At 71.5% G+C, this 112,255-nt stretch carries 107 protein-coding genes, 3 tRNA genes and 1 other RNA gene (2 of these 111 only partly in view); 72 read left to right on the forward strand and 39 right to left on the reverse strand.

The annotated features are described in order from the left end of the window. The 10 genes from ybeY to DEI97_RS07295 all read left to right on the forward strand — a co-directional run. On the forward strand, positions 1 to 324 hold the 3' portion of the coding sequence (gene ybeY, locus DEI97_RS07250) for an rRNA maturation RNase YbeY (protein ID WP_111076098.1). Its footprint begins 138 nt before the window's first position; the window shows 324 of its 462 coding nt (coding positions 139–462); its start codon lies beyond the left edge, outside the window; the stop codon is at positions 322 to 324. Continuing rightward, the gene (locus tag DEI97_RS07255) at positions 321 to 1,652 is read left to right on the forward strand and encodes a hemolysin family protein (RefSeq protein WP_308118770.1); all 1,332 of its coding nucleotides are present in this window, start codon (positions 321 to 323) and stop codon (positions 1,650 to 1,652) included. Before ybeY ends, DEI97_RS07255 begins: the two co-directional genes overlap by 4 nt. Continuing rightward, a complete protein-coding gene (era, locus tag DEI97_RS07260) occupies positions 1,649 to 2,587 on the forward strand; it encodes a GTPase Era (protein WP_111076096.1) in 939 nt (312 codons plus the stop codon). Before DEI97_RS07255 ends, era begins: the two co-directional genes overlap by 4 nt. 56 nt (positions 2,588 to 2,643) lie before the next feature. After that, the gene (locus tag DEI97_RS07265) at positions 2,644 to 3,855 is read left to right on the forward strand and encodes a sensor histidine kinase (RefSeq protein WP_146248234.1); all 1,212 of its coding nucleotides are present in this window, start codon (positions 2,644 to 2,646) and stop codon (positions 3,853 to 3,855) included. 13 nt (positions 3,856 to 3,868) lie between these two features. Further along, complete coding sequence (locus DEI97_RS07270; RefSeq protein WP_258376787.1) at positions 3,869 to 4,573, forward strand: response regulator; 705 nt, start codon at positions 3,869 to 3,871, stop codon at positions 4,571 to 4,573. Positions 4,574 to 4,680: 107 nt separating this feature from the next. Then, complete coding sequence (locus DEI97_RS07275; protein WP_111076094.1) at positions 4,681 to 5,430, forward strand: ABC transporter ATP-binding protein; 750 nt, start codon at positions 4,681 to 4,683, stop codon at positions 5,428 to 5,430. Continuing rightward, positions 5,427 to 6,830, forward strand: coding sequence for an ABC transporter permease (locus DEI97_RS07280; RefSeq protein WP_111076093.1), 1,404 nt, complete (start codon positions 5,427 to 5,429; stop codon positions 6,828 to 6,830). The genes DEI97_RS07275 and DEI97_RS07280 overlap by 4 nt, the downstream gene beginning before the upstream one ends. Positions 6,831 to 7,131: 301 nt before the next feature. Continuing rightward, positions 7,132 to 8,901, forward strand: coding sequence for a 2-isopropylmalate synthase (leuA, locus tag DEI97_RS07285; RefSeq protein ID WP_111076091.1), 1,770 nt, complete (start codon positions 7,132 to 7,134; stop codon positions 8,899 to 8,901). A 223-nt stretch (positions 8,902 to 9,124) separates the two neighbouring features. Beyond that, positions 9,125 to 9,970, forward strand: coding sequence for a DNA repair protein RecO (gene recO / locus DEI97_RS07290; RefSeq protein WP_111076090.1), 846 nt, complete (start codon positions 9,125 to 9,127; stop codon positions 9,968 to 9,970). Beyond that, the gene (locus tag DEI97_RS07295; protein ID WP_111076089.1) at positions 9,967 to 10,767 is read left to right on the forward strand and encodes an isoprenyl transferase; all 801 of its coding nucleotides are present in this window, start codon (positions 9,967 to 9,969) and stop codon (positions 10,765 to 10,767) included. Before recO ends, DEI97_RS07295 begins: the two co-directional genes overlap by 4 nt. 321 nt (positions 10,768 to 11,088) lie before the next feature. On the opposite strand, the gene DEI97_RS07300 is transcribed toward DEI97_RS07295, so the two are convergent. Next, positions 11,089 to 12,075, reverse strand: coding sequence for a LysR family transcriptional regulator (locus tag DEI97_RS07300; RefSeq protein WP_111076088.1), 987 nt, complete (start codon positions 12,073 to 12,075; stop codon positions 11,089 to 11,091). Positions 12,076 to 12,146: 71 nt separating this feature from the next. Between DEI97_RS07300 and DEI97_RS07305 the strand changes: the two genes are divergently transcribed. From DEI97_RS07305 to DEI97_RS07315, 3 genes are all read left to right on the forward strand, one after another. Continuing rightward, positions 12,147 to 13,211 (forward strand): aminotransferase class V-fold PLP-dependent enzyme, encoded by a 1,065-nt coding sequence (locus DEI97_RS07305; protein ID WP_284158339.1) that lies wholly within the window; start codon positions 12,147 to 12,149, stop codon positions 13,209 to 13,211. 98 nt (positions 13,212 to 13,309) lie between these two features. Next, complete coding sequence (locus DEI97_RS07310; protein WP_111076375.1) at positions 13,310 to 14,695, forward strand: glycine--tRNA ligase; 1,386 nt, start codon at positions 13,310 to 13,312, stop codon at positions 14,693 to 14,695. Positions 14,696 to 14,895: 200 nt separating this feature from the next. Continuing rightward, entirely contained in the window at positions 14,896 to 15,615 is a 720-nt protein-coding gene (locus DEI97_RS07315) for a DsbA family oxidoreductase (RefSeq protein ID WP_111076376.1), read from the forward strand. 170 nt (positions 15,616 to 15,785) lie between these two features. On the opposite strand, the gene DEI97_RS07320 is transcribed toward DEI97_RS07315, so the two are convergent. Then, positions 15,786 to 16,274, reverse strand: a complete 489-nt coding sequence (locus DEI97_RS07320) for an aminoacyl-tRNA deacylase (protein ID WP_111076377.1) — start codon at positions 16,272 to 16,274, stop codon at positions 15,786 to 15,788. Between the two features lie 47 nt (positions 16,275 to 16,321). On the opposite strand from DEI97_RS07320, the gene dusB reads away from it, so the two are divergent. From dusB to DEI97_RS07375, 11 genes are all read left to right on the forward strand, one after another. Then, complete coding sequence (gene dusB / locus DEI97_RS07325; RefSeq protein ID WP_111076378.1) at positions 16,322 to 17,476, forward strand: tRNA dihydrouridine synthase DusB; 1,155 nt, start codon at positions 16,322 to 16,324, stop codon at positions 17,474 to 17,476. Then, positions 17,473 to 18,753 carry a deoxyguanosinetriphosphate triphosphohydrolase gene (locus tag DEI97_RS07330; protein WP_111076379.1) on the forward strand — a complete coding sequence of 427 codons (1,281 nt, stop codon included), beginning with the start codon at positions 17,473 to 17,475 and terminating at the stop codon, positions 18,751 to 18,753. Before dusB ends, DEI97_RS07330 begins: the two co-directional genes overlap by 4 nt. Before the next feature lie 79 nt (positions 18,754 to 18,832). Beyond that, on the forward strand, positions 18,833 to 20,791 hold the full coding sequence (gene dnaG, locus DEI97_RS07335) for a DNA primase (RefSeq protein ID WP_111076380.1): 1,959 nt from the start codon (positions 18,833 to 18,835) through the stop codon (positions 20,789 to 20,791). Positions 20,792 to 21,114: 323 nt separating this feature from the next. Further along, positions 21,115 to 22,734, forward strand: a complete 1,620-nt coding sequence (locus DEI97_RS07340; RefSeq protein WP_111076381.1) for an ABC transporter substrate-binding protein — start codon at positions 21,115 to 21,117, stop codon at positions 22,732 to 22,734. A 71-nt stretch (positions 22,735 to 22,805) separates the two neighbouring features. Then, complete coding sequence (locus DEI97_RS07345) at positions 22,806 to 23,903, forward strand: ABC transporter permease (protein ID WP_111076382.1); 1,098 nt, start codon at positions 22,806 to 22,808, stop codon at positions 23,901 to 23,903. Positions 23,904 to 23,905: 2 nt separating this feature from the next. Then, on the forward strand, positions 23,906 to 24,904 hold the full coding sequence (locus tag DEI97_RS07350; protein ID WP_111076383.1) for an ABC transporter permease: 999 nt from the start codon (positions 23,906 to 23,908) through the stop codon (positions 24,902 to 24,904). Further along, entirely contained in the window at positions 24,901 to 26,607 is a 1,707-nt protein-coding gene (locus DEI97_RS07355) for an ABC transporter ATP-binding protein (RefSeq protein WP_111076384.1), read from the forward strand. Before DEI97_RS07350 ends, DEI97_RS07355 begins: the two co-directional genes overlap by 4 nt. A gap of 144 nt (positions 26,608 to 26,751) precedes the next feature. After that, positions 26,752 to 27,627: an ATP-binding cassette domain-containing protein gene (locus DEI97_RS07360; protein WP_111076385.1), complete on the forward strand. Its 876-nt coding sequence runs from the start codon at positions 26,752 to 26,754 to the stop codon at positions 27,625 to 27,627. Positions 27,628 to 27,659: 32 nt separating this feature from the next. Further along, positions 27,660 to 28,667 carry a D-isomer specific 2-hydroxyacid dehydrogenase family protein gene (locus DEI97_RS07365; protein ID WP_111076386.1) on the forward strand — a complete coding sequence of 336 codons (1,008 nt, stop codon included), beginning with the start codon at positions 27,660 to 27,662 and terminating at the stop codon, positions 28,665 to 28,667. A 138-nt stretch (positions 28,668 to 28,805) separates the two neighbouring features. Then, positions 28,806 to 28,878: transfer RNA gene (locus DEI97_RS07370), tRNA-Asn, on the forward strand. Positions 28,879 to 29,054: 176 nt separating this feature from the next. Then, the gene (locus DEI97_RS07375) at positions 29,055 to 29,576 is read left to right on the forward strand and encodes a hypothetical protein (RefSeq protein ID WP_146248254.1); all 522 of its coding nucleotides are present in this window, start codon (positions 29,055 to 29,057) and stop codon (positions 29,574 to 29,576) included. A gap of 80 nt (positions 29,577 to 29,656) precedes the next feature. Here the strand turns inward: DEI97_RS07375 and def are convergent, their stop codons facing one another. Next, positions 29,657 to 30,232, reverse strand: a complete 576-nt coding sequence (gene def, locus DEI97_RS07380) for a peptide deformylase (RefSeq protein WP_111076388.1) — start codon at positions 30,230 to 30,232, stop codon at positions 29,657 to 29,659. Positions 30,233 to 30,271: 39 nt separating this feature from the next. Between def and DEI97_RS07385 the strand changes: the two genes are divergently transcribed. The 5 genes from DEI97_RS07385 (at position 30,272) to DEI97_RS07405 (ending at position 34,509) form a co-directional block, all read left to right on the forward strand. Next, positions 30,272 to 31,186, forward strand: a complete 915-nt coding sequence (locus DEI97_RS07385; RefSeq protein ID WP_253462757.1) for a DMT family transporter — start codon at positions 30,272 to 30,274, stop codon at positions 31,184 to 31,186. A gap of 194 nt (positions 31,187 to 31,380) precedes the next feature. After that, positions 31,381 to 32,613: a glycosyltransferase gene (locus DEI97_RS07390; protein ID WP_111076389.1), complete on the forward strand. Its 1,233-nt coding sequence runs from the start codon at positions 31,381 to 31,383 to the stop codon at positions 32,611 to 32,613. Next, a tRNA-Ile gene (locus DEI97_RS07395) sits at positions 32,604 to 32,678 on the forward strand. Before DEI97_RS07390 ends, DEI97_RS07395 begins: the two co-directional genes overlap by 10 nt. 64 nt (positions 32,679 to 32,742) lie before the next feature. Next, a complete protein-coding gene (locus DEI97_RS07400) occupies positions 32,743 to 33,813 on the forward strand; it encodes an AI-2E family transporter (protein WP_253462759.1) in 1,071 nt (356 codons plus the stop codon). A 162-nt stretch (positions 33,814 to 33,975) separates the two neighbouring features. After that, a complete protein-coding gene (locus DEI97_RS07405; protein WP_111076390.1) occupies positions 33,976 to 34,509 on the forward strand; it encodes a DUF3145 domain-containing protein in 534 nt (177 codons plus the stop codon). 409 nt (positions 34,510 to 34,918) lie between these two features. On the opposite strand, the gene DEI97_RS07410 is transcribed toward DEI97_RS07405, so the two are convergent. From DEI97_RS07410 to aceE, 6 genes are all read right to left on the reverse strand, one after another. Further along, entirely contained in the window at positions 34,919 to 36,163 is a 1,245-nt protein-coding gene (locus tag DEI97_RS07410) for a beta-ketoacyl-[acyl-carrier-protein] synthase family protein (protein ID WP_111076391.1), read from the reverse strand. An 88-nt stretch (positions 36,164 to 36,251) separates the two neighbouring features. Continuing rightward, positions 36,252 to 36,500, reverse strand: coding sequence for an acyl carrier protein (locus tag DEI97_RS07415; RefSeq protein WP_058741348.1), 249 nt, complete (start codon positions 36,498 to 36,500; stop codon positions 36,252 to 36,254). An 83-nt stretch (positions 36,501 to 36,583) separates the two neighbouring features. After that, positions 36,584 to 37,702, reverse strand: a complete 1,119-nt coding sequence (locus DEI97_RS07420; RefSeq protein WP_111076392.1) for a beta-ketoacyl-ACP synthase III — start codon at positions 37,700 to 37,702, stop codon at positions 36,584 to 36,586. Next, the gene (locus tag DEI97_RS07425; protein WP_111076393.1) at positions 37,699 to 38,643 is read right to left on the reverse strand and encodes an ACP S-malonyltransferase; all 945 of its coding nucleotides are present in this window, start codon (positions 38,641 to 38,643) and stop codon (positions 37,699 to 37,701) included. Before DEI97_RS07425 ends, DEI97_RS07420 begins: the two co-directional genes overlap by 4 nt. Positions 38,644 to 38,722: 79 nt before the next feature. Beyond that, positions 38,723 to 39,949 (reverse strand): PucR family transcriptional regulator, encoded by a 1,227-nt coding sequence (locus DEI97_RS07430; RefSeq protein WP_181439373.1) that lies wholly within the window; start codon positions 39,947 to 39,949, stop codon positions 38,723 to 38,725. A gap of 7 nt (positions 39,950 to 39,956) precedes the next feature. Next, the gene (aceE, locus tag DEI97_RS07435) at positions 39,957 to 42,701 is read right to left on the reverse strand and encodes a pyruvate dehydrogenase (acetyl-transferring), homodimeric type (protein WP_111076395.1); all 2,745 of its coding nucleotides are present in this window, start codon (positions 42,699 to 42,701) and stop codon (positions 39,957 to 39,959) included. Between the two features lie 243 nt (positions 42,702 to 42,944). Between aceE and DEI97_RS07440 the strand changes: the two genes are divergently transcribed. Continuing rightward, positions 42,945 to 43,433: a peroxiredoxin gene (locus tag DEI97_RS07440; protein ID WP_111076396.1), complete on the forward strand. Its 489-nt coding sequence runs from the start codon at positions 42,945 to 42,947 to the stop codon at positions 43,431 to 43,433. Positions 43,434 to 43,523: 90 nt separating this feature from the next. Beyond that, complete coding sequence (locus tag DEI97_RS07445) at positions 43,524 to 44,453, forward strand: alpha/beta fold hydrolase (protein WP_111076397.1); 930 nt, start codon at positions 43,524 to 43,526, stop codon at positions 44,451 to 44,453. Here the strand turns inward: DEI97_RS07445 and DEI97_RS07450 are convergent. Continuing rightward, on the reverse strand, positions 44,446 to 45,390 hold the full coding sequence (locus tag DEI97_RS07450) for a L,D-transpeptidase (RefSeq protein WP_284158340.1): 945 nt from the start codon (positions 45,388 to 45,390) through the stop codon (positions 44,446 to 44,448). The genes DEI97_RS07445 and DEI97_RS07450 overlap by 8 nt on opposite strands. Before the next feature lie 196 nt (positions 45,391 to 45,586). On the opposite strand from DEI97_RS07450, the gene DEI97_RS07455 reads away from it, so the two are divergent. Both DEI97_RS07455 and DEI97_RS07460 read left to right on the forward strand, forming a co-directional pair. Then, the gene (locus tag DEI97_RS07455) at positions 45,587 to 46,639 is read left to right on the forward strand and encodes a nitroreductase family protein (protein WP_111073670.1); all 1,053 of its coding nucleotides are present in this window, start codon (positions 45,587 to 45,589) and stop codon (positions 46,637 to 46,639) included. Then, positions 46,636 to 48,210: a phenylacetate--CoA ligase family protein gene (locus DEI97_RS07460; RefSeq protein WP_258376600.1), complete on the forward strand. Its 1,575-nt coding sequence runs from the start codon at positions 46,636 to 46,638 to the stop codon at positions 48,208 to 48,210. The genes DEI97_RS07455 and DEI97_RS07460 overlap by 4 nt, the downstream gene beginning before the upstream one ends. 34 nt (positions 48,211 to 48,244) lie before the next feature. Here DEI97_RS07460 and DEI97_RS07465 read toward each other — a convergent pair whose 3' ends face one another. Beyond that, positions 48,245 to 48,799: a lipoprotein gene (locus DEI97_RS07465; protein WP_111073217.1), complete on the reverse strand. Its 555-nt coding sequence runs from the start codon at positions 48,797 to 48,799 to the stop codon at positions 48,245 to 48,247. A 78-nt stretch (positions 48,800 to 48,877) separates the two neighbouring features. Between DEI97_RS07465 and DEI97_RS07470 the strand changes: the two genes are divergently transcribed. The 4 genes from DEI97_RS07470 to DEI97_RS07485 all read left to right on the forward strand — a co-directional run bounded on the left by DEI97_RS07470 (position 48,878) and on the right by DEI97_RS07485 (position 50,928). Next, positions 48,878 to 48,950 (forward strand) — tRNA-Val (locus DEI97_RS07470). Between the two features lie 417 nt (positions 48,951 to 49,367). Continuing rightward, entirely contained in the window at positions 49,368 to 49,955 is a 588-nt protein-coding gene (locus DEI97_RS07475; RefSeq protein WP_111073218.1) for a helix-turn-helix domain-containing protein, read from the forward strand. Between the two features lie 115 nt (positions 49,956 to 50,070). Beyond that, the gene (locus DEI97_RS07480; RefSeq protein WP_111073219.1) at positions 50,071 to 50,322 is read left to right on the forward strand and encodes a cell surface protein; all 252 of its coding nucleotides are present in this window, start codon (positions 50,071 to 50,073) and stop codon (positions 50,320 to 50,322) included. A 249-nt stretch (positions 50,323 to 50,571) separates the two neighbouring features. Continuing rightward, entirely contained in the window at positions 50,572 to 50,928 is a 357-nt protein-coding gene (locus DEI97_RS07485; protein WP_111073220.1) for a hypothetical protein, read from the forward strand. Positions 50,929 to 50,972: 44 nt separating this feature from the next. Here DEI97_RS07485 and DEI97_RS07490 read toward each other — a convergent pair whose 3' ends face one another. From DEI97_RS07490 to DEI97_RS07515, 6 genes are all read right to left on the reverse strand, one after another. Continuing rightward, positions 50,973 to 51,461, reverse strand: coding sequence for a hypothetical protein (locus tag DEI97_RS07490; protein ID WP_146248029.1), 489 nt, complete (start codon positions 51,459 to 51,461; stop codon positions 50,973 to 50,975). Between the two features lie 217 nt (positions 51,462 to 51,678). After that, positions 51,679 to 51,900 carry a hypothetical protein gene (locus DEI97_RS07495; RefSeq protein WP_111073222.1) on the reverse strand — a complete coding sequence of 74 codons (222 nt, stop codon included), beginning with the start codon at positions 51,898 to 51,900 and terminating at the stop codon, positions 51,679 to 51,681. Between the two features lie 150 nt (positions 51,901 to 52,050). Then, on the reverse strand, positions 52,051 to 52,869 hold the full coding sequence (locus tag DEI97_RS07500) for a metal ABC transporter permease (protein WP_111073223.1): 819 nt from the start codon (positions 52,867 to 52,869) through the stop codon (positions 52,051 to 52,053). Further along, a complete protein-coding gene (locus tag DEI97_RS07505; protein ID WP_111073224.1) occupies positions 52,869 to 53,798 on the reverse strand; it encodes a metal ABC transporter permease in 930 nt (309 codons plus the stop codon). Before DEI97_RS07505 ends, DEI97_RS07500 begins: the two co-directional genes overlap by 1 nt. Then, positions 53,795 to 54,613: a metal ABC transporter ATP-binding protein gene (locus DEI97_RS07510; RefSeq protein WP_220039157.1), complete on the reverse strand. Its 819-nt coding sequence runs from the start codon at positions 54,611 to 54,613 to the stop codon at positions 53,795 to 53,797. Before DEI97_RS07510 ends, DEI97_RS07505 begins: the two co-directional genes overlap by 4 nt. Then, a complete protein-coding gene (locus DEI97_RS07515) occupies positions 54,610 to 55,533 on the reverse strand; it encodes a metal ABC transporter solute-binding protein, Zn/Mn family (protein WP_220039158.1) in 924 nt (307 codons plus the stop codon). The genes DEI97_RS07510 and DEI97_RS07515 overlap by 4 nt, the downstream gene beginning before the upstream one ends. Before the next feature lie 132 nt (positions 55,534 to 55,665). Here DEI97_RS07515 and DEI97_RS07520 point away from each other — a divergent pair, with 132 nt between their 5' ends. Beyond that, on the forward strand, positions 55,666 to 56,040 hold the full coding sequence (locus DEI97_RS07520; RefSeq protein ID WP_111073225.1) for a Fur family transcriptional regulator: 375 nt from the start codon (positions 55,666 to 55,668) through the stop codon (positions 56,038 to 56,040). 25 nt (positions 56,041 to 56,065) lie between these two features. Here the strand turns inward: DEI97_RS07520 and DEI97_RS07525 are convergent, their stop codons facing one another. Continuing rightward, positions 56,066 to 56,536, reverse strand: coding sequence for a GNAT family N-acetyltransferase (locus tag DEI97_RS07525; protein ID WP_111073226.1), 471 nt, complete (start codon positions 56,534 to 56,536; stop codon positions 56,066 to 56,068). A 49-nt stretch (positions 56,537 to 56,585) separates the two neighbouring features. On the opposite strand from DEI97_RS07525, the gene DEI97_RS07530 reads away from it, so the two are divergent. From DEI97_RS07530 to DEI97_RS07545, 4 genes are all read left to right on the forward strand, one after another. Continuing rightward, positions 56,586 to 57,539, forward strand: coding sequence for a TetR family transcriptional regulator C-terminal domain-containing protein (locus DEI97_RS07530; RefSeq protein ID WP_220039159.1), 954 nt, complete (start codon positions 56,586 to 56,588; stop codon positions 57,537 to 57,539). Between the two features lie 25 nt (positions 57,540 to 57,564). Further along, the gene (locus DEI97_RS07535; RefSeq protein WP_111073227.1) at positions 57,565 to 58,536 is read left to right on the forward strand and encodes a GNAT family N-acetyltransferase; all 972 of its coding nucleotides are present in this window, start codon (positions 57,565 to 57,567) and stop codon (positions 58,534 to 58,536) included. Positions 58,537 to 58,814: 278 nt separating this feature from the next. Next, on the forward strand, positions 58,815 to 60,089 hold the full coding sequence (locus DEI97_RS07540) for an SGNH/GDSL hydrolase family protein (RefSeq protein ID WP_146248030.1): 1,275 nt from the start codon (positions 58,815 to 58,817) through the stop codon (positions 60,087 to 60,089). Positions 60,090 to 60,289: 200 nt separating this feature from the next. Then, positions 60,290 to 61,045, forward strand: coding sequence for an NUDIX domain-containing protein (locus DEI97_RS07545; protein WP_111073229.1), 756 nt, complete (start codon positions 60,290 to 60,292; stop codon positions 61,043 to 61,045). On the opposite strand, the gene DEI97_RS07550 is transcribed toward DEI97_RS07545, so the two are convergent. Both DEI97_RS07550 and DEI97_RS07555 read right to left on the reverse strand, forming a co-directional pair. After that, positions 60,987 to 61,859, reverse strand: a complete 873-nt coding sequence (locus DEI97_RS07550) for a hypothetical protein (protein ID WP_111073230.1) — start codon at positions 61,857 to 61,859, stop codon at positions 60,987 to 60,989. The genes DEI97_RS07545 and DEI97_RS07550 overlap by 59 nt on opposite strands. A 113-nt stretch (positions 61,860 to 61,972) precedes the next feature. After that, positions 61,973 to 62,254, reverse strand: a complete 282-nt coding sequence (locus tag DEI97_RS07555; protein ID WP_111073231.1) for a hypothetical protein — start codon at positions 62,252 to 62,254, stop codon at positions 61,973 to 61,975. Positions 62,255 to 62,485: 231 nt separating this feature from the next. Here DEI97_RS07555 and DEI97_RS07560 point away from each other — a divergent pair, with 231 nt between their 5' ends. Then, positions 62,486 to 63,691 carry a glycosyltransferase gene (locus tag DEI97_RS07560; protein ID WP_258376601.1) on the forward strand — a complete coding sequence of 402 codons (1,206 nt, stop codon included), beginning with the start codon at positions 62,486 to 62,488 and terminating at the stop codon, positions 63,689 to 63,691. A 44-nt stretch (positions 63,692 to 63,735) separates the two neighbouring features. Here the strand turns inward: DEI97_RS07560 and DEI97_RS07565 are convergent, their stop codons facing one another. From DEI97_RS07565 to DEI97_RS07580, 4 genes are all read right to left on the reverse strand, one after another. Further along, complete coding sequence (locus tag DEI97_RS07565; protein ID WP_181439100.1) at positions 63,736 to 64,239, reverse strand: GNAT family N-acetyltransferase; 504 nt, start codon at positions 64,237 to 64,239, stop codon at positions 63,736 to 63,738. An 89-nt stretch (positions 64,240 to 64,328) separates the two neighbouring features. After that, positions 64,329 to 65,006, reverse strand: a complete 678-nt coding sequence (locus DEI97_RS07570; protein WP_111073234.1) for a ribonuclease FAU-1 family protein — start codon at positions 65,004 to 65,006, stop codon at positions 64,329 to 64,331. A gap of 51 nt (positions 65,007 to 65,057) precedes the next feature. Continuing rightward, a complete protein-coding gene (locus tag DEI97_RS07575; protein ID WP_111073235.1) occupies positions 65,058 to 66,083 on the reverse strand; it encodes an LLM class flavin-dependent oxidoreductase in 1,026 nt (341 codons plus the stop codon). 49 nt (positions 66,084 to 66,132) lie between these two features. Next, the gene (locus DEI97_RS07580) at positions 66,133 to 66,849 is read right to left on the reverse strand and encodes an alpha/beta hydrolase (protein WP_111073236.1); all 717 of its coding nucleotides are present in this window, start codon (positions 66,847 to 66,849) and stop codon (positions 66,133 to 66,135) included. A gap of 163 nt (positions 66,850 to 67,012) precedes the next feature. On the opposite strand from DEI97_RS07580, the gene DEI97_RS07585 reads away from it, so the two are divergent. The 4 genes from DEI97_RS07585 to DEI97_RS07600 all read left to right on the forward strand — a co-directional run bounded on the left by DEI97_RS07585 (position 67,013) and on the right by DEI97_RS07600 (position 70,726). After that, positions 67,013 to 68,119 (forward strand): fatty acid desaturase family protein, encoded by a 1,107-nt coding sequence (locus DEI97_RS07585; protein ID WP_258376602.1) that lies wholly within the window; start codon positions 67,013 to 67,015, stop codon positions 68,117 to 68,119. Between the two features lie 44 nt (positions 68,120 to 68,163). Beyond that, positions 68,164 to 68,643, forward strand: a complete 480-nt coding sequence (locus tag DEI97_RS07590; RefSeq protein WP_111073237.1) for a GNAT family N-acetyltransferase — start codon at positions 68,164 to 68,166, stop codon at positions 68,641 to 68,643. Positions 68,644 to 68,801: 158 nt separating this feature from the next. Further along, positions 68,802 to 69,563, forward strand: coding sequence for an SDR family NAD(P)-dependent oxidoreductase (locus DEI97_RS07595; protein ID WP_111073676.1), 762 nt, complete (start codon positions 68,802 to 68,804; stop codon positions 69,561 to 69,563). Next, entirely contained in the window at positions 69,560 to 70,726 is a 1,167-nt protein-coding gene (locus DEI97_RS07600; RefSeq protein WP_258376603.1) for a low temperature requirement protein A, read from the forward strand. The genes DEI97_RS07595 and DEI97_RS07600 overlap by 4 nt, the downstream gene beginning before the upstream one ends. Before the next feature lie 60 nt (positions 70,727 to 70,786). Here the strand turns inward: DEI97_RS07600 and DEI97_RS07605 are convergent, their stop codons facing one another. The 3 genes from DEI97_RS07605 to DEI97_RS07615 form a co-directional block, all read right to left on the reverse strand. Then, a complete protein-coding gene (locus DEI97_RS07605) occupies positions 70,787 to 72,004 on the reverse strand; it encodes an APC family permease (RefSeq protein WP_111073678.1) in 1,218 nt (405 codons plus the stop codon). Positions 72,005 to 72,095: 91 nt separating this feature from the next. Then, a complete protein-coding gene (locus DEI97_RS07610; RefSeq protein WP_111073238.1) occupies positions 72,096 to 72,605 on the reverse strand; it encodes a BLUF domain-containing protein in 510 nt (169 codons plus the stop codon). Positions 72,606 to 72,701: 96 nt separating this feature from the next. Then, positions 72,702 to 73,847: an AI-2E family transporter gene (locus tag DEI97_RS07615; RefSeq protein ID WP_111073239.1), complete on the reverse strand. Its 1,146-nt coding sequence runs from the start codon at positions 73,845 to 73,847 to the stop codon at positions 72,702 to 72,704. Between the two features lie 155 nt (positions 73,848 to 74,002). Between DEI97_RS07615 and DEI97_RS07620 the strand changes: the two genes are divergently transcribed. Genes DEI97_RS07620 through DEI97_RS07630 form a run of 3 tightly spaced genes read left to right on the forward strand, consistent with a single transcriptional unit; the run spans position 74,003 to position 78,136 of the window. Next, a complete protein-coding gene (locus DEI97_RS07620; RefSeq protein ID WP_111073240.1) occupies positions 74,003 to 76,060 on the forward strand; it encodes an acyltransferase family protein in 2,058 nt (685 codons plus the stop codon). 58 nt (positions 76,061 to 76,118) lie between these two features. Further along, positions 76,119 to 77,078, forward strand: a complete 960-nt coding sequence (locus DEI97_RS07625) for an SDR family NAD(P)-dependent oxidoreductase (protein ID WP_111073241.1) — start codon at positions 76,119 to 76,121, stop codon at positions 77,076 to 77,078. A 56-nt stretch (positions 77,079 to 77,134) separates the two neighbouring features. Further along, the gene (locus DEI97_RS07630; RefSeq protein ID WP_111073242.1) at positions 77,135 to 78,136 is read left to right on the forward strand and encodes a DUF1963 domain-containing protein; all 1,002 of its coding nucleotides are present in this window, start codon (positions 77,135 to 77,137) and stop codon (positions 78,134 to 78,136) included. Here DEI97_RS07630 and DEI97_RS07635 read toward each other — a convergent pair. Then, the gene (locus DEI97_RS07635; RefSeq protein WP_111073243.1) at positions 78,133 to 78,852 is read right to left on the reverse strand and encodes a hypothetical protein; all 720 of its coding nucleotides are present in this window, start codon (positions 78,850 to 78,852) and stop codon (positions 78,133 to 78,135) included. The two genes, DEI97_RS07630 and DEI97_RS07635, sit on opposite strands and share 4 nt — an antisense overlap. 56 nt (positions 78,853 to 78,908) lie before the next feature. Here DEI97_RS07635 and DEI97_RS07640 point away from each other — a divergent pair, with 56 nt between their 5' ends. Beyond that, a complete protein-coding gene (locus DEI97_RS07640) occupies positions 78,909 to 79,556 on the forward strand; it encodes a copper resistance CopC family protein (protein ID WP_111073244.1) in 648 nt (215 codons plus the stop codon). A 4-nt stretch (positions 79,557 to 79,560) separates the two neighbouring features. Here the strand turns inward: DEI97_RS07640 and DEI97_RS07645 are convergent, their stop codons facing one another. The 4 genes from DEI97_RS07645 to DEI97_RS07660 all read right to left on the reverse strand — a co-directional run bounded on the left by DEI97_RS07645 (position 79,561) and on the right by DEI97_RS07660 (position 81,684). Further along, a complete protein-coding gene (locus tag DEI97_RS07645) occupies positions 79,561 to 80,217 on the reverse strand; it encodes a hypothetical protein (RefSeq protein ID WP_111073245.1) in 657 nt (218 codons plus the stop codon). A gap of 98 nt (positions 80,218 to 80,315) precedes the next feature. Beyond that, entirely contained in the window at positions 80,316 to 80,741 is a 426-nt protein-coding gene (locus DEI97_RS07650) for a RidA family protein (RefSeq protein ID WP_111073246.1), read from the reverse strand. Then, on the reverse strand, positions 80,738 to 81,175 hold the full coding sequence (locus DEI97_RS07655) for an HIT family protein (protein ID WP_111073247.1): 438 nt from the start codon (positions 81,173 to 81,175) through the stop codon (positions 80,738 to 80,740). Before DEI97_RS07655 ends, DEI97_RS07650 begins: the two co-directional genes overlap by 4 nt. Further along, positions 81,172 to 81,684, reverse strand: coding sequence for a heme-degrading domain-containing protein (locus tag DEI97_RS07660; protein ID WP_220039160.1), 513 nt, complete (start codon positions 81,682 to 81,684; stop codon positions 81,172 to 81,174). The genes DEI97_RS07655 and DEI97_RS07660 overlap by 4 nt, the downstream gene beginning before the upstream one ends. 64 nt (positions 81,685 to 81,748) lie before the next feature. Between DEI97_RS07660 and DEI97_RS07665 the strand changes: the two genes are divergently transcribed. Continuing rightward, positions 81,749 to 83,233 (forward strand): reverse transcriptase family protein, encoded by a 1,485-nt coding sequence (locus tag DEI97_RS07665; protein WP_181439101.1) that lies wholly within the window; start codon positions 81,749 to 81,751, stop codon positions 83,231 to 83,233. Positions 83,234 to 83,316: 83 nt separating this feature from the next. Next, on the forward strand, positions 83,317 to 83,568 hold the full coding sequence (locus DEI97_RS07670; protein WP_111073249.1) for a DUF4287 domain-containing protein: 252 nt from the start codon (positions 83,317 to 83,319) through the stop codon (positions 83,566 to 83,568). Positions 83,569 to 83,623: 55 nt separating this feature from the next. Here DEI97_RS07670 and DEI97_RS07675 read toward each other — a convergent pair whose 3' ends face one another. Then, a complete protein-coding gene (locus DEI97_RS07675) occupies positions 83,624 to 84,592 on the reverse strand; it encodes an acetylxylan esterase (RefSeq protein WP_111073250.1) in 969 nt (322 codons plus the stop codon). 174 nt (positions 84,593 to 84,766) lie between these two features. On the opposite strand from DEI97_RS07675, the gene DEI97_RS07680 reads away from it, so the two are divergent. The 4 genes from DEI97_RS07680 (at position 84,767) to DEI97_RS07695 (ending at position 87,372) form a co-directional block, all read left to right on the forward strand. After that, the gene (locus DEI97_RS07680) at positions 84,767 to 84,952 is read left to right on the forward strand and encodes a zinc transporter permease (RefSeq protein ID WP_111073251.1); all 186 of its coding nucleotides are present in this window, start codon (positions 84,767 to 84,769) and stop codon (positions 84,950 to 84,952) included. Between the two features lie 172 nt (positions 84,953 to 85,124). Beyond that, on the forward strand, positions 85,125 to 85,676 hold the full coding sequence (locus DEI97_RS07685) for a hypothetical protein (protein WP_111073252.1): 552 nt from the start codon (positions 85,125 to 85,127) through the stop codon (positions 85,674 to 85,676). Continuing rightward, positions 85,663 to 86,343: an RES family NAD+ phosphorylase gene (locus tag DEI97_RS07690; RefSeq protein WP_111073253.1), complete on the forward strand. Its 681-nt coding sequence runs from the start codon at positions 85,663 to 85,665 to the stop codon at positions 86,341 to 86,343. Before DEI97_RS07685 ends, DEI97_RS07690 begins: the two co-directional genes overlap by 14 nt. A 48-nt stretch (positions 86,344 to 86,391) precedes the next feature. Beyond that, positions 86,392 to 87,372, forward strand: a complete 981-nt coding sequence (locus tag DEI97_RS07695) for a putative endonuclease domain-containing protein (RefSeq protein ID WP_111073254.1) — start codon at positions 86,392 to 86,394, stop codon at positions 87,370 to 87,372. Positions 87,373 to 87,539: 167 nt separating this feature from the next. Here the strand turns inward: DEI97_RS07695 and DEI97_RS07700 are convergent, their stop codons facing one another. Then, positions 87,540 to 88,115, reverse strand: a complete 576-nt coding sequence (locus DEI97_RS07700; RefSeq protein WP_111073680.1) for a GIY-YIG nuclease family protein — start codon at positions 88,113 to 88,115, stop codon at positions 87,540 to 87,542. Between the two features lie 56 nt (positions 88,116 to 88,171). Further along, a complete protein-coding gene (locus DEI97_RS07705) occupies positions 88,172 to 89,017 on the reverse strand; it encodes a siderophore-interacting protein (protein WP_111073255.1) in 846 nt (281 codons plus the stop codon). A 76-nt stretch (positions 89,018 to 89,093) separates the two neighbouring features. Between DEI97_RS07705 and DEI97_RS07710 the strand changes: the two genes are divergently transcribed. The 8 genes from DEI97_RS07710 (at position 89,094) to DEI97_RS07745 (ending at position 97,309) form a co-directional block, all read left to right on the forward strand. Further along, a complete protein-coding gene (locus tag DEI97_RS07710; protein WP_111073256.1) occupies positions 89,094 to 89,762 on the forward strand; it encodes a biliverdin-producing heme oxygenase in 669 nt (222 codons plus the stop codon). A gap of 155 nt (positions 89,763 to 89,917) precedes the next feature. Beyond that, the gene (locus DEI97_RS07715; protein WP_111073257.1) at positions 89,918 to 92,575 is read left to right on the forward strand and encodes a phosphoenolpyruvate carboxylase; all 2,658 of its coding nucleotides are present in this window, start codon (positions 89,918 to 89,920) and stop codon (positions 92,573 to 92,575) included. 108 nt (positions 92,576 to 92,683) lie between these two features. Then, positions 92,684 to 93,022 carry an STAS domain-containing protein gene (locus tag DEI97_RS07720; RefSeq protein ID WP_111073258.1) on the forward strand — a complete coding sequence of 113 codons (339 nt, stop codon included), beginning with the start codon at positions 92,684 to 92,686 and terminating at the stop codon, positions 93,020 to 93,022. Further along, a complete protein-coding gene (locus tag DEI97_RS07725; RefSeq protein WP_111073259.1) occupies positions 93,013 to 93,441 on the forward strand; it encodes an ATP-binding protein in 429 nt (142 codons plus the stop codon). Before DEI97_RS07720 ends, DEI97_RS07725 begins: the two co-directional genes overlap by 10 nt. Positions 93,442 to 93,507: 66 nt before the next feature. Then, positions 93,508 to 94,467 carry a helix-turn-helix domain-containing protein gene (locus DEI97_RS07730; protein WP_181439102.1) on the forward strand — a complete coding sequence of 320 codons (960 nt, stop codon included), beginning with the start codon at positions 93,508 to 93,510 and terminating at the stop codon, positions 94,465 to 94,467. 132 nt (positions 94,468 to 94,599) lie between these two features. Further along, positions 94,600 to 95,700 carry a hypothetical protein gene (locus DEI97_RS07735; protein ID WP_111073261.1) on the forward strand — a complete coding sequence of 367 codons (1,101 nt, stop codon included), beginning with the start codon at positions 94,600 to 94,602 and terminating at the stop codon, positions 95,698 to 95,700. Between the two features lie 38 nt (positions 95,701 to 95,738). After that, positions 95,739 to 96,572, forward strand: coding sequence for a Nif3-like dinuclear metal center hexameric protein (locus DEI97_RS07740; RefSeq protein ID WP_111073262.1), 834 nt, complete (start codon positions 95,739 to 95,741; stop codon positions 96,570 to 96,572). 2 nt (positions 96,573 to 96,574) lie between these two features. Beyond that, positions 96,575 to 97,309 carry a zinc ribbon domain-containing protein gene (locus DEI97_RS07745; RefSeq protein ID WP_111073263.1) on the forward strand — a complete coding sequence of 245 codons (735 nt, stop codon included), beginning with the start codon at positions 96,575 to 96,577 and terminating at the stop codon, positions 97,307 to 97,309. Between the two features lie 544 nt (positions 97,310 to 97,853). Here the strand turns inward: DEI97_RS07745 and rnpB are convergent. The 3 genes from rnpB to map form a co-directional block, all read right to left on the reverse strand. After that, an RNA gene (gene rnpB, locus DEI97_RS07750) (RNase P RNA component class A) lies at positions 97,854 to 98,214 on the reverse strand. Between the two features lie 313 nt (positions 98,215 to 98,527). Next, complete coding sequence (gene ppgK / locus DEI97_RS07755; RefSeq protein WP_111073264.1) at positions 98,528 to 99,280, reverse strand: polyphosphate--glucose phosphotransferase; 753 nt, start codon at positions 99,278 to 99,280, stop codon at positions 98,528 to 98,530. 68 nt (positions 99,281 to 99,348) lie between these two features. Further along, the gene (gene map / locus DEI97_RS07760; protein WP_111073265.1) at positions 99,349 to 100,212 is read right to left on the reverse strand and encodes a type I methionyl aminopeptidase; all 864 of its coding nucleotides are present in this window, start codon (positions 100,210 to 100,212) and stop codon (positions 99,349 to 99,351) included. A 133-nt stretch (positions 100,213 to 100,345) separates the two neighbouring features. Here map and DEI97_RS07765 point away from each other — a divergent pair, with 133 nt between their 5' ends. From DEI97_RS07765 to DEI97_RS07790, 6 genes are all read left to right on the forward strand, one after another. After that, positions 100,346 to 100,531, forward strand: coding sequence for an SPOR domain-containing protein (locus DEI97_RS07765; RefSeq protein ID WP_111073266.1), 186 nt, complete (start codon positions 100,346 to 100,348; stop codon positions 100,529 to 100,531). A gap of 57 nt (positions 100,532 to 100,588) precedes the next feature. Beyond that, the gene (gene glnA / locus DEI97_RS07770) at positions 100,589 to 101,926 is read left to right on the forward strand and encodes a type I glutamate--ammonia ligase (protein ID WP_111073267.1); all 1,338 of its coding nucleotides are present in this window, start codon (positions 100,589 to 100,591) and stop codon (positions 101,924 to 101,926) included. 36 nt (positions 101,927 to 101,962) lie between these two features. Next, a complete protein-coding gene (locus tag DEI97_RS07775; RefSeq protein WP_111073268.1) occupies positions 101,963 to 104,938 on the forward strand; it encodes a bifunctional [glutamine synthetase] adenylyltransferase/[glutamine synthetase]-adenylyl-L-tyrosine phosphorylase in 2,976 nt (991 codons plus the stop codon). Between the two features lie 524 nt (positions 104,939 to 105,462). Continuing rightward, positions 105,463 to 107,046, forward strand: coding sequence for a glycosyltransferase family 2 protein (locus DEI97_RS07780; RefSeq protein WP_111073269.1), 1,584 nt, complete (start codon positions 105,463 to 105,465; stop codon positions 107,044 to 107,046). Then, on the forward strand, positions 107,039 to 108,610 hold the full coding sequence (locus DEI97_RS07785) for a glycoside hydrolase family 26 protein (RefSeq protein ID WP_111073270.1): 1,572 nt from the start codon (positions 107,039 to 107,041) through the stop codon (positions 108,608 to 108,610). The genes DEI97_RS07780 and DEI97_RS07785 overlap by 8 nt, the downstream gene beginning before the upstream one ends. Then, a complete protein-coding gene (locus tag DEI97_RS07790; RefSeq protein WP_111073271.1) occupies positions 108,607 to 110,025 on the forward strand; it encodes a UDP-glucose dehydrogenase family protein in 1,419 nt (472 codons plus the stop codon). Before DEI97_RS07785 ends, DEI97_RS07790 begins: the two co-directional genes overlap by 4 nt. Positions 110,026 to 110,493: 468 nt before the next feature. Here the strand turns inward: DEI97_RS07790 and glnA (DEI97_RS07795) are convergent, their stop codons facing one another. Then, complete coding sequence (gene glnA / locus DEI97_RS07795; protein WP_110902453.1) at positions 110,494 to 111,918, reverse strand: type I glutamate--ammonia ligase; 1,425 nt, start codon at positions 111,916 to 111,918, stop codon at positions 110,494 to 110,496. 142 nt (positions 111,919 to 112,060) lie between these two features. On the opposite strand from glnA (DEI97_RS07795), the gene DEI97_RS07800 reads away from it, so the two are divergent. Continuing rightward, positions 112,061 to 112,255, forward strand: the 5' end (the start) of a protein-coding gene (locus DEI97_RS07800; RefSeq protein WP_111073272.1) for an RDD family protein. 243 nt of this gene lie beyond the right edge of the window; 195 of the gene's 438 nt are visible here — the first part of the coding sequence; it begins with the start codon at positions 112,061 to 112,063; the stop codon falls past the right edge of the window.

A 112,255-nucleotide genomic window follows, 5' to 3' on the forward strand; every position in this document is an offset into this window, starting at 1 on the left:
ATGGAGCAGCTGCACATCCGGTGGATGGACGAGCCCGGCCCCACCGACGTGCTGAGCTTCCCGATGGACGAGCTCCGTCCGGGCACCGAGGACGAGCCGACGCCCGCCGGGTTGCTCGGTGACATCGTGGTCTGCCCGCAGGTCGCCGAGGAACAGGCGAAGACCGCGGGGCACTCGACGCTCGACGAGATCCTGCTGCTCACGTGCCACGGCATCCTGCACCTGCTCGGCTTCGACCACGCGGAGCCGGAGGAGAAGGCCGAGATGTTCGGTCTGCAGGGCGAGATCCTGACGGCCTTCGCCGCCCAGCGCCGGGGGCGGTGACCGCAGTGCTGCTCGTCGCCGGTCTGCTCGCGGTGGCGTTCCTGCTGGTCGTCCTCGGCGGACTGCTCGCGGCCGCCGACTCCGCCCTGTCGGTCCTGTCGCGCGCCGACCTCGAGGAGATCGCCCGCGGCAGCAAGCGCCGTCGTGCGATCGAGGCCCTGGCGGACGACCCCGGCGCCCACGTCAACGCCCTGAACTTCTTCCGCGTCCTGGCCGAGACGGCTGCCGCGGTGCTCGTGACCATCGCCCTCGTGACGGTGTTCGACACGTGGTGGGTCGCCCTGATCGTGTCCGCGGCCGTGATGACCGCGGTGTCGTTCGTGCTCGTCGGGTCGAGCCCGCGCAGCGTCGGACGCGCCCACGCCGAGGGCATCATCGCCGCCACCGGGGGACTGGTCCGCGGTGTCCGCATCGTGCTCGGTCCGCTGGCGGGGCTGCTCGTCGCGATCGGCGACCGGGTCACGCCCGGACGCGTCCGCAGTGCCTCGAGCGTCTCGAGCGAAGAGCAGCTGCTCTCCCTGGTCGACGAGGCGACCGAGAGCAACGTGCTCGAGGCCGACGACCGCGAGCTCATCCACTCGGTCTTCGCGTTCAGTGACACCCTGGTGCGCGAGGTCATGGTGCCCCGCACCGACATGGTCACCGCGGACGCCGGTGACACCATCGCCGCCGTGATGGAGCAGTTCCTGGCGACCGGTGTCTCCCGGATGCCGGTGATCGGCCGTGACAGCGACGACGTCCTCGGTGTCGCGTACCTCCGCGACCTGGCCCGTGGCCTCTACGAGCGTCCCGAGGTCGGCACCCGCCCGGTGCGCACGATGCTCCGCCCGGCGGAGTTCCTGCCGGAGTCGAAGCCCGCCGACGAGACCCTGCGGCACATGCAGCTGGCGAAGAACCACCTGGTGCTCGTGGTCGACGAGTACGGCGGGGTCGCGGGCCTCGTCACGATGGAGGACCTCATCGAGGAACTCGTCGGCGACATCTCGGACGAGTACGACCGCGCCGTGGTCGACCGAGCCGAGATCGAACCCGGTCGCTGGCGCGTCTCGGCCCGGCTGCCCATCGACGAGCTCGGCGACCTGTTCGGCATCGAGCTCGACGACGACGACGTCGACACCGCCGGTGGCCTGCTCACCAAGGAGCTCGGTCACCTGCCCTCCGCCGGGGACACCGTCACGGTCTCCGGGGTCCTGCTCATCGCGGACCGCGTCGAGGGCAAGCGACGCCACCTCATCACCGTGGTCGCCGAGCGGACCGCCGACCTGGCGTCCGCCGAGCAGGCCTTCGGCGACTCCGACCACTCCACGACGGGAACACGAACGCCATGACCGACTCCGGACCCGACACCGCTCCCGAGGCGACGACCCCCTACCGTGCGGGGTTCGTCTCCTTCGTCGGTCGCCCGAACGTCGGCAAGTCGACGCTGACGAACGCCCTGGTCGGCCAGAAGGTCGCGATCACCTCGTCGAAGCCGCAGACCACCCGACGCGCCATCCGCGGCATCGTGCACCGCCCGCACGGCCAGGTCATCGTCGTCGACACCCCCGGCGTGCACCGTCCGCGCACGCTCCTGGGCGAGCGCCTGAACGACCTCGTGCAGTCCACCCTCGGTGACGTCGACGTGATCGGCTTCTGCGTGCCGGCGAACGAGCCGATCGGGCCGGGCGACCGGTTCATCAACGACACGCTCGACCAGTACCCCCGGGCGAAGAAGATCGCGATCGTCACGAAGATCGACCGCTCGGGCAAGGAGAAGATCGCCGAGCAGCTGCTCGCGGTCTCGCGCCTCCGTGAGTGGGACGCGATCATCCCGACCTCGGGCACCGAGGGCCTGCAGCTCGAGGACCTGATCGACGAGGTCGTGTCGCTGCTGCCGGAGTCCCCGCAGCTCTACGACGACCTCGCCGTGACCGAGGAGACCGACGAAGAGCGGATCGGCGAACTGATCCGCGAAGCCGCACTCGAGGGCGTCCGTGACGAACTGCCGCACTCGCTCGCCGTCGTCATCGAGGACATGGTCGAGCCGGACGCCGACGACGACCCGAACGGACCGCTGCGCATCTTCGCGAACCTGTTCGTCGAGCGGGACAGCCAGAAGTCGATCGTCATCGGCCACAAGGGCGGCCGACTCAAGGACGTCGGCACCCGGGCCCGGGTCGAGATCGAGGGCCTGCTCGGTCGGCACGTCTACCTGAACATCCGCGTGAAGGTCGCCAAGGAGTGGCAGCGCGACCCGAAGCAGCTCGGCCGCCTGGGCTTCTGACCCACGTCATCCCACGGTCGGACGCGCCGAGCGGCCGCGCGCCGTACCGTGGGGTGGTGTTCCGTCCCGTCCTCCGCACCCAGCTCGCCGTCGACATCGGCACGGCGCTGCTGCTCGGCGGCGTGGTCGCCGTCCTCTGGGCGCAGGGTGGCCAGGGTCCCTGGAGCCTCGTGACGACCGGGGTCCTCACCCTGGCCCTCGCACTCCGCCGGGTCGCTCCGGGCCTGGCCCTCGGGATCGCCTGGATCGGTGCCGTCCTGCAGATGGTGACGCTGCAGACCACCAACGTGGCCGACCTCTTCATCCCCGGTGTGATCTACACCACGAGCGTCTACGGCACCCGACGCATCCGGATCGCCGGCCTCGTCTCCGCGATCGTCGGGGCAGTCGTCGCCGGTGTGTACTACGGCTTCCAGATCTACGGCGTCCGGGGGATCGGCGGCGAAGAGACGCTGAAGGGCGCCGTCCAGTACGGCCTGATGTGGTTCGTCGTCGTCCTGGCCGTCCTGCTGCTGCCCTGGCTCGCCGGTCTGGCCGTCCGGGCCCGGCGGTCGGCGCGGATGAGCCGGGAGGCCCAACTGCTGGCCGAACGCGACGCCGCCCGAGCCGACCGGAACGTCGCGATCGAGCAGGAACGCGTCCGGATCGCCCGGGACATGCACGACATCGTGGCGCACTCGCTGGCCGTCGTGATCGCCCAGGCCGACGGCGCGCGCTACGCCCTCCGCGCCGACCCCGCGGTCGCAGACGAGGCGCTCGACACCATCGGCGCGACCGCCCGCCGTGCCCTCGGCGACGTCCGCGAGCTGCTCGGGGCACTCCGACACGAGCAGGGCACCGCGCCGACCCCCGACGTCGACGACATCGAGCGGCTCGTCGGGCAGATGCGTGACGTCGGACTCGAGGTGCAGGTGGAGCGCGAGGGTGACCCGTCGACGCTGCCGACCACCACGCAGCTCGCCGTCTACCGGATCGTGCAGGAGAGCCTGACGAACGCCTACAAGCACGGGGCGCCCGGCAGCACCGTCCGAGCACGCCTGACCTACCGGCCCGACACCGTCGAGATCGACGTCGTGAACCGCCGCGCCGAGGACGACCGGCCCGGCCCCGGCACCGGCCACGGCCTGGTCGGCATGCGGGAGCGTGCCACCATGTCCGGCGGGAGCATGACGGCCGGACCCCGGGGCGAGGACTTCGCGGTGGCGGTCCGGATGCCGGCTCAACCGTCGACGGGGCAGATGCCCCGCAACACGATCCCGACCCGATGACGACGAGCAGGCGATGACCGACATGAGCACGAACACGATCACGAACCCTCCCGCAGCCGCGCGCATCCGCGTCGCCCTGGTCGACGACCAGGCCCTGTTCCGCACCGGCATCCGGATGCTCATCGGGTCCCAGCCGGACCTGCAGTTCGTGGGGGAGGCCGGCGACGGAGCCGAGGGCATCGAACTGGTCCGCCGGAACCGCCCGGACGTCGTGCTCATGGACATCCGGATGCCGGTCAAGGACGGCATCAGCGCCACCGCCGACATCGTCTCGAGCGGGTCCGACGCCAAGGTGCTCGTCCTCACCACCTTCGACTTCGACGAGGCCGCCGCCAAGGCCATCCGTGCCGGCGCGAGTGGGTTCGTGCTCAAGGACGCCGACCCGGAGTTCCTGCTCGCCGCGATCCGGACCGTGCACGCCGGCACGACGGTGTTCGCCGCCTCGGCCACCCGCGAGCTCCTCCGCCGCTACGAGGACCCGGCCGACCTGCGCTCGACGGTGCCCGCGGCCTTCGCCGGCCTGACCCCGCGCGAGCGCGAGATCTTCGACCTCGCTGCGCGGGGGCTCAGCAACGCCGAGATCGCCGCCCACGAGTTCGTCAGCGAGGCGACCGTGAAGACCCACATCTCGCGGGTCCTCACGAAGCTCGAACTGCGTGACCGGGTGCGTCTCGTCGTGTTCGCGCACGAGCACGGCCTCGTCACCAAGGGCGACTGACCCTCATCCGCTCGGCGGACCCCGACTGGGGATGCCCACCGCGGGGATGACGGACCGGAGCCGGACGGCGGACGCGGGACGGGCCTCCCGGACGCGATCGTGGAGTCATGACCAACCACGCTCCGATCATCCGTCTCGACCATGTCTCCAAGCACTACGGGGACGCCGCGCGCCGGGTGACGGCGCTGGACGACGTCAGCGTCGACATCGGGATCGGCGAGTTCACCGCGGTGATGGGCCCCTCCGGTTCCGGCAAGTCCACGCTCATGCACGTCGCCGCCGGCCTCGACCAGGTCACCGGCGGTCGGATCACGATCGACGGCACGGACATCACCGGGCTCGGCGACCGGGAGCTCACCGAACTCCGTCGCCGCCGCCTCGGGTTCGTGTTCCAGTCGTTCAACCTCGTCCCGACGCTCGACGTCAGCGAGAACATCCGGCTGCCGTTCCTGCTCGGCGGGCACAAGCCGGACCGCGACGAGACCGCGTGGATCGACCGCCTGGTCGAGATGCTCGGGCTCGGCAACCGCCTGACCCACCGGCCGCACGAGCTCTCCGGCGGCCAGCAGCAGCGCGTCGCCATCGCCCGCGCCCTCGCCTCGCGTCCGGCCGTCGTCGTCGCGGACGAGCCGACCGGTGCCCTCGACTCGCGGACCGGGCGGGACGTGCTCGCGATCCTCCGCGGCGCCGCCGACGACTGGGGCCAGAGCGTCGTCATGGTGACGCACGACCCGGTCGCCGCCGCGAACGCCGACCGGATCCTGTTCCTCGCCGACGGCCGCGTCGTCGATGACCGGCCCCGGATGGGTGCCGCCGAGATCTCCGCCACGATGCTCGGCATGGAGGCGGCAGCGTGACCGGCAGCATGAACGGCGTCCGGCAGTTCGCCCCGACGATCCTGGTCGCCGCCCTCGGCACGACCTTCGGCTCCGCGCTCGTCATCGCCCCGGGCATCGTCACCGAGGCGATGTCCGCCACCGGCCTCGACGACATCAGCTCGGTCAAGGCCGTGCTGTCGGTGATCGGCTGGCTGGCCCTCGGCATCGCCCTGTACGTGGGCGCCATCGTCACCGCGAACACCTGCGCGACGCTCATCGCCGGGCAGACCCGCGTGATCGCGCTCCAGCGGCTCGTCGGCGCGACCGGTGCCTCGCTCCGTGCCCGGATCACCCGCACCGGACTCGTCGTCGGCCTGCTCGGCGGGCTCATCGGCGCCGTCGTCGGCACCGGGCTCGCCGCGGTGTTCGTCGCGGTGCTCCGCAGCAACGGCTTCCTGCCCGACCGCTCGTACACGCTCCTGCCCTGGGAGCTCGTGCTGCCAGTGGTCGCCGTCGTCCTCGCCACCTGGGGTGCCTTCGCCGCCGGGTCCCGACGAGTGCTCACCGTCACCCCGCTGCAGGCGCTGTCCTCGAGCGTCGAGCCGAGCCACGAGGACGTCCGTACCGGCACCGCCCGGAAGGTCTGGGCGATCCTGCTCATGACCGTGGGAGCGCTGCTCGCCCTGGTCGGACTGGCCCTCAGCGCGGCGACGCCCCTGGCGGTCCTGCCCGCGGCACTCGGCGGCTTCGTCTCGTTCGCCGGGGTCGCGGTCGGCGCCACGATCGTGATGCCGCCGATCCTGCAGGCGATCGGGCGGATCGGGTCCCACGACCCCGTGGTCCTGCTCGCCGGCCGGAACGCGATGCGCGCCCCGGCACGTACGGCCCGCGCCACGATCGGGCTCGTCATCGGCGTCACGCTGCTCGTCACCTTCGCCGTCGCACTCGGGATCATGCAGCACGTCACCGAGTCCGCCCTGTCCGGGCAGAGCGGCATCACGCCCGCGATGCTCGCCGAACAGCGTGACTTCTTCCAGCAGCTCGACGCCGTCGTCAGCGTCATCGTCGGCTTCTCGGCCGTGATCGCCGCGGTCGGGGTCGTCAACGCCCTGGCCCTCGGCGTGCTGCAGCGTCGCCGGGAGCTCGGGCTGCTCCGTGTCCTCGGACTGACCGGGGCGCAGGTCCGGCGGATGATCGTCACCGAGGCCGTCCAGATGGTCGTCGCCGCCGTCGTCACCGGGCTCGTGCTCGGCACCGCGTACGGGTGGCTCGGCGGGCAGACACTCCTCGGCACGATCCGTGCCACCACGCCGGTGCTGCCGCTGACGACGATCGCGGTCGTGGTGGTCGGGGCGCTCGTCCTGGCGGTCGTCGCCACCGTGGCGCCGGTCCGGCGTGCGATGCGCGTACCGCCGACGGAGGCGCTGGCGGTCGACTGAGTGGTGACCGCCGGTGAGGTCGCCGTCACCGTGGGGGTGACGGCGACCGGGTCCGGTCGCCGCGGCCGTGGGGGTGGCGGCGGCCGGACGGGAGGCACGGTGCCAGCGGGTGCCGTGCCTCCCGTCCGTGACGTGGTCCGTCCGTCACACGGTGCACCGTTCGGGCGCTCCGGTGCTAGCGTGAACCCGATGTACTCGGCACTCCTCCTCCTTCGTCGCCGCGACGAGGCCTGACAACCGGCCCACCTCGTCGCGGAGTCCGTCGTGGCCGCACCGCAACCACACCGACGAAAGCGAACCGATGCAGAACGCGCAGCGCCCCTCCGGGATGCCGATCCACAAGTACGTCCCCTTCTCCGAGCAGATCACCGTCGACCTGCCCGACCGCACCTGGCCCACGAAGCAGATCGACCGTGCGCCCCGCTGGTGCGCCGTCGACCTGCGTGACGGCAACCAGGCACTCATCGACCCGATGGACGCCGAACGCAAGCGGGCGATGTTCGACCTGCTCGTCCGGATGGGCTACAAGGAGATCGAGGTCGGGTTCCCCAGTGCCTCGCAGACCGACTTCGACTTCGTCCGGTCGCTGATCGACGAGGGCGCGATCCCCGACGACGTCACGATCCAGGTCCTGACCCAGGCGCGCGAGCACCTCATCGACCGCACGTACGAGGCGATCGACGGCGCGAAGCAGGCCATCGTGCACCTCTACAACTCGACGAGCATCGTGCAGCGCGAGGTCGTGTTCCGCACCGACGTGCAGGGCGTCGTCGACATCGCCGTCGCCGGAGCGCACATGTGCAAGGCGGCCGAGGCACGGCTGCAGCACGACACGACCGTCTACTACGAGTACTCGCCGGAGTCCTACACGGGCACCGAGCTCGAGGTCGCGGTGCAGATCTGCAACGCCGTGCTCGAGGTCTTCGAGCCGACGCCCGAGCGCCAGGTCATCATCAACCTGCCCGCGACCGTCGAGATGGCGACCCCGAACGTCTACGCCGACTCGATCGAGTGGATGTCCCGCAACCTCGCCCACCGCCAGGACGTCATCCTGTCGCTGCACCCGCACAACGACCGGGGCACCGCCGTCGCCGCTGCCGAGCTCGGCTACATGGCCGGCGCCGACCGCATCGAGGGCTGCCTGTTCGGCAACGGAGAGCGGACCGGCAACGTCGACCTCGTCGCGCTGGGGATGAACCTGTTCACGCAGGGCATCGACCCGCAGATCGACTTCTCGGACATCGACCAGGTCAAGCGCACCGTCGAGTACTGCAACCAGCTGCCGGTGCCGGAGCGCCAGCCGTGGGCCGGGGACCTGGTCTACACGGCCTTCAGCGGCTCGCACCAGGACGCCATCAAGAAGGGCCTCGAAGCACTCGAGGCCCGTGCGGCCGCCGAGGGCGTCGGCGTCGACGACGTCGTCTGGGCGGTGCCGTACCTGCCGGTCGACCCGAAGGACATCGGGCGTTCGTACGAGGCCGTCATCCGCGTCAACTCGCAGTCCGGCAAGGGCGGCGTCGCCTACCTGCTCAAGACCGACCACGCGCTCGACCTGCCCCGCAAGCTGCAGATCGAGTTCAGCGGCGTCGTGCAGCAGCGCACCGACGCCGAGGGCGGCGAGTTCACCTCGGAGCGCATCTGGGACCTGTTCCACGACGAGTACCTGCCCGCCCACGTCGACGACGACAAGTGGGGCCGGTACGAGATCACGAAGACCGCCACCTCGAGCGACTTCGACGGCACGACCAAGCTGTCGGTCGCGATGCGCGTCGACGAGGGCTCCGTCGCGGCCGAGGCCGTCGGCACCGGCCCGATCGACGCGTTCCTGTCCGTGATGGCGGACCAGGGCGTCTCGGTCACGCTGTACGACTACTCGGAGCACACGATGAGCGCCTCGGGCGACGCGCAGGCGGCGTCCTACGTCGAGCTCGACGTCGACGGCGTGCGGCTGTGGGGCGTCGGGATCGATGCCGACATCGCGACCGCGTCGCTCAAGGCGATCGTCTCCGCCGTGAACCGCGCGGTGCGCGCGGGCGCGGCCTCGGGCGCGCCGGAGCTCGTCTCCGCCTGATCCGCGTCGGTCCGGGACGGGAGGCGCGGTGCGGGCCCGCACCGCGCCTCCCGTCCGTCCCCTCCCGCCGTCCCGCCGCCCGCGCCTGCGTCGAGGTCGCGCATCCTGCCGTCTGGCGGCCGCCGCGCCGGCAGTTCCCGCGATCTCGGCGATCACCACGCGGCGGGTCGTGCGACCTCGGCGAGCGGGCGGAGGTGTCGGCGGGGCGGGGGATACTGGGGACATGCCGCTGTACCGGGACGAGTGCGTCGTGTTGCGCACCCACAAGCTCGGTGAGGCCGACCGCATCGTCACGATGCTCAGCCGGGAGCACGGCAAGATCCGCGCCGTCGCGAAGGGCGTGCGCCGGACCGCGTCGAAGTTCGGCTCGCGGCTCGAGCCCTTCATGGTCGTCGACGCCCAGTTCTACGATGGCCGCTCGCTCGACATCGTCACGCAGGCGGAGTCCCTCGGCGCGTACGGAGCCCGCATCGTCGCCGACTACGGCGCCTACACGGCGGCGAGTGCGATGGTCGAGACCGCCGACCGACTGAGCGAGGCGGACGCGGGGCTGCAGCAGTACCTGTTGCTCGTCGGAGCGCTGCGGTCGCTGTCGCGCGGTGAACACCAGCCGAGTGCGACCCTCGACTCGTACCTCCTCCGCGCGATGAGCATCGCCGGGTGGGCACCCTCGTTCAGCGACTGCGCGGTCACCGGGGAGCCCGGGCCGCACTCGGCGTTCGTCGTGCAGCTCGGCGGGGTCGTGGCGGACTCGGCCGCGCCTCCCGGCACGCCACGGTTGGACCCGGCGACGCTCGCCGTCCTCGGACAGCTGCTGGCCGGGGACTGGGGGAGCGTCGACGTGACCGACGAGCGGACGAGATCGCGGGCCTCCGGCGTGGTCGCGGCGTACGCGCAGTGGCACCTGGAACGATCGCTCCGTTCGTTGCCGCACGTCGACCGCACCGAGCACCCGTCACCGCTCGCCCCGCACCCCGGTGGTGTGCCGGCGGCGGTCGCAGCGGTGCCGGCACCTGCCGTGCCGACACCGGACGACCACGACCCCGCCCTCGGAGGAACCCGCGCATGAGCCCTCGCCGTCCCGCTGCCGAACCGGGCCCCTTCCTGCCGGTCGACTGGACCGGCGAGCAGCCCCCGGCGATCCCGAAGCGCTTCGTGCCCGGCCACGTGGCGATCGTGATGGACGGCAACGGCCGGTGGGCGAACCAGCGCGGCCTCACCCGGATCGAGGGGCACAAGGCGGGTGAGGCCTCGTTGCTCGACGTCGTCGCCGGTGCGATCCAGATCGGTGTCACGCACGTGTCCGCGTATGCGTTCTCGACCGAGAACTGGAAGCGCTCACCCGAAGAGGTCCGGTTCCTCATGGGCTTCAACCGCGACGTCATCCGCCGCCGCCGCGACCAGCTGCACGAGTGGGGCGTGCGGGTCCGCTGGGCCGGGCGCACCCCGAGGCTCTGGCGCAGTGTCATCGACGAGCTGCAGACCGCCGAGGAGATGACGGCCGGCAACGACGTCCTGACGCTGACGATGTGCGTCAACTACGGCGGCCGGAACGAGATCGCCGACGCGGTGCGGTCCATCGCGGACGACGTCGCCGCGGGACGCCTCAAGCCGAGCCAGGTGACCGAGAAGACCCTGGCGAAGCGGCTGTACGTGCCGGAGCTGCCGGACGTCGACCTGTTCCTCCGCAGTTCGGGGGAGCAGCGGACGAGCAACTTCCTGCTGTGGCAGTCGGCGTACGCCGAGATGGTGTTCCTCGACCGGCTCTGGCCCGACTTCCGACGCACCGACCTGTGGGGGGCGATCGAGGAGTACGCCAGCCGCGACCGTCGCTACGGCGGCGCGGTCGACACGCCGACGGCGTAGCGCGGCGGCCGCGGCCCGCGCGCCGCCCGCGTGGCCGAGGCTCGGCCCCGCGGACATGTTGCGCCGTTCGGAGGCCGCAATGTGTCCGCTCAGCCGAGGCTCGGCGCGCGCCCGGGTGACGGCGGGCGCGGCTGGCCGCGCGGCGGCGCGGCCGGCGTGCGCCCGGCTGGGCCGCGCGCCGCGGGCCGCGGGCCTCGCGCCGTGCCCGGCGGGGCCGAGGCTCGGCCCCGCGGACATGTTCCGCCGTTCGGAGGCCGCGATGTGTCCGCTCACGCGAGCCTCGGCGCTGGCCGACGGGCCGGCGCGGGCGTCGCGGCCGCGTCAGGCGAGCAGGTGGGCCGCGGAGCGGACCGCATCGAGCGCCGCACGGACACTCGGCACGCGGTCCGCTCCGCGGGCGACGACGACCTCGACGCGGCGCGCCAGGTCGTCGTCCACGGGGTCGATCGCGACGCCGGCCGGGATGACCGTCGTGGCGAGGGCCAGCCGGGGGAGCAGCGCCACCCCGAGCCCCGCGGCGACGAGCCCCACGACCGCGGCCGCGTTGTCCGTCTCGAGGACGATGTCCGGCGTGAACCCCGCGCTCGCGCACGAGGCGAGCAGGTGCCCCCGGCAGCGCGGACACCCACCGATCCAGCGGGCGTCGCGGTGGGACGCGAGGTCCACGACGGTCGAGCCGCCGGGGCGGAGGGGAGCCGGGCCTCCCGTCACGAGCGGCTGGCCGGCAGCGACGGGCTCGCTCGCGACGGGCGGCTGGGCGGCAGCGACCGGCGTGACGAGCGCGAGCGGGTCGCGGCCGAGCGCCCGGGTGACGAGTCCCGGGTCGGGGACGGCACCGACCTCGTCGCCGACGTAGGTGAAGGTGAGGGCGACGTCGACCTCACCACCGCGGAGCAGGTCGAGCGCCTCGGGAGGCTCGACCTCGACGTACGAGGTCGTCACCCCCGGCGCCGTCGCGGCCAGGCGCGCGAGCACCGCGGGCACGAGGGCAGAGGACGCGCTCGGGAACCCCGCGAGCCGGACACGCCCGCGGGTGAGTCCGCCGACGGCGTCGAGGTCCTCGCGCGCCGCGGTCAGCGCCGCCTGGACGTGCAGGGCGTGGTCGGCGAGCACCTGGCCGGCGTGCGTCAGGGTCGCGCCGCGGCCGCCCCGCAGGACCAGCGCGTGCCCGAGGCGCTGCTCGGCCCGGGTCAGGAGCTGGCTGACGGCCGGTTGGCTCGACCCGAGTGCAGCGGCCGCCCGGGTGATCGACCCGCTGTCGGCGACGGCGCGCAGGACCTTGAGTAGCTGGGGGTCGATGTCGTCCATCACACGATGTTACCGGTGGCACAACGAACCTGCTCTGGCGTGATGGCTCGGGCGGCGGGACCCTGTCGGACATGGACTCGTTCCCCGCCGGCCGCGGCTACCTCGCGGCGTGCACCGCCGGACTCCCGTCGCACGGCACGCTCGCCGCGCAGCGCGCCGACCTGGACGCGTGGTCCCGAGGCGAGTCCTCGCCCGCCCACTACGGTGCCCTCGTCGAGGAGGGACGCGCGCTCTTCGCCGACCTGGTCGGTGTGCCGGCAGCGCAGGTCGCGACCGGGTCCCAGACCTCGGTGATGGCCGCCGTCGTCGCCGACGCCCTGCCGGACGGCGCCGAGGTGGTCGTCCCGGACGGCGACTTCAGCTCCGTCGTCTTCCCCTTCCTGGCGCAGGCACACCGCGGCGTGCGCGTCCGGAGCGTCCCCCTCGCCGAGCTCGCCGCCTCGATCGGCCCCGACACCGCGCTCGTCGCCTGGTCCGTCGTGCAGTCCGCCACCGGCATCGTCACCGACCCGGCGCCCGTCCTCGACGCGGCCCGACGGGTCGGTGCGCTGACGCTCTGCGACCTGACCCAGGCCGCCGGGGTCCTGCCCGTCGCCGCCGCGCCGTTCGACATCACGATCACGCACACCTACAAGTGGCTCTGCGCTCCTCGCGGCGTCGCGTTCATGACGCTCTCCGACACCGCGCTCGGCCGCCTGCGCCCCGTCCAGGCCGGGTGGTACGCGGGCGAGGACGTCTGGTCCTCCTGCTACGGACCCGCCATGCACCTGGCCGACGACGCCCGCCGCTTCGACGTCTCGCCGGCCTGGCAGGCGTGGCCCGGAGCGGTGGCCGCACTCCGGCACGCCGTCTCGCTCGACGCGCACACGACCTGGAGGCACGCCACCGGACTCGCAGACCGGCTCTGCGACGCGCTCGGGGCGGCCCGGCAAGGACGCGGCACGGGTGGGCAGGCGATCGTCACGTTCCCCGACGCCGACGGCACCGGCCTGCGGGCGCTCACGGCCGCGGGCATCACCGCGTCGGGGCGGGCCGGACGGCTGCGGATCGCGTTCCACCTCTGGAACGACGAGGACGACGTGACCGACGTGGCGGCGGCGCTGGCGGGGGTGGAGCCTGGCGCGTCGGGGCGGTGAGGGACGGGGCGGCGGTGGGTCGGGCCTCCCGGGCCGCTAGCATTGCCGGGTCCGACCGCACACCGAGCACCCAGCTCGGCGAACTCAGGAGCACCTCAGTGGCACAGCCCTCCCGTCTCGACAGCGTCATCGCCCTGGCCAAGCGCCGTGGGTTCGTCTTCCAGTCGGGGGAGATCTACGGCGGATCCCGCTCCGCGTGGGACTACGGGCCCCTCGGTGTCGAGCTCAAGGAGAACATCAAGCGCCAGTGGTGGCAGCGGTTCGTCCGCGGCCGTGGCGACATGGTTGGCCTGGACTCCGCCGTCATCCTGCCCCGCAAGGTATGGGAGGCCTCCGGCCACGTCGCGACGTTCACCGACCCGCTCGTCGAGTGCCTGCACTGCCACCACCGCTTCCGCGAGGACCACCTGCTCGAGGCGTTCCAGGCCAAGAAGGGCCGCGCTCCCGAGGGCGGCATGGCCGAGATCGCGTGCCCGAACTGCGGCACCCGCGGCGAGTGGACCGAGCCCCGCGAGTTCAGCGGCATGCTCAAGACCTACCTCGGCCCGGTCGAGTCGGAGGAGGGCCTGAACTTCCTGCGCCCCGAGACCGCCCAGGGCATCTTCGTCGACTTCGCGCAGGTCGTCACGACCAGCCGCATGAAGCCCCCGTTCGGCATCGGCCAGGTCGGCAAGGCGTTCCGCAACGAGATCACGCCCGGCAACTTCATCTTCCGGACCCGCGAGTTCGAGCAGATGGAGATCGAGTACTTCGTGCCGCCGGCCTCGGCCGAGGAGCACTACGAGCAGTGGATCGCCGACGCCGTCGCGTTCTACACCGACCTCGGCATCGACCCGGAGAACCTCCGCCGCTTCGACGTGCCGGACGGGGAGCGCGCGCACTACTCCGACGCGACCGCCGACATCGAGTACCGCTTCGGGTTCGCCGGCACCGAGTGGGGCGAGCTCATGGGCGTCGCGAACCGCACCGACTTCGACCTCAAGAACCACATCGAGGCGTCCGGTCAGGACCTGCGCTACTTCGACCAGGCCGCGAACGAGAAGTACGTGCCGTACGTCATCGAGCCGTCGTTCGGTCTGACCCGTGCGCTGATGGCGTTCCTGCTCGACTCGTACCACGAGGACGAGGCCCCGAACGCGAAGGGCGGCGTCGACAAGCGCACCGTCCTGCGCCTCGACCCGCGTCTGGCGCCCGTGAAGGCCGCGGTCCTGCCGCTGTCCCGCAACGAGCAGCTCTCGCCGGTCGCCCGCGGCCTGGCTGACGACCTGCGCAAGAACTGGAACGTGGACTTCGACGACGCCGGTGCGATCGGCCGTCGATACCGTCGCCACGACGAGATCGGCACGCCGTTCTGCATCACGGTCGACTTCGACACGCTCGAGGACAAGGCCGTGACCGTGCGCGAGCGCGACACCATGGGCCAGGAGCGCGTGTCGCTCGACCGCCTGCAGGGCTTCCTGGCCGAGCGGCTGCTCGGCGCGTAGCGCGGCGCGGGGCTGGTGGCTGGGCTGCCGGCCGATGGCGCGCCGCCGGCTGGCGCCGATCGGACCCGCACAACAGAAACCGCCCCGAACCTCGGGATCCCGTGGCGCGGGGCGGTTTCCGTTGTGCGCAGCCGGACGACACCGGCCGGCCGCGGCGGCGGGCGCGGGAATGCGGCGGCGGCGTCGGCGTTGGGGTCAGCATGAACGACTCCGTGAAGGTCGATGTCTGGTCGGACATCGCCTGCCCCTGGTGCTACATCGGCAAGCGCAAGTTCGAGGCGGGCGTCTCCGCGTTCGGCGGCCCGGTCGAGGTCGAGTACCACTCCTTCGAACTGAGCCCCGACACCCCCGTCGACTTCGAGGGCTCCGAGGCCGAGTTCCTCTCGCAGCACAAGGGCCTGCCGGTCGAGCAGGCGCAGCAGATGATCGACCAGGTCGCCGGCATCGCCGCCCAGGTCGACCTGCACTACGACTACGACGCCCTCCGCCACACCAACACGGTCAAGGCACACCAGGTGATCCACCTCGCCAAGCAGCACGGCAAGCAGCTCGAGATGGTCGAGCGCCTCTTCGCCGCCTACTTCGAGCGCGGCGAGCACGTCGGGCAGGACGACTCGCTGGCCGACCTGGCCGCCGAGGTCGGGATCGACCGGGACGAGGTACTGGCCACCCTCCGCGACGACAGCCAGCTCGCCGCGGTCCGCGCCGACCAGTCCCAGGCGCAGGCCTACGGCATCAACGGCGTCCCGTTCTTCGTCATCGACGGCAAGTACGGCGTCTCTGGCGCTCAGGACCCGGCCGCGTTCGAGCAGGTCCTCCGCCAGGTGGTCGCGCTCCGCGAGTCGACGCCCGCCGAGGTGGCCGAGGCTGCCCAGCGTGCCGACGACGATGCGGCAGCGGACGCCGGGGTGACCCGATGACGGGCGCGACGGCTCCCGTGGGCGGTGGGTCGGGCCTCCCGGCCGGGTTGGAGGCGCGACCCGCCCTCCTGACGCTCGTCACGCCCGGCGGTGCGCCAGTCTGTGAAGGCGACTCGTGCTTCGTGCCGGGCGCAGAGGGTGACTGGTCCGAGGTCCCCGACTGACCGGAGTCACGAGCGGGGCGGTTCCTCGTCGGTGATGTCCGCGACCGTCGCGTCGTAGGCGGCGACGAGCGCGTCGCCGTCCACGAAGGCGCTGGCACCGTGTCGGCCGGCCCCGAGCGCGACCCGTCGCCCGAGCACCCGCTCGTCGGCGAACACCGGCAGGTCACCCGTCGCGCCGATCGGGGTGATCGTGCCGCGCTCGTAGCCGCTGGCCTCGAGCGCGGTGGCCGCGTCGGGCATCGACAGCTTGTTCACACCGACGACCGTGCGGAGCTTCTTCCAGGCGATGCTCCGGCCGCCGGGGACGAGCGCCAACAGGAACCCGCCGTCGTGGCGCTTCACCACCAGGGTCTTCACGATGTCGCCCGGGTCGATGCCGAGCAGGGCCGCGGCACCCTCGAGCGAGTCGGCGGCGGGACGCTCGACGACCTGCACGTCGAGGCCGCGGGCGGCAGCGTCGGAGTCGAAGCGGGTGACGGCATCCGGAACGGTCATGTGGAGAACGCTACCGGCGGCCGACGACGTGGGAGAATGGGCAACGTATGACGATCACACAAGCTGCAGCAGCACCGCTGCGCATCGGCCCCATCCAGGTCGATGCGCCCGTCGTGCTCGCCCCGATGGCCGGCATCACGAACATGGCGTACCGCCGCCTCTGCCGTGAGTACGGCGCCGGGTTGTACGTCTGCGAGATGATCACCTCCCGTGCCCTGGTCGAGCGGACGCCCGAGTCGATGCGACTCATCCGGCACCACGAGTCCGAGACCCCGCGGTCGATCCAGCTGTACGGCGTCGAGCCGAACACCGTCGCCGAGGCCGCCACGATCCTGGTCGGCGAAGACCGTGCCGACCACATCGACCTGAACTTCGGGTGCCCGGTGCCGAAGGTCACGCGGAAGGGCGGGGGCGCGGCGCTGCCGTGGAAGCTCGACCTGTTCCGCGACCTCGTCACGAAGACGGTCCGGGCAGCGGGTGACGTCCCGGTCACCGTGAAGATGCGCAAGGGCATCGACGGCGACCACCTGACCTACCTCGACGCCGCCCGCATCGCGCGGGACGCCGGCGTCGCGAGTGTCGCCCTGCACGCCCGGACCGCCAACGAGCACTACTCGGGCCAGGCGGACTGGTCGGCGATCGCGACCCTCAAGGAGACGATCACCGACATCCCGGTCCTCGGCAACGGCGACATCTGGTCCGCCGCCGACGCACTGCGGATGGTCGACGAGACCGGCTGCGACGGCGTGGTCGTCGGGCGCGGCTGCCTGGGCCGTCCGTGGCTGTTCGGCGACCTGGCCGCGGCGTTCCGTGGTGAGGACCTCCGGGCCGCCCCGGGCCTCGGCGAGGTCGCAGTCGCGTTCCGTCGGCACGCCGAACTGCTGGTCGAGTTCTTCGAGTCGGAAGAGCACGGCTGCCGGGACATCCGGAAGCACGTGGCCTGGTACTTCAAGGGGTACCCGATCGGTGGCGAGGTCCGTTCCGGTCTCGCGATGGCCTCGAGCCTGCAGGAGATCGACGACCTGCTCGGCCAGCTCGACTGGACGGCGCCGTACCCGGGAGCCGACGTCGAGGGCCCGCGTGGTCGTGCCGGACACGCCAAGCGGACGGCGCTGCCGGACCGTTGGCTCGAGAGCCGCGACGTCGACTCGGAGTTCCGAAAGGTCCTGGCCGCCGCCGAGATGCACCACAGCGGCGGATGAGCGCCACCTCGTCGTACGGCCCGGCCGACGCCGACCGCTGGTTCCCCGAGGAGCACGGCAACCGGCGGAGCGACTTCGCCCGTGACCGTGCCCGCCTGCTGCACTCCAGCGCACTCCGTCGCCTTGCTGCCAAGACGCAGGTGCTCAGTCCGACGACCGGGCTGGACTTCGCCCGGAACCGCCTGACGCACTCGCTCGAGGTCGCCCAGGTCGGCCGTGAGCTCGCCGACAGTCTGGGCCTCGACCCGGACGTCGTCGACACCGCCTGCCTGGCGCACGACATCGGGCACCCGCCGTTCGGCCACAACGGCGAGACCGCGGTGAACGCCTGGGCCGCCGACATCGGCGGCTTCGAGGGCAACGCGCAGACCCTGCGACTGCTCACCCGGCTCGAGCCGAAGGTCTACGGCGACGACGGACGCGCCTACGGCCTCAACCTGACCCGCGCCTCGCTCGACGCCAGCTGCAAGTACCCGTGGCCGGCGTCGCAGGGTGTCGGCGAGGCATCGTCCGGCCGCACGAAGTTCGGCTTCTACGACGAGGACCACGAGGCCTTCGCCTGGCTCCGCGCCGGCGCACCCCGTCGGCAGCGCTGCATCGAGGCCCAGGTGATGGACCTGTCCGACGACATCGCGTACTCGGTGCACGACTTCGAGGACGCCGTCGTCGCGGGCTTCATCGACGTCGCCGCTCTGGGCGACCGCGTCGGCGAGAACGACATCGTCACCGCCATGCACGCCTGGGTCGGCGACGACCTGAGCCGCGACGAACTGCTCGAGGCATTCGACCGACTGCGCGGGATGTCCCTCTGGATGACCGAGTACGACGGCTCCCGGCAGGCGCAGGCGCGGCTCAAGAACCTGACCAGCCAGCTCATCGGCCGGTTCGCCCGCACGGCGACGACCGCGACGCGCGAGGCCTATGCCTCGGGCTCGCTCGTCCGGTTCGCGGCGAGCGTCGTCACGCCGCCGGAGATCATCGGCGAGATCGCGGTGCTCAAGGGCATCGTGGCGGCGTTCGTGATGACGCAGGGCGACCGGCAGCCGGTGTACGAGGACCAGCGCCGTGTGCTGACCGAGCTGCTCGACGTCCTCGCCGACCGCGGTGCCGACGCGCTGGAGCCCGGGTTCGCGGCCGATTGGCGCACCGCCGCCGACGACCAGGGACGCCTCCGGGCCGTCGTCGACCAGGTCGCCAGCCTCACCGACCAGGGCGCGCTCGCCTGGCACAAGCGGCTGGTCGTCGGGGAGCGCGAGCCCGCCCACATCGCGGTCTGAGCCGAACCGCCGACCGGACGCCACCGGCGACGTCCACAGGCGGTCCGACGACGTCGGCCCGCCGAACTAGAATCGTCGGGTGGCAGGACTGATCGCGCGGAACGACATCGACGAGGTCCGCGCGCGCGTGAACATCGCCGACGTGGTGGGCGACTACGTCACGCTGAAGTCCGCGGGCGTCGGCTCGCTCAAGGGCCTCTGCCCCTTCCACGACGAGCGCACCCCGTCGTTCCACGTCCGTCCGCAGGTCGGCCGGTACCACTGCTTCGGCTGCGGCGAGGACGGCGACGTCTTCAGCTTCCTGATGTCGCAGGAGCACACGACCTTCCAGGAGGCCGTCGAGCGGATGGCCGCGAAGATCGGCTTCACGCTCCACTACGAGGACGGCGACGGTCCCCGGACCGACTACAACGCGCGTGCCCGCCTGATCGCCGCGAACGAGGCAGCGCAGGCGTTCTTCACGGCGCAGCTGACCACGGCCGCGGCCGAGCCGGCACGGCAGTTCCTCGGGCAGCGCGGCTTCGACCCGGCCGCCGCGCAGCACTTCGGCGTCGGCTTCGCCCCGAAGTCGTTCGACGCGCTCAAGGACCACCTGCGCGGGCTGCGGTTCAGCATCGACGAGATCGTCGCCGCCGGACTCGTCAGCCAGGGGGACCGCTCCCCGTACGACCGGTTCCGCGGGCGCCTGATGTGGCCGATCCGCGACGTCACCGGGGCGACGATCGGGTTCGGCGCCCGGCGGCTGCTCGAGGACGACAAGGGCCCGAAGTACCTGAACACGCCGGAGACGCCGATCTACCACAAGAGCCAGGTGCTCTACGGGCTCGACCTCGCCCGCAAGGAGATCGCGAAGGGCAAGCAGGTCGTCATCGTCGAGGGCTACACCGACGTGATGGCGTGCCACCTCGCCGGCATCACCACCGCGGTCGCCACCTGTGGCACGTCCTTCGGCGTCGACCACATCAAGGTCCTGCGCCCGATGCTCGGCGACTCCGCCGCGCAGCACGTCTCGCAGCTCGGCCAGATCGTCTTCACGTTCGACCCGGACGAGGCCGGGCAGCGCGCCGCCTCCCGTGCCTTCGCCGAGGAACAGCGGTTCGCGTCGCAGACCTACGTCGCGGTCGCCCCGGGCGGTCTCGACCCCTGCGACCTCCGTCTGGCCCGGGGCGACGACGCGATCCGCCGTCTGGTCGAGAACCGTCGTCCGATGTTCGAGTTCATGATCCGTCGCCGGCTCGACGGCCACGACCTGGACACGGTCGAGGGCCGCGTCGGCGGTCTCCGCGAGAGCGCGCCCGTCATCGCCGACATCCGTGACCGCGCCCTTGCGGACGGCTACATCCGGAACACGGCCGGGTGGCTCGGCATGGACATCGAGGACGTGCGTCGGGCGGTCGCCACGGCCCGTCGGCGTCCGTCTGACGGTGGGCAGGGCGCTCGATCAGGAGGCTCGTCCAACGCCGGGCAGAACGGTTCCGGCAACGGGACCAACGGCTCCGGCACCGACGGATCCGGGCGGCACGGCGACGGTCGCGACCTGCCGGACGAACCGCAGGCGAGCATCCGGTCGCTGCCGGACGACCCGATCGCACGGATGGAGCGCGACGCCGTGATGGCGATGGTGCAGCAGCCGCAGTCGGTCGGCGTCCCGTTGCTCGCACTGGCGGCCTCGGCGACCTTCTCGGCGCGGATGCTCTCGGTCGTCCGTGACGCCGTCGTGGCGAACATCGACGCGGTGGGGGACCGGGCCTGGCTCGACAAGCTGCTCAGCGACGTGCCGGCGCCGTTCCGGTCGCTCGTGCAGGAGCTCGCGCTCGCGCCGATCCCGGCTCGCTCCGACGAGGACCTGGCGATCTACTGCCGTGGCATCGTCGTGGCCCTCGTCGAACGGGACCTGCTCGCGCGGAAGGCCTCGCTGCTCGGACAACTGCAGCGCACGGATCCGTCCGACCAGGAGCGTCGGACAGACGTGCAGCGTCAGCTGATGGACCTCGACGCCCAGCGGATGCGGCTCCGCGCGGACACCCCCGGCGCCTGAACAGCGCGTCCTCGGCCGTCCTCCTGCGGAGCACGGCGGGCCGTCCGGTGCGCCGCCGATCGGCTCCGAGCCCCGCGGAACCGGGGAGTTGCTGGACGCAACAGTTGTCGCCACGGCGCAAGGAAGCTGCGCGCCGCGCCGGACACACTGCCTCCGATCCTCCGCTCGAAGGCGTGATCCTGCGTTACAGCGGTGTAAACAATCGGCCCCCGGGGCCTCCCGATGTCTGGCAGGGTGTGACCATTGAACGTCCCTGCGACCGGTCACAGCCCGTTCCACTCGGTCCCAGGACTCTTGCAACCACATCAGAGAGGCAATCGGACATGGCATCCGTTTCCACATGGGGCAAGCGCACCCTCGCACTCGGCGCCGGCGCCGCAGCGACCGCGCTCGTGCTCACCGGCTGCGCAGGCGGCACCAGCGGTGGCTCCGGCGACCTCAACGGCCTGATCATCGGCACGACCGACAAGGTCACCTCGCTCGACCCGGCCGGTTCCTACGACAACGGCTCGTTCGCCGTGCAGAACCAGGTCTTCCCGTTCCTCATGAACACCCCGACGGGCAGCCCGGACGTCGAGCCGGACATCGCCACGAAGGCGGAGTTCACGAACCCGACGACGTACAAGGTCACCCTGAAGAAGGGTCTCGAGTTCGCGAACGGCAACAAGCTCACCTCGAGCGACGTCAAGTTCTCGTTCGAGCGCGACCTGAAGATCAAGAACGACAACGGTCCGTGGTCGCTGCTCGCGAACCTCAAGAGCATCGACACCCCGGACGCCACGACGGTCGTCTTCAACCTCGACCACGCCGACCAGACCTGGCCGCAGGTGCTCTCGAGCCCCGCCGGCCCGATCGTCGACGAGGACGTCTTCTCGGCGACGAAGCTCACCAGCGCCGACGACATCGTCAAGGGCAACGCCTTCGCCGGCCAGTACAAGATCACCTCCTACAAGGAGAACGACCTGATCGCGTACGAGGCGAACGACAAGTACGACGGTGTCCTCGACAAGGCGAAGACCAAGGACGTCACCGCCCAGTACTTCACCAAGGAGACCGACCTCAAGCTCGCGGTCCAGAAGGGCGACGTCGACGTGGCGTACCGCTCCCTGACGCCGACGGACATCTCGTCGCTCCGCAAGGACTCGAAGCTGCAGGTCATCGACGGCCCCGGCGGCGAGATCCGCTACGTCGTCTTCAACTTCAAGACGCAGCCCTTCGGCACCGGCCAGAGCGACGCCGACGAAGCGAAGGCACTGGCCGTGCGCCAGGCCGTCGCCGACGTCGTCGACCGCGACGAGCTCGCCAAGGAGGTCTACAACGACACCTACACGCCCGTCTACTCGATGGTGCCGGACGGCCTGACCGGGGCCGCGACGCCGTTCAAGTCGCTCTACGGTGACGGCAACGGTGCGCCGGACGTCGACAAGGCCAAGAAGACGCTCAAGGACGCCGGCGTCTCGGGCAAGATCGAGCTCGACATCCAGTACTCGCCGGACCACTACGGCTCGGCGTCGGACGACGAGTACGCCACGCTCAAGACCCAGCTCGAGAACACCGGCCTGTTCACCGTGAACATCCAGTCCACGGTCTACACGACCTACGCGGTCGAGCGCACGAAGGACGCCTACCCGCTGTACCAGCTCGGGTGGTTCCCGGACTTCTCGGACGCCGACAACTACCTCTCGCCGTTCTTCACGAAGGACAACTTCGTGCAGAACCACTACGACGACCCGACCATCCAGGGTCTGATCGCCGACGAGCAGGAAGAGTCGGACGCCGACAAGCGCGCCGCCATCATCGAGAAGGCCCAGCAGCGTGAGGCCGAGCAGATCTCGACCCTCCCGCTCCTGCAGGGCAAGTCGGTCGCCGTGGCCGGCAAGGACGTCAAGGGTGTCACCCTCGACGCCTCCTTCAAGTTCCGCTACGGGACCATCACCAAGTAACCAGACGCACGGAAGGGGGCGCTCCCACGAGGAGCGCCCCCTCTCGGCGTCATGCGAAAGGCACAGACCCCGTGACCCTCACGAACCCAGAGGCGATCGAGACCGAGCCCACGAAACCCCAGGCACAGCGACGTGCCAAGGGACAGGGCGGCGGACTCGGCCGGTACATCCTCATCCGCTTCCTCCTGATCTTCCCGACCGTGTTCATCCTGGTGACACTGGTCTTCTTCCTGATGCGTGTCGTCGGGAACCCGATCACCGCCTCGGTCGGCGGACGGCTCACGCCCTCGCAGCTGCAGGAACGCCTGCACGCCGCGGGCTACGACCGCCCGGTGATCGTCCAGTACATCGAGTACCTCGGGCAGATCGTCCGCGGTGACTTCGGCTCGTCGGTCACCGACAACCGCCCGGTGACCGAGATCATCCTGCAGTACGGCGGCGCGACGGCGGAGCTGGTGTTCTACGCCCTCATCGTCGCCCTCGTGCTCGGTATCCCGCTCGGCATGCTCGCCGCGTACCTCCGCGACAAGTGGCCGGACGTGCTGCTCCGCGCCTTGGCGATCCTGACCTACGCGACGCCGGTGTTCTTCGGCGGCCTGCTGCTCAAGCTCGTCTTCTCGGTCTGGCTCGGGTGGCTGCCGCTCGGCGACCGGGCGTCGACCCGGGTCCAGCTGATCCTGGACCGGATCGACAACCCGACCGGGGTGTTCCTCATCGACGCGATCCGGACCGGCAACGGCCAGATCATCAGCGACGTCCTGCAGCACGCGGTCCTGCCGGCGCTGACGCTCGGGCTGCTGACGGCCGGCATCTTCCTGCGCCTGGTGCGCGCGAACATGATCGGCTCGCTCGGCTCCGAGTACGTCGACGCCGCGCGCTCCCGCGGTGTGCGGGAGTCCCGACTCGTCCGGACGCACGCCTTCCGACCGGCCCTGGTGCCGATCATCACGGTGATGGGTCTGCAGATCGCGATGCTCCTGGGCGGCTCGGTCCTCACCGAGACGACCTTCGGCTGGCGCGGCCTGGGCTTCGAGCTCAACCAGTACCTGTCCGCACGTGACTTCGTCGCCGTGCAGGGCATCGTCGCGATGCTGGCGGTGATCGTCGCCGTCACGAACTTCGTCGTCGACGTCGTCGCGGCGCTCATCGACCCGAGAGTGAGGTTCTGACGATGTCCGACATCGCCCTCGTCGACCGCCACGAGCCGCTGTGGAAGCGTCTCCCCGTCGTCGTCCAGCTCCGCCGGAGCACCGGATGGCAGCGCGCCATGCTCATCGTCGGTGTCGTCATCTGCGCCGTGTACCTGCTCGTCGCGGTGTTCGCCCCGCTCCTCGCGCCGTACGGCTTCGGTGACCAGCAGGGCGCCGACGGCGCGAACTTCCCGCGCACCGGCGCCCCGAGCGCCGAGCACATCTGGGGCACCACGGTCGGTGGCCTCGACGTGTTCAGCCGGGTCGTCTACGGCACGCGGACGGCTGTGCTCGTCGTCATCGTGGCGGTGGTCGTCTCGATCGCGATCGGTGTCCTGCTCGGCATGGTGTCCGGGTACGTCGGCGGCTGGCTCGACCGTGTGCTCGTGGTCGTCGCCGACGCCATCTACGCGTTCCCGTCGCTGCTGCTCGCGATCGTCGTCTCGATCGTGGTCTCCGGCGGTGACTCGAACTACTGGGGCGGCATCACGGCGGCGGCGATCTCGATCACCGTGGTCTACATCCCGCAGTACTTCCGCGTGGTCCGCGCCGAGGCCGTGCGCCTGAAGAACGACGCCTTCGTGGAGTCCGCTCGGGTCATCGGCACGAACCCGTGGCGCATCATGACGCGGCACGTGCTCCGGAACTCGACGCGGTCCCTGCCGCTGATCCTCACCCTGAACGCCAGTGACGCGGTGCTCACCCTGGCCGGCCTCGGCTTCCTCGGGTTCGGCATCGGCCCGACCCAGGGCGCCGAGTGGGGCTACGACCTCAGCCGGGCGCTGTCCGACGTCGCCAGCGGCGTCTGGTGGACCGGCGTCTACCCGGGCATCGCGATCGTGCTGCTCGTCCTCGGCGTGACGTTCATCGGTGAGAGCCTCAACGACATCTCCGACCCCCGCCTGCGTGCCCGCCGGCGGTTGAAGCAGCTGGTCTCCACGCGCGACAAGGCGACCGACGCGGAAGGGGCAGCAGCATGAACGGCAGCACCACGGGCCTCCCGGCCGGCTCGGGCCGCACGGCGGCCGACCCGGTCGTCGTCGTCGACGACCTCACGGTGACCTTCGCGACCGACGGCGGCGCCGTCGACGCGGTCAAGGGCGTCAGTCTCGACGTCCGCCCCGGCGAGGTGCTCGCGCTGGTCGGCGAGTCCGGCTCGGGCAAGTCGGTCACCGCGCGGAGCATGCTCCGGCTGATGCCGGAGACGGCGACGCTCGGCGGCGCGGTCATGCTCGAGGGCACCGACGTCGTCGCGGTCGGGTCGCAGAAGCTCCGCGAGCTACGCGGCACGGCCGGTGCGATGGTCTTCCAGGAGCCGTCGACGGCGCTGAACCCGGTCTTCACCGTCGGGTGGCAGATCGCCGAGGGCCTGCGTGCCCACGGTGGGGTCTCCAAGAAGGAGGCCCGCGCCAAGGCGATCGACTACCTGCGCCGCGTCGGCATCCCCGACCCGGAGACACGCGTCGACCACTACCCGCACCAGTTCTCCGGCGGGCAGAAGCAGCGCGTCGTGATCGCCAGTGCGCTCGCCCTCGAGCCGAGCGTGATCATCGCCGACGAGCCGACCACTGCCCTCGACGTGACCGTGCAGGCCGAGATCCTCGACCTGCTCCGCCGCTGCCGTGACGAGTTCGGCGCGGCGATCGTCATCATCACGCACAACATGGGCGTCGTCGCCGACCTGGCCGACCGCGTCGCCGTGATGTACCAGGGCGAGGTCGTCGAGGAAGCCCCCGTGGAGCAGCTCTTCGCCGCCCCGCAGGCCGACTACACGAAGCGCCTGCTCGCAGCCGTGCCGCGGCTCGAGGCGTCGACCGGGGTCGCCCGCCGCGCGCTCATCACCGCGGACGTCGAGCCCGTCGTGTCCGCGACGGGGCTCGAGATCGAGTACCCGGGTCGACTCGGCTCGCCAGCGTTCCGCGCGGTGAAGGGCGTCGACCTGGCGATCCGACCCGGTGAGGTCCTCGGTCTGGTGGGGGAGTCCGGCTCCGGCAAGACCACCATCGGCCGGGCCATCGCCGGGCTGACGAAGATCACCGGTGGATCGCTCAACGTGCTCGGCACCGAGATGCTCGGGTACAAGGAGCGGGACTTCAAGCGGCTGCGGAAGGACATCGGGTTCGTCTTCCAGGACCCGGCGACGTCGTTCAACCCGCTGCTGACGATCGCCGAGTGCGTCGCCGAACCGCTCGTCGTGCACGGGGTCGCCTCGTCACCCCGTGCCGCGCGCAAGCAGGTGGACGAACTCATGGAGGCCGTGCAGCTGCCCGCCGCGTACGGCGACCGGTACCCGCACGAGCTCTCCGGTGGGCAGCGCCAGCGCGCCTCGCTCGCCCGGTCACTCGCGCTCCGGCCGAAGCTGCTCATCGCGGACGAGCCGACGAGTGCGCTCGACGTGTCGGTGCAGGCCCGGGTCCTCGAGCTGTTCCTCGAACTGCAGCAGGACTTCGGGTTCGCGTCGCTGTTCATCAGCCACGACCTGGCCGTCGTCGGCGCACTGTCCGACCGGATCGCCGTGCTCTACCGCGGTGACCTGGTGGAGACCGGCACCACGGCCGAGGTCCTCGGCGCCCCGCAGCACCCGTACACACAGCGGCTGCTCGCGTCGCTGCCGGTGCCGGACCCGACCGAGCAGGCCGAGCGACGGCGTACGCTGGAGCGACTGGAGCAGGCCGGGGCCTGACCGGACGGTGACACGCCGTCGGGTGCACCCCGACCAGCCAGGAGGCCCGGCCACGTCCGCGACGCACGTCGCGCGGACGAGTGGTCCGGGCCTCCCGTCCGGTGTGGACCGCGGCAGGGCGCACGCGGCAGGAGAAGGGGTTCCATGACCGGAGAGCACGGTCCGGCCGTCATCGCGGACGACGTCAGCATCGAGTACCGGGGCGGGCCGGTGAAGCACCCGATCCGCGCGGTGGACGGCGTGAGCCTGACGCTCGGGTGGGGCGAGATCCTCGCCGTGCTCGGCGAGTCCGGTTCGGGGAAGTCGACCTTCGCCGCCGCGGTCGCCGGCCAGCTCGGCACGCACGGCGAGGGGGAGGGCGCGCACCGTCGACGGATCGTCGGCGGGGAACTCAGCGTGCTCGGCCAGCCGACGCGTCGGCTCCGGCAGTCGTCCCGCCGCTACACGCGCCTGACCGGGCAGATCGGCTACCTGCCGCAGGACGGGGCCGACCGGCTGCGCCCGGACCTGCTCGTCGGCGAGGCGATCGCCGAACCGATCTACGCCCGCGACCGCCGGTTCGACCGGAAGGAAGCCGGTCTCATCGTCGCGCGCCTGGTCGACGCGGTGCACCTGCCGCTCGGAGTGCTCCGGCTGAACACGTGGGAGCTGTCCAGCGGGCAGCGCCAGCGCGTCGCCCTGGCCCGGGCGCTCGTCCTCGAGCCGCAGCTGCTCGTCGCGGACGAGCCCGCCCGCGGTGTGGACGTGCTCGTCCGGCAGTCCGTCCTGGAGGCCCTGGCCGGCCTCCAGCGACACCGCCAGTTCGCCGCGATCGTCGTCTCGAGCGACCTGCGGGAGGCCCGTGCCCTCGCCGACCGGGTCGCGATCATGAGCGCCGGACGGCTGGTCGGGCTCGGCACGTTCGACGAGGTCCTCGACAACCCGCTGGACCCGTACGTCCGGACGCTCGCGGCGACGGCGTCGCGACCGGTGAAGCGGAAGCCGGCGACGGCCGGCCGCGGCGGGGTGCGCCAGGCGTGAGTGGTGGGACAGGCATGAGTGGTGGGGCAGGCATGAGCGAGCAGCAGCAGGCGCGGGGTCACCGCGCGGTCGTGACCGATGCCGGGCGGCCGCTGCCGGTCGGGACACCGGAGTCCGGGTCGGTGACGATCCTGCCGACGCCGACCGCGTTGCACGAGGACGCCGTCCGGAGCGCCGGCGGCACCCTCACCGCCCTGGGCGACGACACCCGGGGGATCGTGTGGCTCGACGCCGGCGACCCGGACGGCCTCCAGCAGGCCCTGACCACCGCGCCGGGGGTGACCTGGGTGCAACTGCCGTTCGCCGGCGTCGACGCGTTCGCGCACCTGATCGCCGAGCACGGTGACCGCGTGCTGTTCACCTCGGCCAAAGGCGCGTACGCCGAGCCCGTCGCCGAGCATGCACTCGCGCTGACCCTCGCGACGCTCCGGGTGCTGCAGAAGCGTGCCCGGACCACCACCTGGTCGCGGGAGCCCGAGGGCATGTCCCTGTACGGGCGGCACGTGGTGATCATCGGCGCGGGGGGCATCGCGCTGGAGTACCTGCGGCTCGTGGCACCGTTCGACGTGCGGGTGACCGTCGTCCGGCGGTCCTCGGAGCCCGTGCCCGGAGCCGAGCGCACCGTCACGACCGACCAGCTCGACGCGGTCCTGCCCGACGCCGACGTGGTCGTGGTCGCGGCGGCCATGACCTCGGACACGTCCGGGCTGCTCGGAGCGCACCAGTTCGCGATCATGCCGGACCACGCGCGCCTGGTGAACATCGCCCGCGGCGGGCTGGTCGACACCGATGCGCTCGTCGACGCGCTCCGGTCCGGGGCGATCACCGCTGCCGGGCTCGACGTGACCGACCCGGAGCCGCTGCCGGACGGACACCCGCTCTGGGACGAGCCGGGCGCGCTCATCACCCCGCACCAGGCGGACACCCCGGAGATGGTCGCACCGCTGCTGGCCGAGCGGGTCGAGGCCAACGTCCGGGCGTTCCTGGGTGGTGACGGCACCGGGTTCGTGGGGGTCGTCGACCCGGCGGCCGGCTACTGACGGTCCCTGCCTGACCGGGGGTTCTCGGTGCCGTCGGTGGCGGCACGCCCGGGATGCGCGACCGATGCGCGGGACGCTGGACGTTTGCTGCTATGCTGTTACCCGCTGTTCAACCGCCTTCCAGCGGAGCCGCAGTGATCCTCGATAGCTCAATTGGCAGAGCAGCCGGCTGTTAACCGGCAGGTTGTTGGTTCGAGTCCAACTCGGGGAGCGACAGGCCCTCACCCTCCGGGGTGGGGGCCTTCTCGTTTCTCCGACGTGCTGGTGCTGGTGCTGGTGCTGTCTGCAGTCTGCTGTCTGCTGTGTGCGGCTGCCCGCCCGCGGTTCCCGGGCGTCGTGCTGCGCTTCCACAGCCGGCATGCTGTCGGAAGCTGTTAACGTCCACAGGTGCCCCTCCGACCTCGACGCCCCGCGACGCTCGTCGCTGTGCTCGCGCTCGGGGTCGCCCTGACGGCGCTGACCGGGTGTTCGTCGAGCGACACCGGTGCCCGCGCCGAAGCGGCCGACGGTCCGTCCGCGACCACCACCCGGTCGGCGTCCGGCGGGTCCGGGCCGACCGGCACGTCACCGATCGTCTTCGCCTTCACCTGCACGGTCGGGAACGGCCCGTCCGTCGAGACCTACACGACCTCGTCCGCGGTGTGGGAGGACGGTCGCACCTCGTGCACGGCCGCGCCCATCACCGGCACCGTCCCCTCGGCACAGCAGCAGTCCGCACTCGACGCGGCTCGCGGCGCCGCGACGCTCGAGGAACTCGCCGCGGGCTGCGCGGTCAGCGGGACCGGTCCGTGGCGCTCACCCGTGCGGTCGACCGAGCAGGCGGACCTGGCGGCCGGGCTGGAGCGGTACTGCCCGGGTCACCCGGACATGGGCCGGCTGCGGGACGCGCTGGCGGCACACCGGGGCTGACACGCCGCCTGCGGCGGGCTCAACCGGAGGCGGGCTGTGCCGGCGGCGGGATCAGCCCCCGGCCGGTGCCTTCGGTTGGTTCAGCCCTCGGGGTGGTCGCGTCCCGGCAGCCAGGACTGGCCGGGCCCGCCCCAGCTGGCCTTCCGGATCGCCTTCTGGACCTGCTTGGCGTACGGGTGGACCAGCCGGTCCGCGTACAGCACGCCGTCCAGGTGGTCGTACTCGTGCTGGAAGACGCGGGCGAGCCACCCGTGCGCCTCGATCTCGAACGGTTCGCCGTGCTCGTCGAACGCCCGCAGCAGCGCACCCTCGGACCGTCGGAGCGGGAAGCGTTCACCCGGCACCGACAGGCAGCCCTCGGACTCGTCGTCCTCGTCGAGCTCCTCGATCGACGCCGGCACCGCGGGAGTGGTCCACAGCACCGGGTTGACCGCGGCACCGCGCCACAGCACCTCGTCGTCGTCCGTCCACGAGTAGACGAACAGCCGCTGGCCGACCCCGACCTGCGGGCCGGCGAGCCCGACGCCGGGCGCCAGGTCCATCGTCTCGAACATGTCGGCGACGAGCGTGCGCAGGTCGTCGTCGAAGACGGTGACCTCGGTCGCGGGGGCGTGCAGGACGGGTTCACCGGTGATCCGGATCGGGAGGACGGCCATGCAGCCAGGATATCTTCGCGCGTCGGATAGCCTCGACGCGTGACCCCGGACCTGCAGATCCCCGACGTGGTGCAGAACCTGACCCCGTTCCAGGCGCTGATGATCCCCGTCGCCCTCGTCGGTGCCGTGTTCCTGTCGCTCGGCGCGCAGTTCCAGAGCCGTGGGGTCCAGCGCGTCGAAGCGCGCCTCGGCCAGCAGTCGAAGGGGCTGTCGGTCCGTCACGTGCTCGCGCTCCTCGGCAGCGGCAACTGGGTGCTCGGCACGATCATGCTCGGTGCCGCGATCGTCCTGCAGCTGGTCAGCATCACGTACGCGCCGCTCATCGTCGTGCAGCCCCTCGGTGCCGTGGCGCTGGTCGTCACGACGTGGTTCTCGTCGCGCAGCACCGGCGTGCCGCTCGGCACCCAGGCGCGTCGAGCCGTGTGGACCTGCATCGGCGGTGTGGGCCTGTTCGTCCTCATCGCCGCGCTCTACGGCCGCGAGAGTCCGATCGGTCGCGGTCAGCTCATCACCGTGCTGGTGGTCCTGGCGGTCGTCCTGACCCTCGTCGTCATCTCGTTCCGCCTGGTCGCCAAGCGCCGAAACGCCCTCTACTACATCATCGGTGCCGGCATCCTCTACGGCTTCGTCGCGACCCTGGCGAAGGTCACGCTGAACCGCATCGTCAACGGCACCTTCGACTGGGTCACCGCGTTCGCAATCGTCGGGGTCGTCGTCGCGTCCGCCGTGGGCGCGTACTTCGTGCAGAACGCCTACTCGAGCGGCTCCGCCGACCTCGTCATCGCGGGGCTCACGGTCGTCGACCCGATCGTCGCGGTGGGGATCGGCGTCATCGTCCTCGACGAGGCCGCCGGCGCACCCGTCGGTGCCGGCATCGGCTTCCTCGTCGCCGGTGCGATCGCGATCACCGGCGTCTTCCTGCTGGCCAAGCACCACCCCGACTCGCGCCGGTGACGGCGGACGGGAGGCGCGCCTCCCGTCCGACAGCCCACCCACGTCCGACGGTCGGTGCGGTACCAGGGGATGACGCGGGTCCGCCGCGCGGCTGAGGTGGGCGGCCAGAGGGGTGCGGTAGCGTTCCGAACCGACCAGACCGGCGTGCGACGACCACGCGTGCCGGCGTTCGCGACGAGAGGACGACCCCCGCCGTGTCAGCAGACGCCACGACCGAGACGACCGACACCACGGCCGCCACCGGAGGGCGACGGCCGCTGCGGGTGCTCATCGCCGCCGACACCTTCGCGCCCGACGTGAACGGGGCCGCGACCTTCACCGAGGAGCTCGCGCTCGGCCTCGCCGCCCGTGGGCACGAGGTGCACATCATCGCGCCGTCGTGGAACCGGTGGCACGCCGGGTCGTTCGACGAGGAGTACCGCGGCGTGACGCTCACCGTCCACCGGCTGGCCTCGTACCGGTGGCCGGCCCACGAGTGGTACCGCTTCGCCTGGCCCTGGACGGTGCGCAAGCACACCGCACCGATCATCGCCGCGCTGCAGCCCGACGTGGTGCACATCCAGTCCCACATCGTCGTCGGTCGCGGCGTCGCCCGCGAAGCGCACGACCGGGGGATCCGGATCATCGGCACGAACCACTTCATGCCGGAGAACCTGCTCGAGTACACGCCGTTCGGCAAGCGCACGACGCCCCTCGCGTTGAAGATCGCCTGGGCGGACGCGGCCAAGACCTACCGTCTGGCCGAGGCGATCACGACCCCGACCGAGCTCGCGGCGGACTACCTGCGCGACGCCATCGCCGGGCAGCCGGTCCTGGCGATCTCGTGCGGCGTCGACGCCACCCGCTACACGCCGGCGAGCGGACGGCCGGCGGGCAACGACATCGTCTTCGTCGGCCGGGTCGCGCCGGAGAAGAACCTCGACGTCATGGTCCGGGCGCTCCCGCTGCTGCCGGCCTCGCTCGACGCCCGCTTCACCATCGTCGGCGACGGTGACATGATCCCGAAGCTGACCGCGCTCGCGAAGGAGCTCGGGGTCGAGGACCGCGTCCGCTTCCTCGGGTTCGTGTCCGACGAGGTCAAGCTCCGCACGCTGACCGAGGGCACCGTCTTCGTGATGCCCTCCACGGCGGAACTGCAGAGCATCTCGTCGCTCGAGGCGATGGCCTCCGGGCTGCCCGTCGTCGCGGCGGACTCGATGGCGCTGCCGCACCTGATCGACGGCAACGGGTACCTGTTCACCCCGGGCGACGAGCACGACCTGGCGGCGAAGCTGACCTCGGTGCTGACCGCTCCGGACGACGAGTACCAGGCGATGCGGCAGCGCAGCCTGACCATGATCGAAGCACACGACATCAACCGCACCCTCTCGACGTTCGAGGCGCTGTATCGTGGGGAGCCGGTGGCCTCGGCCCCCGAGGGGCGGTAGCCAAGCTGGTCAAGGCAGTCGGCTCATAACCGAACGATTCGCGGGTTCAAGTCCCGCCCGCCCTACGTGCACCTGCCGTCCAAGAAGCGCCCGCCCGAAGACACGAGCCACGCGCCCACCCCGAACGTGATGTTCGAGGTGAGCCGCGCGGGCACCGGCGTGCGCGTCAACGCCTTCCGCATCGGGTTCATGGGTGCGATCGGTGTGCTCGTCGCGCTGTTGGCCGGGACGCTCGTGCACGAACTCAGCACGGTGCTGGTCTACATCGGCGTCGCGCTGTTCATCGCGCTGGGCCTCGACCCTCTCGTGAACCTGCTCGAGCGGTACATCCCGCGCTGGGCGGCGATCCTCATCGTGGTCGTCGTCGTGCTCGGGGCCTTCGTCGGCGTCGTGTTCGCGATCGTGCCGATCCTGGTGAACCAGGCGACCAACCTGGTGCAGAACTTCCCGGAGATCGTCGGCGACATCTCGAAGCTCGGGTGGGTGCAGGACCTGGCCCGGCAGTTCGAGGGCTCCTTCGACGTCGACCACGCGCTCGAGTCCGTGCAGACGTTCGTGGAGAACCCGGGCAACCTGCTGAGCCTCGGCGGCGGGATCCTGGCGGTGGGCAGCGGCATCCTGTCCGGCCTGACCGGCGCCCTCATCGTCATCATCCTGATGCTCTACTTCCTCGCCTCGATGCGCGGGCTGAAGACGATGGTCTACCGGTTCGTCCCGGCCTCGCGTCGCGAGAACTTCGTCGAGGTCAGCGAGCAGGTGACCTCCTCCGTCGGCCGCTACGTCGTCGGGCAGATCACCCAGGCCGGCATCAACGGCGTGCTCAGCATCATCTGGCTGCTCGTCATCGGGGCGCCGTTGCCCGTGCTGTTGGCGTCCTTCGCGTTCCTCGGGTCGCTCATCCCGCTGGTCGGGACCCTCGGGGCAGCCGTGCTCATCTCGCTGCTCTGCCTGTTCGCATCGCCGGCCACGGCCCTGGCGGCGGCGATCTACTACCTCGTGTACATGCAGGTCGAGGCGTACATCATCTCGCCGCGCATCATGTCGCGGGCCGTGCAGGTGCCCGGGGCGCTGGTCGTCATCGCCGCGATCGCCGGTGCCACGATCGGCGGGGTGCTCGGCGCGCTCGTTGCCGTGCCGGCGGCGGCGTCGGTGATCATCATCGTGCAGAAGGTCATCTACCCGCGCCAGGAACTGTCCTAGTCGCTCCGAGGTCCACCGCGGGATCGTTCTGCGGGTCTTCTCCCACCGACATGGCCCGGATGGTTGCCGTTCCCAGTCGGCACCTGGCATGATGAGCGTGTCCTCCGGGACATCACAATCGCATACCGATGGTCCCGAACGGGTCCTCCGCTGTACAGGTCGATGGGGAAGTCGCACCTGACGATCGGAGGAATCGTGACTGGGTCAACGTCAGGAGTGCTCTACGTGCACTCCTCACCACGCGCGCTCTGCCCACACGTCGAATGGGCGGCAGGTCGCGCGATGAACCGCGCCGTGAACTTCTCGTGGCTCGACCAGCCCGCACTCGACGGTTCGCGCCGCACCGAGTTCACCTGGTCCGGGCCGATCGGGTCCGGTGCGGCGATCGCCTCTGCGCTGCGCGGGTGGGAGCACCTGCGCTTCGAGGTCACCGAGGACGCCACGACGGACTCCGACGGCGGCCGGTGGATGCACACCCCCGACCTCGGCGTCTTCTACGCGCAGACCGACGTCACGGGCAACATGGTCGTCCCCGAGGACCGGATCCGCTACGCGATGGAGATCGCCGGCAGCAACGCCCTCGAGCTGCACCGGGAGCTCCGGCTCGCCCTCGGTCAGGCGTGGGACGACGAGCTCGAGCCGTTCCGCCACGCTGCCGAGGGCAACCCCGTCGTCTGGCTGCACCGCGTCGGCTGAGTCCGCACGTTCCTCCCGTCACACCGAACGCCGTCCTGCGGGGCGGCGTTCGGCGTTCCGGGACGTGCGCGCCGGGGCGGGCGCGCCGGGTTGGGCGCGCCCGTCCCGTGTCGCCGAGGTCGCACGTCGTGCCGGATCCGCGCCTCCTGTCCGGCCGTCCGTGCGACTTCGACGAACCTGAGCGGCCGGTCTTGCGACCCCCGGATGGACGGCCGCTGGACCCGACGGGACCGCTCACCAGGCGCGAGGTCGCAGATCCTGCCGGGTGCGCGCCTCCCGCTCGGCAGATGTCGCGACCTCGGCGGACGTGAGCGGCGGGTTGTGCGACGCCGGCCGACCACGCCGACGCCCCGGACGGACGGGAGGCCCGCCCCGCGACGCGGGACGGGCCTCCTGACCGGCAGGTGGATCAGACGGAACGGAACGCCACCACGGCGTTGTGCCCACCGAAGCCGAACGAGTTGCTCACCGCGAGCAGGTCACCCTGCGGCAGGTCGCGCGGCGCCGTCGCGACGTCCATCACGATCTCGGGGTCCTGCTCGGTGAGGTTGATCGTCGGCGGCGCGATGCGGTTCTCGAGCGCCAGGACGGTGAAGACGGCCTCGATCGCACCGGCACCACCGAGCAGGTGCCCGGTCGAGGCCTTCGTGGCGGAGACGACGACGGAGTCGAGGTGCTCGCCGAAGACCCGACGCATGGCGTGGTACTCGGCGACGTCGCCCACCGGGGTCGAGGTCGCGTGCGCGTTGACGTGCGCGACGTCCTCACGGCTGGCGTCGGCGTGCTCGAGCGCCATCAGGACGGCACGGGCGGCCGCGGAGCCCTCGGGGTCCGGCGCGGTGATGTGGAACGCGTCCGAGGTGATGCCGGAGCCGGCGACCTCGGCGTAGATGTGCGCACCGCGGGCCTCGGCGTGTTCCTTGGTCTCGAGGATCAGCGCGGCGGCACCGTCGGCGAGCACGAAGCCGTCACGGGTGACGTCGTACGGACGCGACGCGGTCTCGGGGGAGTCGTTGCGACGGGACAGCGCCTGCATCGCGGCGAACGAGGCGAGGGGCAGCGGGTGGAGCGCGGCCTCGGCACCACCGGCGATGACGATGTCGGCGTCACCGAAGGCGACGTGGCGATAGGCCTCGGCCAGGGACTCCGTCGAGGAGGCGCAGGCGGAGAGGTAGGTGCGGGCGCCACCACGGGCGCCGAACTCCATCTCGATGGCGGCGGCGGGGCCGTTCGCCATGAGCATCGGGACCGTCATCGGCATGACGCGACGCGGGCCCTTCTCGCGGAGGGTGTCCCACGCGTCGAGGAGCGTGTTCACGCCGCCGATGCCGGTCGCCCAGTCGACGATGAGTCGCTCGGGGACGACGGACTCCGCGTCGATGCCGGCGTCGGCCCAGGCTTCGCGCGCCGCGATGAGCGACAGCTGCGAGGACGGGTCGAGCCGCTTCGACTCGGGACGGGTGAGCTGGTCGGTGACGAAGCGACGCGCCTGGCCGGCGAACTCGACGGGGAGCTCCAGCTCGGCGTAGCGGGGGTCTTCGATACGGCTGATGCCGGACTCACCGGCGAGCAGAGCCGCCCAGGATTCCTTGGCGGTCGCAGCGAGGGGACTGATCGCACCGATCCCGGTGACGACGACGGTTCTCTTGGTCATGAACGACGGTTCTTTCTGCGAGGGACAAGACGAGCGCCGCGGGCCATGACTCGAGGGTCAGCGGCCCGCGGCGCTCAGGAAGCTCGTTTCAGGCCTGGGCCTTGACGATGAAGTCGACGGCGTCGCCGACGGTCTTGAGGTTCTTGACCTCTTCGTCGGGGATCTTGACGTCGAACTTCTCTTCGGCGTTCACGACGATGGTCATCATCGAGATGGAGTCGATGTCGAGGTCGTCGGTGAACGACTTGTCTGCGGCGACGGTGTCGGTAGCGATACCGGTCTCGTCGTTGATCAGCTCGGCCAGGCCGGCGAGGACTTCTTCGTTGGACAGGGCCATGAGTGTTCTCCTTGAGGGGGGTGTCGTTTGACCGTGGGACAGCCTAGGGCACGGGCAGTGCCCGCGCCCGGAGGCGCGTGGGACTAGGGGAGGACGACCACCTGCGCGCCGAACACGAGTCCGGCGCCGAACCCGATCTGCAGGGCGAGTCCGCCCGACAGTTCCGGGTGCTCGGAGAGCAGGCGGTGAGTGGCGAGCGGGATGCTCGCGGCGGAGGTGTTGCCGGTGGTGGTGATGTCGCGGGCGATGGCCACCGTGTCCGGGATGCCGAGCTGCTTCGCGAACTCGTCGATGATCCGGATGTTCGCCTGGTGCGGCACGAACGCGGCGAGCTGGTCGGCGCGGACGCCGGCCGCCTCGAGTGCCTGACGAGCGACCTTCACCATCTCCCACACGGCCCAGCGGAAGACCGTCTGACCGGCCTGGCGCATGGTCGGGCGGGGTGCGCCGGCCTCCCACTCGTTGTAGGTCGCGGTCATGCCGATCGCGTCCCACTTCGAGCCGTCGGAGCCCCAGATGCTCGGACCGATTCCGGCCGTGTCGCTCGGGCCGACCACCGCTGCGCCGGCGCCGTCGCCGAGGAGGAACGAGATCGAGCGGTCGGTCGGGTCGACGACGTCGCTGAGCTTCTCGGCACCGATGACCAGCACGTGGTCGGCGATGCCGGACTTGACGAACGAGTCGGCCTGGGCGATGCCGTACGCGTAGCCCGCACACGCGGCGCTGATGTCGTACGCGGCCGCCGGGGTGGCGCCGAGGCGCTCGGCGAGCAGCGAGGCCAACGACGGCGTGGCGACCGAGTGCGTCACGGTCGCGACGAGCACGACACCGATCTGGTCGGGGGTCAGGCCGGCCTTCGCGATCGCTTCGCGGGCAGCAGTCTCGGCGAGGTCCACCGCCTCGACGTCGCGGCCGGCACGCATGCGGGTCACGATGCCGGTGCGCTGGCGGATCCACTCGTCGGACGAGTCGATCGGGCCGATCAGGTCCTCGTTCGGGACCGCGTTCTCGCCGCGCGCGGCGCCGAAGGCCAGGATGCGGGTGAACTCGTGGCCGCGTCGCTGGGACAGGACCGGTCGGGTGCCGGACTGGAGGCCCGTGGCTGCGTCGGCCCCGCCGGTGGCGGTCGCACCGCTGGTGTCGCTGGTGCTGCTGGCGTCGGCGGTGTTGCTGGCGTCGCCGGTGTTGCTCGTGTCGGTCATCGGGTGCCCTCGGTGGTGTCGGCGGCGGCGCTCTCGAGCAGCTCGACCGCGGCGGGCAGGTCCTCGGGGGTCTTGATCGCGGCGGTCGGGGTCCCGCGGAGCCCACGCTTGGCGAGACCGACGAGCGCCCCGGCCGGAGCGAGCTCGATGATCCCGGTGACGCCGGCCTGCTGGAACGACGACATCACGGCGTCCCAGTGCACCGGGCTGGCGATCTGACGGACCATCAGGTCGACGAAGTGCCGACCGTCCTCGACCTGCGAGCCGTCGGCGTTGGTCCAGAGCGGCAGGGTGGGGTCCTGCACGGTGGCGGCTGCGGCGACGGGGGCGACCCGGTCGACGGCCGGGGCCATGAAGCGGGTGTGGAAGGCTCCGGCGACCGCGAGCGGGATGACCCGGGCCTTCGCGGGCGGCTCGGCGGCGAGGCGGGCGATCGCGTCGGCGGGCCCGGCGACGACGGTCTGGCCGCCGCCGTTGTGGTTCGCGGCGGTGAGCCCGAGCGACTCGAGGGCAGCGGCGAGCTCGTCGGCGTCGCCACCGAGGACGGCCGCCATCGACGTCGGCTCGAGGGCAGCGGCGGCCGCCATCGCACGGCCGCGCTCGGCGACCAGGGACACCGCGTCGGTCGGGGTGAGGACACCGGCGACGGCAGCGGCGGTGAACTCACCGACGGAGTGTCCGGCGACGCCGCCGACCAGGTCACGTCGACCGTCGGCGAGCAGGGCGTCGGCGGTCACGAGTCCGGCGGCCACGATGAGCGGCTGCGCCAGGGCGGTGTCCTTGATGGTCTCCGCGTCGGAGTTCGTGCCGTGTTCGGCCAGGTCGACGCCGATCGCCTCGGACCACTGCCCGACTCGGTCACGGACGGCGGATTCCTCGAGCCAGGGGGCGAGGAAGCCGGGGGTCTGGGAGCCCTGTCCGGGCGCGACGACGACGATCACCGGTCAATCCTGTCTGCCTGTCCCCGCAGGACCCGTGTGGACTCCCCACACGGATTCCGCCGGTCCGTTGTAGGAACCCCTACCGCCGGGTGGGACGTCGACGGGTGGACGCCGATTCGGACATCGCGCCGAGGATGAGCGCCGACTGCACGATCAGTGCATCGCGGGCGTGCGTGGCGTCCCAGCCGATGATGTCGGCGACACGGCGCAACCGGTAGCGCACCGTGTTCGGGTGCACGAAGAGCTCGCGCGCGGTCGCTTCGAGGGAGCGCCCGGTGTCCAGGTAGCACCAGAGCGTCTGCAGGAGTTCGGTCGACTGGTCCTTCAGCGGGATGTAGATCCGCTGCACGAGTGCCGACCGGGCGAGCGGGTCGCCGGCCAGTGCGCGCTCGGGCAGCAGGTCGTCCGCGAGTGCCGGCCGGGGTGCCCCACGCCAGGCCCGGGCGACCGCGAAGCCGGCGAGGGCGGCCTTGGCGCTGGTCGAGGCGTCGACCACGCCGGGGACCTCGTTGCCGAGCACCAGGTGGCCCTCGCCGAACAGCGGTTCGAGCTCCTGCGCGATGGACATGAACGACACCGGCTCTTCACCCTCGGGGACGTCGTCCCGCGGGGTGGCCCGGCCGATGACGACGACGAGCCGGGAGCCCTGTACGCCGATGAGCACGTCCGCGTCCTGGTGCCGGGCCGTCCGGCGGACCTGGTCGACCTCGAGCTGCCGCGGGGCGGTGCCGACGAGCACCGCGACCTCACCGTGTCCGTGCCAGCCGAGGGCGGCGATGCGGGACGGCAGTTCGTCGTCGTACTCGCCCGACAGGATCGAGTCGACCACCAGGGCTTCGAGACGGGCGTCCCAGAGCCCCCGGGCCTCGGCCGCGCGGGCGTAGACGTCGGCGGCGGCGAACGCGATGTCGCGCGAGTACTTGAGGATCGCCTCCTGCAGCATCTCGTCGTCGGCGGCGCGTTCCTCGACGACGGTCACCACGACGCGGATGAGCTGCAGGGTCTGCTGCAGGCTCACCGAGCGCAGGAGTTCCCGTGGCGCCGACCCGAAGACGTCGGCCGCGGCGATCCACGGGGTCGACGCACTGCCCTCGAGCCACGAGATGAACGACGTGATGCCGGCCTGCGCCACCATGCCGACCGCCGAGCGCCGGCCCGGCGGCATCTCGCTGTACCAGGGGAGCGTGTCCTCGAGTCGCTTGATCGTCGCGGTCGAGAGCTCGCCCGACACCTGCCGGAGCCAGGAGAGCGCCCGTGCCCGGTCGTCCTCCCGCGCTCCGGCGGTGTCGGTGCGTGGTGTCGTCAACAACGGGTCAGCTCTCGCCGCCCGCGCTGCCGGTCGTGCCGGCGGTCACGTCGTGCAGACGGTACTTGTCGATCGCCTGCTGCAGGACCGAGGCGTCGAGCTTGCCCTGGCGGACCAGCTGCTGCAGCGTCCGCACGACGACCGAGGGGCCGTCGATGTGGAAGAAGCGGCGTGCTGCCGGACGGGTGTCCGAGAAGCCGAAGCCGTCGGCGCCGAGCGTGGCGTAGTCGGTCGGGACGAACGGGCGGATCTGCTCCTGCACGGCGTGCATGAAGTCGCTGACCGCCACGACGGGGCCCTCGGTCCCGAGCAGACGCTCGGTGACGTACGGGGTGCGCGGCTGCTCGTTCGGGTTGAGGAACGCGTGCTGCTCGGCGTCCACACCGTCACGGTAGAGCTCGCCCCAGCTGGTGACGCTCCAGACGTCTGCGGAGACGCCCCAGTCCTCAGCGAGGAGCTGCTGCGCCTCGAGGATCCACGGCACGGCGACACCGGACGCGAGCAGCTGGGCCTTGGGGCCGTCGTGCTCGCTGGCCTTGAGCAGGTACATGCCCTTGACGATGCCCTCGACGTCGACGCCCTCGGGCTCTGCCGGCTGCACGAGCGGCTCGTTGTAGACCGTCAGGTAGTACATGACGTTCGGGTCGTCGTGCGACGGCGTGCCGTCCTCGTTCGTGCCGTACATGCGGTCGAGGCCGGTCCGGACGATGTGTCCGATCTCGTACCCGTACGCGGGGTCGTACGACACGACCGCCGGGTTCGACGCGGCGAGGAGTGGCGAGTGGCCGTCGGCGTGCTGCAGGCCCTCACCCGTCAGGGTGGTGCGGCCCGCGGTGGCGCCGATCATGAAGCCACGGGTCATCTGGTCGCCCGCGGCCCAGATCGCGTCACCGGTGCGCTGGAAGCCGAACATCGAGTAGAAGACGTAGACCGGGATCAGCGGCTCGCCCTGCGTCGAGTACGACGTGCCGACGGCGGTGAAGGCCGCCATCGCGCCGGCCTCGTTGATGCCGACGTGGATGATCTGGCCCTGCGGGCTCTCCTTGTAGGCCAGGAGGAGCTCACGGTCGACCGACGTGTAGTGCTGGCCGTTCGGGTTGTAGATCTTGGCGGTCGGGAAGTACGCGTCCATGCCGAACGTGCGCGCTTCGTCCGGGATGATCGGGACCACGCGGTTGCCGAAGTCCGGCGAGCGGAGCAGGTCCTTCAGCAGACGGGCGAACGCCATCGTCGTGGCGACCTCCTGCTTGCCGGAGCCCTTCTTCACGACCTGGTACTTCGACTCGTCCGGCAGGTTGACCTGCGTGTACTTCGTGCGACGCTCCGGCACGTAGCCACCGAGTTCACGGCGACGCTCGTGCATGTACTGGATCGCCTCGTCGTCGTTGCCCGGGTGGTAGTACGGCGGCGTGTAGGGGTTCTCCTCGAGCTGCGCGTCCGTGATCGGGATGCGCATCTCGTCGCGGAACTGCTTGAGGTTGTCGAGCGTCAGCTTCTTCATCTGGTGGGTCGCGTTGCGGCCCTCGAAGCTCGGGCCCAGGCCGTAGCCCTTGACCGTCTTCGCCAGGATGACCGTCGGCTGGCCCTTGTGCTCGCTGGCGGCCTTGAACGCCGCGTAGACCTTGCGGTAGTCGTGGCCACCGCGCTTGAGGTTCCAGATCTGGTCGTCCGAGTAGTCCTTGACCAACTCGAGCGCCTTCGGGTCGCGCCCGAAGAAGTTCTCACGGACGTAGGCACCGTTCTCGGCCTTGTACGTCTGGTAGTCGCCGTCCGGCGTCGCGTTCATCAGGTTGAGGAGCGCACCGTCGGTGTCGCGGGCGAGCAGGTCGTCCCACTCGCGGCCCCAGACGACCTTGATGACGTTCCAGCCCGCACCGCGGAAGAACGCTTCGAGCTCCTGGATGATCTTGCCGTTGCCGCGGACGGGTCCGTCGAGGCGCTGGAGGTTGCAGTTGATGACGAAGTTCAGGTTGTCGAGACCGTCGTTCGCGGCGACCTGGAGCTGTCCGCGGGACTCGACCTCGTCCATCTCGCCGTCACCGAGGAAGGCCCAGACCTGCTGGTCCATGGCGTCCTTGATGCCGCGGTTGGACAGGTACTTGGCCTGCTGCGCCTGGTAGATCGCGTTGATCGGGCCGATGCCCATCGACACGGTCGGGAACTGCCAGAAGTGCGGCATGAGACGCGGGTGCGGGTACGACGACAGCCCGCCACCGGCGTGGGACTTCTCCTGGCGGAAGCCGTCGAGCTGGTCCTCGCTCAGGCGGCCTTCCATGTAGGCGCGCGCGTACATGCCGGGGGAGGCGTGACCCTGGAAGAAGACCTGGTCGCCGCCGGACGCGTGGTCCTGCGCGCGGAAGAAGTGGTTGTAGCCGACCTCGTACATGGCGGCGCTCGACGCGTAGGTCGAGATGTGGCCACCGACCGAGATGCCGGGACGCTGAGCACGGTGCACCGTGATGGCCGCGTTCCAGCGGATCCACCGCCGGTAGCGACGCTCGAGCTCTTCGTCGCCGGGGAACTCGGGCTCGTCCTCCGGCGCGATCGTGTTGACGTAGTCGGTCGTCGGGACCATCGGCACACCGAGGTGCAGCTCGTTCGAGCGCTTCAGCAGGCTCTGCATGATCTCGCGAGCCCGCTGGTGTCCGTGGGTAGCGACGAGGCCGTCGAGGGACTCACGCCATTCGGCGGTCTCCTCCGGGTCCTGGTCCGTTCCTGCGGTGCTGCGCGGGTCCTGGTCGTTCACCGTCACCGTTGACCTCGTTCGTTCTCGTGGTGGTGGACATGTCGGGCCGTCGGTGGTCGGATCACGACCGGGGACGGGCCGCGTCCACTCTAGGCCCCCGCACCGACGCTCCCGCTGACGGCGACGCGCACCGGACGCCACTTGCGTTCGGACGACGTCGGCGTAGCATGGCCGACCGTGCGTCCGCGACCGGTGGACGTGTGGAACCGTAGGGCACACCCAACGCCCTGGGAGAGAAGCACCCCAACGATGGCTCTGGAGATCGGCTCACTCGCGCCGGACTTCGAGCTCCCGAACCAGTTCGGTGAGCACGTCCGACTCAGCGACCACCGCGGACACCGCCCGGTCGCCCTCGTCTTCTTCCCCCTCGCGTTCTCGTCCACCTGCACGGACGAGCTCTGCACCCTGCAGGACAACATCGCGATGTTCCAGGACCAGCGCATCGAGCTGATCGGCATCTCGGTCGACTCGAAGGCGACGCTCCGCTCCTTCGCGCAGGTCAACGGCTACGACTTCGAGCTGCTGGCGGACTTCTGGCCGCACGGCGCCGTCTCGAAGGAGTACGGCGTCTTCCTCGAGAAGAAGGGCTTCGCCACCCGCGCGACCTTCGTCATCGACGTGAACGGTCGCATCAAGGCCTCGATCATCACCGAGCCGGGTGTCGCGCGCGACGTGACGGAGTACCGGGCTGCCCTCGACCGGCTCGCGGCCTGCGCCGCACCGGTCCCCGTCGCCTGAGCCGCCCCCGTCGCCTCAGCCTCGACCCCTCCACGACGGTGTCGGTTCCGAACTCCGGGTGACGTCACGAGACGTCGGACTGGAGGCACGGTGCGCGTCACCGACACCGGTGCGGCCCCGCAGGTCGGGACCGGCCAGACCGAGCGGTACGCGCCGTACCCCGTCGTCGCCGACGCGACACGGTGGGCCCTCATCACGACGACCGTGACTACGAGTGCCGGCCCGACGGTCGTCCAGCACCGGCCCGGACCCCGCCCGCTGTTGTTCCTGCACGGCGTCGCCGGATCGTGGACCACGTGGACACCGCTCCTGTCCGCAGCCGACGGCGTCGACGGGCGGGGCCTGGTGCTCGTCGACCTGCCCGGCTGGGGCTCCTCGCCGGCACCGGCCGTGCCGCTCGACGTCGACGAGTCCTCGCAGGTCCTGGTCGACGTCCTCGACGCCCTCGGCCTCGACCGGGTCGACGTGGTCGGCCACTCGATGGGGGCCTTCGTCGGCCTCCACCTCTCCATCACCCGGCCGGACCGGGTGCGGTCCCTCGGCCTCGTCTCCGGCACCACCTTCGCCACCGCTGCCGCCGCACGTCACCCGGTCCGGGCCCTGCGGACGCTGCCGGCCTTCACACTGCTGCGTGCCGGGCTGGCCGTGACCCGTGGAGCCGCCCGGGGCCTCCTGCGCGCACTCGCCCGGATCGGACTGCTGCCGCTGCTGGCCGGACCGGTGTTCGCCGCCGTTCGACAGCTGCCACCGAGCGTGCTGCAGGCGTTCGTCGACGAGTTCCGTCCGGCCGGCTTCCTCGGCGCGGCCCGCTCGGCCGCGCGCTACGACACTCGGCGCTGGGCCGAGGTGCGGTGCCCGGTCGTGGCGGTCGCGGGCCGGCAGGACGTGTTCGCGCGGGTCGACGACCTGGCGCGTCTCCGTGGTGTCCTGCCGGAGGTCCGCACGGTCCTCCTGGAGGACTGCGGGCACTTCGCACACGTCGAACGCCCGGACGCGGTGGTCCGCGAACTGCTCAGCTGAACTCGATCGGCGTCCCGATCGGCAGCTTCGCGAGCGCATCGGTCATCGCGGCCGTGATCCGGACGCAGCCGTGCGAGGAACCGGTCGGGTCCGGGTAGAAGTGCAGCGCCGTGAGGGCCGCGTTGCCGCCGTACCCGGAGAGCTTCGACGAGTGCGCACCGGTCAGCGAGATCGGGTGACCCTGCGTGTACCCGACCTGCGGGTCGACGTAGTTCGCCTCCATGTACGTCTTCGTGTCCGCCGGTGTCGGGTCGTCGGGCGTGCCGAGCCGTGCGGTCTCGCTCGTCTCGACGGTGCCGTCGCGGTGCACGATGGCGATGGTGGAGGTCGCGTTGTCGATCCGGACCTCCCGGTCGATGCCCGCGAGTGTGAAGTCGGCAGCGCGGGCCCAGGCGAACGTCGAACTCGGGGCCTCGGCGACGCCGCCGTCGCCGGGCGTCCGGTTCCGGGACGGCGTCGAGACGAGGAGCATGCCGCCGTCCGCGCCGGCCGATCGACCCCAGACGGCGGTCGCGGTCGGCGTGTTGATCGTCGACACCGACGAGGACAGCGTCGCCACCGGAGCGGCGTCGGCGTCGGGCGCGGCGTAGAGCGGGACGAGCGGGGACTTCGGGGTCGCGGTGGTCCACTCGTTCCGAGCGTCGACCTGCGAGCCGTCGAGGAGTTGACCGATCACGGCGTCGTGGAAGGCCAGGGGGAGTGCGGCGAGGGCCTGGTCCGACGGGCGGTCGGGCACGGCCGGCAGCGGCGTGCGGGACGGGGTGGGCGTGGCGGTGGCGGTGGCCACGGCCGCTGCGGGGGTGGGGCGGGCCTCCCGGTCGGAGTCGGTGAGGGACCACGCGACCGTGGCGGCGGCGACCACGACGGCGAGCGCCCCGGCGCCGACGATCCACCGGCGTCGTGCGGTGCCCTGCTGTGGTGCTGACGGTTCCGTCATCGAAGTCCCCGTTCCCCTGTGTTCATGGTGCTTCCGCCTGGGCACATGGTGCTCTTGCCCGGACGGCGTCCTGGCACGCTGCCCTTCCTCCACAGCATCCCAGACGGTGCTGCGTCGTCCACAGGCATGCCAGCGCGGGCATGGGCGTGGACGGGTGGTGCGTATGCTCGCGGCAACGACCACCGAGGGGGAACCGATGGCCACACCCTGGACCGGCATCATCGAGGATGCACGGCACTACCCGTCACCGCACAACTCGCAGCCCATCGTGGTGCGGGTGGAGGACGACCGGACCGCGACCGTCTTCTACGACCTGCGGCGCGGACTGCCGGCGGAGTCCTTCGGGATCCCGTTCGGGCACGTCTGCGCCGGCGTCTTCCTCACCGGGCTCGACCTGGTGGCCCGGGCGCACGGCTTCGCGGTGACCGAGTCGCTCGACCACGCCGAGATGGACTTCGGCCGGGTCGACCGCGACCCGGCGGACCACCTGCACCGGCTGGGCAGCGTGACGCTCACGCCGCACCCGGCGACGGCTGCCGACCGGGAGGCCCTGCACGGCTTCCTCGCGCGGCGCACCTCGCGCAGGCCCTACGACGCGACCCTGGTCGACGACGACGCGATCCGGGCCTCGGAGTCGATCGCGGCCCAGGCCGGACACAGGTTCCGGACGACGGCGGACCGGGCCACGGTCGACGAGATCGTGCGGGTCAACCAGGCGACGCTGTTCGACGACCTGCGGAACGACGCGGTGCACACCGAGATCCTGCACTGGCTGCGGTTCTCGAAGCGCCAGGCGGCGGACACCGGCGACGGGCTGTCGGCCGAGACGATGCTCATGCCGGGGCCGGTGCTGAAGTTCGCGATGGAGCACCGTGGGCTGTGGGAAGCACCCGGCATCGGTGCCACCTTCAAGAAGGTCTACCTGTCGACGATGCGGGGCGTGCGGCAGCTCGGGTGGCTCGAGGGGCCGTTCGGGTCGCCGGCGGAGTACGTCGAGGCGGGTCGGACGTTCATGCGGATCTGGTTGGACCTCGACGCGCGGGGGATCGCCCTGCACCCGTTCGGGACGGTCATCACGAACCCGCGGTCACACGCGGCGTTCGTCGAGCGTGCCGGCGTCGACGAGTCCGACGGTCGGATGGCGTGGATGCTGTTCCGTTTCGGCCGGAGTGCGCCACCACCCCTGGCGCATCGACGACCCGCGTCGGCGATGACGCTCACCGCGACTGCGGACGGCGGTGCCTCGTGAAGCGCGCGGCGGTGTTCACGGTGGTGTGGGTCGTCGAGGCGGTCGTCGGACTGTTCATGCCGCGGGTCGGGACGCACAAGTTCCTGCTCGCGCCGGGCATCGAGCCGCTCCGGTGGACCCTCGGGCGGTGGCGTGCGTGGCGGACGGCGGAGCTCGCGGCGAAGCGGGTGCCCGCGTACCGGGCGTTCCTGGCGGGCGCGGGGCGTTCCTCCCGGCTGGACACGCGCAGCGGGATCGCCACGGCCTTCTCGGGGCTGCCGGAGATGGACAAGGAGTCCTACGTCAAGCGGTGGACGATCCCGGAGCGGTGTCTCGACGGACGGCTGCCGCGACGCGGTGTCGTCGTGGACGAGTCGTCCGGGTCCTCCGGCGTGCCGACCAGCTGGGTGCGCGGCCCGGACGAGCGTCAGGCGACCCGGCAGCTGCTGCAGCTCGGGTTCGCCCGCACCTCGAAGGAACTGGCGAAGCAGCCGTTCGTGCTCAACGCGTTCTCGCTCGGCGCGTGGGCGACCGGTATGAACGTCACGGCGTCGCTCACCGAGTCCACGATGATCAAGTCGATCGGGCCGGACCGCGACAAGATCGTGCAGACGATGCAGGAGTTCGGCACCGGGTTCACCTACGTCATCCTCAGCTACCCGCCGTTCCTCAAGGCGCTGTTCGAGGACGACCGGATCGACTGGCGTGAGTACACGATCGTCGCGGCGTTCGGCGGCGAGGGCATCAGCGAGAACATGCGCGCCCACATCGAGCAGTACGCGCACACCGTCCTCGGCTCCTACGGGGCGAGCGACCTCGAGATCAACCTGGGGATCGAGACCGGCTTCTCGGTGGCGGTGCGGAAGGCGATCGCGGCCGACCCGGCACTGTCGAGCGCGCTGACGAAGCAGTCCGAGTACGGCGTCCTGCCGATGGTCTTCCAGTTCAACCCGTTCGGGTACCTCATCGAGACGAACGACCGCGGCGAGCTCGTCGTCACGATCACCCGCTCCGAGAACATCAGCCCCCGCATCCGGTACAACATCCACGACCGCGGACACGTGGTGCGGATGCGTGACCTCAAGCCCGTGCTGCGGGCGACCGGGCACGAGGACCTGCTCGCCGAGGCGGAACTCGACCTGCCGCTGCTGTTCCACTACGGCCGCTCGGACCTGTCGGTCGACTTCAACGGTGCCGTCGTCGCGCCCGATGCCGTTCGGGACGTCGTCTACGGCGATCCCGTCCTGCTCGAAGCCGTCGAGAACCACCGGCTGATCAGCTACGAGGACGACCAGGGCAACCGGCAGCTGCACATCGCCTTCCAGCTCGCCGCGTCCGCCGAGTCGTTCGATGCAGACCCTGCCCGGCCGGCCGTCGTCGCCGAACTCCGACGGCTGAACCGTGACTTCTCGAACGCGATCCGCACCGCGCCGGACGGCACCCTGCCGACCGTGGCGTTCTACCCGTACCGGACGGGGCCGTTCCGTGAGGATGGTCGGAAGCTCAAGAACGAGTACGTGTGGCAGCTCGGACCCGGGTCGGTCGACGAGTGGGACCTGGACCTCGGATGGGTGGCGTCGAAGGACGTCTGAGAGGGTCCCTCCGGGTCGGTGGTGCCGCCGCGCGTCAGTGGTACTGGGGCGGCCAGTCGAACGTTGCCGGCGGGTGCGGGACCTCGCCGATCGTCGTCACGTCGAGTCCGATCTGCCGCAGGTTCGTCAGCTCGATGGACCGCGGGTTGCCGAAGTACCGCTTGCCGTCCACCCACACCGTCAGCTCGCCACGCAACCCGCCGACGTGTGCGGGGCCGAGGGAAACACCCCACTCGTCGAAGAACTGCCCCAGCGTGAACGTCCGGCGGGTCGGTGACTCGACGTGCAGGATGCCCGACGTGTCGTGCGTGTGCAGCTGCGCGGCGAACCGCTGCGACTTCGAGTGCCCGACGTTTCCCGGCACGACGACCGGTGTGTCGCCGTCCGTGATCGTCAGGTGGGTGTGGACGTGCTCGGCCAAGCGTTCGCCCCAGACGTTCTCGAGCCCGGCCTCCTGTGCCCGGTGCCCCAGGTCTGTCGGGCGCGGCCACGGGGGTGCGACCGACGTCGTGTCGGCACCGGGGGTCGAGCAACCGGTGAGCAGGGCGACGAGGACGGCGGCGACGACGACGGCGGGGGAGCGGCGCATGCGCACGAGCGTAATCAGGGGACCGGCGTCGCTCTCGGCGCACCCGTAGGATGTGGGGTGCGCCGCAAGCGGTGTGAGGGGCCTTTAGCTCAGCTGGTAGAGCGCCACGTTTACACCGTGGATGTCGTCGGTTCGATCCCGGCAGGGCCCACCGAGCAACAGCACTCGATCGGCTCGTCAGTCCGTCTGGCGGGGATCCCGAGTCGCGACAGGCTTGCCGGATTCGTGCTCCGAGCGGCGCGAACGGGTCTCGTCCGTCGACCTCCTGTCCACGGCGCTCGCGAACGACGGTTCATGCGGCCCGAACCTGTGCTCGCAGACGTTCGTCTGTCGTCCCGTCAGTGTGCCGAGCAGTGGACCGCCCACCTGGGACAGCGGCTGTCCGACCCGCTGTCGGAGTCGGATCGAGGAGAAGGTCCGGAGCGCCGTCCCTTCCCCCGACAGACTCCAGTCCCCTCGACGAGGGCCTCCGGAAAGATGGAAGCTGTGCTGACTGGCGGGTGACTGGCGGGTGACTGGCGGGATCGTGGCGTGGTGATCGCGGGTTGCGGCTTCATAGGCTCACCCCATGAACGAATCACGGATTCCCGAACTGCGTCGCCGGCGCGGCTGGACGCAGGAACGCCTCGCGTCCGAGAGCACAGTGGCCGTGCGGACAGTTCAGCGGTTGGAGTCCGGCAGGGACGCCAGTCTCGACTCGCTGTCGCTCATCGCCGCGGCGCTGAGCGTGTCCGTCGGCGAGCTCTTCGATGAAGTCGAGGGGACCGACTTCGGGGATGCGGTCCAGGGGCTGCAGGACCGCGAGGAGCAGCAAGCTCGACGTGATGCGTTGACCGGAGCATGGAAACGCGTCTACACCGGCTGCGGTGTGCTCGTCAGCATCGCGGTGATCGCGCTGATCAGTGTGCACCGTGCGCCCGGGGTCGGGATCTTTGTCATCGCTGCGTACTGGGTCGCCGGGAAGGCCCTCTTCGAGGTGCTGGTGCGGCTCGTGTTGGACCCGCGGCTGGACGTCCGATTCCCGTTGAGCGTTCCGTCGGCGACGTCGAGGTGGCAGCAGGTGCGGGGCGGTCTGATGCGTCACCGCGTCGGCCGTTCCGTCCCGGCGAGCACGACTGCAGCACGCGGTCCGAAGGACACGCTGGAGTCCGAGTAGACGACGACTGCGGGACGCCCTCACGTTCGTGGACGATCGGAAGCGAGCGCGTCTGGCTTGTGCGAGAGGTCCTTCCGCATCAGACCGACGAGATGCTCCGAGTGCCCTCGTTGTGATGGTCTGGGTTCTCGCCGTCGTCTTCAACGCGGTGTTCGTGGCCTTCTTCGCCTTGTACTCGGTAGCCAGTGACTGGGCCGCAGAACGATCGGAAGCGATTCGGGCGTTCGATCTGTCCCAATTGCTCCCGCACGACGCGGCGCTGTGGCTGAGTGCTCACGCTGCGATCCTTCTGCTCGTCATGCTCGACGCGGTGGGTATCGCGCTGTTGCTGCGCGCGCGACGGATCCGCATCACCGAGTCTCCGTAGCGGATCGACCATCGGCCGCCCAAGAGAGCATCAAACGGCGGTTGCGAGTCGTGCTCCAGAGCGAGTTGCACGCGCCGCGCGGTTGCATCGTCGTACACCGCAGCGGCAACGGTGAGCGCGAAGTCCAGCCCGCTGGTGACGCCGCCGCCCGTGACCAGGTTGTGCGAGGGCGGTGACGGAGGATCGGAACCTCCGCCGAGCACACCGACGGAGAAACCGAGCCGAGCCTCGCGGTGCGATCATCGGGGCATGGGATGGCTGGGGCGACACCTCCTGCGCGGTGGCCGGTACGACGTGCGTGATCGACGTGCTCAGCTCCGGGAGTACGTGGCCCGAGGCGACCGGCTCGTCGCGTTCCTCACTGCTCAGGATGATCCCTCCACCGCGCAGTTGCGGGAGCGGATCGACGAGGCGCACAGGCTGCTCGAGCGACGATGGACCCGCGATGACCTGCGCGCTCTCGCGGTGCCGGTCTCGGCTCCGTGGCCGAGCAGCAGGGGGCGTGACGCTGGAGCATCGGCTCCGGCGTACGCCGACGAGGGGGACCGACTCATCGCGGACCTGAACGACATCGCGTCCGCGCTGCGCGCCGTCGCCGAGGTGTGACGAAGGCTCCTCGCGAGCGTCAGCGGCGGCGAGCAGGCCGGAAGTCAGCCCTCGCCGTGCCGCAGCATGTCCTCGTAGTCCCCGTCAGCGCACCGGGACACCCCGTGCACGGTGTAGCCGTCGGAGCGGGTGAGGAACTCGACCGACCACGTCGGTCCACCGTGGCCGACGACACCCCGCAGTGGGTCCGCCCCACCGCTCTCGTAGTCCGAGGCGGTGATCCCGGAGGAGCCCCAGAGCTCCTGCACAGCCGCCCGGTCCGCCGTCTGGTCGCCGACCTGGTCACGGTCGAGGATGTAGGTCCAGGTGACGCCGCCCGTCCCTGGGGACGCCGGGCACTTGCCGAGTGCCGGTCCTCGTCGGACCGTCCACTTCCCGCCCAGCGTCTCCGTCGTTCGGTCGACGACGTCGACGATGTCCTTCTTCGCTCCGTCCGGTTGCACGGTCGGTCCTCGCTGGCAGCCCGTGAGGAGGAACGGGACGGCGACGAGCAGCGCCAAGACCGCAGCCATCCGGTTGGTGGGTGTTCTCATCGGTCCTCCGACGCATGCGTGACGGAGTGTCCGTCCGGATCGCTCAGCGACACTGCTGTGTCTCCCCGTCGCTCGGTACTGCACGATCCTCGCAGTTCTGTCGAGGCCCTGGCGACCCGCAAGCGCCGCACCTGACGCGTTCTCCTGGGAGGCAGGCCTCCGTCGCCAGGCCGGGCCGGGCCTCCCGAGTGGCCAGTCGCCATCTGACGGCGGTGGGCTACCGCGCCGAACGAGTGCTGAGCGCTCGCCGCCGGCGGCGGCGGATCCAGATCGTGACGAACAGGACCGCGCACGCCGCGAGAGCGATGAGGGGCCAGACGGCCCACGTCTCTCCGAGCACGACCGCGATGAGCGCACCGACACTCATGACGGGCGCGATGATCGCGCCGCCGCCGACGAAGCCGCGCTGCATCTGTTCGAACTCGTGCTCCGTGATCATCGGCACACCTCCGGGGTGCAGCTTGTCACCCGTCGCGCTCGTCGTCCATGTGCCGCGACTCCGCCGCAGGGTCCCGTACCGGTGGACGGGAGGATCGTGGCAAGCCCGGAACGCGAGGATCCGCCCGGCGCTCGGCACGATCTGCTCCGGTCAGCCCGCGGTCGCCGCGACGCTCCGCGGCACTGCAGCCCGACGGATCCGCGGGGCGTGTGCACCCAGGTAGAGCAGCGCGCTGAGCGCGGTGACGAAGAATCCGACCGGCCAGTCCGTCGCGTACGCGAGCGCGATCGACGCCCACACCACGATGAGCGTGAACGCGGTGGACAGTGCGATCGCCGTGGACGGTCGTCGTGCGAGGGTCCGCGCAGTCGCCGGCGGCCCGACCAGCAGGGCGAACATCAGCAGCGCGCCCACGACGGGGACGCTCGTCGTCGTGGCACAGGCGACGATCAGTCCGAACACCACCGTCATGGCGTGTGGCCGGACACCCCGAGCGGGTGCGGTCGCGGGCAGCAGGGAGGCGAGGAGCAGCGGTCGGTACAGCGTGGCGACGGCGGCGAGACAGGCGATGCCGAGGACGAGCATCGGCACGATCTCCACGGTGGAGACGCCGAGGACCTGGCCGAAGAGCAACGAGAACACCTCGGCGGAGTACTCACTCGAGCGGCTGAGGAAGAACGCTCCGAGACCGAGCATCGTCGCCAGCGTCAGAGCAGTGGCGACGTCACCCCGCCCACGGCGTCCGAGGGCCGACACGAGCAGGGAGCCGACGGCGGCGAACACCCCGATGCCGAGCAACGAGTCGATGCCGACGAGGACGGCACCGGCGGCGCCGGCGAAGGCACCGTGGGGGAGCGCGTGCGCCAGGAAGGTGTCGCCGCGGATGACGACGAACACCCCGACGACTCCTGCGACGACGCCGACGATCGTGGCGGCGATCCACGTGTTCACCATGAAGTCGGAGAACATCAGGCGACCTTCCCGGCTCCGGCGGGGATGCGCAGGGCCCGCTCCGCCGGTCGTCGCGATGCCGTTCTCCGCGCGACGGACCAGGAGGCGAGGCGAGCGCCGACGTAGACGACGAGGACGAGTGCCACCACGCAGAAGCTGACCGGCCAGTTGCCGTCGTTCCCCGCCCAGTAGTAGCTCTCGTACGCGATGAAGCAGCCGGCCCACGTCTCGATGACGCCGATGCCGGCGGACAGCAGCACGGCGACCCCGAACCGACGCGTCACCAGCAGGGCCGTGGCGGCCGGGCCGATGAGCAGCGCGGTCGAGAGGATCGCGCCGATGGTCAGCGACGACAGCTCCACGGCGAGTGCGAGTGCCACGAGGAACACCAGCCCCGCGAGCCGGACCGGGACGCCGCGGGCGACGGCCAGGTCCCGGTCGATGGACGAGAGCAACAGCCATCGGTAGACGGCGACGACGAGCAGCAGCGCGATCACGCTGAGGAGCACCACCGGGGGCACGACCGAGGGGTCGATGACGAACAGGGAGCCGAACAGCACCGAGACGGCCGCGTTGCTCGATCCGCCGATCGTGGTGTCACAATAAAGGAACAGCGCGGTCAGGCCGAGTCCGAACGCGAAGACGACCCCGGTGGCGACGTCGCGCCCCTTCAGCCGGTGCGTACCGATGGCCTCCATCAGCAACGCGGCGAGGACGCCCGCACCGACGAAGCCCCACAGCTGGCTGATGCCGACGAGGAACGCACCGGCTCCGCCGACGGCCCCGAGGTCCGCGAGCGCGTGTCCCGCGAACGACTGCCCGCGGACCACCGTGAAGACCCCGACGACACCGGTGACCGCCGCGACGAAGCCGCCCACCACGAGGGCGGAGTGGACCGTCGGGCTGCTGACGAAGCCCGACAGGGCGACGGCGACGGAGGCGCTCATCGCCGGACACCCGCCGGGGCCGTGACGGGACGGTCGTCGGCGAGGACGACGAGACGTCCGTCGGCATCGATGACGCGGATCGGGCGCCCGTAGAGGGCGGAGAGCACGTCTTCGCGGATGACCTCGGCCGGGACACCGGTCACGGCTCGACCATCGGCGAGGTACACCACGCGGTCGAGGACCGGCAGGAGCAGGTTGATGTCGTGCGCGGTGAGGACGATGCCGACTCCGTGGTCACGGCGGATCGTGTGCAGGAGCGCGACGATGTCGGCGGCGCTGGCGGGGTCGAGGCTCGCCAGGGGTTCGTCGAGGAGCAGCAACGACGGTCGGCTGATCAGCGCGTGTGCGAGGAGGACCCGCTGCTGCTGGCCACCGGAGAGTTCACCGATCCGTCGATCGGCGAACGCCGTCGCGCCGACACGCTCCAGCGTCTCGTCGACGAGGGCGTGTGTCCGGCGCCGTCGGAGCGGGAGGCCGAGCCGACCGCCGTCGAGACCGAGCGCCACGACGTCCCGGGCCCGCAGCGGCGCATCCGGGTCGAGCACCGTCTTCTGGGGGAGGTAGCCGATGCCGTGGACGTCCGCGGCCCGCTCCGGTCGGCGGACCGTGCCGCTGGTGATCCCGACGACGCCGAGGAGCGTGCGGAGGAGCGTGGTCTTGCCGGCGCCGTTCGCTCCGATGAGGCCGACGAAGTCACCCGCCGCGACGTCGAGGTCGACGCCGTCGAGGACTGTCCGCCCGGCGAGGGCGACGTGGAGGTCGCGGACGGTGACGATGCGACCGTCGTCGGCTGCTCCGGTGGTGGTGGTGGTCACAGCTTCTCCGTCGAGGTGCCGTCGGTGACGGCCTCCGCGAGCGCTGCGAGTTCAGCCTCCATCCACCGCTGGTAGGTGTAGCCGGTCGGCATCGTCTCGTACACGCCGACCACCGGGACGCCGTTCGCGTGTGCCAGCGACAGGTAGTGGGCCGTGATCGAGTCGGTCACCTGCTGGTTGTAGAGGAAGACCTTCACCTGCTTGCTCGTGAACAGGGAGTCCTGCGCCGCCGACTGCTGCGGTGACGGGTCGGTGTCGTTCATGATCGCTGCCTGCAGGGACCACGGCGTCTTGATGTCGACGCCCGCGGCTTCGAGGGCGTAGTCCGCGACCGGTTCGGTCACGGCGACGGGCGTCCCACCGTGTGCGCTCTTGAACGAGGCCAGCGCGGACGTCCACGTGTGCAGTGAGTCGTCGAACGTCGTGAGGTTCTGCGCGAACGTCGTCTTGTGCGCCGGGTCGAGCTTCTCCAGGTCGGTGGCGATCTCGGCTGCCACGGCGGGCATCGTCTTCGGGTCGTACCAGAGGTGCGGGTTCCTGGTGCTGTCGGGGAGGCCGAGCAGGGTCTGCGCGGTGATGACCTTCCGGTCGGAGTTCGGCGATGCCTTCTCGAGCTTGGCCATGAAGTCGTCGTACCCGACGCCGTTCTGGATCACCAACTGCGCTGAGGAGAGTTCCCTCGCCACGCTCGCACTGGCTTCGAACGTGTGCGGATCGGTGTTCGGGTCGCTCATGACCGCCGACGCGCTGACGTACTTCCCGCCGATCTGCGCGGCGACGTCCGAGTACTCGTTCTCGGCGCCGACGACGGTGATCTTCCCGTTCCCGTCGCCGTTGCCTCCGCCAGAGGAGCACCCCGTGAGGGCTGCTGCGGCCACTGCCGCGACGACACCGGAGGCGATGAATCTGTTGATGCGCACGGCATCCGTCCTGTCCAGGGCACATGGCCCGATCGTTGTGAGAACCGTTCTCGATCGGAACCGTAGGGTACGGGGGACCCCCTTTGCGAACCCAAATGATAGTGATCGTCGTTCTCGCGAGAGGATGAGGGCATGGCAACCGACGGCTCGGTCGTGCACCGCGAACAGCGGCGGCACACGGACTGCGTCCTCGCAGCGCTCCGGGAGGTTCGTCGCGCGACCGTGCAGGAGTTGTACCGATCCCTGCGGGGTGCGGGCGATCCGATCAGCCTGTCGACGGTCTACCGGGAGGTGCACCGCCTCGTCGCGGTCGGCCGGGTCCGTGAGGTGGTCCTTCCGGGCGAAGCCGTCTACCTGCTGCCCGGCGACGACCTGTTCGTCTGCGACCAGTGCGGACGGATCGAGGAAGTGCCGCTCCGTCGCCTCGCGGTGATCCAGGACGCGGACTTCTTCGCGCAGGCCGAGGCCCTCACCGTCCACGGCCGGTGTGCCGACTGTGATCGGTGACGGCAGCGCGCGCCGAGGCGACGGATCACAGATCCCGCGCGAAGCACACGGATCCGGCGGACCCGACGTAGGGGCCGTACAGCGCGATGCTCGTGTAGCCCTCCCGTTCGTAGAAGCGGATCGCGTCGGGTTGGAGGGTGCCCGTCTCGAGGACCACGCGCCTCGACCCGAGATCGCGAGCAGCAGCCTCCAGGGCGCGGAGGACGGTGACCGCCACTCCTGAGCCCCGCGCAGGCGGCGTCACGTACATGCGCTTGATCTCGACGCTTCCGGGGCCGGCGACGTCGTCGGCCAGGGGGCGCAGGCCCCCGCAGGCGATGGGGCGATCGTCGCTCGTCCTCGCGACGAGGAACACCGGGACGTCGTCCGCCGAAGGGGGTGTGCCCGGCTCGTGATCGTCGCTGCCGTAGCGCGCGTCCAACTCGGCGCGCTGCGCTCGTCGCAGCTGGTCGGCATCGGGGTGGTCGAACTCCGTGCGGCTGATGGTCCAGTTCATGGGTTCCTCTCGTGACGATCGTTACCGTAACATCTGTTACGGTCGTGGTGTGAGCAGGACGAGAGACGCGGAAGCGAGCCGGCTGAGACTGTCGGAGGCGGTTTTCGGAACGCTTGCCGACCGCGGCCCGACGGGGCTCACGCTCCGTGCCGTCGCGGAGCGTGCCGGGTGCACGACGGGCCTGGTCCTGCACACGTTCCGCGACAAACGGGCGCTCCTGCTCCACGCCCGCGACCTCATGCACGAGCGCACGCGCGTTCGCTCGGACGCGCTCGAGGCCGATGCCCCCGACGCCGGATCGGCCCTGCGTGCCGTTCTGCTGGGCGCGTTGCCCGTGGACCACGAACGACTCGCCGAAGCGCGGGTGTGGGTGGGGTTCCTCGCGGCAGCGCTGGCTGATCCAGTCCTCGCCGAGCGGCACGCCGCGAACAGCCGGGCCTTCGCGGAGCGGGTGACGCGGCTCATCGACTCCGCGTACCCGGACCTCCATGCCGACTCGGCCGAACGGGCAGCGGCCCTCGTCGCTGCGGTCGAAGGCGTGTCGAGCTTGGCAGCGGGAGATCCCGAAGGGTGGACCGAGGCGCGACAGGTCGCGGCGGTGCGCACGGTGATCCTCGCGCTGACGTCGGGGAGTGCACCCGAGGAAGACCTCGGGCAGGGTGGGGACATGGACGCCCCAGCTCCGGACACCATCCACTTCCACCAGAAGCACCACGAAGCGATCGCCAGTGGCGAGAAGGTCACCACCGTCCGGTGGAACGAGTCCGTGGCGGTCGGCGCCGCGACCTTCGTCTTCGACGGTCACCCCACGGCCGAGCCGCTGGTCGGAGCGGTGACCGCCGTGCACCGGTACCGGCTCGACACCCTCACCGCGGAGCAGGCTCATCAGCCACCGGGGACCGACATGCGCCGGTTCGGGCAACAGCTCCGGGAGAACTACTACCCCGACATGCCGGAGGACGCTGTCGTCGAGGTCGCCGAACTCGTCCTCGGGCCGTCGTGACGGCCGATCTGCCACCGGGGGCCGCATGGACGGACACAACGGGGAGACCCAGCAGATGAACGCCACCTCAACCCTCCGCATCCGACGCGCGGGCCGCGACGACGTCCCGGCGCTGACCGAGTGGACGAGTGACGATCCCGTGGCATGGATCGGTGCCGATCGGCTGACCGGTGAACTCGCCACCGGGAACTACCGTCCGGAGTGGTCCTGGGTCGCCGAGCAGGCAGGACTGCCCGTCGGTCGTGCGCTCTGGTGGGGGCGGTCCGACGCAGACCGCCCCGCGACCCTGGACTGCCTGACCACCAGTGCTCGCGGAAGTGAGGCAGTGGCGATCGGCGCTGCATTGGTGCGCGCCGGGCTGGACGCCTTCGGCGACGGCGCACCCCTGGAGTTCAACGTCGACCTCTCCCCGAACTGGACGAGTGATCCGGCAGCGGTCGAGGCTGCTCGGTGGCGGCACGAAGCCGCCCACCAGGGCGGGTTCTCCCGCACCACCGAGCGGATCAGCTTCGCACGCACCGCGTCGGATCCGCAGCCTCCACGGTCGACCAGGCTGCGCTTCGTCCCCGCCGAGGACACGACCTTCCGGGGGCTGTTCGCCGCCGTCGCATCCGGCTCCCTCGACGACCACACCAACGACATGGTCGCCCGCGAGGGAGTCGACGCCCTCGCCGACGACGATCTCGACTTCTACCGATCCCTTCCTGGCGAGCGTGGGGCATGGCGGACCGCGCATCTCCCGGACGGCACGACGGTGGGGTTCGTCATCCCCACCAGGACCGCCTACGACGCGAGCATCAGCTACCTCGGTGTGCTTCCCGAACACCGGGGACGCGGGTACGTCGACGACCTGCTCGCCGAGATGACCCACGTCCACCACGACGACGGGCAAGCCCGGATCGTCGGGACCACCGACGCCGCCAACACACCGATGCGAGCGGCGTTCGAACGAGGCGGCTTCACCGTCACACGTGTCCGCATCGTGCACAGCCAGTGAGAGAAGTGCCGACGGCCGGCCACCGACGTCCGCCGGCGGGTCCGCGACCGCCGTCGGCGTCACCGTCCGCGAGTACGGACGCTGACGCACGGGGCGGTGGGTCGGTGATCGCTGTGGTCCGACCCCCACGCGCGGGAGAGTGGACCGGTCTGTCGCTCACGCACGGACTCACCTAGGCTCGGCGTGGGACGGGGGGCTCCGCTGTCGACCGACGTCGAGTCGGGCGCAGGGAGCGTGCCCGTGCCGTGACCATCGCATCGACGTTCCTGGGGGGAACCATGACGGATCACAGTTCGAAGAGCGGCCGAGGGATCTCGCGCCGAGGTCTGCTGCAAGGAGCCGCCGTCACGCTCGGCGGAGCAGCCCTGACCGGGGCCGCATCGTCGCCGGCATCGGCGGCGGGCACCAAGCCGTTCGTCCCGTCGGGGCTGACGTACGCGGCGAACGATCCGCTGACGGGCTTCTTCCGCAAGGTCGCCGCCGGCACCGCGACCATCGTCACGGCGGGTGATTCGATCACCGAGGCGTTCGGCGCGGCGAACCCCCAGAAGGGGTACCCGGCACGGGTGCGGGCACGACTCCGCAACGGTGCGGGACAGGCGCCCGGTGGGCTGGACTACGTCCCCGCTCGCTCGCAGTACACCACCGTCAAGACGCCACCCGCCACGGCGACCTACGTCTCGTACGCGGGGCCGGACGGTGCCGCGATCGACCTGCGCTCCGCGACGTACGCGGGGGACCGGAGCACGCGGTCCGGTCTCGGCCGGCGTGCCGTCGCCCTGACCAGCAGCCGGGTCCGGTCGCTCTCGTTCACGCAGCGCTTCACGTCGCTCGTGCTCGCCTGGCGCGCGACGTCCAGCACGCGTGACGCCGTGTCGATCACCATCGACGGCACGACGGTCTCGCTGCCGGCCGTGTCCAGTGGTGAGCAGACCTGGACCAGCCCGCGCCGGGCCTCCGCGACGCGCACCGTGACGGTGACCTGGGAGAGCGGCGAACCCTTCGTCGAGGGGTGGCAGCTCTTCGACGGCGACCAGGGCGGCGGGTTCCACGTCCTCGAAGCGTCGCAGTCGGAATCGCGGACCGAGGGGTTCGCGCTCGCGTCGTCGGCTGCCAACGGCAACGACAGCTGGGCAGACGCACTCCGTCGGTTCTCCCCGGACCTGATCACGTCGATGTGGGGGACGAACGACTACGGCAAGGTCACCCCTGCGGTCCTGACGCAGCAGACGCGCAACTACCTCGACCTGGTGCACGACCGGAGCCCGGCTTCCGCGTTGCTCGTGGTCATGCCGTACCAGCTGGGCGCGGCCTCGGTGACGGAGTGGGCGAAGTACCGGGCCGCGCAGCAGCAGGCCGTGAGCACGTTCCGTTCCGCGAACCCGGGCGTCGCGATCGGGTTCTTCGACCTCGGTGCGTACGTGCCGCCGTACTTCGGCCAGACCGGTGCGAAGGACAACCCGTACATGTCCGACGGCATCCACCCGAACGACACCGGCTACGACGTGATCGCGGCGATCCTGTACGCGTACTTCACGTCGACGCCGGCCTGACACCCGTCGACCGACTCGACTGCGAGCAGGGCGGCGGAGTCACGTGACATGCGGGCCTCCCTCGACGGGGTGTCCGGCTCGGTGCCGGAAGATCCCCGCAGGTCGGCTCGTGGGGGCGTCTGCTTCGAGACCCGAACTCGAAGCAGGCGCCCTCTCCCTGCGGTCCGGGAAGGTCCCGTCCGGTCCGCTAGCGTCGAAGCGTGACGACGACGCGAGGAGCCACAGAGCCGGACAGCAGAGGACGGACCGGTCTCGACCAGGTCGGTCGTGGTCTCGACCGCAACCCCGACGTGGTCGTCCGGGACGTCGAGGTGACGTCGGACGGCTGGCACGTGCTGCGTCGGACCACGTTCGACGTCCGGGGCCGCGACGGCTCGTGGACGACCCAGCAGCGTGAGACCTACGACCGGGGCAACGGCGCCGCTGTCCTGCCGTACGACCCGGTGCGCGGCACGGTCCTGCTCACCCGACAGTTCCGCTGGCCGGCGTACGTCAACGACCACCCGGACGGGATGCTGGTCGAGGTGGCGGCGGGTCTGCTCGACGCCGACGACCCGGAGACCGCCGTCCGGCGGGAGGCGCGTGAGGAGCTCGGCGTCCGGCTCGGCCAGCTCACCCACGTGGTCGACGCGTTCATGAGCCCCGGCTCGGTCACGGAGCGGGTGCACTGTTACGCCGCCCCCTACGGACCGGAGGACCTCGTCGATGCCGGCGGCGGGGTCGCCGAGGAGGGCGAGGAGATCGAGGTGCTCGAGGTGCCGGTCGACGAGGCGATGGCGATGCTCGGCGACGGCAGGATCGTCGACGGCAAGACCATCCTGCTGCTCCAGTGGGCCGCGTTGCACGGCGTCGTGACCAGTGACGGTTGGGTCCCTGCCGCAGTCGGTGAGCCCAGTGTCAGGCCCGGAGCGCCTGCAGGGCCGGATGTCCGGCCAGGGCGTCGTGCCCGTGCGTGAGCATCACGGCCATCGTCGCCAACGCCGGCGCCATCGCGCCGGTGAGTGACAGCGGCGACGTCTGACCACCGAACTCGAGGACCACGTTGTACTGCTCGGGGTCCGGGTAGATCGCCGTCACCGCCGACCAGTCGAAGCTCAGCCACCCGCGGCCCCCGACGTTGCAGACCAGCCGCTGGTTGCTCACCACGACGTCGACCTGCTGCTGTTCCCGCCATTGTGAGGCCGCCATCGCCTGTGCACGGGAGCGTGCGATCGAGTTGCCGATGGCGTTGCCGATCACGGCTCCCGCGACCCAGGCCGGCCGTCCGAACGCGACGACGCCGGTCTGCCCGTAGGTGACGTCCGTGCCGTAGTACCGGGCGTACCCGAGGAAGCCGCTGAGGAAGAACCGTTCCCCGTGATGGGGGACGACGTTCCAGACCTGGATCTCCGGCGGCAGTTCCTTCCGCATCAGCGATGCACGGAGTGACACCGCGTGGCGCCATCCGTACGCGTAGGCGTCCTGGTGGCTCTGCACCGACTGTTCGCGCTTGGTCAGGCGACCGAGGGACCGCTGCCACGCCCGGTAGGCGCCGTGGCCGCGTCGGATCGCGATGATGCCGAACACGATGGGTGCAGCGAACGCGGCGAGCAGGAACAGCAGGCCGAGCAGCGACAGCCCGATGGACCCCTGGTCGTTCCCGGTAGAGGTCAGCTGCCCGCCGACCAGGGTGAACGCCACGTACCCGATGGGTGCGAGCGCGGCTGGCACGATCCACTGCCGGTGTCGCGCCCACCAGGACCCTCGCTGGTCGTTCCTGCTCGTCGTCATCGCCGGACCCCCGTGCCCCGTGCCACCCGTACCCACGACGGGTGGTCGGGTTCCAGTCTGGCGGGCGCCGGGCCCGTCGCGCCACCGGCACGACGGAGGCCGAGCTCGCGCGGTCAGCCGTGGTGAGCCAGGCGCGCGGCGTGCTCGCGGTCCTTCTGGTGCTCGCGGACGACCGCACTCACGGCCAACCACGTGACCAGCACGCTGAACGCGCCGACGAGCAGGGTCCCCGAGATGCTCGACATCCACACGATCGTCTGGGCATTCGCGGCGATCGTCTCGAGGTCGCCGTCAGCCTTCGTGAACACGACGAGCACCCCGACCGCCGTTCCGATCGCTCCGGCGAACAAGATGATCGTGATCGCTGCGAGGGCTCCGCGCCAGCCGTTGTCCATGCCCCGACCGTACCGGCCGTGCAAGCGGAATCACGAGCAGCACTCGAATCCAGTCCGACTCGTCGCCCGGGATGCGCGACACCACCGCCGCGTGCATCTGCCGAAGCCGGACCGTCGACAACAGTGACATCCGCTACCTCACGTGTAGTATGTCAATCTGAACGAACGGCCCGCTGCAGACGACGCGGGCACAGGGACATCGAGCCGACTGCGCTCGTGATGAGGGGCAACGTGACTGAACAAGGCCGTCCGACCGTGGCGATCATCGGCACCCGCGGGTACCCGAGTTTCTACGGCGGGTTCGAGACCGCCGTCCGGTACATCGCGCCGTACCTCGCCGACCGGGGATGGGACGTCACCGTCTACGGTCGCCCGGGGACCACGTCGTCGGAGCACGCAGCCGACCGGCGCATCCGGACCGTCACCACCAGCGGCCTGCAGAGCAAGTCGCTGAGCACACTGAGCTTCGGTCTGACGTCATCGCTGCACGCCGTCCGGGATCGTCCCGACGTCGCCCTCGTGATGAACGTGGCGAACGGCTTCTGGCTACCGCTCCTCCGCGCGCGTGGGATCCCCACCGTCGTGAACGTCGACGGCATCGAGTGGGAACGCGCGAAGTGGGGCCGCGTCGCACGGACCGTGTTCCGGACGGGCGCCCGGGTCACGGCGCGTTGGGCGACCGAGATCATCGTGGACGCGAAGGCGATCGGGTCGCACTGGCTCGAGAACTTCGGACGGGCCGGCCACTTCATCCCCTACGGGGGCGAAGCGAGGCAGTCGACGGATCCCGCGCCGCTCCCGAAAGGCTCGTACGTCCTCGTCGTCGCTCGTTTCGTCCCGGAGAACACCCTCCTCGAGTTCTTCGAGGCGGCGCCTGCACTCGCCGAGACCCACGACGTCGTGATCGTCGGCTCGACCGGCTTCGGGGGTGACCTGGACGACCGCGCTCGACGGCTGGCCGAGCAGCACCCCCGCATCACCTGGCTCGGGCACGTGAGCGACGACGCCCTCCTGCACGCGCTGTGGGCGGACGCCGGCGCCTACTTCCACGGGCACAGCGTCGGCGGGACGAACCCGGCGCTCGTGCAGGCGATGGCACTGGGAGCCCCGGTCGTCGCGCGGGACACCGTCTACAACCGCGAAGTCCTCGGCGACGATGCGGAGTTCACCGCCCCGGACCCCGAGTCCATCGTGACGTCGATCCGCTCGGTCCTCGCCGATCCGGAGCGGCGCGCGGCGATGTCCGCGTCGGCGAAGCGTCGCGCCGCTGACGTCTACTCCTGGCAGAAGGTGTGTGCCGCGTACGAGCGACTCCTGCGAGCGCAGCTCGAGCCAGGGCACCGCGGGAACCGGGACGACGGGACAGGGAGCGGCGCCGAGGCAGACTCGCTGTTCGATCTGGACGAACGACGTCTCGAGAGCATCCCGACGTCCTGAAGCGCCTCGCGCCGGCGTGCCCGAATGCCGGTGTGCCTGCGGACTCAGTCCGACCGATCGCCCGGAACGCGCGACCACACCGCCAGGTCCACCCGACCGTCGTCCGTGAACCCGGCGTTCCGCGCGACACCTTCGTGGACGAACCCGGCGCGGGACGCGACCCGCGCCGACGCCGCGTTCCCGGTCGCGACGCGGAGTTCGACACGTTCGAAGGAATGGACGCCCAGCAACCACGACGACAGTGTGCGCACCGCAGCGGTCGCCAGGCCCTGCCCGCGGAACCCGGGCGCGAGCCAGTAGCCGAGCTCCGCCGTGCGGGCTCGCCAGTCGACGCGCTTCACGTCGATGCAACCGGCCAGGGCTCCGTCGACCCGGATGCAGCGGACCAGCCCGGTTCCACTGACGCGGGTCGACTCGATGCCCACGGTCGCCCAGTGCTCAGCGAGCTCCACCGGGTACGGGCGCGGCAGTGGCAACCACCGGCGGATGTCCGGGTCCGCGACCGCCGCGACGAGCGCCGGAGCGTCCGCCACGTCGAACGCGGTCAACGCCGTCGTCGCGTCCACAGGGATGACGGCGTCCGGGAGGCACGGCACCGCAGGCCGCGCCGGTTGCGCTGGGCGGGCCTCCCGTCCGCTCACCGGACCACGCTCCAGTCCGTGGGCAGTCCGGGAGCCGACCACGCAGGATCCGGGACCCAGCCGGACCAGTCGGCGTCGAACGGGAATCGCCGCTCGCGCGCCACGGTGGTCGCGTCCTCGCCAGCCTGTTCGATCACGGCACGCATGCTCGCCGGCCAGTGGCCGGTCGAGGCGTAGAAGGCGAGTTCGTCTTCGTCCTTGTACCGGACGGACCAGGTGCCGTCCGGGGCGGTGGTGGCGACGACGTCGAGCGTCCAGTCCTGGCTGTCGAACCCGATCGGGGTCCGGATCCAGGGCAGCTCGAGGTTCACGTACCAGTCGGGCAGCCAGTCAGAACCGTCGTGCCAGCGCCACACGGACCAGGGTGAGCCGGTCGGGTGCACGCGGACGACCGCCGCGCCGGTCCACCGGTCCTCGACGTAGGAGCCGTCCCAGTCCTCGGGCAGGACCAGACGTCCGTTCGGACCGCTGCCGACACCGGCGCGGCGACGGACCGCCGAGCCGACCGGACTCGCGACGACGGCGAGGGCGTCGTCATCGACCACGACCCGGCCGGCGACCGCGAAGGCAACGGCGTCCCCGCGGGTGCCGAAGTCGTGCACGCTGCGGATGACGACGGAGTCGCCCGGGGCGAACGGCTCACTGCGGCGGTCGGAACGGGCGCTCGTGTCCATGGCATCGACCGTACCGGCCGTCCGAGCGGGGGAGGCGGGCCTCCCGTCCGCTCACGCCGCCTCCGCGGGGCGCCACCCGAGTTCCGGGCCGAGCCGCTCCGCGATGTCCGTGATGATCTGGGCGTAGTCGTCGGGCTCGAGGTCGAAGGGCAGCGCGAACGCGACCTCGGTGACCGCCCGGTAGCCGGCGTCGGCGCGCAACCGGTCGGCGATCTCCGCCGAGGTCCCCACGAGGTCCGCCGCGAAGAGCAGCCCGCCGGGCCCGAACGGCACCCCGACCCGGCCGGAACGCGAGTCGACGTAGCGGCGGTAGCGCGCCTCCTGTTCGGGCGTCGCGCTGTCCGTCGGGATGACCACGAGCCCCTGGGAGACGCGAGCGGTCCCAGGGGTCGGGTGTGCGGCGAGGTAGGCGTCGATCTGGGCCCGCTGGTTCGTGGCGAAGTCGGTGCCGACCTCGCTGCGGGTGACGCTCGAGGTGAGCAGGTGGAACCCGTTCTCGGCAGCCCAGACGGCCGACCGTGTGCTGCCCGTCCCGTACCAGAGTCGGTCGACCAGGCCGGCGCTGAGGGGCTGGACCGTGCGCGAGAACTCCTCGATGCCGCGTCGCTCGGCGGTGTCGCTGACCGGAGCTCCGCCGACCAGGTCGCGGAAGCGCAGCAGGCGGTCGTTCCCGAGGTCCTCCTGGTCGGCGGTGTCGGGGTAGATCGCATCGCGGTAGAGGTCGTAGTTCATCGGGGGACCGGCGGAGAACCCGGGGTTCAGCCGGCCGCCGAGCAGCACGTCCACCGTGCCGAGGTCCTCGGCGAGCCGGAACGGGTTCTCCGCTCCGATCGGGGTGACGGCCGTGCCCAGCTCGATCCGGGAGGTCCGCTGCGACGCGGCAGCCATCACCGCGACCGGGGACGAGATGCCGTGCTGCAGGTGTCGGTGGCGGAGCCAGGCGCTGTCCAGGCCCAGGGCCTCGCCGCGCTCGATCACCCGGAGGGTGTCCTCGATCCCCACCGACGGATCAGCGGGGTCGAACGAACCGATGGTGAGGAAGCCGACACGTTCCGGGGGAGTTCCGTCGAGGGGCATGCGCCGATCGTGCCAGACATCGCGGACCGTGCCCAGGCCGCGACCGACGTCAGCGGTCGAAGACCTCCGGCAGCGCCGCCACGAACGCGTCGAAGTGGCTGTACCAGACGGAGTGCGCCGCCCCGGGGATGCTCCGGACGTCCACCCCCGACGCGGTCAGCGCCGCAGCGGTCGCGTCGTCGACGTAGTGGCTCGGGTCCGCGCGGACGACGATCGACCCCGGCCGCGGCAGCCACGTCCCACCCGGTCCCGCCGCGATGGCCGCCGCGGTCTCCGGGTCGAACCGGGAGGCTGCGCGTGCCTCCACCTGACAGTCGCGCTCGCCGTAGTGCGGCTTCTCGGCTCGGAGGCGGTCCACGGTCCGGCTCGCTCGTTCCGCCTGGTACTCGGCCTGCACCTCGACCCGGTCGTGTCCGCCGCGGGTCGCGAACGGGGCATCGACGAACACCGCGACGCCCGGGTCGAGCCGCCCGGTCGTCGCGGTCGCGGCGAGCAGCAGGCCGCCGAACGAGTGTCCGACGGTCACCGTCGGCCGGATGTCCATCGCATCGAGGGTCTCCGCGACCGACGCAGCGGCGTCGGGGACGGTCATCGCCTGGCTGCGGGGCGAGTGTCCGTGCCCCGGCAGGTCGAGTGCGACGACCCGGACTCCGCGGTCGGCCAGGAGGCCCGTGACGCGCCACCAGCTTTTCGCCGAGCCCGTCATCCCGTGCAGGAGCACCACCGTGTCGCGGCCTTCTCCGGCGGTCTCGGCGTGCAGCAGCATCCCCACATCGAAGCACGGCCGATGCGTTCAACGGTGATTCACCGTGAGTTCCGCATGGTGCAGGTGGTTTCGCATGTTGGGCCCATATCGTCATCGCAAGCGCGATTGCGTGAACTCCTCTGCGCTGGTCGAAGGACCACGATGACGGAAGGTCGGTCCTTCGTTGACCACCACTCCTGTCCAGTCGGGCTACACCCGGACCCGTCCCGCGACGAGCGGACGGGGTTCGAGCACATCGACGTACTCGGCTGTCCTGGCACAGGTGAAGGAGCACGACCTGCTCCGCCGCCGCACCGGTTTCTACTGGTCCCTCTTCGGTTCCCTGATCGGCACGCTCGCCCTGGCCTGGGTGGCGTTCTCGTTCCTCGGTGACTCCTGGTTCCAGCTGATCGTCGCCGGTGTCCTCGGCGTGCTGTTCACCCAGTTCGCGTTCCTGTCGCACGAGGCCGCGCACCGCCAGGTGTTCGCGTCGCAGCGGTGGAACGACCGGGCGGGCCGCTACGTCGGCACGTTCCTGGTGGGCCTCAGCTACTCGTGGTGGATGAACAAGCACACCCGTCACCACGGCAACCCGAACACCGTCGGCAAGGACCCGGACATCGCGCCCGGCGTCATCGCCTTCATCCCCGAGGACGTGCCCGCGTCCGGCCTGAAGCGTGTCTTCACCCGCTTCCAGGGCTGGCTGTTCTTCCCGCTGCTCACCCTCGAGGGCATCAACCTGCACTGGTCCGCCGTCCGCGCGGTCATCAGCGGCACCGGCACCACGGCCGACCGCCGACACCGGATCATCGAGGGCTCCCTGCTCGTCGCCCGCTTCGCGATTTACCTGACGGCCGTGTTCTGGTTCCTGCCGTTCGGGATGGCGTGTGCGTTCCTCGGGGTGCAGTTGGCCGTGTTCGGCGTGATGATGGGCGCCTCGTTCGCCCCGAACCACAAGGGCATGCCGACGATCGCCCACGACGCCAAGGTCGACTTCTTCTCCCGCCAGGTCCGTACCTCGCGCAACATCCGTGGCGGCTGGTGGGTGTCGTTCCTGATGGGTGGCCTGAACTACCAGGTCGAGCACCACCTGTTCCCCTCGATGCCCCGCCCGGCGCTGAAGCAGGCACGACTGCTGGTCCGTGACCACTGCGACACCCTCGACGTGCCGTACACCGAGACCACCCTGCTGCGCTCGTACGGCATCGTCGTCGCCTACCTGAACCGCGTCGGGCTCGCAGCACGTGACCCCTTCACCTGCCCGATGGTGTCGCAGCTCCGCATCAACTGACCCGCAGCCGGGCAGGAGCCGGACGGCCGAGGGAAGATCAGTGCATGGTCCTCACCCCGGTCTCCGGCACCGACGTCGAGCAGCTGCGATCGTTCCTCCGCGGCAGCGACCTGACCCTCGCCGGACTCGACGACGAGTCGGTCCGGCTGTGGGTGGAGCGCGACCCCGACGGCACGGTCGTCGGCAGTACCGGGTACGAGTGCAGCGCCGACGGCCGGGACGTCCTCGTCCGCAGCGTCGCGGTCGCAGCAGGACGGCGTTCGGCCGGTGCCGGGACACGCCTGGCACGGTTCGCGCTGGACCGGGCGGCAGACGACGGCGCGGAGCGTGCCTGGTTGTTCTCCCGGCGGTCCGGCCCGTTCTGGCAGGGCCTCGGGTTCGTGCCGGTGGACCGGCAGGCGCTCGTCGCTGCCCTGCCGGAGACGCAGCAGGTGCGCCTGTTCCTGACGACGGGCCAGCTGGACCGGGAGGTCGCGTGGACACGTCCGCTCGGCGGAGCGCGGCCCGGTCGACCGGGCGGCTGAGACCAGCGGCCTGGAGGCGCGGGTCACTCCGGTCGGCCGCGGCACGTCGTGACGGTGCACAGCGGGCCGTCTGCAGGAGGATGGCAGCGGCGACGACGCTGGTCGCGCCTCCCGTCCGTGCCGACGACGACCGTCGGCCGACCCGCGAAGGACACCCCATGCAGCCCTCCACCCTGACCGGATCCGTCGCCCTGGTGACCGCGGCGTCCCGCGGCATCGGCCGTGCCGTCGCGCTCGACTTGGCGGCCAACGGGGCGGACGTCGCGCTCGGGGTCCGCGACCCCGAGGCAGCGGCAGGCCTGGCCGACGAGATCCGCGGGGCGGGCCGACGCGTGGTGGTCGTGCCGATGGACGTCACGGACCTGCCCTCCTGCCGGACCGCGGTGGACGCCGTCGTCGCGGAGCTCGGGAGGATCGACGTGCTCGTCAACAACGCCGGCGGCGGCATCGTCGAGGACGCCCTCGACGTGACCGAGGAGCACTTCGACACGGTGTGGGCGCTCACCACGAAGTCGACGTTCTTCATCTCGCAGTACGTGGCCGAGCACATGCGGACCGCGGGCGGTGGGTCGATCGTGAACATCGCCTCGCAGGCTGGGCTCGTGGCGCTGCCCGGGGAGTCCGTCTACTGCCTGAGCAAGGCCGCGGTGATCCACCTGACCAAGTGCCTGGCCGTGGAGTGGGGGCAGTACGGCATCCGCGTGAACGCCGTCGCGCCGACCTTCATCGAGACCGACGGCACCGCTCTGGCGTTGTCCGACGACGCGTTCCGGGCCGACACCGTGGAGCGGATCGCGGCGCTGCACCGGATCGGCCGGCCCGAGGAGGTCGCTGCTGCGGTGACGTTCCTGGCGGGCCCGGGTGCATCGCTCGTCACCGGGACGGCGCTGCCGATCGACGGGGGCTGGACCGCTCGATGACGATCGGACTGCGCCGGATGGCACCGCGCGACCCTGCGCAACGACATCGAGCCGCGACGCCGCTGGAACTGCTGTTCGACCTGGTGTTCGTCGTCGCGGTCGGTCTGGCGGCGACGAACCTGCACGAGATCGAGGCCGGGGGACACCTGGCCTCCGCCGTGTTCTCGTACTGCCTGGTGTTCTTCTCGATCTGGTGGGCCTGGGTGAACTTCACCTGGTTCGCGACCTCGTTCGACACCGACGACTGGCTCTACCGCGTGATGACGGTCGTGCAGATGGCCGGGGTGCTGGTGCTCGCCGCGGGGGTGCATGACGCGATGGTCGACGGTGACTTCACCATTGGCATCATCGGGTACGTCCTGATGCGCCTGGCGCTCGTCGGACAGTGGATCCGCGCCGCGGTCTCGTCGCCGCGGTACCGGCGGACCGCGTTGCGCTACGCGGTCGGGGTCGTCCTCGTGCAGGTCCTGTGGGTGGCCTCCCTCGCGCTGCCGCTCGAGTTCCGCCCGGTCGCGACGCCGTTCCTCATCCTCGCCGAGGTCCTGGTGCCGGTGTGGGCGGAGACCGGCGCCGAGACCACCCAGTGGCACACGCACCACCTGGCGGAGCGGTACTCGCTGTTCACGCTGATCGTCCTCGGTGAGGGGCTGGTCGCCTCGGCGAACGCGGTGATCGACGCCCTGGCGCACACCGAGCACCTCGGCTCCCTGCTGACCCTCGCCGCCTGCGGGCTCGTGATCACGGTCGGCATGTGGTGGATCTACTTCTCGCGGGAGCAGCACGACCACATCCGCTCGCTGCCGACGGCACTGCTGTTCGGGTACGGCCACTACGTCGTCTTCGCCGCCGCCGGTGCCCTGCCGGCTGGCATCGAGGTCGCCGTGCAGGCCGATGCGGGACACGGCGGGCTGACCGACGCGGCGGTCGCCGCGACCGTCGCCGTCCCGGTCGCCCTGTTCGTGCTGTCGATCTGGTGGTTGGCGATCCGCCCGTCCCTGCCACTGCGCGTGAACGTGCTGGTGGTCGCCCTCACCCTGGCCGTCGTCGCGTCGATCGCGCTGCCGGCGGTGTCGCTCCCGCTGACCGCGGTGCTCGTCGTCGCGGTGGTCGTGACGCTCGAGGTCGCGTCGTCCAGCGGCCATCGCGACCGCCCGGAGGCCTGACCCTCGACGTCGTCAGCCCGTCAGCCCGTCAGCCCGTCAGCCCGTCAGCCCGTCAGCCCGTCAGGCACGGGTGTCGGACGCCAGGGCGATCCGGACGCCCCGGTACGCCAACCCGATCACGGTCACCACGACCCCACCGACGATCGAGGGCACCGGCAACGCCGCCACGAGGACGACACACCCGACCGCTCCACCGACGGCCAGGAGGCGCGGGTACCGCCGGTCACGTCGCTCCTGCGTCAGGGCGGCCGTGTTCGCGACGAAGTAGTACAGCAGCACCCCGAAGGACGAGAACCCGATCGCCCCGCGCAGGTCGGTCACGGCGACGACGAAACACACGACCAGGCCGAGGACGACCTCGGCACGAGCGGGGACGGACGTCCGCGGGTCCACGGCGGCGAACCACCCCGGCAGGTCGCGGTTCCGCGCCATCGCCAGGCTCGTCCTTCCGATGCCGGCGATCATCGCCAGCAGTGCGCCGAGCGCTGCGGCAGCCGCTCCGATCTGCACGACCACTCCGGCCCACGGCTGCCCGGCCGTGGCGACGACGGCCCGGAGCGGCGCACCGGACGCGGCCGTGCCTCCCGGCCCGAGTGCGTGCAGCGTGGCGACCGCGACCAGTGCGTAGACGACGAGGGTGATGCCGAGGGCGGTGGTGATCGCGCGGGGGATGGTGCGGACAGGGTCGATGACCTCTTCGCCGAGGGTCGCGATGCGGGCGTACCCGGCGAAGGCGAAGAACAGGAACCCGGCGGCTTGCAGGACCCCGACGGGCGTCGGCGCCGGGGCGGGGTCGTCCACGGTCGGTCCGGTGTGGGTGAGCCCGATGACGACCACGACCGTCAGGGCGACGAGCGCGACCGTGACGAGGACGCGGGTGAGGAACGCCGTCCGGGTGATGCCCGACGTGTTGACGACCGTGAGGGCGAGGACCGCGACGATCGCAACGGGCCTCTGCCACGGCTCGGGGACCAGGTACGCGGCGACGGTCATCGCCATCGCAGCCGAGCTGGCGGTCTTGCCGATGACGAACCCCCACCCGGCGGTGAAACCGGCCCAGGGACCGAGGCGTTCGCGTCCGGAGACGTACGCCCCACCGGATGTCGGGTACTGCGCTGCGAGCTGCGCAGAGGACGTGGCGTTGCAGAAGGCGATGACGCCCGCGAGCAGCAGCGCGACGAGCATCGCACGGCCGGCGACGGCTGCCGCGGGCGCGAACGCCGCGAACACGCCGGCACCGATCATCGAGCCGAGCCCGATGAGGACGGCGTCGTGCATGCGCAGACGTCGGGCGAGGGCACCGGTCGCGGAAGAGCTCACCCCGGCATCCTGACCGGGTCAGGTGAACAGCGCGGAGCCGCCAGCCGGCTCAGGCCGCGTGCCGGCCGAGCGACACCGACTCGAGCGGCGTGTCCAGCAGCTGCCGGCCGCGGAACCAGCGCAGCAACCAGTCCGCCGGCGACCCGGACAGCCCCGCCGGCAGACCACCGCGTCGCTGCAGGAAGTCACTGAAGCCCGGCTCGCCCCGGAGCTCTGCGTCCGAGGGGTTGCCGAACGCCATCGACCAGCCGTCGAACCGACGGGTGTCGATGTCCTCGCGGCTCAGTGAGCGGACGTCCCGGTGCCGGGGGTCGTGCTGGATCGCGGCGAACCGGTCCTCGACGCTCCACGCCGGACCCTCGAGGACCTGCATGAAGCGGCCGTCCTTGGCCACGAGCAGTCCGGAGACACCGAGGGCGTCGTTCTTCAGGCGGGCGTCCCGCAGCAGGTCGACGAGCTGGGCGTCGGTGAGGTCGTCGACGGCGACGGACATGTAGACGAGGGAGAGCACGATCCACGATCCCTCGCGTCCGGTGCGACGGTCAACCGTGGCCGCCACGCGGATCCGGATACCGCACTCCTGGCGGTCCCGACCCGGTCGCGACCGGAGCCGGACGGGAGGCGCGGGTCGGCGCCGCCCCGCGCCTCCCGTCCGTCAGTCGGTCCCGACCGCCACCGTCTCCCGACGCTTCTGCCGCCACGGCTCCGCCGGACGGTCCTCACCGTCCCACACCTGCACCACACCCCACACCGCTGCGACGAGCGGCACGGCGACGATCGCCCCGGTCACGCCCGCGACCACGGTGCCGGCCGTCAGCGCGACCAGGACCACGAGTCCGTGCAACTGCAGCGACCGGCCCATGAGCACCGGCTGCAGGAAGTTGCCTTCGACCTGGTTCACCACCACGACGATGACGACGACCGCCAGGGCCTGCCACGGCCCCAGGGTGACGAGCGTCACCAGCGCTGCCAGGAGCCCGATGATCGGCGCACCGATCATCGGGATGAACGACGTCACGAACGCCACCACCGCCAGCGGAACGGCCAACGGCACCCCGAGCAGGAGCAACGCGGACCCGATCGCGATCCCGTCGAACGTGGCGATCGCCGCCTTCCCCCGCACGTAGCCACCCAGGGTCGACACCACCCGGTCCCCGATGCGCCGCGCCCGCTCGTACGACGCACCCGTGAACGGGCGGAGCAGGAACTCCCACAGCGCCGGACCGTCCTTGACGAAGAAGAACAGGATGACCGCGGTCAACACCGAGCCGGTCACGAAGGTCGTCAGCGCGGACAGGCCCGCCAACGCCCCCGCACCGAAGCGGGAACTCGTCACGAAGCCGACGGCCGTGTCCACGAACTGGTCGATCTGCCGGTCCGTGATCGTCACCGGCAGGTGCTGCACCCGGTCGTGCAGCTGCTGCAACCCGTCCACCGCGGACTCGCGCAACGCCGGCATCTGCTGCGACACCGCCGCCACGAGCAACCACCCGATCGCGGTCAGGACCGCCAGGACCGACACGAAGCACACCAGGGTCGCGACCAACGACGGCACCCCGTGCCGACGCAACCACCCCGCCATCGGGTACATGGCCGACGCGATGATCAGCGCCAACAGCACCGGGATCGTCACCACACCGACCTGCGACAGGGCGGTCACCAGGACGCCCAGGACGATCAGCACCCCGATGAGCTGGAAACACCGGACCGCCAGACGGCCGAAGCCGTCCGACCAGGGTGACCGACGTCCGGGGACAGCGTCCGGGGAGGTCGACGACGGGGCGTGGCGGAGGAAGGGCATGGCGCTCCGGACGATCAGCGCGGCACGACGACGGAGCCGTGCCGCTGCAGGTGGACGGGCGACGGCAGCGACGACCCGCCCCGACCGTACCGGACCCGGACGGCGCCGCGACCACGTCCCCTGCCGTTCACCTGGCCTGCCTACCGTCACCCCTGATGCCGCCGCAGCACGCCCCCTTCCGCACCGACGTCCACGCCGTCCGCGCCGTGGCCGTCGTGCTCGTGCTCGGGTACCACCTCGACCTCGGTTGGCTGCGCGGCGGCTTCGTCGGGGTCGACGCGTTCTTCGTCGTCTCCGGGTTCCTCATCACCGGCCGACTCGTCCGCCAGCTCCGCGACACCGGACGCATCGACCTCCCCGCCTTCTGGGCCCGCCGAGCGCGCCGACTCGCCCCCGCCGCACTGCTCGTCCTCGCCGCCACCGCGGCCGCCGCCGTGCTGCTCACCCCACGCGAGGACTGGCCCACCCTCGGCACCCAGCTCGCCGCCAGCGCCCTCGCCGTCGAGAACTGGGCGCTCGCCGTGTCCAGCACCGACTACCTGGCCGCCGGGGACCCGTCCACCCCGTTCGAACACTTCTGGTCCCTCGGGGTCGAGGAGCAGTTCTACCTCCTGTGGCCCCTGCTGCTCCTCGCCGTGTGGTGGGCCGCCCGACGACGTCGCGGCATGACCCGAGGAGTCCGCGAACGCGCCGTCCTCGTCACCGTCCTGGTCGTCATCGCCGCCTCCCTCACCTGCTCGGTCGTGCTCACCGCCACCGACCCCGCACCCGCCTACTTCTGGCCGCACACCCGGGCGTGGGAGTTCGGCGTCGGTGCGCTCCTCGCCCTCGCCCCGGGCGTCCTGCCCGGATCGCCCCGGATCCGGGCCGCGCTCGCCGGCACCGGCTGGCTCGGTCTCGTCGCCTGCGGACTCCTGCTCACCCCCGCCGTCCCGTACCCGGGGACCGCCGCTGTCCTGCCCGTCGCGGCCACCGCCCTCGTCATCGCGGGACGGACCGAGACCGGTGTCCTCGGCCGCGCCACGGGCCTCCCGCCCGTCCGCTGGCTCGGCCGCGTCTCCTACCCGCTCTACCTCTGGCACTGGCCGGTCGTCCTCCTGCTCCCACGGGTCCTCGACCTGCCCACCCCGGCGCGCGTCGCCGTCACGGTCGCCCTCGCCGCCGCACTCGCGCACCTCACCACCGTCCTCGTCGAACGTCCCGTCACGACCGGGAGGCTCGCCCACCTCCGCCCGCGCGTCACCCTGGCCGTCGTGGCCGCGGCCACCGCCCTCGTCCTCGTCGTCCCCGCCGTCGGGTGGGGCGCCCTCACCGCACAGCTCCGGACGGACCGCGCCCTCGCCGCCGAACTCAGCACCGACGGGGACCGGTGCTGGGGAGCCGCCGCCATCGCCTCCGGCAGCGGGTGTGCCGTCGCCGGGGACCCCCGGCGCGGCACGACCCCGTCGACGATGACCGCCGCCTACGACGTCGACCCCACGTGGGACGACTGCCAGGCCGAGGCGACCGATGCCCGCAGCTGCGTCGTCGGCGTCCGCGGCGGCACCCGCGTCGCGCTCATCGGGGACTCGCACGCCCACCAGTGGTCCTCCGCCCTCATCGCCCTCGCCGAGCAGCGGGGGTGGGAGCTGCACTTGATGGTGAAGGGCGGGTGCGAGTTCTCCCACGTCCGCTGGAGCGACGTCTCCGCCGCCGACGACCGACGCTGCGGCGCCTGGAACCGGGCCGTCGACCGGTCACTCGCCGACTCCGCGCCCTACTCGCTGGTGTTCACGTCCTCCCGCTCCGACCTCCGGGGTGCACCCGTGGGGACGGACCCGGCGCGGAGCGCGCGCGACGGGTACCGGGCCTCCTGGCAGCCGCTCATCGACCGCGGGGCGAGGATCGTCGCCATCCCGGACACCCCCGCTGCCGGCAGCGGCGTGCAGCACTGCGTCGACACGCACCCGGGCGACCCCGGGGCCTGCCGGATCAGCACCGACCGGGCCTTCGCCGCGGGGGACCGACTGGTCGCGGCAGCACGGGCGACCCCAGGCGCGGTCGTGGCGGACCTGACGCCGTCGTTCTGCGCCGACGGGACCTGCCCGGCGGTGATCGGGAACGTGCTGGTCTACCGGGACTCGCAGCACCTCACCCGCACCTACGTGACCACGCTCGTCGGGGCGCTCGGTCGGCGGACGGATGCGGCGCTCCGCGCTGCCGGCGGGCCCTGAGCTGCGGCCTGGGGACGGGGCTGTGCCCGCGGACAGAGCGGCCGGGTAGTCAGGACGCATGGGTCATCGTTTCCGCGGCAAGGTCGTCGTCATCACCGGAGCATCGAGCGGCATCGGCCGAGCCGCTGCGCACGAGTTCGCCAAGCAGGGCGCCACGCTCGTCCTCGCCGCACGCGGGAAGGAGAGCCTGGAGGCCGCCGCCGCCGAGTGCCGTGCGCTCGGCGCCGAAGCCGTCGCGATCCCCACCGACGTCGCCGAGGAGCGGCAGGTCAACGACCTCGTCGCCACCGTCACCGCCCGCTTCGGCCGCATCGACGTGTTCGTCGGCAATGCGGCGCTCTTCGTGTACGGCCTGTTCGAGCAGACGCCGACCGAGGCCTTCAAGCGGGTCGTCGACACGAACCTGCACGGCCACGTCCACGCCGTGAAGGCGCTGCTGCCGCACTGGAAGCAGCGTGGCAAGGGCACCTACGTCCTGGTCGGGTCGATCCAGTCGCTGCTCTCGGCGCCGTACCAGTCGGCGTACGTCACGAGCAAGCACGCCGCCCTCGGGTTGATCGACGTCCTGGCCGACGAGCACCAGGGCACCGGCATCCGGTTCGGCGCCGTCCTGCCGTCGACGATCGACACCCCGATCTACCAGAACGGCGCGAACTACACCGACAAGGCCTCGCACCCGCTGCCGCCCACCGTCTCCGTGCAGCGTGCCGCGAAGGCCGTCGTCGCGCAGGCCGTGCACCCGAAGCGGAACCGCTACGTGGGTCGTCTGCAGGCCACGTTCGTGATCGCCGAGTTCGTCGTGCCGTGGCTGTTCCACCGGATCACGACGCCCGCGGTGGAGGTCTTCGCGCTCCGCGGCCACCAGGCACCGACGGACGGCAACCTCTACGCGCCGAACGACGCCGGCAACGCCACCGACGGCGGCTGGGTCGCGAAGCGCCGTCGGGTCACCCGGCCGCTCGTGTGGCTCGGTCTCGCCGGCCTCGTGACGCTCGTCGTGCGGCGCGGCCGGCGCTGACGTCGCTGCCCCTCCCGATCCCGGTACTCTGCTGAGGTCGGGCGGGAGGGGCACTGATGGACGGTCACGAGGCGCAGGCGGGCGAGTTCCACGGACGCGATCCGGGTGGGTCTGCATGGACTGCGGTCCTGGTCCTCGCATGGACGGTGTTCGGGCTGGGCTTCCTGGCGCTCGCGATCTGGTGGAACGCCTTCGAGCTCGTGGACGTCGGACCGTCGTTCGGCCGTGCCGCGCTCGTCGCGCTGCCGCCCCTGGTCGTCCTGCACGTGGTGCACTGGGCCGTCCGGCGACGCGCCGCCCGTCGAGCGGCCGACGTGGTACACGCTGCCGTCCCGACCGTCACGGGTCCGCCGACGTCGCGGCCGGCAGCAGCGCCGGGGTCGTCGACGACACCGATCGCCACTGACCGCCCACCTGCTGCCGGCGACGCTCGCGCGACGGCCGCGGCCCTCGAGGCCGGCGCGATCGCGGTCCTCGGCGCCTACCGCTCCACCGTCCCCACGCCGATCGCAGCGACCCGGATCGGCGGCCTGCCCGCGGTGCCCGAGGACTTCGAGTGGCCCGAGTGCCGGCACCACGGCGAACCGATGCAGTTCACCGCGCAGATCGAGCACGAGGGCACCCTCGTCAGCGTCTTCGTCTGCCAGTTCGATCCCGGCACGTGTGCCTCGTGGGAGGCGGACTCCGGGGCCAACGCGGCCATCGTGTTCCGCGGTCGGGACCTCCGGCTCGCCGAGTACCCGACGTCGCCGCACGGGGACCCCCACGACCCGGAACCGGCCTGGCCGCCCGTCACGGACGACGAGTACCTGCTCGGGCTCGCCGCGGCGACCACCCCGTCGGACGAGGACGAGCAGCTCGGCGTCCCCGACGACGTCTGGTTCGCCGGGCAGTACGGCGGGGAGCCCGACTGGATCCAGGACGACGAGACCCCCGACGGCCTGCGCTTCGTCGCCTCGATCGAGTCCGGTCCTCTGGAGTACGACTTCGGTGACGGCGGGTGCGCCTACGTGTTCTCGGACGGGCAGCGGGCCGCGGTCCTCTGGCAGTGCTCCTAGGCCTTCCGCCGGCCTTCCTCGTCCAGGGCCCGGGCCTCGTCCCCGGCCCGCTCCAGCGCAGCGTCGGCGTCCACCGTCAGGACGGATGCGGCCGGCAGCAGCGGCGGACGGCTGCGGGGCGCGGGGGAGCCACCGAAGGTCCACTCGCCACCGAGCAGGAACGACCGGTCCGATTCCGCGAGGGCCAGTGCCTGTGCCAGGTCCGTGAGCGGCGAGACCGGTGCCCCCTCGGACGGCTCGTCCCAGTTCGATGCCTCGCGGCGGACCTCGTCGCCGTACTGTTCGACGTCCTCGGCATCACCCCAGGACATGGTGACGAGCTGGTCCAGCGCCAGGTGCACGACGGCGTGCTCGGTCCGCTCGGCGACCGAGGCCACGTCCGCCAGGAAGGCACGGGCGGGCTCGTCGACCTCGGGCCAGGCTGCGGCGACGGCCGGCAGCCGACGTTCGAACGCACCACGGGCCTCCCGCCAGTCGACGACGACGTCGGTCACCGACGCGTCCGGCTCGTCGCCGTGCTCGACCGCGGTCCGGAGCCGCGCCAGGTGGGCGTCCCACGCTGCCGTGGGGACGAGTCCGACCCAGAGGAACGGCAGGACGTTCTGCACGTCCCACGTGCCGGTGGTCGCCGTCAGGTCCTCCGTCGCGGCCGCGGTCACCGCCCGTGCCTCGTCGGCCGAGCCCGGACGGATGAGCAGTGTCAGCAGGTTCCCCACCCGTCGGACACTACCGGCGGCCCGGCCTGTCATCCGCCCACCCGTAGGGTCGAGTCGTGTCATCGACCGCCAGCAGCAGCCGTACCCGGACCACGCCGACCCTTCGCCGCGCGCTCGGCTCGTTGGTCGGTCTCGCCACCGTCCTCGCCGGCCTCGCGACCGCCGCACCGGCGTCCGCGCACTCCGGTCTCACCGGCAGCACGCCCGCCGAGGGCGCCGTCGTGACGAGCGACCTGCGCCAGGTGGACCTGACGTTCACCGAGGCGCCCCTCGCCGGACTCGACGCGGGCCTCCGCATCGAGGTCCGCGACCAGGCCGGCCAGGACGAGTCGACCGGGGACGTCACCGTCGCCGGCACGACCATGTCGAAGCCGGTGGACCTGTCCGCCGGACCGCACACGGTGCTCTGGCGGTACGTCTCGCCGGACGGCCACCCGATCGACGGGCAGGTCGCGTTCACGGTGCAGGCGGCGGAGACCCCGACGGCCTCACCGACCGCGACACCGAGCCGGGAGGCCCGTGGGTCGTCCGACCCGTCGGTCACGTCGACGCCCACCCCGGTCGCGGACGTCCCCGACGGGACCGCCGACGACGATTCGCCAGGCGCACTGCCGTGGGTGGTCGGCGGGGTAGCCCTCGTCGTCGTCCTCGGCGTCGTCACGGTCGTGGCGAGCCGCCGCCGCGCGGCCCCGGCCGAGGACTGACCGGTCAGTTCGCCAGGTCGTCCAACCAGTTCGACCGCAGCCGGAGCGCCCGCTCGATGCTCCCCGCGACCGTCGCGAACCCGGCCGCGATGTTGACCAGGAGCGGGATCTCGATCGCCAGTTCGAACGCGCCCACGGCCTGTTCGACCGGCGGGATCGCCGTGATGCCCTCGAGCAACTGGGGCACGGCGAGCCCCACACCCGCCAGCACGACCAGGGTCGACGTGGTGCCGATCGTCCGACTCAGTCCGGGGCGCTCGGCCGCCAGGCGGGCTCGGCGGCCCTCGGCGCTCCCGGGCAGCGGCGTCAGTTGGCGCGCCTCGCCCGTGGCGGCGACGAAGTGGCACCGACGCAGCCCGAAGGTGCCGACGGCGACCTCGATGTGACCGCCGGGGACCGAGAAGCGGGTCGGGAGCGACGAGACGAACAGCAGTCGGCCGTCGCGGTACAGCCGGGCGCGGACGGCGCCGTCGTCACGGTCGCCCAGGTGGTTCACGTCGACCGTGTAGCTCGCCGTCATCGTGGTGCCGGGGTCGGTCAGGTCGATCTGGAACAGCGACCGGGTCGCCACCTGCCACCAGCGCAGCGGCGGCAGCGGCTCCCCGTTGCCCTTGCGCACACGCCGTTCCCGTCGGCGATCGCGCCACCCGTCGTTCCCCATCGGCCCCCGCCTCCGCCCGTGGCGCTCTCGGCGCCGCCGTCACCGGTGTCGACCACGCGACTGCGGACCGACTGGTGCGACCAGTGTCGCAGGCCGTGTCAGTGTGCGTCGAGGACCGCGGCCACCGCCTCCACCTCGACCAGCTGGTCGTCGTAGCCCAGCACGGTGACGCCGAGCAGCGTGCTCGGGACGTCGTGCTCGCCGAACGCGTCACGCACGACCCGCCAGGCGGTGACCAGGTCCGCCTGCCGCGACGACGCCACGAGCACGCGGGTGCTGATCACGTCCGTCAGGCGCGCGCCGGCGTCCGCCAGTGCCTGACGGAGGTTCGCGACGCACTGCGCGGCCTGCGCCGCGTGGTCGCCCGGGGCGACGGTCCTGCCGTCCTCGTCCAGCGGGCACGACCCGGCCAGGAAGACGAATCGGGCGTCGGCCTGCGCCGTCGCGGCGTACGCGTACTCCGCCGGGCTGAGCACGCTGGAGCGGATCAGCTCGACGGCGCCGGGCCGTCCGCCGTCCGTCACTCGAACATCTCCGCGAGCATCGCCGTCGCGTCCCCGTCCACCACGTGGGCGGACCGCGCCTCCGGCCAGCGCAGGACCCCGTCGTCCGGCCAGCACGGCACCACGTGCAGGTGCAGGTGCGGGACGCTCTGCCCCGCGTCCGCCCCGGTCGCGCTGAGCACGACGACCCCGGTCGCCCCGAGCGCCGCACGCATCGCCCGCCCGACCCGTTGCGCGAGCAGGGTCGTCGCCCGCAGCGCGTCCGGGGAGACGTCGAGCAGGCCCGTGGCGTGCTCCCGCGGGACCACCAGCGTGTGTCCCGGGGCGAGCTCCGACTCGGGCAGCGGCCGGAACGCGACGGCGTCCGGCTCGCGCTCGACCCAGGCCGTGCCCTGGTCGTCGTGCTCGATGAGGTGGCAGAAGACGCAGTCGTCCGGGAGGCCCACCCCCGTCATGCGCGCTCGTCCCGTCGAGCGCGGTGTGCGCGCAGGGCCTCGACCACGAGGGCGTGGTCGTCGTGCATCTCGAGGCCGCTGACGCCGACCGCTCCGACGAGGGCGCCGCGGATGATCAGCGGGAATCCACCGCCGGCCGCCTGGTACTGCCGGGGGTCGAGCGCCGCGGCCTCGTCGAACGAGGACCCGCCGAGCTCGTACTGCGTCCGCACCGCCAGGGTGCTGTGCGCGAAGTGACGGACCACGCGGAACTTCCGGTCGAGCCAGGCGTCGTTGACCGCGGCGGACCCGGGCGTCGCGGCGTGGAAGACCCGCTGCTCCCCGAAGGACACCGCGAAGCCCACGCCGAGACCGCGTTCGAGGGCGGTCGACCGCAACCACGTCCCCACCGCCCAGGCGTCGTCGAGGTCGAACGCGTCGTGGTCGAGTTCGCGCTCCTCGTCGAGCAGCACGGTGAGCTTCTCGTCGGTCGGCAGGTCGCGGTAGCGGGCTCCGGTGGTGTCGGGCATGGTGCTCCTCACAGGGACGGCGGTGTCGCTCGTCACCGTAGCGGCTTCCTCCTATGGTGGGCACGTGGAGTTCCCGGGGGAGGCGGACGGCGCGCGTGACGCGTCGACCTCTCCGGGGTCACCCCGGGGCACGCAGTACCAGCAGGACCACACGCCCCGAGAGGCTCGGCGCGCTCCGCGCGCTCGCCCTCACGGAGGCACCGACAGGTCCCCCGGGAACCCCACGCCCCTCGACGTCGTCGCCACCGCGCTGGCCGACGCGTTCCTCGCCTCGGGCGGGTGGGACGCCGACCACCTGACCGCCGCCGGGTACGACGTCCTCGGCCTGGAGCGTGCGTACGTGGGACTGGCGGTCCGGGCGGCGCTCGAGACGTACCCACGGCCTCCCGTCGGTGCGCCGCGTCAGCTGGCCGCGGTGCTGGCCGGGTCCCCGCCGCTGGTGCGGCTGCACGACGCGCGGCGCGACCGCCGACCCGTGCGGGTGCTGCTCCGCCGCGCGGTCGCGGTGCAGGCGGTCCCGACCGTGTCGAGCCGCCTGCTCGTCGACACGCTGCCCGAGCTCGCGCGGGAACTCGACGTCACCGTCGGGCGGCTGCTCTGGCTCGCCGACACCCGCGGCTGGAACCGGCGACCGGGCCCGTCGAGCCCGCTGCACCACCACCGTCACGAGTGGGTGCGACGGCCCGGACGGACCCCGCGGCTGCTCGAGAAGCCGATGGACCTGCTCCGTCGGACGCAGCGCACCGTGCTCGACGAGTTGCTCGCGGTCCTGCCCGTGCACGACGCGGCGCACGGGTTCGTCCCCGGTCGCAGCGTCGTCACGGGCGCCGCAGTGCACGTCGGTCAGCCGGTCGTGGTGTCGGCGGACCTCACCACGTTCTTCGCGAGCGTCCGGGCGCAGTCGGTGTACGGGGTGTTCCGGAGCGCCGGGTTCGCCGAACCGCTCGCACACGTCCTCACCGGCCTCTGCACGCACCGGGTGCCGGTGCACGTCCTCACCGCGATGCCGGCCGGTGGCGACGCGGACGAGCGGGGCGCGCTCCGTCGGGTGCTCGCCGAGCCGCACCTGCCGCAGGGGGCACCGACCTCACCGGCGTTGGCGAACACCGTGCTGCGACACCTCGACGCGCGGCTGGCGGGCTGGGCTGCATCGGTCGGTGCCGCGTACACGCGGTACGCCGACGACCTGACGTTCAGCGGCGGTGGCGACCTGGCGCGACGACCGGACGCGTTCCTCCGTGGCGTCGAGCGGATCGTCTCCGACCAGGGGTACCGGCTCAACGCCCGGAAGACCCGGGTCCGCCGTGCCGCTGTCCGGCAGTCGGTGACCGGCGTCGTCGTCAACGAGCGGACCGCTCCCGGCCGCCGCGAGGTCGACCGGCTGCACGCGGTCCTGCACAACTGCGTCGTGCACGGTCCGGCGTCGCAGGACCGCGGCGGGCACGCGGACTTCCGGGCGCACCTGCTCGGCCGGATCGGCTGGGTCGCCCAGGTGCACCCGGCGCGGGCCCTCCGGCTGCGCGAGGAGTTCGACCGCATCACGTGGTGACGAGGCCCGCGGGCGTCCCCGGACCCCTGCCGCGTGCCCTGCCGGACCTTCCGCCGGGCGCGTCCGGTCGCTACCGTGACCCCATGAGCGAGCACCGCGTCACCGCCCCGGAGCCCCCGGCCGACGGCAGCAGACCGAAGGGACCGGCGTCCTACTTCCCGAGCATCGCGACCACCTACGGTCGGCCCGTGCAGGAGTGGCTCGATCTGGCGACGGACCGGCTCGACGGACATCGCCACATGGAGGTCGTCGAGTGGCTGAAGACCGAGCACGGCCTGGGGCACGGTCACGCGAACGCGGTCGTGGCCTACGTCAAGCAGGCCCTCGCTCGCTGAGCCGGAAGCCCCGGTCGACGCGTCAGGGTTGCGTCGGTGCCCGGTCGGCTGCGTCTCAGCCGAACAGCTCGCGCAGCCGGGGGAGCGTGTCGGCGTCCTCGTGCGGACCGCCGCCCTCGTGGCCGTTGTACTCCCAGACGGTGATCTCCTTCGGCCCCGCCCACGCGTTGTACGCGGCGTACACGGTCGACGGTGGGCAGATCGGGTCCATCAGCGCGACCGAGAACCACGCCGGGGCGGTCGCGCGGGCGGCGTGCAGCACCCCGTCGAAGTAGGCGAGCGTACCGAACACCCGGTCCGTCGCGGTGCGGTGCGTCGCCAGGTAGTCGACCAGCTCGTGGTACGGGTAGGCGTCGGTGATCTGCGTCGCGTGTCGGTGGTCGCACAGGAACGGCACGCGCGGGAAGACCCCGGCCAGCCCCTCGACCAGACCGGCGACGGCGATCGCCAGGCCACCGCCCTGGCTGCCGCCGAGGACCGCGATCCGGTCGCTGTCGATCAGGTCGAGGTCGCGTGCGGCATCCACGGCACGGACGGCGTCGGTGGTCAGGCGCCGGTAGTAGTAGGTCTCGGGGGACTCGATCCCGCGCGTCATGACCCCGGGGATCGCGGGACCGGACCCGTCCGGGTCGGGGGTGTCGCCGGTGGCCCAGCCCGAGCCCTGCCCGCGGGTGTCCATGAGCAGGTGCGCGACGCCGGCGGAGGCCCAGAGCAGCCGCTCGGTGGGCAGGCCACGACCGCCGCCGTAGCCGATGTACTCGACGACGGCGGGGAGCGGTGCGTCGGCACTGCTGCCGGCCGGGACGGTGAGCCACGCGGCGATGCGCTGCCCGTCCCAGCCGGCGAACGAGACGTCGTAGGTGTCGACGGTGGTCAGGCCCGTGTCGACCCGGTCGGCCTGGACCGCGATCGGGTGTTCGCGCGCCGCGGTGAGGGTGCGTCGCCAGAATTCGTCGAAGTCGTCCGGTTCGGCGACGCTGCCGCGGTACGAGGTGAGGTCGGGTCCGGTGATGTCGGTGTACACGTTCCGACCCTGGCACGGCGTCCCGCTCGGCGGAAGGTGACCGCTGTGGATCGGACCGGATCGGACCGGAGCAGACCGCGAGCGTCGGCTGAGCGTCCACTCGGGCCACTGCCGGATCCGCCCGACGTCCCCTACGCTGCATCTGAGAACCGATCTCACGAAAGGACGGCAACCATGACCGACACCACTCCCGAGACGCCCCAGGCCGACGAGCACCGCGTCGCCGAACACGGCGTCGCCGAGCACGACCACGAGCAGGACGGCGGCGAGCACGCGCAGGTCGAGCACGGCGACCACGTCGACTTCGTGCACGACGGCCACCGTCACGCGCGTCACGAGGACCACTACGACGAGCACTGATCCTCGCTGGTGACGCCCGGCGCTGATCGTGGCGCGGGCGCCTGCCGGACGGGAGGCGCGGTGCCGGACCGGTGTCGCGCCTCCCGTCCGCTGTGGGTGCCGTCAGGTGTGGTTGACGCGGTTGTCGACGGGCGAGTACCGTTGGGTTGACACGGTTGACGAGAGGGGCCTGATGGAGTCGACACTGCACCGCACGCGATCCGCGGCCGAGGAGCTGAGCCCGGCCGAGTCCGCGCTGCTGCAGGCGCTGACCGAGCGGATCCGCCTGGGCGAGGCGGACGCCGCCCTCACCGACACCGCGGACGTCGATGCGTTGGCCGAGCGGATGCTTGCCGCGCTGCCGACCGTCAAGCACGAGACCGACGCGCTGATCGGCCCGTTCTACGACACCGCCTCGTTGGCGAACTGGCGGGGGGTCACCCGGCAGGCGATCCACAAGGCGACCCAGAAGCGCGACCTGATCGGTCTGAAGATCGGCGACGGCACCCGAGTCTTCCCCGCGTTCCAGTTCGGTCGGACCGGGACGCCGCTGCCGCACCTGCGCGACGTGCTCGACCTCATCGACCGCGACGCGATCGACCCCTGGGGCAGTGCGCTCTGGCTCAACACGGTCGCCGACGAGTTCGGCGGGACGACCGCCGCGCAGGCACTCCGCGACGGGCGGGTCGAACCGGTCCTGATCGCCGCTCGCCGAGCCGCCCACGCCTGGCATGCCGACGCCTGAGCGGGAACCGGCGCGGACCGACGTCGCGCAGCTGCCACCGGCCGACGACCTCGACCTGACCGGCTTCCCGGCTGCCGAGTCGCGCGGGACGACGTTCTACCGGGCCAAGCGGCACGACCGCGGGGCGTGGTGGTTCGCATCGACACCCGCCGACGCCGACGGCGTGGACGGCGGCCGGTTCGACCTCGCCGACCCGCGGGGCACCTGCTACTGGGCGGACTCGGTCGAGGTCGCGGTGCGCGAACGGCTCGCCCACCACACGCTCCACACGAACACCGTGTTCGCCGCACGGGCGCGCGAGATGGTCGTCGTGGCGGCCCGGGCCTCCCGGGGGCGACGCTTCGCCGACGTCACGGACCCGGCCGCCGTGCGGTCGGGGGTCGGCGCGGAACTGCAGACGATGGGGGACTACCGCGTCCCACAGGCCTGGGCCCGGGCGTTCGACGCGGTCGGGTTCGCCGGCGTCCGCTACAGCACCCGGTTCACCAGCGCCGCTGCGGCCAATGCGTGGGCGGTGTTCGGCGACGCCGGCATCCCCCGGAAGCCCCGGCCGGAGCGGGTCCACCGGGACGGCATCGCCGCGTGTCGGGAGTCCGGCATCCGGGTGCTCGAGGACGGCTCGCAGGCCGGACCGGAGCGGTTCACGTTCGTCACGCCGCCGCGCTGAGGGACACCGCTCCCGCTGCTGTCGGTGGCTCGTCCTACCGTGCGGGTCGTGGCCGAACCAGTGGATGCGTGGTGGCGCCGCCGACAGTGGTCGCGCGGTGTCCCGGTGCCGTACGCCGTGGGCGAGTTCCGCGCCGAGTGGGCGTCGTGGCCCGTCCTGGTCCGGCAGTACCACCCGGACTGGAACGCGGGCGTCGTCCTGACCCAGATCCCGCCGGCCGCCGACGTGCTGTTGACGTGGGAGTGCGACGTCGGTCACGTCTTCGTCGCCACCCCCAGCGAGCAGCGGTCGCGTCCTGGTCGTGAGCGCCGTCGGTCGGTCTGGTGCCCGGAATGCGCCGTCCTCGCCCAGCCCCAGCGGTGGCCGGTGCTGCCCGAGGACTGGCCGTCCGCTGTCCCGGTCCCGCAGCGCGCTGTGCGGTCGAGCGGGCGACAGACCCTGCCGGCCGCGCCTGCTCGGGGACTGCCGGGAGGCGCGGTCGCCTCGTCGCGCCGGACGCCCGCCCGCACGCGCACCGGCAGCACGGCCGGCCGCGGGCGCAGTACCCGGACGGGCGCGCCCCGGACGATCTGCCCGAAGACCCCGCGGCTGCCGTCGGGGGAGTCGTTCGTTTGCCAGTGCGCGCCGGCGCCGGCCTCCGCGGTCGAAGCCGAGCTCCGCGCCGGGCTGCGCGCCCGCCTGGACCTGACGTTCGAGCACACCGCGATCCGCCTCGACCGGCCGTTCCACGAGCACGTCGAGGTCTGGCCGGACATCATCCTGCCGGAGCTGCGCGTCGCGATCGAGTACGACTCCACCGGCCGGCACGGGCTCGAGCACGTGGGTTCGCGCGAGGAGTCCGACCGCCGGAAGGACCGCGCCACCCGGGCCGTCGGGTGGGAGGTCGTCCGGATCCGCACGGGTCGTCTGCCCGTCCTCGGCCCGTGGGACCTGCAGGAGTCCGGGGTGTCCGGCCGCACGATCGACCGGCTCGTCGACGTCCTCCGCGAGATCCGCGGCCCGCTGTTCGTCGACGCCTACGCGCGCTGACGGGCGTCCGTCCGGGCTCGGCTCAGCCGGCTGGGTCGCCGCACAACGAGAACCGGTCCGTGCCAGGGGCCCCCGCGGTGCGAACCGGTTCCGGTGGTGCGTGTCCAAGCCGAACCGACGCAGCGCGAGCCGGGCCGGCGCGAGCCGAGCCGGCCCGGGCCGCCGGCTCAGCCCCGCAGCGCCAGCGCCTCGCTCATCCACCGCGTGTGCAGCGCCCACGGGTCCGGCACACCGGCGGCCACGACGTCGACGTGCGCCAGCAGCTCCGGCGTCACCCGGAACCATTCGGTGCCCGGGTACCGCGAGGCGGCGAACTCCGCGTGCCGCTGCCGCTCGAGGGAACGGTCACCGCGCTCGAACCCGAGCAGGTCCTGGTGGGCGATCCGACCGAGGCGCTGCCGCGGGTTCGCGGTCGTGCCGATCTTGACCCGGTCGCCGGTGTCGTCGCGCATCCGCAGGTAGTACACGACGTCGACCCGCGGCGCGCCGAGCTCACCGTCCGGCACGTCCCCGAAGCGCCACTCGCAGACGGCGCAGACCGAGCCGGACGGGAACCGCACCCCGATGCGACCGCCGCAGACCAAGCACGGCCCGGGCAAGAGGTCCTCGACCCCGACGTGCTCGGCCGCGAACTCGGCGACCAGGGTGACGTGTCCGGTGCACAGCGGCACCGGGGCCTCGGGGGAAACCACTGCCGTGCAGCCGGGGACGCAGCAGCGCGCGGGACTCTCCGACCGGACCATGCTCGGCACGCTACCGACGGCCACCGACGCCGCCGGGTCGGTGGGGGCTGCCGGGCTCAGTCCTCGAAGACCACGCCGATCGGTTCGCGCTTCTCCTCCTGGAACCGGTCCTCGGCGCGTCCGAGCGCCCAGTACGCCGACAGCGACAGGTCGGCCTTCTCGAGCCCCCAGTCGTCCTGCAACACCCGACGGATCGCCTTCACCGCGGCCCGCTCGCCGTGTGCGAAGACGCTCACCGGACGGGAGGCGCGGGGCAGCTCCCGGGTCGCCGCCAGCAGCAGCGTGCCCGGCTCGGCACCCGCCGCGTCGCGGTGCAGCCAGCGCAGCTCGACGCCGGTCGGGTGCACGAGCGGCTGTTCGTCGGCGGGACCGGCCACCTCGACCAGGGCGACACCCGTGGCGGACGGGAGCATGGCCTCCAGGGCGGCGCCGATCGCGGGCAGGGCGCTGTCGTCACCGAGCAGCACGTGGGTGACCTCGGGGTCCGTGGAGGGTGCCCAGCCGCCGCCCGGACCGGACAGCGCGATGCGGTCGCCGGGGCGGGCCGCCGCGGCCCAGGGTCCGGCGAGGCCGTCGGTGCCGTGCACGACGAAGTCGATCGCGATGGTCCGGGTGACGGGGTCGACGGCGCGGACGGTGTAGGTGCGGCGAGCGGGCAGGTCCGACTTCGGCATCGTGGCGCGGAGGGCGTCGAGGTCGTACGGCGGCTGCAGGCCGGTACCCGGCTTCGGCAGCATGAGCTTGACGTACTTGTCGGTGGTCGCCAGGCGTTCGGGGTCGGCGTGCTCGATGAACGCGTCGTACCCGGGGCCGCCCAGGTGGAGGCGGACCATGTGCGGGCTGAGGCGCTCGGTGCGGTCGACGACCAGGACGTGCTGCGGGCGGTTCGGCTTCGGGCTCATCGGTGGACGAGCCTCCTTTCCTGGGTCTTCCCGCCGGAGGGTGACGACGGACACCTTGTGAGGTTAGCCTCACCTCATGAGCACGAACGTCGTCCCGTTCTCCGAGGCCCTGCGGGTCCGGACACGGCGCTCGCACGGGGTCACGGCCGGCCACGGCTTCATGCACGACCTGGCGGAGGGCCGGTGTGACGTCGCCGACTACGCGACGCTCCTCGGGCAGTACGCCTTCGTCTACGACGCGCTCGAGTGCGCAGCCGACCGGATGGCCGACCACCCGGTCGCCGCCCCGTTCGTGACCAGCCGACTGACGCGCATGCCGGGCATCCGCGCGGACCTGGAGTTCCTGGTCGGCCCGGACTGGGACGAGCTGCTCACCCCGCTGCCCGCCACGACGGCATACGTCCGGCGACTCAACGAGGTCGCGGCGACGTGGCCCGGCGGGTTCGTCGCCCACCACTACACGCGCTACCTCGGCGACCTGACCGGCGGTCACGCCATCGGACGCCTGCTCGCCGACCAGTTCGGCTTCGAGACCAACGGTGTCCTGCTCTGGATCTTCGACCAGGTCGCCGACCCCGCCGCGTTCTCCGACACGTACCGCGCCGAACTCGACGCGGCGCCGTGGAGCGACGACGAGCGGGAGCGCGTGATCGCGGAGGTGGAGCTGGCCTACCGGCTGGACGCCGGGCTGCTCGCCGCGGTGGACGGGATGCGTCTGCCGTCCGCCCTCGCCGACCCGGCCTGAGCCGGGCTGATCCGGCCTGACCCGGGCGGATCCGGGTCGCGCCGCGGTCCGAGCCAGCCGCACCAGGCCGTCCGGACGGTCGTCGTCACGTGACGTCGGCGCCCGGTACGCTGCTGCCACGCCGGGACAGCCCGGACCGACCCGGGAAGGACGAGATGACGGCGATCGACGGTTCGACGCGCTTCGGACGCGCGCGTGACGACGTCAGCGGAGCGGTCGACAGCGACCTGCGTGCTGACGTGCGGTACCTCGGCAACCTGCTCGGACGGGTGCTCCGCGAGACCGGCGGTGACGACCTGCTGCGCGACGTCGAGTCGCTGCGCCAGGCGGTCATCGACGCGTACGAGGGCACCGACGAAGACGGCGCCACCCGCGCCGAAGCGGTGGTGGCCACGTTCTCCGCCGAGCGTGCCGAAGAGGTCGCCCGGGCGTTCACCTCGTACTTCCACCTGGTCAACCTGGCCGAGGAGCACCACCGCGTCCGGGTCCTCCGTGCCCGCGGGGACGACGGCGGCCAGCCGGGTGACTCGTTCCCCGCCACGTTCGTCGAGCTCGTCGAGCAGGTCGGCGCCGACGAGGCCGCTGCCCGGCTCGAGGGCCTGCGGTTCCACCCGGTCCTCACCGCGCACCCGACCGAGGCCCGCCGTCGTGCGGTGACCACGGGTGTGCGCCGCATCACCGACCTCATCGACGAGCGCGACCGCATGAAGAACGCGACCGCCCGCGCCGAGAACGAGCGCCGACTGCTCGAGGAGATCGCGACGCTCCTGCGCACCTCGCCGCTCCGCACCACCCGGCCGACCCCGCTCGACGAGGTCCGCACCGCGATGAGCGTGTTCGACCAGACCCTGTTCGAGATCGTGCCGCAGGTGTACCGGCTGCTCGACGACCGGCTGCAGGGCGACGACGCCGGCCGTGCCCCGGTGCAGGCTCCGGCGTTCGTGCGCTTCGGCACGTGGATCGGCGGCGACCGTGACGGCAACCCGCACGTCACCGCCGACGTCACGCGCCAGGCCGCCGAGATCGCCGCGGAGCACATCTTGCTCGGGCTGACCCGGGCCGCGACCCGCATCGGCAGCGCCCTGACCCTCGACGCCGACCACACCCCGGGCGACGCCGGCCTCACCGCGCTGGTCGCCGCGCAGGAGTCCTTGGACCCCGACGTCGCCGAGCGCATCGGCATCCGTGCGCCCACCGAGACCCACCGCCGCGCGCTGCTGTTCATCGCCGCCCGCATCGACGCCACCCGTCGCGACGACCGACCGCTGGCGTACCGCGGCCCGGACGAGCTCCTCGCCGACCTGCACGTGGTGCAGGCGTCACTGACGGCCGCCGGGGCGCTCCGTGCCGCGAACGGCGAGCTGCAGAACCTCGTGTGGCAGGTCGAGACGTTCGGGTTCCACCTGGCCGAGCTCGAGATCCGCCAGCACTCCCAGGTGCACCGCACCGCCCTCGCCGAGATCCGCGCCGGGGGAGCCCGGAGCGAGATGACCGACGAGGTCCTCGCCGTCTTCCGGACGATCGCCGACCTGCAGCGCCGCTACGGCGTCCGGTCGGCCAGCCGGTACATCGTGTCGTTCACCCAGTCCGCCGAGGACCTGGCGAACGTGCACGAACTCGCCGTCGCCGCACTCGGGTCGGTCGAGGCCGCCCCGGTGCTCGACGTCATCCCGCTGTTCGAGACCTTCGCCGACCTGCACGCCAGCGTCGACATCCTCGACGAGGCCGTCCGCACCGAGCCGTTCCAGCGTCGCCTCGGGGCGACCGGGCGCCGGCTCGAGGTCATGCTCGGCTACTCGGACTCCTCGAAGGACGTCGGCCCGGTGTCGGCGAACCTGGCGCTCTACGACGCCCAGGCCCGGATCGCGTCCTGGGCGGCGGCGCAGGACGTCGAGTTGACGCTCTTCCACGGCCGCGGCGGCTCCCTCGGCCGCGGTGGCGGTCCGGCGAACGAAGCCGTGCTCGCGCAGCCGCCGGGGTCCATCGACGGCCGCCTGAAGCTCACCGAGCAGGGTGAGGTCATCTTCGCCCAGTACGGCGACCAGGACATCGCGGCCCGACACCTGGAGCAGATGGCCTCGGCGACGCTGTTCGCGTCGTCGCCGTCGAACGAGGCACGCACCGCCGTCGCGGCCGAGCGCTTCGCCGACCTGGCGCAGCAGCTCGACGACGTGTCCCGCGCGGCGTTCTACGACCTGGTCAAGGCCGACGGCTTCGCCCCGTGGTTCGCCCGCGTCACCCCGATGGAGGAGCTCGGGCTGCTGCCGCTCGGGTCCCGTCCGGCCCGCCGTGGTCTCAGCGTCGAGTCGCTCGAGGACCTCCGGGCGATCCCGTGGGTGTTCTCGTGGACGCAGGCCCGGATCAACCTGGCCGGCTGGTACGGCCTGGGCTCGGCGCTCGAAGCGGTCGGTGACCTCGACCTGCTCCGCACCGCGGCCGCCGAGTGGCCCCTCTTCGCGGCCCTGATCAAGAACGTCGAGATGTCGCTCGCGAAGACCGACGTCCAGATCGCCCGTCGGTACCTCGAGCTCGCGGACCGCGACGACCTCGGGCGGAAGGTCCTGGACGAGATGGACCGGACCCGCTCGTGGGTCCTCCGGATCAGCGGCGCCGAGGACGTGCTCGAGGACCGGCCGGTGCTCGCGCGCGCCGTCCGACTGCGCTCCCCGTACGTCGACGCCCTGTCGCACCTGCAGCTGCGCGCGCTCCGGGCGATCCGGTCGTCCGGCAGTTCCGACACCACCGACGGCGACCACCGGCTGCTCCTGCTGACGGTGAACGGCATCGCCGCCGGCCTGCAGAACACGGGGTGATCCCCCGGACCGGGGGCACGGACGCCAGCGCGTCCTGTTCCCCCGGTCGCCATGACCCGTTAGCCTCCGATGAGGCACGCGCAGACTCTCGAGGGGGCCCCACACACAATGGACATCGTCGTACACGAAGCCGGCACCGAAGCGGCGGTGTTGGAGTGCTCCGGCCGCCTGAACATGGTGTCGGCACCAGCCTTCCGCGAGACCGTCGCCACGGTGATCGAGGGCGGCCGTCCCCGTGTCGCCGTCGAGCTGTCGCGCGTCGAGTTCCTCGACTCCTCGGGTCTCGGTGCGCTCGTCGGTGCGTTGAAGACCGCTCGGCAGGCGGGTGGTGACCTCCGGATCGCCGCACCGTCCGAGCAGGTCGCGATGGTGCTGAAGCTGTCGAACATCGACAAGATCCTCCGCAGCTACGCCGACGGTGACGAAGCCGTCCGCGAATGGGTCTGACCGGGGCCGTCGTGGGCGAGCACCGGCTGGACTTCGCGTCGCCGCCCGACGACGTCTCCTCGGTGCACGACTTCCTCAGTGACGTCTGGACGGCCGAGCCCGCCGTCAGTGTCGAGGACCGGATGGCCCTCGAACTCGCGATCATCGAGCTCGCCTCCAACGTGATCGAGCACGCGGCCGCGGGCGGGCAGGTCACGTGTTCACTGACGCTCGCGGTCGCCAGCGACGCTCTGGAGGCCCGCATCACCGACGACGGCCAGCCCGCGTCCGTCGACGTGGCCGGCGCCACCCTGCCGGACGACATGGCGGAGGGCGGGCGTGGACTCGCCCTCGTGCAGATGGTCGTCGACGAGCTGCGCTACGACCGTCTCGGTGACGAGAACCGCTGGACGGTCCGGAAGGCAACCCGCGCGGTGTGAGCCGCTTCCCGCGTCGGGTCCATCCAGATGCATGAAGTTCGCACGGCGCGTGTCACGATTCCCCGGATGACCGCCACCATGGACCCCCGGACCGTCTTCGAGACCTCCGGTGCCGATCTCGACGCCGCTCGGTCGATGTTCGAGCAGACCTACGAGGCGTCCGGGTTCCTGCCCGAGCGGACCGAGCGGGCCTTCGGGTACCGCTTCCGGACCGTCGGCGACCAGACGATGTCCCTGCGGTCGACGCGGTTCGACGCCCGCATGGTGGGCGATGTCGACTCCGGCGACCAGATCAGCGTCGCCTGGGTGACGGACGGCGGTGGCGTGCTCGACGTCGGTCGTGATGAGGTCGCCCTGACGCCCGGTCGGCCGGTGGTGTTCCCCGTCGGACGTCCGTACCGCTTCGACCTGGCCGACGTCCGGCAGAGCGTCGTGCAGTTCGACCGCACCTTCCTCGAACGCGTCGCCGCCGAGGCGTACGGCACCGAGCCCGGCACCCTGGTGTTCGACCACACGGTGGTCCCCGGTGCCGAGGCCGTGCGCGCCTGGAACCACCAGGTGCAGGAGGCCTCCCGCGTCGTGCTCGGCAACACCCCGATGTCCGTGCTGGCCTTCGCCGACACCGCTCGTCGGACGGCTCTGGCGCTCCTCAGCACCTTCCCGCACCGCCTCGCCGCCCGCCAGGTCCCGCTGCCCGCGGGCGCCACCGGCCGTGTGCGTTCGGCGATCGAGTACATGCACGCCGCCGCGCACACCCCGATCACCACGACCGACATCGCCGAGCACGTCGGCCTGAGCATCCGCGGCCTGCAGCAGGCGTTCCAGCGGCAGGTCGGCATCGCGCCGAACGCCATGCTGCGGGGCATCCGGCTGGACCGGGTCCGCGACGAACTGCGCGAGGGCACGCCGGCCGACACCACGGTGGCGAGCGTCGCCGTGCAGTGGGGCTTCGCGCACCTCGGTCGGTTCTCGGCGGCGTACGCACGGCGGTTCGACGAGTACCCCCGCGACACCCTGCACAGCTGACGAGCACGGCGGGACCGACCGCAGGCGCCAGAGTCGCGACACGCCGCTCGACTCCAGGCGACATGCCACCGGATCCCGCGACACTCCGCGGATGTCCGCGCTGATGGAGCGTGCGATATTCATACTCCTCACATGGAGACGCAGTCCGGAGCACGCACGCCCCTCGTGGACCCCTTCGGTCGCGAACTCGAGGAGTGGTTGCACGACGCCCCGGCCACGCGGTCGCCGTACCTCGCAGACCTCGTCGTCCCGCCGGTCACCGGTCCGGTCCGGCGCCCCGTGCTGCCGCCGGTGGACGTCGAGGAGCCGGTCGCGGACGCACCGGCCGTCGAGCAGCCGGTCGCCGACGAGCCGGTCGTCGAACTCGCCGAGACCGCTCCCGAACCGGCTCGCGTCGTCTCCGGCGACGACCGTGCCTTCCGCCGCGACCGCGCGCGCCACGTCGCCGTCTGCGCACCCTCCTTCCCCGAGCCGCCCGAGCGCCTGGCCCTCCGGTTCGACGACCTCGCCGTCGCACTCGATGCCTCGAGCGGCCGCACGACCATCGAGCGCATCGACCTGCTCGAGGACGAGGTCCGCGTCCGTGACGAGGACCTCGCCCGCCTGGCCGCCTGGGAGGCCGTGGTCGCCGACAGCACCGACGCCGAGGTCGAGGGTGCGCGGGCGTTCGCTCGCGAGGTGTTCGCCGACCTCCTGGCCGACGCCGCCCGCGAGGCCGAGCGCCGCGAGCGTGCCGCGCTCCGCCGCGCCGCCACCGCACCGGTCCGCGTCGGCGCCGTGCGTCCGCTCCTGCCGGCGCCGCACCGCGCGGTCGCCGAGCCGGTGTCGGTCGAGGTCCCGGCCGATGACGCCGACCTGGTCGCACCGCCCGTCGGACCGCAGTCCGCCGTCCGACCGGTGTCGAGCCTCCAGACCGTGTCGCCCTCGTCGCCGCCGGTCCCCGCGTCCGGTCGCCCGACCCCGCTGGTGCAGCCCGTGACCGGCCCGACGGTCATCGACCGCGAGGCCTTCGCCGCCGTGCTCCGCGCCCACACGGGCGAGCAGCCCGTCGTCTCCGTCGAGGTCCCGGTGGCCGCACCGGTCGGCGCGCCGCAGTCCGCCGACGACACCGACGCGACGGACGTCGTGGACGCACCCGACCGGGAGGCCCGTGCCGACACCGCGTCGACCGCACCGACCGGCTGGTGGTCGCGTCTCGTCGCCCGCCTGCTGCACCTCGTCGGCCGTCGCTGACACCCGGGCCGACCCCGCCGTCTCGGTACACTGACGGGATGCCGACGCTCCGAGAACTGCAGTCCGCCGTCGAGTCCCTGTGGCCGGCGGCCGGCGCGGAGTCCTGGGACTCCGTCGGCCTCGTCTCCGGCGACCCGGACGCCCTGGTCGAGCACGTCCACCTGGCCGTCGACGCCGTGCCGGACACCGCCCGCGAAGCCGTGGCAGCCGGGGCGGACCTGCTCCTGACGCACCACCCGCTGCTGCTCCGGGGTGTGACCACGATCGACGAGTCCACCTACAAGGGCTCCGTCCTCGCCACCCTCGTCCGTGGCGGATGTGCACTCCTCGCCGCGCACACCAACGCCGACGTCGTGACCACCGGCACCTCCGCCGTCCTCGCCGACCGGATCGGACTGCAGGACCAGCGTCCCCTCGAGCCCGCGGCCGACGGCGTGAGCGGGATCGGCCGGGTCGGTGTGCTCGCCGAACCGGTGCCCCTCGGCGTGCTCGCCCGACGGATCGTCGACGTCCTGCCCGCCACCGCGACCGGGGTCCGCGTGTCGGGGGAGTACGACCGACCCGTCCGCACGGTCGCCCTGTGCGCCGGCGCGGGCGACGCGTACCTCGGCAACGCCGAGGTCCGGGCCGCCGACGTCTACGTCACGAGCGACCTGCGGCACCACCCCGCCTCGGAGTTCCGTGAGCAGGCGATGGTGGCCGACGGCCCCGCGCTGATCGACACCTCGCACTGGGCGACCGAGTGGCTGTGGCTCGACGTCGCCGCCGAGCAGCTCCGCGCCGCCACCGGGGTCCGCGTCACCGTGAGCGACCTCCGAACCGACCCGTGGGACTTCGCCGTCCTGCCATCCGCACCCAACGAAGGAGCCTGACCATGAAGGCAGCACCCGAGGACCAGGCCATCCTGCTCGACGTCCAGCGACTCGACAACGACATCACCCGGCTGGCCCACCGGATCAGCTCCCTGCAGAAGGGCGAGCACCTCACCGAACTCGGCACCCGTGCCGCCGGCCTCCGCAGCCAGCTCGCAGCCGCCACCGGGGACGTCGAGGACGCCGAGCGCGACCTCGCCCGCCTCGAGTCGGACACCGCCACCGCCCAGGCACGCATCGAACGCGACACCACGCTGCTGCAGAACGTCGGCAACGCGAAGGACGCCGCCGGGCTGCAGAACGAGCTCGACTCGCTGAACCGTCGGACGAACGACCTCGAGACGCAGGAGCTGGAGGTGATGGAGACGCTCGACCGTCTCCGCGCCCGGGTCGGCGACATCGAGAAGCAGCTCGCCGACATCGACGCCGAGCGTGGCCGCCTGATGGGTGTCCGCGACGACGGCATCGCCCGGTTCGAGAAGGACCGCGTCGCCGCCGAGCAGTCCCGCGCCGACGTCGCCGCGAAGGTGCCGGCCGACCTCCTCGCACTGTACGAGCGCCAGCGTGCCCGGTACGGCTTCGGGGCGTCGCTGCTGCAGGGCGGCGTGTCGACGGCGTCCGGCGTGGCGCTGAACAACTCCGACCTGGCCACGATCCGGGCCGCGGCGCCGGACGACGTCCTGCTCTGCCCGGACAGCGACGCGATCTTGGTGCGGACGGCCGAGTCCGGCCTGTAGGCGCCGCCGCCGCCGCGGCGCCGCCGCCGCCGCTTCCGCGGAACGCCGCCGCTTCTGCGAGACGCCGCCGAATCCGGCGGCGTCTCGCGCGTTCCGCGGTGTCTCGCGGCGGCGGGCGCCGGCCAGGGTCCTGGGGCGTGCCGGGCGGGAGGCGCGGTGCGGGCTGGCCGCGTGCCTCCCGGCCGCCGACACGCGCCCGTCTGCATGCGCCGCCGTCGTCCGGGCGAGACGCCGCGGAATCCGGGGGTGTCTCGTGCGCTCCGCGGTGTCCCGCGCGTTCCGCGGTGTCTCGCGGCGGCGGGCGCCGGCCATGGTCCTGGGGCGTGCCGGGCGGGAGGCGCGGTGCGGGCTGGCCGCGTGCCTCCCGGCCGCCGAGACGCGCCCGTCTGCATGCGCCGCCGTCGTCCGGGCGAGACGCCGCGGAATCCGGGGGCGTCTCGTGCGCTCCGTGGTGTCCCGCGCGCTCCGCGGTGTCTCGCGGCGGCGGGAACACGGCAGCCCGGCACCTCGCGGTACCGGGCTGTCGTGGTCGTGCGGTCTGGGGCGAACGGGCCGGCCGTACGCCGGGTTCTGTCCCGCGACCGAGGTCGCGGTGACGGCCATCTCTCTCGGACCGACGTTGCCGTCGGCCTCCAGCGGTCTACCCGAGGACTCGGCGAGCAGCCTCAGCGTCCTCTGTCTGACCTTGCTCCGGGCGAGGTTTACCGAGCAGATCCGGTCACCCGGATCCCTGGTGGTCTCTTACACCACCGTTTCACCCTTACCGACGTCACCGCCGGCGGTCTGTTCTCTGTGGCACTGTCTCGCGGATTGCTCCGGGTGGGTGTTACCCACCGCCCTGCTCTGTGGAGCCCGGACGTTCCTCGGCACTCCCGGGGGAGTGACGCGACCGTCTCACCGACCCGTTCGCTCCGACGAGTGTACCGGCCCGCCCGCGCCGCCGGGCTCCGACTCCGAACTGCGACCGCCCGACCGGTCCCGACCGGTCCCGACACCCCGCACGTCGTCCGCCGAGCGGTCACGAAACGTCGGTCCCGCACGCGGAGAACGACGTTTCGTGACCGCTCGGCGCGGAGCACACGGGGTGTCGTGACCGCTCGGCGCGGAGCACACGGGGTGTCGTGACCGCTCGGCGCGGAGCACACGGGGTGTCGTGACCGCTCGGCGCGGAGCAGACGGGCGCGCCGGACGGACGAGCGCGCCGGACGAACCGGCTGGTCAGCGGGAGCTGCGTGCCGCCAGGGTCGCCGCGCCGATGATGCCCGCGTTGTTCCGGAGCGTCGCGGGGATGATCTCCGCCTGCAGGTCGAGCAGCGGCAGGAACTCCTCGTACTGCTTCGACACGCCACCGCCGACGACGAAGAGCTCCGGGGACAGCAGCGCCTCGAGCCGGGAGTAGTACTTCTGCAGGCGCTTCGCCCAGTGCTTCCAGGTCAGGTCGTCCCGCTCCTTGGCCGCGAAGGACGCCTTCGTCTCGTAGTCGACGCCCTCGATCTCCAGGTGGCCGAGCTCCGCGTTCACGATGAGCACGCCGTCGTTGATGAGCGCCGTGCCGATGCCGGTGCCGAGTGTCGTCATGATGACGAGTCCGTCGCGGCCCTTGGCGGCACCGAACTGCTGCTCGGCGAACCCGGCGGCGTCGGCGTCGTTGACGAAGTGGATGGAGCGGCCGAGCTCCTTCTCGAAGAGCGCCTCGGCCTCGAAGCCGATCCACTTCTTCGACACGTTCGCGGCCGACATGGTCTTGCCGTCGCGCACGATCGCCGGGAAGCAGACACCCACCGCGACGTCCGACGCGGGGGACAGGTCGTCCAGGATCGACTTGGCGACCTCGACGATGTCGTGCGGCTTGCCACCCTCGGGCGTCGCCTTCTTGATCCGGTCGGTGGTGAGTTCGCCGGTCGCCGTGTCGACGATCGCGCCCTTGATGCCTGTTCCGCCGATGTCGACGCCGACTGCGAGTGAGGTCATGGGGAGCGGTGCCTTCCGTAGGTGGCTCGTGTCCGGCACGGTCCCGGGATCGGGTGCGCCGCGGGTGGTCAGGAGACGGTGAGGAGTTCGGTGCCGCGTTCGGTCACCAGGAGCGTGTGCTCGAACTGCGCGGTCCAGGAGCGGTCGCGCGTGGTGACGGTCCAGTCGTCGGCCCAGATGTCGGCGTCGATCCCGCCCAGGGTCAGCATCGGCTCGATCGTGAAGACCATGCCCGGCTCGATCACGGTGTCGTAGCGGACGTCGTCGACGTGCGGGATGACGAGCCCGGAGTGGAACGCCCGACCGACCCCGTGTCCGGTGTAGTCGCGGACGACCCCGTACCCGAAGCGCTTGGCGTAGGACTCGATCGCGCGGCCGATGACGTTGACCTGCCGACCCGGTGCGACGGCGCGGATGCCGCGGTGCATCGCCTCTTCCGTACGGGTGACGAGGTCCTGGACCTCGGGCGCCGCCTGCCCGACCACGAAGGTCCGGTTGGTGTCGCCGTGCATGCCGTCCTTGTACGCGGTGATGTCGATGTTCACGATGTCGCCGTCCTGCAGCACGGTGTCGTCGGGGATGCCGTGGCAGATCACCTCGTTCAACGAGGAGCAGAGCGACTTCGGGTACCCGCGGTAGCCGAGCGTGGAGGGGTAGGCGCCGTGGCCGACGATGAACTCGTGGCCGATCCGGTCGAGCTCGTCGGTCGTGACGCCCGGGCGGATCGCCGCGCCGACGGCGTCGATGGCCTGCGAGGCGATGCGGCCCGCGGTGCGGATGCGCTCGACCTCGTCCGGGGTGTACGTGTCGCCGAGGCCGTGCTCGTGCGGTTCGACCTTGCCGACGTACTCGGGGCGCTCGATGCCCCGTGGGACCGGCCGCTGCGGGGAGATGCGGCCAGCGGTCAGGTGTCCGTGTTCGTCCCGGGGCATGCGCTCCACTCTAGCGGCGTGTCGGAGCCGACCGCCGCCTCCCGGCCGTGGAGCCGGGCACGGACGACCGGGGCCTGCCGGACGACCGGGGCCTTCCGGACGACCCGGGCCGGCCCCGGGTACGGTCGGCCCCATGACCGACGAGCGCATCGAATCCCAGTGGTGGTACAACGACAAGACCGGCGAGGTCGAGCAGGGCCTCAAGTCGACCAACCGTCACCACATCGGCCCCTTCGCCACCCGTGACGAGGCCGCGCACGCCCTGGACCGCATCCAGTCCAACAACGAGCGCGCCGACGCCGCGGACACGGAAGGTTGACCACTAGCCTGTGACAACGGTCGTGGACCGGACCAGCTGAACTCGGAAAGGTCGTGCATGGACAAGCAGACGGACTTCGTGCTCCGCACCATCGAGGAGCGCGGGATCAAGTTCATCCGACTCTGGTTCACCGACGTGATCGGCACCCTCAAGTCGGTCGCCATCGCGCCGGCTGAGGTGGAGGGCGCGTTCGCCGAGGGCATCGGCTTCGACGGCTCCGCGATCGAGGGCCTGACCCGCTCGTACGAGGCCGACGTGCTCGCGCACCCGGACCCCTCGACGTTCCAGATCCTGCCGTGGCGCGGGGAGATCGACCCGACCGCCCGGATGTTCTGCGACATCACGACGCCGGACGGGCAGCCCGCCGTGGCCGACCCCCGCAACGTCCTGAAGCGGACCCTGGCCCGGGCGAGCGACCGTGGGTTCACGTTCTACACGCACCCCGAGATCGAGTTCTACCTGCTCAAGGACCGCGACTGGAAGGACGGCGGCCCGAAGCCCGTCGACCAGGCCGGCTACTTCGACAACGTCCCCGGCGGCAGCGCGCACGACTTCCGTCGCCGCTCCGTCCGGATGCTCGAAGACCTCGGCATCTCGGTGGAGTTCAGCCACCACGAGGCCGGCCCGGGGCAGAACGAGATCGACCTCCGCTACGCCGACGCGCTGACGATGGCGGACAACATCATGACGTTCCGCACGGTCGTCAAAGAGGTCGCGATCGAGCAGGGCGTCTACGCGACCTTCATGCCGAAGCCACTGTCCGGGCAGCCCGGCTCCGGCATGCACACGCACGTCTCGCTCTTCGAGGGCGACCAGAACGCGTTCTACGAGCCCGGCGGCGAGTACCAGCTCTCGCCCACCGCGAAGCAGTTCATCGCCGGTGTCCTCAAGCACGCGCCGGAGATCACCGCGGTGACGAACCAGTTCGTCAACTCGTACAAGCGTCTCTGGGGTGGCGACGAGGCCCCGTCCTTCGTCACCTGGGGCCACAACAACCGGTCCGCGCTGGTCCGCGTGCCGCTGTACAAGCCGAACAAGGGCCAGTCCGCCCGCATCGAGTACCGCGGCATCGACTCGGCCGCCAACCCGTACCTGGCGTACTCGCTGCTGCTCGCCGCCGGCCTCAAGGGCATCGAGGAGGGCTACGAGCTCCCCGCCGAGGCCGAGGACAACGTCTGGAGCCTGTCCGACTCCGAGCGCAAGGCACTCGGCTACAGCCAGCTGCCGGCGAGCCTCGACCACGCCCTGTCGCTGATGGAGGACTCGGAGCTCGTCGCCGAGACCCTGGGCGAGCAGGTCTTCAACTTCGTGCTCCTCAACAAGCGCCAGGAGTGGAAGCGGTACCGCGACCAGGTCACCCCCTTCGAGCTGGACACCAACCTCGGCATGCTCTGACCCCGCCGGTCAGGACACACGACGGGAGCGCACGCGATGACCAGCAGGACGGCGACCTCGCGGTCGCAGCTGGCGCGGCTCGGGTTCGCCGACCTGTCCGGCACGCTCGAACGGATCGCCGCCCTGGAGGCCCGCCCCGCGTCCGACCTGCGGGTCCCGATCGCGGACGCCGAGTCGGTCTGGGCCGCCACGGCGGACCCGGACGGCGCGCTGCTGGCGCTCGAGCGCCTCATCGAGTCCGCACCGGAGCAGCTGCGGCCGGTCCTGGCCGACGCCGGCGCGACCGAGCGCCTGGTCCGGTTGCTCGGTGCCTCGATCGGGCTGGCCGAGTTCCTGCAGCGCCGGCCGGACGAACTCGCCCTGCTGCTCGAACCCGTGGCCCCGCCGTGGTCGCAGGAGCGGTACACGGCGTCGCTCGACGAGGCCGTCGACGGTAGCTCGGGGGAGACCGCCCGCCGTCGACTGCGCGTCCGCTACCGCCGACACCTGGCGCAGATCGCCCTGTTCGACGTCCTGCACCCGTCCCCGACCGAGGCGTTCCCGGACGTCGCTGCGGGCCTCGCCGACCTGGCCGGTGCCGCGCTCGACGCCGCCGTGACGGTCGCCCGTCGCGAGGTCCCGTTCCCCGCCGCGGACGTGGCCGCCACGCCGCTGGCCGTGATCGCGATGGGCAAGGCCGGAGCGCGGGAACTCAACTACGTCAGCGACGTCGACGTCATCTTCGTGACGGAACCCACCGAGCCGGCCGACGGGGACGACGCACCCGCGATCAGCACCGACCGCGCCGTGCTCATCGCGACGCGCCTGGCGATCGCCGCGACCCACGTCATCACGGACCTCGCCGCCGAACCCGCGCTGTGGGAGGTCGACGCGAACCTCCGGCCCGAAGGCAAGGACGGGGCACTCGTCCGGACGCTCGAGTCGCACGTGGCGTACTACGAGCGCTGGGCGAAGGGGTGGGAGTTCCAGGCGCTGCTCAAGGCGCGGGCGATCGCCGGGTCGACGGACCTCGGCGAACGCTACGTCGCCGCGGTGGCCCCGTTCGTCTGGGAGTCGTCGAAACGCCCAGGGTTCGTGGAGTCGGTGCAGCGGATGCGGGAGCGGGTCACGGCGCACATCCCGGACGCCCAGGTCGACCGGCAGCTGAAGCTCGGCCCCGGCGGCTTGCGCGACGTGGAGTTCACCGTGCAGCTGCTGCAGCTCGTGCACGGGCGGGACGACGAGTCCGTGCGGGTGCGCTCCACGCTCGAGGCGATGGACGCGCTGGCGACCGCCGGGTACGTCGGACGACCAGAGGCCGCGCGCTTCGGGCCGGACTACGCCCTGCTCCGGGTGCTCGAGCACCACATCCAGCTCCGGCGGCTGCAGCGCACGCACCTGATGCCCTCCGACGAGGACGAACTCCGGGTCCTCGCACGCTCGACCCGGCTGGCGTCCTCGGCGTCGGCACTGCAGGACCGCTGGCGGTCGGTGAAGCTCGAGGTCCGGGGCCTCCACGAGCGGCTGTTCTACCGACCGATGCTCGCCGCGGTGGCCTCGACCGAGGGTGAGATCGTCCTGACGAGCAGCCAGGTCCGTGACCGGCTCACCGCCATCGGGTTCCTCGACCCGGACGGCGCCGTCACCCACATCCGTGCGCTGACGCAGGGGACGACCCGGCGGGCGGCGATCCAGCGGAACCTCCTGCCGGTGCTCCTGCGCTGGATGGCGGAGGGACCGGCACCGGACCGGGCACTCCTGGCCTTCCGGCGGCTCAGCGACGTCCTGGGGGAGTCGAGCTGGTTCCTCCGGATGCTCCGCGACTCCTCCGGCGCCGCGCACAGCCTGACGACCGTGCTGTCCGAGTCCGCGTTCCTCTCGGGTCTGCTCGAGCGTTTCCCGGAGGCCGTGGCGTGGTTGGACGAGCCGGACACCCTGCTCAAGCCCCGCCCGCTGCCGGCGTTGCTCGCCGAGACAGGGGCGACGACGGCCCGGCACGGTGACGCCGTGGACACCGCGGCCTCGCTGCTGCGCGGGGTCCGGCGGCGGGAGACGCTCCGACTCGGCATGGCCGCGGTGCTCGGCCACCTGGACGTCGACGGCCTCGGCCCGGCGCTCAGCGACGTCACCGAGGCCACGCTGAGCGGCGCCCTCGACCTGGCGCGTCGGGACGCCCCGGACGGCCTGGAGTTCGGCGTGATCGCGATGGGGCGGTACGGCGGGCGTGAGCTCGGGTTCGGGTCGGACGCCGACGTCCTGTTCGTCTACCGGTCGTCGACGGTGCCGAACGACGTGGCCTCGCGGGCGTCACAGGTCGTGGTGCGCGAGCTGAACCGGCTGACCGAGGACGCCTTGCACCCCCTCGACCTCGACATCGACCTGCGGCCCGAGGGGAAGAACGGCCCCGTGGTGCGCTCGTTCGACTCGTACGCGGCCTACTACGCCCGCTGGTCGCTGACGTGGGAGGCCCAGGCGCTCCTCCGTGCCCGCGGTGCCGTGGGGGACGAGCAGCTCCTCCGCGACTTCGAGCACCTGGCGGACCGGACCCGCTACCCGGTGGCGATCGAGGACCGCGAGGTCCGTGAGGTGCGGCGCATCAAGGCCCGCGTCGAGTCCGAACGGCTGCCCCGCGGCGCCGACCCCGCACGGCACCTCAAGCTCGGCCGGGGGTCGTTGAGCGACGTCGAGTGGTTCGTCCAGCTCCTGCAGCTCCAGCACGGGCGCGAGCAGCCCGCGCTCCGGACCACCTCGACGCTCGAGGCCCTCCATGCAGCCACGGAGGCCGGCTGGGTCGCCCCGGAGGACGCCGAACGACTGGCTGCCGCGTGGCGGTTCGCCTCCCGGACCCGCAGCGCGCTGGTGCTGTGGTCGGGCAAGACGACGGACGTGCTGCCCGTCGAGCGGACGCAGCTCGAGGGCATCGCGCGGCTGCTCGAGTACCCGCCGGGGTCGGCGTCGCAGCTCGAAGAGGACTACCTCGCCGTCACACGTCGTGCCCGTCAGGTCTTCGAGCGCGAGTTCTACGGCGCCTGAGCGTCGGGCCGAGCGAGTTCCCCGGGGGAGCGACACGCCCGGACCGCCGCGACCCAGGCCAAGGTGACGAGTTGTCAAAGACAATTTCCGCCGATCGCGATCCGTACCCCGTCTCTTTGATCCCCGTACCCCGGTCGGTACCAGGTCGGAACTGCTGCCAGCCCACGACCAGGGTTTCGGAACACGGGCGCTCCGAGCTCGGCCGTGTTCGGAACGGCGTGACGCAACCGGCCCGTGACCGGGGGTTCCTGGCGGAACGGTGACGCGCCTCCCGATCGTGTCCGGCACCCGACCGACGGTCGATCGCCGTAGGACCGGTCCACCCAACTGCTGTCAGCACCAGTGAGGACACGGGGCTGTCCGACGTGCAGCGGACCACTCTGTCCCCCGATCGACACCGCGGCCACCCCCGCCCGAGGGACACGTTGCAGGGGTCCTGTGCGGTCTGTCTGAATGAGGACACCCGAACCGACCCCGATTTCCCGATGGCGTGGAATCTCCCCCGAACGTTGAAGCAGGGATCGATGTTCACCTTCATCCTCCAGATCCGGCAGATGGTCGACGGCCACCCCGAGTTCTACCTGTTCACCGTGTACTCACTGGTGATCTGGTTGCTCTGGCTGCTCAAAGTCGTCCTCTCCGCCCGGTACCGCCCCTTCACCGGCACGTACACCGGCACGACGAGCGTCGTCGTCCCCGTGGTGGACGAGCCGCTCGACCTGTTCCGTGACGTGATCGGCCGCATGGTCGAACAGCGTCCCGGCGAGATCATCGTCGTCATCAACGGCGCCCGGAACGAGGCGCTCGAAGCCGTCTGCGACGAGTTCGCCCCCCTCGTCCGCTGGACGCACACCCCGATCCCCGGCAAGCGCAACGCCGTCAAGGTCGGCACCGAGATGTCGAACGGTGACATCACCGTGCTCGTCGACTCGGACACGGTGTGGACGCCCGGCACGCTCGTCGAACTGCTCAAGCCGTTCGCCGACGAGTCCGTCGGCGGCGTCACGACCCGCCAGCGCATCCTCGAGCCGACGCGCTCCTGGATCACCCGCTGGGCCGACTGGCTCGAGAACTCCCGCGCGCTGTACTCGATGCCCGCGCAGAGCGTCCTCGGGCAGATCGGCTGCCTGCCCGGACGCACGATCGCGTTCCGCCGGAACATCCTGGTGCGCGTCATGGACCGGTTCATGCACGAGGAGTTCATGGGGGTCTTCCTCGAGGTGTCCGACGACCGGACGCTCACGAACCTGACGCTCAAGGAGGGCTACCGGACCGTCTACCAGTACACCTCGCTCGTGTACACGGACGCTCCGCTGCAGGTGAAGAAGCTGTTCAAGCAGCAGCTCCGCTGGGCCCGCGGCTCGCAGTACAACACGCTGCGGATGCTGCCCTGGATGCTCGGCCACGCGCCGATCCTGGCCGTGTTCTTCCTGACCGACATCATCCTGCCGTTCATGCTCTTCGGCGTGATCGCGGGCTGGATCTACCGGGCGCTCACCGGGCAGGGGCAGAACCTCTACCAGGGGATCCTGCACCAGTACGGCTTCTCCACCGGCTTCGTCTACGTGGCCGGACTCATGGTCGTCTCGAGCGTGCTGAGCATGGCGATCCGCCAGATGCGACACCTGGCCGAGAAGCCCTCGGACTTCTTCCGCCTGCCGATGTTCATCATCGTCTCGACCTTCTTCCTCATGCCGATCCGTCTGATCGGGTTCTTCCGCCTGGCCCACGCCAGCGGTTGGGGGACCCGGGCCGGGGCCTACGCCGGCGGACCGATGGAGGAGGACCCGGCGCAGCCGCAGCTCGCCGGCAGCACCGTGCCGATGAGCCCGGTGGACCGCGGGCTCACGGCCGGTTCCGACCGCGGTGCCGACCGACCGGCCGACCAGGCCGACGTCGACCGCGCGTTCGACGAGCTGTTCGGGCCGGACGCGACCACGGCCTCCACCTCGACCGTGCTCGCCACCCGACGCGACGTCGCCACCGCGACCGACCGTGCGCCGCAGCGTGCGGCCAAGCCCGCCCGTCGCCGACTCAACCCCTACGCATCGATCCCGTACGTCATCGGGATCGCGGTCTTCGCTCTGGAGGCGTTCCTCATTGTCTGATCTCGACCGCACCACCGGCACCTGGTGGGCACCGTCCACCAAGCACGCCAAGCGCACCGCGCTCGGCATGGCGGCGATCGTCGCCGTCCTCGCCCTCATCACCTGGTCCGTCTGGATCTCGCCCTCCGGCCCGGTCTCCACCGCGGTCAGCCGAGCGCTCGGCGTCCCGACCAAGCAGGAGCCGTCGGCCGACGTCAAGGCGATGCAGGCCAAGCTCGACGCCGCGCAGCAGCAGATCTGGAAGCTCGAGGGGAAGCTGCAGAGCACCGCCGCGCAGTCCGGCTCACGCAGTGACCAGGTCACCCAGCTCAAGGCGCAGATCGCGGATCTGCGGTCGCAGCTCGGGCACGCCCGTTCTGCGGCCTCCGGCCACGGGGCGGGCCACGGTTCGGGAGGCTCGTCCTCCTCCGGCACGACCATCACGGCGGGCAAGGGGGCCGGCTCCGGCGGCGCCACGTCCGGTGGATCTGCGTCCGGCGGGTCGGGCTCCGGCGGCTCGGGCGGGCACGGGGGCGGTCCGACCGTCGTCCCCGGCACCGGCGGCCCCTCGACCGACCCGGACCCCGCCACCCCGACGGTGGTCCCGACGAAGGCCGAGGTCCTCGCCCAGCAGGCACGCTGGTACGGCCTCTACACGGCGCAGTCGCCCTTCAACTGGGCCGAGTACGACGACGTCTCGCAGCAGGTCGGCAAGGCGACCAACATGGTGGGCTTCTTCCAGGGCTTCGACCAGGACTTCAACACCAAGGCGGTCCAGCGGTCGTGGGCCAACGGCCGCGTGCCGATGATGACCTGGGAGACCCGGCCCGCGTCGACCGGCAACGACCAGAAGTACGTCGCCGGGTACACGAACGCCGACATCACCGGCGGCGCCTTCGACTCCTACCTGACGAAGTACGCCGACGCGCTCAAGGCGAACGGGCAGCCCGTCGTCATCCGTCTCGACCACGAGATGAACGGCAGTTGGTACAACTGGTCGGACGGCACCGCGCAGCAGAACGCCCCGGGTTCGTTCGTCGCGATGTGGAAGCACGTGCACGACGTGTTCCAGCGCGAGGGCGCGAACGACTACGTCATCTGGAACTGGTCCCCGACGCGCATCGACGCCCTGGGCAACCCGAACTACCAGACCGTCGACTACATGCAGGCGTACTACCCGGGTGCCGACTACGTCGACTGGGTCGGCATGAGCGGCTACTACCGCAAGGCCGAGGAAGCGCCGACCTTCGCCACCACCTTCGGCCGCACGCTCGAGCAGATCCGGCAGATCGCGCCGGACAAGCGCATCCTGCTCAGCGAGATCGGCGCGACCGAGACGGGTTCCGCGGTGTCGAACGGGCAGAAGTCGCAGTGGATCGACTCGCTCTTCGACGCCCTCGCCGACCCCGCCAACGCGGACGTCATCGGCTTCGCGTACTTCAGCGAGACCGCGACCACCATCGTCGACGGCGTCCGCACCACCAACGACTGGCGGCTGAACTCCCGTGCCGACAGCCTGGCGACGTTCGTCGCCGGCATCGCCCGCACCGACACCGACTACGACCTGCAGGAGGTCAAGAAGTGACCGCACCGAAGAAGTCCGCCGACACCCGACCCGCACCCGTGATCAGCGTCATCGGCACCGGGTACCTCGGCGCCACGCACGCCGCCGCCATGGCCGAGATGGGGTTCGAGACCATCGGCGTGGACGTCGACCCGGCCAAGCTCGCCGCGCTCTCCGCCGGCCAGGTGCCGTTCTACGAGCCCGGACTGCCCGAACTCATCACGAAGCACGTCGCCAGCGGCCTGCTCCGCTTCACCGCCGACATCGCGTCGGCCGTGGCCGCGGCGGACGTCCACTTCGTCTGCGTCGGCACCCCGCAGAAGGCCGGGTCGCACGCCGCGAACCTGGCCTACGTCGAGAGCGCCACGCGCGGTGTGGCGGAGAACCTCACCCACCCGGGCCTCATCGTCGGCAAGTCGACCGTGCCCGTCGGCACCGCGGCCCGACTGCGCGGTATCGTCAGCGAGTTCACGCCCGCCGGCATCGACGCCGAGCTGATCTGGAACCCCGAGTTCCTCCGCGAGGGCAAGGCCGTCGAGGACACCCTGCACCCGGACCGCCTGGTCTGGGGCGGTGCCTCCGAGGCCGCCGACGCCGTGATCCGCGAGGTCTACGCCGCCCCGATCAGCGAGGGCACCCCGGTCATCACGACCGACCTCGCCACCGCCGAGCTCGTCAAGGTCAGTGCGAACGCGTTCCTCGCCACGAAGATCTCGTTCATCAACGCGATCTCCGAGATGTGTGCGATCGCCGGGGCCGACGTCACGACGCTCGCCGACGCCCTGGGCCACGACGCCCGCATCGGACGGAAGTTCCTCAACGCCGGCCTCGGATTCGGCGGTGGCTGCCTGCCGAAGGACATCCGAGCCCTCATGCACCGCGCGAACGAGATCGGTGCCGGCCGGGTCGTCGGGCTCATGCAGCAGGTGGACGAGATCAACATGGGCCAGCGCCAGCGGGTCATCGACATGGCGATCGAGTCCGCCGGGGGATCGGTGCTGAACCGTCGCATCGCCGTCGTCGGGGCCGCGTTCAAGCCCCTCACCGACGACGTCCGCGACTCCCCGGCGCTCAACGTCGCCGCCGCTCTACACCTCCGCGGTGCGCAGGTGACGCTGTGGGACCCGGAGGCGATGGAGACCGCTCGCCGCTCGTTCCCGACCCTCACCTACGCCGGGTCGATGACGGAGGCCATCGAGGGCGCCGACCTCGTCCTCGTGCTCACCGAGTGGGACGAGGTCGTCGAGGCCGATCCGGTCGCCCTCGCGGCCGTCGTCGGCCAGCGTGTCGTGATCGACGCGCGCAACTGCCTCCCGACCGGACGCTGGGTCGGGGCGGGGTGGACCGTCCGTTCCCTGGGCCGGCCCACCCCGGTCGCGGGTGCTCCCGTGAGCGTCGCCGCGGGCACGATCGACGCGCTGGCCACCAGCCGCTGACCGTCCCGAGGTGGAGCGGGGCCCGTGCCGGGGGCGGCGCGGGCCCCGCTCTCGTGCGCGCCGGCGCCTGCGCGCGTCCGCCGCGCGCGTCGCCGAGGCTCGGCCTGGCGGACACCGTGCGCCGCCCGCGTGCCGCGATCTGTCCGCCCAGCCGAGCCTCGGCGCTGCGGTGGAGGTGACGGCCTGGAGGCCCGGTGCCGGTCCGACGGGCTGGCACCGGGCCTCCAGGCGTCCGCCGGGCGTGCGCCGGTCCGCCGGTCCGCAGGGCGCCGCACGCGTGGCCGAGCCTCGGCCTGGCGGACACGTTGCGTCGTCCGTGTGCCGCGAAGTGTCCGCCCAGCCGAGGCTCGGCTCCGCCGGAGGCCGCCCGCCGGAGGCCGCCCGCCCGCCGTTCGCACGCCTCGCGCGGGCGCGCGGAAGGGCCCTGCACCTGACGGTGCGGGGCCCTTCGCGGTGGTGCGTGGAGCGTCAGACGCCGAAGTACAGCTCGTACTCGAACGGGTGCGGACGCTGCGCCATCGGGAGGATCTCCTTCTCGCGCTTGTAGTCGATCCAGGTCTGGATCAGGTCCTCGGTGAAGACGTTGCCCTTGAGGAGGAACTCGTGGTCCGCCTCGAGCGCGTCCAGCGCGGCACCGAGCGAGGCCGGCACCTGCGGGATGTTCTTCGCCTCTTCCGGGGGGAGCTCGTAGAGGTCCTTGTCGACCGGCTCGTGCGGCTCGATGCGGTTCTGGATGCCGTCGAGGCCCGCCATCAGCTGCACGGCGAACGCCAGGTACGGGTTGCCGGAGGCGTCGGGCGCACGGAACTCGATGCGCTTGGCCTTCGGGTTCGTGCCGGTGATCGGGATACGGATCGACGCCGAGCGGTTGCCCGCCGAGTAGACCAGGTTGACGGGGGCCTCGAAGCCGGGGATCAGACGGTGGTACGAGTTGATCGTCGGGTTCGTGAACGCCAGGACGGCCGGGGCGTGCTTGAGCAGGCCACCGATGTACCAGCGGGCCAGGTCGGACAGGCCGCCGTAGCCGTTCTCGTCGTAGAACAGCGGGGTGCCGTCGGACCACAGCGACTGGTGGGTGTGCATGCCCGAGCCGTTGTCACCGAAGAGCGGCTTCGGCATGAAGGTCGCGACCTTGCCCCACTGCTCGGCCGTGTTCTTCACGATGTACTTGAACTTGAGGATGTCGTCCGCGGCGTGGACGAGCGTGTCGAACTTGTAGTTGATCTCCTGCTGGCCGCCGGTGCCCACCTCGTGGTGCGCACGCTCGAGCTCGAGGCCCGCGTCGATCAGCTTGAGGGAGATGTCGTCGCGGAGGTCAGCGGTCTTGTCGACCGGCGACACCGGGAAGTAGCCACCCTTGTACGGGGTCTTGTTGGCGAGGTTGCCGCCCTCTTCTTCGCGACCGGTGTTCCAGGCGCCCTCTTCGGAGTCGACCGAGAAGAACGCCTCGTTCTGGGTGACCGAGTAGCGGACGTCGTCGAAGATGTAGAACTCGGCTTCGGGGGCGAAGAACGCGGTGTCCGCGATGCCGGTCGAGGCGAGGTACTTCTCCGCCTTCTTGGCGACCTGGCGCGGGTCACGGCCGTAGATCTCGCCGTTGCGCGGGTTGTAGATGTCGAACACCATGATCAGCGTGCGCTCCGCACGGAACGGGTCCACGTACGCCGTCGTCACGTCGGGGATGAGCTGCATGTCCGACTCGTGGATCGACGCGAAGCCGCGGATCGAGGAGCCGTCGAAGAGCTGACCGACGGCGAAGAAGTCCTCGTCGACCGTTGATGCGGGGATGTTGAAGTGCTGCTGGACCCCGGGGAGGTCCGTGAAGCGGATGTCGAGGAACTTGACGTCCGTGTCCTTGATGAAGGCAAGCACCTCGGAGGAATCGCTGAACATACGAGTCGGTCTCCTGTGGGGTTGGGTGGTGTCGAGGGAACCAGGAGGCACCCTCCGACGAGGGTATTGACATGGAGTTTCCCGGACGTGACTGGGTTGTTTCCAGCGTGTTACGTGCCGGGGGACCGCCTACGCTGGTGACATGGCCCGCTCCACTCTGCCCTCCTCGCCCGATGCCGGTTCCGGGCGCACCGAGTGGCCGGGCAAGATCCTCGGTCTCCCCGAGTCCGGACCGCGCAGCATGGGCTCGTTCGGCCGCCGGTTCCTGGCGCTCGTGATCGACTGGGCACTGGCGTCGCTGCTGTCCCTGGCCTTCGGGACGTACGGGGCGGCGGGC

It is taken from the genome of Curtobacterium sp. MCLR17_032 (assembly GCF_003234795.2).
GTDB lineage: Bacteria > Actinomycetota > Actinomycetes > Actinomycetales > Microbacteriaceae > Curtobacterium.

What these genes read in the sequence shown, in the direction of transcription:
- era (WP_111076096.1), top strand. Translation starts at nt 1,649, where the DNA reads ATGACCGACTCCGGACCCGACACCGCTCCCGAGGCGACGACCCCCTAC.
- DEI97_RS07270 (WP_258376787.1), top strand. Translation starts at nt 3,869, where the DNA reads ATGACCGACATGAGCACGAACACGATCACGAACCCTCCCGCAGCCGCG.
- DEI97_RS07275 (WP_111076094.1), top strand. Translation starts at nt 4,681, where the DNA reads ATGACCAACCACGCTCCGATCATCCGTCTCGACCATGTCTCCAAGCAC.
- leuA (WP_111076091.1), top strand. Translation starts at nt 7,132, where the DNA reads ATGCAGAACGCGCAGCGCCCCTCCGGGATGCCGATCCACAAGTACGTC.
- recO (WP_111076090.1), top strand. Translation starts at nt 9,125, where the DNA reads ATGCCGCTGTACCGGGACGAGTGCGTCGTGTTGCGCACCCACAAGCTC.
- DEI97_RS07295 (WP_111076089.1), top strand. Translation starts at nt 9,967, where the DNA reads ATGAGCCCTCGCCGTCCCGCTGCCGAACCGGGCCCCTTCCTGCCGGTC.
- DEI97_RS07300 (WP_111076088.1), bottom strand. Translation starts at nt 12,075, where the DNA reads ATGGACGACATCGACCCCCAGCTACTCAAGGTCCTGCGCGCCGTCGCC.
- DEI97_RS07305 (WP_284158339.1), top strand. Translation starts at nt 12,147, where the DNA reads ATGGACTCGTTCCCCGCCGGCCGCGGCTACCTCGCGGCGTGCACCGCC.
- DEI97_RS07315 (WP_111076376.1), top strand. Translation starts at nt 14,896, where the DNA reads ATGAACGACTCCGTGAAGGTCGATGTCTGGTCGGACATCGCCTGCCCC.
- DEI97_RS07320 (WP_111076377.1), bottom strand. Translation starts at nt 16,274, where the DNA reads ATGACCGTTCCGGATGCCGTCACCCGCTTCGACTCCGACGCTGCCGCC.
- dusB (WP_111076378.1), top strand. Translation starts at nt 16,322, where the DNA reads ATGACGATCACACAAGCTGCAGCAGCACCGCTGCGCATCGGCCCCATC.
- DEI97_RS07330 (WP_111076379.1), top strand. Translation starts at nt 17,473, where the DNA reads ATGAGCGCCACCTCGTCGTACGGCCCGGCCGACGCCGACCGCTGGTTC.
- DEI97_RS07340 (WP_111076381.1), top strand. Translation starts at nt 21,115, where the DNA reads ATGGCATCCGTTTCCACATGGGGCAAGCGCACCCTCGCACTCGGCGCC.
- DEI97_RS07350 (WP_111076383.1), top strand. Translation starts at nt 23,906, where the DNA reads ATGTCCGACATCGCCCTCGTCGACCGCCACGAGCCGCTGTGGAAGCGT.
- DEI97_RS07355 (WP_111076384.1), top strand. Translation starts at nt 24,901, where the DNA reads ATGAACGGCAGCACCACGGGCCTCCCGGCCGGCTCGGGCCGCACGGCG.
- DEI97_RS07360 (WP_111076385.1), top strand. Translation starts at nt 26,752, where the DNA reads ATGACCGGAGAGCACGGTCCGGCCGTCATCGCGGACGACGTCAGCATC.
- DEI97_RS07365 (WP_111076386.1), top strand. Translation starts at nt 27,660, where the DNA reads ATGAGCGAGCAGCAGCAGGCGCGGGGTCACCGCGCGGTCGTGACCGAT.
- def (WP_111076388.1), bottom strand. Translation starts at nt 30,232, where the DNA reads ATGGCCGTCCTCCCGATCCGGATCACCGGTGAACCCGTCCTGCACGCC.
- DEI97_RS07400 (WP_253462759.1), top strand. Translation starts at nt 32,743, where the DNA reads ATGTTCGAGGTGAGCCGCGCGGGCACCGGCGTGCGCGTCAACGCCTTC.
- DEI97_RS07405 (WP_111076390.1), top strand. Translation starts at nt 33,976, where the DNA reads ATGGGGAAGTCGCACCTGACGATCGGAGGAATCGTGACTGGGTCAACG.
- DEI97_RS07410 (WP_111076391.1), bottom strand. Translation starts at nt 36,163, where the DNA reads ATGACCAAGAGAACCGTCGTCGTCACCGGGATCGGTGCGATCAGTCCC.
- DEI97_RS07415 (WP_058741348.1), bottom strand. Translation starts at nt 36,500, where the DNA reads ATGGCCCTGTCCAACGAAGAAGTCCTCGCCGGCCTGGCCGAGCTGATC.
- DEI97_RS07420 (WP_111076392.1), bottom strand. Translation starts at nt 37,702, where the DNA reads ATGACCGACACGAGCAACACCGGCGACGCCAGCAACACCGCCGACGCC.
- DEI97_RS07440 (WP_111076396.1), top strand. Translation starts at nt 42,945, where the DNA reads ATGGCTCTGGAGATCGGCTCACTCGCGCCGGACTTCGAGCTCCCGAAC.
- DEI97_RS07450 (WP_284158340.1), bottom strand. Translation starts at nt 45,390, where the DNA reads ATGACGGAACCGTCAGCACCACAGCAGGGCACCGCACGACGCCGGTGG.
- DEI97_RS07455 (WP_111073670.1), top strand. Translation starts at nt 45,587, where the DNA reads ATGGCCACACCCTGGACCGGCATCATCGAGGATGCACGGCACTACCCG.
- DEI97_RS07465 (WP_111073217.1), bottom strand. Translation starts at nt 48,799, where the DNA reads ATGCGCCGCTCCCCCGCCGTCGTCGTCGCCGCCGTCCTCGTCGCCCTG.
- DEI97_RS07475 (WP_111073218.1), top strand. Translation starts at nt 49,368, where the DNA reads ATGAACGAATCACGGATTCCCGAACTGCGTCGCCGGCGCGGCTGGACG.
- DEI97_RS07480 (WP_111073219.1), top strand. Translation starts at nt 50,071, where the DNA reads ATGGTCTGGGTTCTCGCCGTCGTCTTCAACGCGGTGTTCGTGGCCTTC.
- DEI97_RS07485 (WP_111073220.1), top strand. Translation starts at nt 50,572, where the DNA reads ATGGGATGGCTGGGGCGACACCTCCTGCGCGGTGGCCGGTACGACGTG.
- DEI97_RS07490 (WP_146248029.1), bottom strand. Translation starts at nt 51,461, where the DNA reads ATGAGAACACCCACCAACCGGATGGCTGCGGTCTTGGCGCTGCTCGTC.
- DEI97_RS07495 (WP_111073222.1), bottom strand. Translation starts at nt 51,900, where the DNA reads ATGATCACGGAGCACGAGTTCGAACAGATGCAGCGCGGCTTCGTCGGC.
- DEI97_RS07500 (WP_111073223.1), bottom strand. Translation starts at nt 52,869, where the DNA reads ATGTTCTCCGACTTCATGGTGAACACGTGGATCGCCGCCACGATCGTC.
- DEI97_RS07505 (WP_111073224.1), bottom strand. Translation starts at nt 53,798, where the DNA reads ATGAGCGCCTCCGTCGCCGTCGCCCTGTCGGGCTTCGTCAGCAGCCCG.
- DEI97_RS07520 (WP_111073225.1), top strand. Translation starts at nt 55,666, where the DNA reads ATGGCAACCGACGGCTCGGTCGTGCACCGCGAACAGCGGCGGCACACG.
- DEI97_RS07525 (WP_111073226.1), bottom strand. Translation starts at nt 56,536, where the DNA reads ATGAACTGGACCATCAGCCGCACGGAGTTCGACCACCCCGATGCCGAC.
- DEI97_RS07535 (WP_111073227.1), top strand. Translation starts at nt 57,565, where the DNA reads ATGGACGGACACAACGGGGAGACCCAGCAGATGAACGCCACCTCAACC.
- DEI97_RS07540 (WP_146248030.1), top strand. Translation starts at nt 58,815, where the DNA reads ATGACGGATCACAGTTCGAAGAGCGGCCGAGGGATCTCGCGCCGAGGT.
- DEI97_RS07550 (WP_111073230.1), bottom strand. Translation starts at nt 61,859, where the DNA reads ATGACGACGAGCAGGAACGACCAGCGAGGGTCCTGGTGGGCGCGACAC.
- DEI97_RS07555 (WP_111073231.1), bottom strand. Translation starts at nt 62,254, where the DNA reads ATGGACAACGGCTGGCGCGGAGCCCTCGCAGCGATCACGATCATCTTG.
- DEI97_RS07570 (WP_111073234.1), bottom strand. Translation starts at nt 65,006, where the DNA reads ATGGACACGAGCGCCCGTTCCGACCGCCGCAGTGAGCCGTTCGCCCCG.
- DEI97_RS07575 (WP_111073235.1), bottom strand. Translation starts at nt 66,083, where the DNA reads ATGCCCCTCGACGGAACTCCCCCGGAACGTGTCGGCTTCCTCACCATC.
- DEI97_RS07580 (WP_111073236.1), bottom strand. Translation starts at nt 66,849, where the DNA reads ATGCTGCTGCACGCCGAGACCGCCGGAGAAGGCCGCGACACGGTGGTG.
- DEI97_RS07590 (WP_111073237.1), top strand. Translation starts at nt 68,164, where the DNA reads ATGGTCCTCACCCCGGTCTCCGGCACCGACGTCGAGCAGCTGCGATCG.
- DEI97_RS07595 (WP_111073676.1), top strand. Translation starts at nt 68,802, where the DNA reads ATGCAGCCCTCCACCCTGACCGGATCCGTCGCCCTGGTGACCGCGGCG.
- DEI97_RS07600 (WP_258376603.1), top strand. Translation starts at nt 69,560, where the DNA reads ATGACGATCGGACTGCGCCGGATGGCACCGCGCGACCCTGCGCAACGA.
- DEI97_RS07605 (WP_111073678.1), bottom strand. Translation starts at nt 72,004, where the DNA reads ATGCACGACGCCGTCCTCATCGGGCTCGGCTCGATGATCGGTGCCGGC.
- DEI97_RS07615 (WP_111073239.1), bottom strand. Translation starts at nt 73,847, where the DNA reads ATGCCCTTCCTCCGCCACGCCCCGTCGTCGACCTCCCCGGACGCTGTC.
- DEI97_RS07620 (WP_111073240.1), top strand. Translation starts at nt 74,003, where the DNA reads ATGCCGCCGCAGCACGCCCCCTTCCGCACCGACGTCCACGCCGTCCGC.
- DEI97_RS07625 (WP_111073241.1), top strand. Translation starts at nt 76,119, where the DNA reads ATGGGTCATCGTTTCCGCGGCAAGGTCGTCGTCATCACCGGAGCATCG.
- DEI97_RS07630 (WP_111073242.1), top strand. Translation starts at nt 77,135, where the DNA reads ATGGACGGTCACGAGGCGCAGGCGGGCGAGTTCCACGGACGCGATCCG.
- DEI97_RS07645 (WP_111073245.1), bottom strand. Translation starts at nt 80,217, where the DNA reads ATGGGGAACGACGGGTGGCGCGATCGCCGACGGGAACGGCGTGTGCGC.
- DEI97_RS07655 (WP_111073247.1), bottom strand. Translation starts at nt 81,175, where the DNA reads ATGACGGGGGTGGGCCTCCCGGACGACTGCGTCTTCTGCCACCTCATC.
- DEI97_RS07660 (WP_220039160.1), bottom strand. Translation starts at nt 81,684, where the DNA reads ATGCCCGACACCACCGGAGCCCGCTACCGCGACCTGCCGACCGACGAG.
- DEI97_RS07670 (WP_111073249.1), top strand. Translation starts at nt 83,317, where the DNA reads ATGAGCGAGCACCGCGTCACCGCCCCGGAGCCCCCGGCCGACGGCAGC.
- DEI97_RS07680 (WP_111073251.1), top strand. Translation starts at nt 84,767, where the DNA reads ATGACCGACACCACTCCCGAGACGCCCCAGGCCGACGAGCACCGCGTC.
- DEI97_RS07685 (WP_111073252.1), top strand. Translation starts at nt 85,125, where the DNA reads ATGGAGTCGACACTGCACCGCACGCGATCCGCGGCCGAGGAGCTGAGC.
- DEI97_RS07690 (WP_111073253.1), top strand. Translation starts at nt 85,663, where the DNA reads ATGCCGACGCCTGAGCGGGAACCGGCGCGGACCGACGTCGCGCAGCTG.
- DEI97_RS07700 (WP_111073680.1), bottom strand. Translation starts at nt 88,115, where the DNA reads ATGGTCCGGTCGGAGAGTCCCGCGCGCTGCTGCGTCCCCGGCTGCACG.
- DEI97_RS07705 (WP_111073255.1), bottom strand. Translation starts at nt 89,017, where the DNA reads ATGAGCCCGAAGCCGAACCGCCCGCAGCACGTCCTGGTCGTCGACCGC.
- DEI97_RS07710 (WP_111073256.1), top strand. Translation starts at nt 89,094, where the DNA reads ATGAGCACGAACGTCGTCCCGTTCTCCGAGGCCCTGCGGGTCCGGACA.
- DEI97_RS07715 (WP_111073257.1), top strand. Translation starts at nt 89,918, where the DNA reads ATGACGGCGATCGACGGTTCGACGCGCTTCGGACGCGCGCGTGACGAC.
- DEI97_RS07720 (WP_111073258.1), top strand. Translation starts at nt 92,684, where the DNA reads ATGGACATCGTCGTACACGAAGCCGGCACCGAAGCGGCGGTGTTGGAG.
- DEI97_RS07725 (WP_111073259.1), top strand. Translation starts at nt 93,013, where the DNA reads ATGGGTCTGACCGGGGCCGTCGTGGGCGAGCACCGGCTGGACTTCGCG.
- DEI97_RS07730 (WP_181439102.1), top strand. Translation starts at nt 93,508, where the DNA reads ATGACCGCCACCATGGACCCCCGGACCGTCTTCGAGACCTCCGGTGCC.
- DEI97_RS07735 (WP_111073261.1), top strand. Translation starts at nt 94,600, where the DNA reads ATGGAGACGCAGTCCGGAGCACGCACGCCCCTCGTGGACCCCTTCGGT.
- DEI97_RS07740 (WP_111073262.1), top strand. Translation starts at nt 95,739, where the DNA reads ATGCCGACGCTCCGAGAACTGCAGTCCGCCGTCGAGTCCCTGTGGCCG.
- DEI97_RS07745 (WP_111073263.1), top strand. Translation starts at nt 96,575, where the DNA reads ATGAAGGCAGCACCCGAGGACCAGGCCATCCTGCTCGACGTCCAGCGA.
- ppgK (WP_111073264.1), bottom strand. Translation starts at nt 99,280, where the DNA reads ATGACCTCACTCGCAGTCGGCGTCGACATCGGCGGAACAGGCATCAAG.
- map (WP_111073265.1), bottom strand. Translation starts at nt 100,212, where the DNA reads ATGCCCCGGGACGAACACGGACACCTGACCGCTGGCCGCATCTCCCCG.
- DEI97_RS07765 (WP_111073266.1), top strand. Translation starts at nt 100,346, where the DNA reads ATGACCGACGAGCGCATCGAATCCCAGTGGTGGTACAACGACAAGACC.
- glnA (WP_111073267.1), top strand. Translation starts at nt 100,589, where the DNA reads ATGGACAAGCAGACGGACTTCGTGCTCCGCACCATCGAGGAGCGCGGG.
- DEI97_RS07775 (WP_111073268.1), top strand. Translation starts at nt 101,963, where the DNA reads ATGACCAGCAGGACGGCGACCTCGCGGTCGCAGCTGGCGCGGCTCGGG.
- DEI97_RS07780 (WP_111073269.1), top strand. Translation starts at nt 105,463, where the DNA reads ATGTTCACCTTCATCCTCCAGATCCGGCAGATGGTCGACGGCCACCCC.
- glnA (WP_110902453.1), bottom strand. Translation starts at nt 111,918, where the DNA reads ATGTTCAGCGATTCCTCCGAGGTGCTTGCCTTCATCAAGGACACGGAC.